Origin of the sequence: Treponema sp. OMZ 805 (assembly GCF_050937395.1) — a bacterium.
Taxonomy (GTDB): domain Bacteria; phylum Spirochaetota; class Spirochaetia; order Treponematales; family Treponemataceae; genus Treponema.
Genome location: NZ_JACCLP010000005.1, coordinates 1 through 115,343, shown reverse-complemented (window position 1 = coordinate 115,343; position 115,343 = coordinate 1). Strand labels below are relative to the sequence as shown.

Sequence of the window (115,343 nt, the reverse complement as noted above, 5' to 3'; positions counted from 1 at the left end):
AAGCAATATCTGTTTGAATGCGCATCCTCAAGGATGTAAAAAGGCGGTTGAAGATCAAATCGCATATACAAAAAAACGGGTGGCATCTCACCCTGCGGGAACGGCAGTACCGAAAAACGTTTTGGTAATCGGCTGTTCGGGCGGATATGGACTGGCAAGCCGCATTACGGCAGCGTTCGGCTACGGAGCTGCAACCATCGGTGTATCGTATGAAAAAGCCGGTTCCGAAAAAAAATGGGGAACTCCGGGGTGGTATAACAATTTAGCGGTTGACACCGCTGCAAAAGAGGCGGGGCTTATCTCCGTTACGATAAACGGCGATGCGTTCTCCGATGCTATTAAAGCGCAAGTGATTGATGAAGCAAAAAAGCGCGATATGAAATTTGATTTAATTGTCTACAGCGTGGCAAGCTCCGTGCGTACCGATCCCGATACCGGTGTTACCTACCGCTCGGCGCTCAAGCCTTTTGGGAAGCCCTTTACCGGCAAAACCCTCGATCCGTTCACCGGCGCTTTGACGGAAATTACCGCGGAACCGGCAACCGACGAGGAAGCCGCCGCTACCGTAAAGGTGATGGGCGGTGAAGATTGGCAGCGGTGGATAGAAAAGCTCGATGCGGCGGATCTGCTTGCACAAGGATGCATCACGGTCGCCTATTCCTACATCGGGCCGGAAGCTACGCAAGCATTGTACCGCAAGGGAACCATCGGTAAGGCGAAGGAACACTTGGAAGCCACCGCCCATGTACTGAACACAAAACTCGCTGCCTTAAAAGGTCAAGCGTTTGTGTCGGTCAATAAGGGGCTGGTAACCCGTGCAAGCGCTGTTATTCCGGTTATCCCGCTCTATTTGGCAAGTCTTTTCAAGGTGATGAAGGAAAAAGGCACGCACGAAGGCTGTATCGAGCAGATCAACCGCCTCTTCGACAGCCGTCTGTACACGGCGGACGGGGTTATCCCGACGGATAGCGAACACCGCATCCGCATCGACGACTGGGAATTGGACGAAGCGGTGCAGTCCGCCGTTGCAGAGATTATGGCGACCGTTACCGACGAGACCAGCCGCGAGCGTACCGATGTAGACGAATACCGACACGACTTTTTGGCTATTAACGGGTTTGATATTGCCGGTATCGATTACGATGCCGAGATTGACCGGTTCGACCGGATATAAGGTATGCTGCTTCTTTGCGAATCCGCATCGGTTGTGTGTATCAGCTTCCGGCGCATTGAGGCAAAGAAGCATCGGCATTAACACAGACTAAGAAACAGAGTAAGAATATGAACGAAAAATTTATTTTGAATGTCTTTGACAAGTTTGAAAAAAGCTCGGCTGTGCTGCTGCACATAAAGGAAGGCGAAGCGGAGCTGACCCTAAAAAAAGAAGCTGCGTATCAAAATGCTCAGGCAGCCGTACCGTTCGCATTGCACAATGTACCGATGCAGCCGATTGCCGGAACGGAGACAAGCGGATATGCGGCAGGAGTCGGCGTACAAAACTCTCCTGCGAATGGCGGAACAACTTTTGCCGCTGGGGGGATGGGGCAGGCAAATGCAATGGGCGCAGCCGCCGGTTTTACGGGCACAGGAATCAATCCGGCAAGCGCACCGAGTGCAGCGGCGGTTACCCCCGGCACTGATGTAAACCTCGTTACGGTGAAAAGCCCCATTGTCGGCTCCTTCTACCGCTCGCCGTCTCCCGATGCTCCTGCGTATGTAGACAAGGGGTCTAAGGTTTCCAAAGGGCAGCCTCTCTGTATCCTCGAAGCAATGAAGATGATGAATACCCTTGAATGCGAGTACGACGGTATTATTGAAGATATTCTTGCGGCAAACGGCGATTTAGTCGAGTTTGACCAGCCGCTCTTTACCATCAGGATTTAAGTATGATACGGAAAATGCTGATTGCGAACCGCGGCGAAATTGCCGTCCGCGTTATCCGCGCATGCCGTGAAATGGGCATCGAAACGGTCGCCGTGTATTCAACTGCCGACAAAGAATGCCTGCATGTGCAACTTGCGGATCACGCAGTGTGCATCGGGCCGCCGCCTTCCTCCAAAAGCTATTTGAACAAGGATACGCTGATTACTGCCGCGCTCTGTACCGGCTGCGATGCCGTACACCCCGGTGTCGGCTTCCTTTCCGAAAACGCAGATTTTGCGCGGGAGGTGGAAAAAGCCGGTATGTTTTGGATCGGCCCCAAACCCGACACCATCGAAATGCTTGGTGATAAGGTAAGGGCACGCGAGACCGCGCAAAAAAGCGGTCTTCCGATTACCCCCGGCTCTAAGGGTGCGATTACCACCAAAGAACAAGCGGCGAAAACCGCGAAGGAGTGCGGGTACCCCGTCATCATCAAAGCTGCCTCAGGCGGCGGCGGAAAGGGTATGCGTATCGTCTGGAAAGAAGTCGACTTAGCCGAAAACCTTTCCATTGCATCTTCGGAGGCGGAAGCGAATTTTGCCGACGGTACAGTCTATATCGAAAAATACTTGAGCGATCCGCGGCATGTTGAGCTTCAGGTTATCGGCGACGGTGCAGGCGGGGTTGCAATTCTCGGCGAGCGGGACTGCTCGGTGCAGCGGAATCATCAAAAGCTGATAGAAGAAAGCCCCTCGCAGGCAGTGAGCGACACAATGTATGAGACGATGTGCAAAGGCGCCAAAAAGCTTTTTTCTACGCTCAAGTATTGCGGAGCGGGTACCATCGAATTTCTCGTTTCCGGTGATCAGTTCTATTTTATGGAAGTAAACGCACGGGTGCAGGTTGAACATCCTGTTTCCGAGATGGTAACCGGTACCGACATCATCCGTGAGCAGATTACCGTGTGTACGGGCGGCAAGATGACGCTCCCCGACGGCGTAGTGCCGGTAAATGGCTGGGCAATAGAAGCCCGTATCAATGCGCGCACCCCCGGGCTGATTACAAACTTGCGGGTGCCCGGCGGAAACGGTGTCCGTTTCGACGGATTTTTATATCAGGGCTACAAGGTGGTGCCGTTCTACGATTCGATGACGGCCAAGCTGATTGTGCACGGGGCGGATCGGGCACAGGCTATTCAAAAGCTGCTATGTGCGCTGGATGAACTGCATATCGAAGGTATTCAAACGAATATCGAAGAGCAAAAGACGATTTTACGATCGGCTCAATTCCAATCGGGTTCTTTCGGCACAAGTTTGTATGCGCAGCTATTCACTAGTGAAGATAAATAAGGAAAGAAATGATGGAATGTCCTCATTGTAAAAAACAATATGAACGGGAAATACTTTTAAAACACCTCATGGTATGTCCCGACTGCGGCTGTCATCTGCGGATGGATGTGCCCGAGCGGATTGCCTACCTTGCTGATAAAGGCACTTTTGAAGAACTTGATCCCACCTTGCGGACGATGAACCCCATTCAGATGGAGGGCTACGAAGAAAAAATCTCCGCCGCAGAGGCAAAAACTTCGATGAGTGAGGCGGTGGTTACCGGTAAGTGCAAAATCGAAGGCAGGGATGCCCTTTTGGGTATTATGTCATTCGACTTTCTCGGCGGCTCGATGGGGTCGGTTGTTGGGGAGAAAATTTCGCGGCTTATGTTAAAAGGTGCGGCGGAACGGATACCGGTGATTATCTACGCAACGTCCGGCGGCGCGCGTATGCAGGAGGGGCTTTTTTCGCTGATGCAGATGGCAAAAACCTCCAGCGCAGCGGCGGAACTGGACGACAAGGGTGTTCCCCTCTTTTTGATGCTCTGCGACCCCACAACCGGCGGTGTAACAGCGAGCTTTGCGATGCTTGGCGATATTATCGCTGCGGAACCTCATGCGCTTATCGGGTTTGCGGGACCGCGCGTTATCGAAGGCACCATTCACCAGCAGCTGCCGGATGGCTTTCAGCGCGCCGAATTTCAGCTTAAAAAAGGCTTTGTCGACTGCATTGTACCGCGCATCGAACAAAAACACTTTTTTGCCGTGATGATTGACGCACATATTAATCCGCCGTTCGGCAAGGGAAGGAAGTAATATGGATAAAGGAAATGAACAGCTGACCGACCAAAGTGAAATTCTGTCGAGCCTGCGTGATATTGCAGACAAATACGGACTTGATATCACCAAAGAACTCAAAACGATAAATGAAAAGCTGCAAGCAAGTTCCGCAATTTCACAAGTATGGCGGAAGATTGAGCTTGCCCGAAATAACGACCGCCCGCGCGCGCTCGACTATATCGATATGGTCTTTGACAACTTTATCGAGCTGCACGGCGACCGCTGCTTCGGCGACGACCCTGCACTGATAGGCGGTATCGCATTCATCAACGGGATACCGGTAACGGTTATCGGCAACCAGAAAGGACGGAACTTGCGGGAAACCATCGACCGGAACGGCGGTATGGCAAACCCCGAAGGCTACCGCAAGGCGCTCAGGCTGATTAAACAGGCGGAAAAATTCCACCGCCCGATTATCACCTTTGTTGACACACAGGGCGCCTATCCGGGACTCGGCTCCGAGGAACGCGGTATTGCCGAAGCTATCGCGGTCAATTTACGAGAGCTAAGCCGCGTAAAAACGCCGGTTATCTGCTTTGTTATCGGAGAAGGAGGCTCAGGCGGTGCGCTCGGTATCGGCGTCGGCGATAAGGTATATATGCTGGAAAACGCGATTTTCTCGGTTATCTCGCCGGAAGGCTGCGCATCAATTTTATTGCGGGATTCAAGCAGGGCGAAGGATGCCGCCGCGATGCTGAAAATTACCAGCCGCGAGGTACTTGGACTTAAACTGATCAACGGGGTTATCGAAGAGCCGGAGGATGGCGCCCATACCGACCCGCAAAAAGCGGCGGATCAGATACGAGCACAAATTCTCCATGACTTAGCCGATCTTTGCAAGCGTGATCCCAAAGTCTTGGTGCGGTACCGCCGCAAAAAGATACACGCCATCGGTCTTTACTCGGAGTAAAAGTATCAATATAGGGCAAACGCATTAGGCATTTTTGGTGATATTCCCGCAGAATAATAAAGGCTGTTCAACCAGAGTTTCGCCGTTGCACGGCTCAAATGGTCGCCCAGCCTCTATTATTCTGCGATTTTTATCTGCTCTGCCGGATGCATTTCCCCGGCTGTTAGTGATGACAGTAATCTTACCCAGCTTATTTACGGTTCAATGTGCCATTCACTGTTAAAACGTTATCTTTTAAGGCAAACTTCAATGTCCCTTCATAATGATAGGCTGCATCGGAAGCAAAGGTGTCAGTTTTCAGCGGCAATTTATCCCAATCCAAATCGGACATTTTTGTAGGATCACCGTCGGCTTTGAGGTATTCTGGCTTGATGACATAACCGGTATCTGTCTTTTCAGTAATATCTTTTGCGATTTTAGCTCCGGTGAGGATGTTAAAATCACCATTTTTGTCGGTCGTTAACTCATAAGCCGTTGTTTTACGGGCAAACCGTATCGTCAACATACCGTCGGTGTTTGTTACTTGGAGTCCGTATCCCTCGACAAATTTCCAATCGGCAAGCGGGAACAAAAACAGACTGCGAAGCGCTGCCGGAATCGCCGCTTTTTTATCTGCAGCATTACCTGCATAGCGAACAGCATTAAATGCTTTTGTAGAGCCTTTCAAACTGGCGCCCGAAACCGCATCGAATTTGTCTTGCACCATCTCTTGTTTTCCGAGCGTCCAATTAAAATAATTGGATTCATAATCTTTTTTAGCAATGTTCATTCTAAAGTCGATGTTGACATCGGTTTCAGCCTTGGAAGCTGTCGCATCAGCAGAACCGGATGCAAACGAAAGAGCACTGATCAAAAAAAGAACCGATAATACGAAAGCGGATTTTTTCATACCTCTTCCTCCTAAAAGAAAATTTCGGATATTCCCGTATTATTGCAATTGTTTATGCTGGATAACATTGAAATATCGAAGCACAGCATAATGAATTTTTGATTAAAAGTAAAGTATACGAGCCAAAATCTACAATCCAAAATCCGCAATACTATCAAAAATATGATACTTGACATATTCTTCTTTTTTATGCTATAAACTCGCGATTTTAATTGAAAGAGGCAATAATGGCAAAGCGCTTACGGCAACATCAATATAATCCTTGTACACAACTTGGGGGTATAATTCGCAGGAGTTTACCCTTTCAATTGCCGGTAAGTGTTGTTACCGTAACTAATAAGGATACTGTTTTCTAAATGAAGACAGTATCCTTTTTTTTTGCTTGAGGAGGAGTGTAAAATAAAAGCCGTACAAATAGCTCAGGCTTTTATTTACTCAAGTTTGCGGTGCGCAAACTTGTATATCTTATGCACGTTCTCACGTCGTTGCGAACGTGCGTAAAAAGTCAATCGAAAGTTGATACTTTCTTCTTGACTTTTTATGGGAGGCGCTATGATAAACGGGAAGAAGGATATCATTTCAATGAATGATTTCACCGCAGAAGAAATTCTGTTCATTTTGAAAAAAGCGGAAGCAATAGAAAAAATGTCCGATGAGGAAAAACTTTTGCAGATGCACGGCAAGATTGTCGCAACCATGTTTTATGAACCGAGCACGCGGACGAAACTGTCATTTGAGTCGGCTGCAATGCGGCTCGGCGCAAATATTCTCTATTTCGATACGGAACATTCATCGGTTAAAAAAGGTGAATCCTTTTCGGACACCATACGCATGGTGGAATCCTATTCGGACATCATTGTTATTCGTCATCCGATGGACGGAGCGGCGCGTCTTGCGGCTTCCGTTTCGCATAAGCCGGTGTTAAACGGCGGCGACGGTTCAAACCAACATCCAAGCCAAACGCTTCTCGATTTGTATACCATTATGAAAGAAAAAGGTACCTTGGAAAATATCCATATTGCTTTTACCGGCGATTTAAAATACGGCCGTACCGTTCATTCGTTGGTTAAAGCGCTCAAGCATTTTCATCCGGTTATCTACTTTGTTTCTCCGCCGAATCTCGCTATGCCGCAATATCTGCTTGATGATTTGGATGATGCCGGCGTTACCTATTATATAGAAGAAAACTTTACCGACTGCTTAGATAAACTCGATGTATTTTATATGACCCGCATTCAGCGCGAGCGTTTCCCCGATCCGGAAGAATACGAAAAGGTGAAAGGCGTTTATATTATCAATAGAGGCAACATCGAAGGGAAGTGCAAAGATGATATGATTATTCTGCATCCGCTGCCGCGTGTGAATGAAATCGATGTTGATTTGGATACTACGAAATATGCGCGTTATTTTGAGCAGGCGCGGAACGGTATCCCGATTAGGCAGGCAATGATGATGCTCTCGCTAGAACGATAGAGACTCAAGAAGTGTGGGATATTGAACCATCCGCACGAATAACGGAACAACGAGAAGGAGTTGAATGATGGAATTACAGATAACGGCATTGGAAAACGGAGTAGTGATTGACCATATACCGCCGGAACGCACTTTTGCAATCGTCAAAATGTTGAAATTAAAAGAGTATACCGATACGGTAACCGTCGGTTTTAATTTGTATAGCAAGGCGCACAATAAAAAAGGTCTGATTAAGATTGCCGATAAAACCTTGACTAAATCGGAGCTGGCAAAAATTTCGCTGTTGGCGCCTCACGCAACGGTCAATATCATTAAAGACAGTAAGGTCGTGCAAAAGATACCGCTTGCATTGCCTGACGAAATCGAAGCGTTTATACACTGCGAAAATTTTAAATGTATTTCAAATAATGAAGCGGTACCGTCTCGGTTTATAAAGGTACATTCGCATGGACAGGACTGCTACAAGTGTTTTTACTGCGAGCGTGTTATTCCGGCAGCTGACATCAAGCTTAATTTAAATTAGCGGAGAAGCGGTATGGAACACCGGTCTGGAAAAAAGCTGTTTGAAAAAACCGAAATTGTTTCCCATGAATATGCGGGAGCCGATTGTTACTGTCTCACCGTCCGATTGCCGCGGAAGATGGAAGGCTCCGAGCTGCCCTGTGCGGGGCAGTTTTACATGATCAGTTTGCACGATAAATCCCATATTTTACCCCGCCCCATCAGTCTGCATTCATTTGATGAGAAGCAGGGAACCTTGAGCTTTGTATATCGCCCCATAGGAGCCGGTACACAAGAATTAACGCAATACCGTGCCGGTGAAAGTCTTGCTATTCAAGGCCCCTTGGGGAACGGCTTTATGATCCCTTCCGCCGGTTCCTGTCATATTATCGCGGGAGGCGGCATAGGACTTGCACCGCTGCCGCAGCTGATACGGGCGATTCGCTGTAAGCAGCCGGAAGCGCGCATTATTTTTTTTGCAGGAGGCCGCGATCGGCATATTCAAGAACTTATCGATTTTTTTGCCCTGCCTGCGGATATTGAACTCGTCCTTTGTACCGATGACGGCAGTCTCGGTATTAATGGCTTTGTGCCCGATGTACTTTCAGCGTATATTGAAAAATGCCGCAACAGCGGAAATCTTTGTGCGGACATTGCGATGATCTATGCCTGCGGGCCAACTGCGATGCTGAATAAGATACGTGCGTTTTCGCAGTCGGCGCAGTTACCCTGTCAGCTTTCCCTTGAGCGCCGGATGGCTTGCGGTGTGCGCGCCTGTATGGGATGTTCCATTCAAACGGCTGCGGGGGTGAAAAAAGTATGCGCCGACGGCCCTGTTTTCGATTCGCTTTTGTTTCCGTACGAATTGCCGTAACAATGAGAGAATGAGCCGTGATAATTGAGAGAATGATATGAGCAAACTTACCTTGGATTTTTTAGGTTTACATTTAACGAACCCGTTGATGACGGCGAGCGGCTGTTTCGGCTACGGTACCGACTATGCGGATTTCTTTGATCCGAATATACTCGGTGCGGCGGTACTGAAGGGGTTAACGCTTGAGCCGCGGGACGGTAATGCAGGAGTGCGGATTGCAGAAACGCCGTCCGGTATGCTCAACTGCGTCGGTTTGGAAAATGTCGGGTATGATGAGTTTGTGCGGCGGGTATTGCCGGAAATTCTTCCGCAGCTGCACATTCCGCTGATTATTAATATTAACGGCAAAACCGCAGAAGAATATGCGGAACTTGCCGCCCGGCTGAACGGCATCGCGGAAGTTGCAGCCGTAGAACTCAATATTTCCTGCCCGAATGTAAAGCATGGAGGAATGGCTTTCGGTACCGATCCGGCGCAAACGGAGCGGGTGGTCTCGCTGGTACGAGCGACAAGCCGGAAACCGCTCATCGTGAAGCTGTCGCCGAATGTTACCGACATTACGGTTTTTGCCCGCATTGCGGAGGCTCAAGGCGCGGATGCGCTGTCGCTGATTAACACGGTTTCCGGTATGGCAATCGACATCAATACCCAAAAGCCTCTGCTCGGCAATATTTTCGGCGGACTGTCCGGCCCGGCGGTAAAGCCCATCGCGGTCAGGATGGTCTATCAGGTGTCGCAGGTTACGTCGCTGCCGATTGTCGGGATGGGCGGTATACGGACTGCGGAGGATGCAATCGAATTTATACTTGCAGGCGCTTCGGCAGTTGCGGTCGGCTGCGGTCTTTTTCACAATCCTTGCGCTGCGGTAGAAATACTTGACGGTCTTGAACGGTATTGTGAAAAGCATCAAACTGCCGTTACGGATTTGGTTGGCCGCAGCCATCCCGATGGAGGAGCTGCATACCGCAGCAGACTCAAACACCGCAGTACTGTTCAATAAGAAGAGAGTAGGGGAGTCTCGAAAGCAAACAGTTTTTGAGACTCCTTCATCACGGAGGAGTTTTACAATATGGAAAATGCTCAATGCGGAACTATCAGCAATGCTGTTCGTGAGAAATTGATTGTTGCATTGGACTATGACACACTTGATCAAGCAGCCGCCCTCGTGGAGCAGCTCGGCGATAGTGTTACGGTGTATAAGGCAGGGCTCGAAATTTTCTTACGGACGAAGGGAGCCATTGTCGATTACTTGCACGGAAAAAACAAAAAAGTATTTTTGGATTTAAAGTTCCACGATATTACCAACACTGTTGTACAGGCCTGCCTTTTTGCGGCGGAGCAAAACGTGTTCATGTTCAACGTACATTGCTCTAACAGCGAAAAAACCATGCGGGCAGTCGCCGAGATGCTCAAAGAAAAAGGCTCTCAGAGCATTTGTATCGGCGTAACGGTCTTAACCAATTTAAACGCACAAGACTTACAGCAATTCTACGGAGCAGCTGTCGATGTCGAAACAACCGTCGAAGCGATGGCTGCTGCTGTCAGCAATGCCGGTTTACAGGGTATTGTCTGTTCCGCTCAAGAAGCTGGCGCTATTAAACAGCGTTTCGGCAAGGATTTTATTACCGTATGTCCGGGAGTCCGCCCTGCCTTTACCCAAAGCGGCTCGTATGCTCAAAACCGCAAAGAAGATCAGGCACGGGTGATGACTGCCTACGAAGCGGTAAAAAACGGAGCCGATTATTTGGTGGTCGGCCGCCCGATTACCCAACATCCAGATCCCGTCCAGGCGGTGCACGCGGTTTTGGAGGAAATTAGAAAGGCAACGGAGGACTAAACAGTGCTCATACTCAAAAACGGGAAAACCGTTCGCAACGAAATTATCGACCTTGTAATCAACGGCGATATAATAGAAGATATCATCATCAAACAGGGGGTGTCCGCTCAGCGCTGTTCAAAAGAGGCGGATGCCGTACAGGATTCGCAGGAAATTGACTTGGAAGGCCGCCTCGTTATGCCGGGCATTATCGACCTACACACCCACATGAGAGATCCGGGGCTTACTCACAAAGAAGATTTTTATACCGGCTCGCGCGCCTGTGCAAAAGGCGGCATAACGACCTTTTTTGATATGCCGAATACGCAGCCGCCGACGGTAACGGCTCAGGCGCTTACGGAAAAAATTGCACAGGCGGCGCGGGTTTCAGCCGTTAATTTCGGCTTCCACTTCGGCGCTTCAAAAAACAATAATATTGATGAAATTCGGCGCGTTATCGGCAGCAGTCAGGCGCGCAGTACGAAGGTGTTTATGAATGTGAGCACCGGTCTTATGCTGATTGAAGACACCGCTCTGCTGGCTGAAATTTTTAAGGTCGGCGGCTTGGTCTTTGTGCATGCCGAAGCGGAGATGATCGACAAAGCGATTGAGCTGAATGCCCGCTATGGGAACGGTCTGTATATTTGCCATATTTCTTCCGAAGAAGAGATGCGGACGGTCATCAAGGCGAAGCAAAATCCTGAATTACATAACCGGCAGCATCCCATTTATGCGGAAGTAACGCCTCATCATCTTTTTTTACACACCGGTATGCGGGCAGCGAGTGCCGAAGCCGATATGCTGTTGCGGATGAAGCCCGAACTGAAAGCGCAATCCGATACTGCATTTTTGATGCAGGCCGTTCGGGACGGCTATGTCGATACCATCGGCACCGATCACGCGCCTCACACACTGGATGAGAAATTGACAAAGCTGACTTTCGGCATACCGGGCGCCGAAACCTCGCTGGCGCTGATGCTCACTGCGGCGGCGGAAGGAGATATCACGCTGCCGCTGCTTCAAAAGCTGATGAGTGAAAATCCTGCTGCAATCCTCAGGCTAACGCGCAAAGGTGTACTTGCAAAAGGCGCCGATGCCGATATTACCGTTGCCGACACCGCGGTACACTGGCAGCTTGGCCGAAAGGACATAGTATCGAAATGCGGATGGTCTCCTTTTGAGGGCTGGAACTTTATCGGTAAAAATTATATGACTATTGTAAACGGCAAGATAGTCTACCGCGACGGCCGTTTCGCCGCCGACTTACGGGAACGCCCCGCCGGCCGTTTCGTATTTCAGGCATAAGAAATGAGGAGAAATAATTATGAATGCTGTTCACTGTGATAAAAAAGAAATAGAAATTGCGGTTGCCCGCACGCTCTTTGAGGTAAAAGCCGTCAAGATTAACGTTGCGGAGCCTTTTACCTTTGCTTCGGGGATACGCAGCCCTATCTATTGCGATAACCGCTCTCTTTTAGGTTGGCCTCAGCAGCGCACCCTCATTACGGAGGCCTTTACACAATTAATTCCTGCCGATATCGATGTGATTGCGGGTGTCGCTACGGCGGGAGTTCCGTGGGCTGCCTTCATTGCAAATGCCTTGAACAAACCGCTTGCCTACGTGCGTTCCGCGCCGAAAGATCACGGAACGGGCAGCACAATAGAAGGGGCAGCCGTTGCGGGTAAGAAGATAGTGCTTATCGAAGATTTAATCTCGACGGGGAAGAGCAGTATCGGCGCGGTGAAGTCCTTACGTGCAGCCGGAGCCGCCGAGGTGAGTTTAAAAGCGATTTTTTCTTATCAATTTGCGCAGGCTGACACCAATTTTAAAAACGAAGACTGCCCCTTTGAATCACTCTCCCGCTTTTCGGTTTTGATTGAGCTGTTGCAAGAAGAAAACTATTTAAGCCCCGAAGAAGCCGCTATCGCGCTTGAATGGAACAAAGAACCTGAAACGTGGTTTGACCGTGTGCGGCGCGGGTAATCGGGCGCAACCGGTTCTTTTGAAGTTTTATAGGGAACCTCTAAAAACCTAATCGAGTTTTTTGCAGATGCCCTATACAAGCTGATTAAGTTTTTCGCTGATAAATTCGCTCTTTTCTTTTAAGCCGATAGAGCCGGTTTCGAGCATGATGACATTCGGCTGCTTTGCATCGAGTTTAACCCGCCCCGCCGACTCTTTTATCATGCGGAGTAATTTGTCGATAGAAATCTTTGAGACTTTAGCAAAGGTGATGCGCACGGTTCCGTTCCGCTCTTTAAGCGAGGCGATTGCGAGTTTTGCACAGATAATTTTAATTTCGGCAAGGGAAAGCAGACTTTCCGCTTCTTCCGGAACGGGGCCGAACCGGTCGGACAGCTCCGCGTAGAGCCTGTCGAGCTCCTCCGCGGTACGGACGGCGGCGATTTTTTTGTATATTTCCATCTTTGTTTCCGGCACGCGGATATAGCTGTCGGGGATAAAGCCCGTGTATTCCAGCTCTATGACCGGCTCCGTTTCAGGCTCGTAACCGGCGTTTTGCAGCCGTTCCACCGCCTCTTCCAGCAGACGAAGGTAAAGGTCAAAGCCGACGGAATAAATATCGCCTGACTGCTCTTTTCCCAACAGATTCCCTGCGCCGCGGATTTCCATATCCTTCATCGCAATTTTAAAGCCGGAACCGAGCTCCGTAAAATCGGAGATAACCTGCAGCCGCTTCATCGCCACCTCCGAAAGCGCCTTGTTTTCGGGGTAGAGGAGATACGCATAGGCCTTTCTGTCGGAACGTCCGACGCGGCCGCGCAGTTGGTACAGCTGCGAAACGCCGTACATATCGGCACGGTCGATGATGATGGTATTCGCATTGGGGATGTCGATACCGTTTTCGATAATGGTAGTCGCGATGAGGACATGAAAGCCGCCCATATTGAAGCGGCGGAAAATATCTTCAAGTTCGGTTGCGCTCATCTGCCCGTGCGCAATATCGATAAGCACTTCGGGGATGAGCTGTTGAATCTTATACCGCGTTTCTTCGAGGCTTTCTACGCGGTTATGCAGATAGAACACCTGCCCGCCGCGGTCAACTTCAAAACGGATCGCCTGCGCAATTTTTTCAGGGTCAAACGGAGAAATAACGGTTTCCACCGGACGGCGGTTTTGCGGCGGCGTGGTTAAAAGGCTCATGTCGCGGATTTTTAAGAGGCTGATATGCAGGGTACGCGGGATGGGGGTCGCACTCAAAGAGAGGCAGTCGATATTCGTCTTCATCTGCTTGAGCCGCTCCTTGTCTTTAACCCCGAAGCGCTGTTCCTCGTCAACAATCATCAGCCCCAAATCTTTAAACTGCACGTCTTTCTGAATCACGCGGTGTGTACCGATAACAATATCAAGTTCGCCGTTTTTCAGCTGGGTCAGCACTTTTTTCTGTTCAGCCTTGGAAACAAAGCGGGACAGCCGAGCGAGTTTGACCGGAAATTTTTGAAAGCGTTCTTGAAAGGTATCAAAATGCTGCTCCGCGAGGATGGTGGTCGGCGCTAAAAAGGCTGCCTGCTTCCCGCTCATCACCGCCTTAAATGCCGCCCGCATCGCAATTTCCGTCTTACCGTATCCGACGTCGCCGCAGATGAGCCGATCCATCGGTATCGGTTTTTCCATATCGGTCTTTACATCGGCAATACAGGTCAGCTGATCTTCCGTTTCCTCATACGGGAAGGCCGCTTCAAAAGCGGTTTGCCATTCGTTGTCTTTCGCAAAGGCAAAACCGGCGGCGGCTTTGCGGCGGGAATACAGATCGATGAGCTTATCGGCAATATCTTCAACCGACTTTTTAACCTTGTTTTTCCGGTTTTCCCACGCCTTAGACCCGATGATATCCAGCCGCGGCGCTTCGCCTTCATTGCCGATATACCGCTGCACAAGGTTCGCCTGCTCGATCGGGATAAACACCGTTTCGTCCTGCGCGTATAGCAGATTGATATAGTCGCGTTCATGCCCCAGCGTTTTAACGCGCTCAATCCCCTTAAACTGTCCGATACCGTAGTTGACGTGGACAACATAGTCGCCGGGATTGAGTTCCACAAAGGTGTCGATAACCGAGCTTTTAACCTGCTTAACCGATTTCGGGATGCGCCGCCGCCTGCCGAAAATTTCGTTTTCCTGAATAACGAGTATTTTAAGTTCGGGGATGCCGAAGCCGGACGACAGCGTAAGCGGCAGCACCGTTGCCTTAATATCCTTGAGCAATTCACCGATACGGAGCGCCTGCGCATCGCTTTCCGCAAACACAAAAATACGCCAGCCTTCCTGCTGTAAATGCGTTAATTCTTCTTTTAGATACACGATATTGCCGAAAAAACTGCGCGGCGGGTCGCAGTTAAACACAATCGACGCTCCGGTTTCGTCTGTTTCTTTCAGCGTTCGGAGGAAAAGACTCTGCGGATAGCTCTCGGTCAGTTCCGCAAAGGGCAGCAAAAGGCGCTGCGGCATGGGATATTCGGTAATCAAAAGATTATGCTTGATGTCGTCGTCGATTGCGCGGGTGATTTTGTTATATAAGCCGTGATACTCCCGCTCCAGCGCCTCCACCGCGTTCCGCTGCCGGTCGTAGTCCATGTACAGAAGAACCGCAGGTTTCGCAGCGCCGCCATGCAAATACTCAAGATAATCAAGGACGCTTGCAGGTTTTTCAAAACAGAGCGGATAAAAAAGCTCTTCACCGCCAAAGGCGCGGTGTTCTTTTAAGTGCGCAATAAGCTTGTCCGTACCTTCGGCGGTAAATTCGGGCATCTGCGGTAAATTCCGTTCGAGCGCGGCGATCCGCTCATCATCCCAGATAACCTCTTTCATCGGATAGAGCGTCAGGCTGTCAAATTCTTCAACCGAGGCCTGCGTGTGCATATCGAAGGACTTTATCTTTTCGATAGTAGTAAAGTCGAATTGGATACGATAGGCGGTGTGCTGCGACCCTTTGTTAGCAGCGGCGCAGACATCGAGTACCTCGCCTCGAAGTGCAAACTCGCCCCGGACGCTTACCCGCGGCACCCGTGTATAGCCCCATTGCACCAGCAGCGAAGCTATTTTCTCCGTATCGATTTCCTTACCTTTATAGAGAGTACAGGTGAGTGTTTTAAGGTAGTCGGGCGGCGGAACCGGCGTTAAAAATGCCCGCTGGGTCATCACCGTTACCGTGCTTGCCGCCGAATTTGACGCCGCTGAGCCGGAGACCGCCGCACCGGATACCGCTTTTGTCGTCATACCGGACGATACCGCGCCGGATACCGGCGCCCCTGCGCAGAGTTCCGCTAATATTTGAGCACGCTCTGCGAACACCGGCGCGGAGTTTTGTACCGGCCGGTATGCCATATTGCCCCACCACGGCAAAACCTGAGCCTGCAATCCTGCAATATCAAGGTCTGCACGTAGTTCTTCTATTTCTTTTTCCGTCGGGACAACGATACAAAGATTAGTGCCGAAACGGCGGACATATTCGGCTAAGAAAAAAGCGAATATACCGCCTGAAAGCCCGTGTATATGATACGGAAAACGCTCTTCCCTCAAAGAGGAAAAAGCGTCCTGCATGGTCTTCCATGAGCGGATACTGCCTTGTAATGTCTGTTCTTTCATCACCGATAATTAGCCGAAAAAGTTATCTTTTGAGCGTCGGGTCGTTACAAAACGGGCAAGGTCAACGATATTTTTTACGATAATACGGTCGCCGTATACTTCCAATCGTCCCTGATCGGCAAACTTACGCAGTGCATCGCCTGTTGCTTCTGCAGAAAGTCCCGCCCATCGAGCAACTTCTTCCGGCGTAATGATAAAGGTACGCATCTGGGTTGAGCGGTCAAGATCGGGCTGCGTTTCGTCAAGCATCAAGAATACGTCACCGACACGAGCGATATTGTCCTGTATCGTCAAAATCATGAATCGGCGTTTCTGAACGTAAATACGCTTGACAAAAGTCTTTAACAGGCGCATTGCGATGGCCGGATTTCCGGTTAACAGAATTTCAAAGTTTTCCTTATTAAACTCGAGGGCAACGACATCGTCATACGCAATCGCGGAAGCGGAACGGGGAGAATTATCCAAAACAGCCATTTCACCGAAGATTTCACCCTGCTGTAAAATATCAAGATTTTTTTCTGCCCCATTGATAATCTTAATCAGTTGAACACGCCCCGATTGAATTAAATAGAAGGAAGCGCCGGGTTCAAATTCGGAAAAGATAACGGAACCTTTGGGAAACTTTTTAGCAAAACGAGCAAACGAGGCAAATAAATCAGGCATGAATAGCTCCTTCGCATGCGGTTTGCAGCTCTTTAATCTTGGGTACCAACAGAGGCCCTGCCATCGTCAAAGCTTTATCATAGAACGGCAATGCCTTATCGGGGCGCTCCATACCTTGATAGCAGAGACCGAGGAACATCAGAATTTCTGCAAGTTTTAAAGATTTGGGGAATTGAGTAATAAAGCTCGTACCAAGCTGAATACACCGCACATATTCTGCCTGTTTATATAAGCAACGGGCAGCTCCTAAATAAGCTGCCTCCAGTTTCGTACCATGTTTCATTTCAATAATGGTATGATATTGCTTGTATGCATCAGCCCACTTTTCTTGTTTTGCAAGATCTTCGGCAAGTTGAAAACTCAAATCTACTGAAGCATCATCGGGCTGAGCCTGTTGAACGGGGCCGCTCGCAGGAATGGAAGCTGATGATGTAGGTTGCCCGGAAGAAATACTGCTCATGTTGGTCTGCTGCCGGGCTTCTCCAAAGCTGCGACCTGCCATCTGTGTCGAGTTTGCAATAATCGGACTAATCGCTGCCAAGTGCTTGCCTGCCGGATAGAGCGCCCGATAGCGTGCTGCTACTTGGGCTGCCGCTTGATAATGCTGCGATTTATAAAAGGCTGTTGCAACTGTAAATAAACCGTCTTCGTTATTCGTTTGCTGTTTACTATCCATTAACGATTCAAGTTGATGATGAATATTTCTCAGTTGTCTGGAAAAAACCTTCAACATTTGAAGGATAATACGAGTATTTGTTTGAGCAAAGCTCTCAAATTCGGCAACCGAGAAGGTATATACGAGCGAATCGGTTAAAACCATTGCACTTTCTTCCCGCGGATAATTCCCGAGTGCGGATTTCACCCCAAAAAATTCACCGGTTTTAATATATTCCGTTACCTGCGCGCCGGTTTCAATATCGAGCGAATTGAGTGCAATATGTCCGCTATGCAGCAAAAATACTCGAGCATCAAAATCGCCTGAAAAATAAATTACTGAATTTGCGCTGTATTGAACAGCCTTTGGCATTTTGTCCTCCGTAGCACACGCAGTTCTCAACTGTAATCATATATGGGAAGCTCTAAAAACTTCAGTTTTTAAAGGGGATCGCATATATTTATTCAAATAATTAACGGTAAGAACTACCTTTGATGATTATACCACACCTCGCTAAAAAAAACTAGTGCATTATACATCTTTTTGTTATAATGATTGTTATGATAGATTTACATACGCACTCCACTGCTTCCGACGGCACTTTTTCACCAACGGAATTGGCAGCGGAAGCACATAAGGCGGGGCTTTCGCTGTTTGCCCTTACCGACCACGACACCGTAGCGGGGGTTGCGGAAGCCCAGCAGGCAGGGGAAGCGCTCGGTATCCGTGTTTTACCGGGAATAGAGATCAGTGTTGAATGGCAACCCGGGGAATTACATTTGCTTGGGCTGGGAATCGATATTAAAAATAAAACACTTTGCGGCCTTATGCAGTATGCGCAGGAAAAACGTCTCCAACGGAACCGCAAAATCATCAAAAAGTTCTCTGAGGCAGGAATCGTAATTGATGAAGAAAAATTGCATAACATAGCCGGAGGAACGGTAATCGGGCGACCTCATTTTGCAAAGTACCTTGTACAAGAAAAGAAAGCAAAATCCATTCAAGACGCCTTTCTGAGATATTTAGCCAAAGGACGGCCGTTTTATATTGAAAAAGAGTGTTTACCGCTTACGGAAGCGATAGAAGCGATTAAAGCTGCACACGGGGTTCCCGTTTTGGCTCACCCGATGTCGCTCTATCTTTCGTGGGGAAAACTACCCGAAACGATTGCTCAATTTAAAGGTCAAGGCTTAGTAGGTCTTGAAGCATGGCATTCTGGAGCGCGCTACGGCGAATGTGTCCGCCTGCAAGCGCTTGCCGAAAATCTCGGGCTGATTGTTACCGCCGGCAGCGACTTTCACGGGGCAAATCGTAAGGATGTGTATTTAGGCAGAACTGCGGCAAATCTCCCGATTGAAGACCGGTTTTTTACCGACAACCTACTCCCCGCGCTTGCAGCGGTAAATGCCGAGTACCGGTAATGCCTTTCATAGTCAACCTGTTCGATACCTTCGTTGTCGAACAGGTCGATGAGTCCAAAGTTGTACAGACAGCACGATTTTGAACATCGCCTTTATTTCCTGCATCGTATTGGTGAACAGTAGTACGTCATCCATATACCGGACATAACCTTTTACCTTCATCTTTTCTTTTGTATAGTGATCAAAAAACCCGAGGTATCTTAAAAAATCGGCAATTTCCAAGCGGAATATGATATTCGGAATACGGTGTTCTATAAAATAGAGAGCTTCGCTTTTAGGCGCCATCCACACCAGCTCTGCTTAATCCGGTAACCTGCATTATCTTTTGTACAGAATCAACAAGCTGTTTTAATAGCTTTGCTGTTTCGAGCTTTGCTTGGCGGGAACCTTGTGATATCCCTTGCTCTCTGCCTTCGGCGAAAGTTATTCTTCCTGCTTCTCCTCTTTGTACGACAATATCAGTATCGTAATCATATTCAGCTATTAACATATTGATGATCTCCCGTGATTTTCTTTGTAGGTATTCCCGCAATATATCATTTTTGATGTATTCTTTAATCGCATTCTCGAACCCGCTTGTTCATAATTGGAGATTGGTATAACAAACAATTTAAATTGCATCGTTTTATCCTCATTAACTCCGGTTAAAAACTCGGATTAATTTTTAACACTTCCGTTCCTTAAAATGCAGTAACTGAACAAAGTATAAGCTTTGGAAGTTGCTGCATTGATGCGCGGAACGCGCATACGATGATAAGTGGCATCGTCAATTTACACCATCCGTGGTGTAAATTGACTCGCGAGTTTTACAAAAATAAAATTTTGGTAAAACATCGTTTCTGCTTCATACGCCCGCCATCCTAGGCGGTTCTGCGCAAACTCGCCGTCCATTACTGCCAAGGATGGCAGTGGTTCCATGCAGTAGCGATGTTTTAGCGGGTGAAAAATAAACCTTGATTTTTTATTTGGGGTTCCCCTCACTCCGTTCGGGTCGCTACGTCCGCTGTTCCGCTACCGCTCCATTCCTTCACTTCGTTCCGGAACGCCTGCGGCGCAGCTCCCATCGCTAACCCTACGCAGTTCACCGTAGTGCCCCTGCTCGTTTTGAACACTCATCATTCGTGCGGAAGGGAAATACATTAAACCTGTTCGGAAACTCGCCTTTCTGTTGGAATATATCGGACGCCTCTGCAAAATTGAGCGGTCAAAACTGGTAAATCAACAACCTCGATGCAGAGCATCGGGGCACAGTGCTCAATGTTTCGCACTGTGTGTTCTATAAGGTGGTTGCAGTCGGTTTTAATACCCTTTGTTACGACGCAAAGCGTCAGGGTATTAAACCCTCCGCACGAATCAACTTGGGAAAAACAATATAAAAAGACTTTATAAAGATGCAGACACGCTTCATTGCGAACCGATTGAAAAAATTGCCGATGAAGTTATATCCATTTATAATATAACATCCGGAGACTTTGATAATGTTTTACGGTGCCGTTATGCAGTTCCGGATTATTGGACAATCGGCGCAGTATACGAGCGTCTTATTGAAGATATTTGTGCAGAAAACGAATCTATTGATTTTATTGTTGACACATTGGTCTTTGTTTATTCGTCATGGATTGACGGAGCAATTTCAAATTATAATACGGATTTTTTTTATCAATCCCGTGAGTATATTTTTGAATCGTGGAAAGAGGGTGCTCCGGTGGAATAAGAATCAAACTTCCTAGCAGGCTCCTTTATAGTGGCTAAAATTCGCTTTTTCCATCTCTTTTTAAAAGAAATCGAAAAAGTCTTAGTCTACCAGAATCATATCAAACTTGCCTCGCGTAATTCGGTTACTGCATCTTGATCCAGATGGATTTTTCCTGCTAACGCAAAGAATGCTTGCTTATCTTTCGGTTTTGTTTGCTTAGTATAATTTTCCGTAACCCTACAAGTTTGCTCTGCTTCAAGCAATTTAATAAAAGCTGACACTGACACCAATAGCGGCTCCGGCAGCATTTTTACTTGTTCAATAATTGTTTTGTAAGACATTGATTTATCACTCCTGCTTAATTTAAATTATTTATAATTCCTCAGTTTTATTATGACTAAGCATTTATTTTTCTTTTAAAATATGAAAGTAAGTTATCCCATTCTTCTGCCAAGCTATTTTTTAACATTTCTTGCGGATTATAATAAATCTCTTTTACATCAGATTTATATATATTACATAAAAGTTCTAAGTTCTTATAATCAGGATAATATTCTTTTTCTAAAGGTTCATTAGTATATCTTTTACCATACCGATCGACAAAAGAATATAATATTCTCTGTTGATTTTTAATTGATAGAGTTTTTAAAATATTATAGAAATCTTTCATATCTAAATAACTTAGTATTGGTTGTTTATAATATTTACCGCTGCCATTTGCATACATAATGTCTTTACAGAAAATATTTATACCCTCATCTGTATCTAAAAGTTTTACTTCTTCTTGTATATCAATACTTGCATGTTTTTTTACATTCTCAGAATTAAACTCGTTGAGCTCATCAAGCACTTTTTTAAATTCTATGAGATCTGTATTATATTCATATCCGTTATATTCCAGTATTAAATATTCCCAGTTAGTTACTGGAATAACTTTATCAGAAAAATCTGTTAAAAACTTCTCAATCTTTTTAGAAATTGTATCAATACTATCAGGGATTAAATTCCATTTCGAGAACAGCATCATAATATGTGCAAAATGTAGGATTTCGCCGGGGTGTAAATATACACCTTCATCAAATTCTTTAAAAACTAATTTTATCAATGGCTCAAAATCTGTGCCATTTAAATTACGCCAATTATGCAATAATTTAAATAAATTCTTATCTGTTTTCTCATTTTCTATTTTAATAGCATTTTTTTCTTCTTTATAGTTTTTTACAAGCCATTCTTTATTATAGTAACCGTCAAAAATCAATCTAGTCCAAGATGAAAGCAAAGGAATATACCCAGTAATATCTAAAAAGAAAAAATATGCATTTTCTTTTTTTCGTTCTGCTTTCATTTCTTTATATCTTTTATATGGGCTATTATATTTAAAATATCCTGAAAGAATATCAATGATCTGATCATCCTCATGAATTTCTTCAAGATTTTTTTGTATATATAATACAAGGAAGATGGAAAAAATATATTCCTTATCAGTATCTTCTATTTCTTCATCTATTAACGTAATTAGTAAGTTCAAATTATATAGAGCCTGCCAAACAGTTCTAAGATTAGTACAACCAAGGTTTTGTATAATTTCTTTTGTTCTAGTCCTGAAAAAATCCTTATTTTGAAATGGCAAGATTTCGACAAAATGATTGATAGCATTCTCGATGTCCGGTTCAATTTCAAATTCTATTCCTATAATTTTCTCTTTTATTTGTAAATATTCTATTTTCTTTTGTTCGTTTTTTTCTGCAATTTTTTCTTCATTTCCAATAAAAATTACTTTTGTATTAGATTGTGCAATTATTTCTGAAAAATAACCGAATATTTCACCAGATTCTAATAACGCTCTCTCAAAATCATCTACAATAATAAGTTTTTTAGCGATGTGTCTTGCAATTTTGCCTTTGCCGAACGAAAAACCGCCGATAGTCATACTTATATCATTCTTTTTATCTCCGTTAAAATCAATACTTGTTCCCAGTTTTAAGGCGGAGCGAGCAACTGCCCCTGCTATTTTCATTCCCTTAGATGATAAAATAGGATGAATAGCTTCATAAATTTTTATATCAATATCATCATAATTTTTGACACCAAATAAACTTATCTTAATGATATGTGATTCATCGATATCAGAGCTGTTATTCGTATTGCTTGTTTTATATTTATCCAATAAAGTATCAATAAAATAGGTTTTACCAATTCCCCATTTACCCTTTAGAAAAACTGCAAATTGCGGATTATCAATTGATTCTATAAAATTTTTACAATACTCTGTTATATGCTCATTCATCCCTACTCCCCCTCCACCACTTTTATCTCATCTTCCGTCAGCCCATACAACCGGTATACCGCCCTATCAATCTGCTTATCAATAATTGCCGCCCGTTGTTCCAAGAGCTTTTTATCCTCATCGGAAAAAACTTGCTGCAATCTGCTTTTGATTTCAAGCATTTGATCTGCAAGAGTGATAAGCGGGGCTTGATCCTCCGGTGAAATAGCTTTTATGGGAATTTCTGCAAGAGGTTTATTAAAATATTCCCGCGTATTTCCTTTTGATTTACCGATAAAGCCAAAATACCAGTTGTGTAGTTTTGAGTTAAGTAATACCAGTAGATATTTAATATTAAAAGGCATATTTTCTTTCATTACTAATGCACGGATATCACCGCCGTCATTGAAATACTGTTGATTATCATACGCAAAGCGATTCTGTGTTGCCCGATACGGGACAATCAATTTTTCTTTTGCATCAAAAATATTTTTATTACGTGGTCTATCAAAACGATACCATGCATAAGCACCTTTTAACACCTCATTTCTGTTGCTGAGTTCCTTTTTATGTGCTGAAAGATATTTATAAATATTCGGATACTTTTTTATGTCGGTTTTGTTATCTGTATAAATCAGAACAGTTTTTCTATTTTCTAAATGGTATCTATGAATATCGCCGTTTTTTATATTTTTTCGTATAAGATCTTTTTCAAAAGTATTTTCTTCAGCAACGGAAAGCGGTACTGTAAAAATATCATTTTTACCTGATTTAGAACCTTGCTCAATGAGCATTATATCACCAAGATATAATGAATCTGTTTTCATTTTGTCAATAACATACTGTTCTTTGCTATCGGCAAGAATCCATACTTCACCGAGTGTATTCCTTTTCATCGTGATATATGAGTAATCATTTTCTATAATTACGGAATCAGGAGCTTTATCGCTTGAATATGTAAAAATATCGATGTCATTTGTTGTATGTTTTTCTGCAAATACTAATGCAGTATGTACATTTGCGCTAAATATTTTTGCATTTTTAAAATTTACAATTTTGGTAATCTTGTCGGATAAAAAGACTCGTAATTTTTTTGCATACTCATTGCCTAAAAAATAATTTGAAGTAATAATACCGTACAATCCATCTTCTTTTAAGAACTCAATACCGCGATACATAAAATAATACATCAAATCGTTATAACCTGTGTGTATTACAGGATATGTTGTTTGCAAATATGTGTGCAGTTCAGGAAATACACTGATGTTCACATACGGCGGATTCCCTATTACGCAGTCAAAACCGCCTTGAGCAAAGACTTCCGGAAACTCCTTATCCCAGTCAAAGGTATTGATTTTTCGCATTGCTTCATCGTCAAAAAGGCTTACGTCTTTTTCGTTATAATAGTCGGAACCGACAAGACTATTGCCGCATTTAATATTCGAATCGAGCGAGGGCAAAAGCTTCATATCCGAAAACTTAAACAGCTGCCCTTGCGTTTCGCTTCCTTCATTTTCCAATAGCTTTAAGTAGAGCGAAAGCTTGGTAACCTCCACAGCTTGACCGTCTATATCCACTCCGTAAATATTATTCAGCAAAATACGCTGCTTTTCTTCAATGGTGAGTTTATAAATATTTTTCCCTGTTTCATAAATACGGCTGTTTTTCAAAGCCAGCTTCCGCTCCTTTTCGCTTGAATAATAGTCCAAATGATAATTCAAGAGCTGCTGATACGCTTCAACAAGAAAGGAGCCTGAACCGCAGGCGGGATCAATCACTTTAAGCTGAGCAATAGCGTCAGGGCTTTGCCCCTTTATTTTTACGCCGAGGGTATTTTCTACAATGTAGCGGACGATATATTGCGGGGTATAGTACACACCGCCGGCTTTTTTTACCTCAGGTTTTTCTTCGATCAGCGCAGTGTGTCCGCCTTTCACATTACGAAATTTAATGATCTTTCCTAAAAACTGTTCATAAATATTGCCGAGTATTTCGACCGGTAAAATGGAAAACTCGTACGGACATTCGGGATAATACAGTCCATTTATAATAGAAGAAAGAACCGCATCATCAATAGTCAAATTGCGAAGCCAATCATGCGGTTTAAAAAGTCCCGAATTGTACTTTGCATTAGCCCTGTCAAAAACAGCTTGCAGCTTTTGATACACTGTGCCGCTTTCGGTTTCATGTGAATCAAAGGTCTTTTGGGAATATGTGGAACAGCTACTAGGCACGGCACCCAAAATAAACGGAGGTGTACTGACAGTACATTGAGTATTATTTTGGGTGCCGTAACGACGTAGATACCCGCAGATTCCCAAAAGGGTGCCGTACTCTTCCATTTCCTTATCTTCCGCAATTCGCAAGAAAATGATTCGGTCGATAATTTTTTGTACGGCAGTATTTAGATGATAAATATTGAGCGAAGGATTACGCAGTGCGATATTTTTTGCAATATCCGTCCGCCAGTTTTCAATCAGTTTCAGTAATTCCTTATCAACCTCGGAAGTATCTTTTTTGTTTTTATTCTCTTGAATATAGGTATCGAAACTGCCCTTTAAAATTGCTTCTTTTGAAAAAGTGTTAAAAATAAAATCGAAATGTTTATGGTACTCATCGAAGGTACAGTAAAAGATACGGGCTGTACTTGGTTTATCGGAAGGCGAAGGTTTTATACGAGTGTCGTACACGGCAAATTCTTCAAAATCGGTAAGTATACACAGGGGGAGTTTTGCCGTGTACCCATACCGCCTTACCTGAAACGCCGGTTCAAGTTCATCTTTAATGTTAACGCTCGGTTTTTTCGCTTCTACAAAAAACTTCCTCACCCCTCCTATTCTAAAGGCATAATCGGGAGCCTTAACCCTTCCGGCTATCGTTACCTTGTCTTCACGCACCACTTCCCGATATTGTTCGGAATAACCTTGTTCATTCCTTATATCCCAGCCTAAAAGTTCAAAAAACTTGTCAATAAAATCGGTACGGGTATTTGCTTCGTCATAAGCCGATGTATTGTACTGTTTTCTATTTCTTTCAAAAAGGTCAGTCAACTGTGTGAGTTTGAGTCTATATTCATCTGAAATATTCATACGTAACTCCATAGAGGATTCATTGATAATTGTTTTTTATTATATCAAATTTCTATAAAAAAGACAGAGAGGAGCAAATAAATGTTTTAGCAAATCGAGGTGAGTTGTGTTATACATTGTATTGCATTTGTTCGTACAAAATGGTATAAACTCCTGTATCAAGAGGCACTATTCATGGCAAAGACGGCAAATATTACTATCAGAATCGATCCTGAAACAAAGACAAGTGCAGAACAACTTTTCTCAACTTTCGGCATCACCGTAACGGATGCAATCTCTATTTTTCTTCATAAATCCATTATGGAAGGGGGACTCCCCTTTGCGGTGAAACAACCCCGCTTTAATGCTGAAACCGAAGCGGCAATAGAAGAAGCGAGAGGCATTATTGCAGGGAAAATACCTGCAAATCGCGCCTTGTTTAATGAGCTGGATACGGAAATAACCGCTAAATTATGATGGAACCGGTAACAACGGGAGCTTTCCGAAAAGACTACAGAGTATAAACGACTCAATCTTGTAGACTCCTGGAGCGTTTTTTTATACAATCAACAGCTTCGGCTCAGGCGAGAGGCCGCAACCGGTCCAAACAAACCGTTGTTCAAATTACAGATAATACAGTATGTTTTCAGAAAGACAAATCTCAATTATAATAGTTACCAAAGGAACCTATTGTATGATACTTTATCACGGAAGCAGAGAAATTGTAAAAAGCCCGGAAATCCGCATTCTCCGGTATAGTAAAGACTTTTACTTTGGTTTTTATTGTACGCTTATAAGCGAGCAGGCGAAAAGATGGGCAGTGAGATTCTCCGGAAAAGGGATAGTGAACGAATATGAATATGTTCAGAATTTCTCTCTCAAAATGTTGAACTTTCCGGCGATGACAGAGGGATGGCTTGATTTTATCATTGATTGCCGGAGTGGGAAATCTCATGATTATGACATAGTGGAAGGTCCTATGGCGAATGATACTATCTTCAATTATATTCAGGATTTCATTGATGGTAAGATTTCCCGATCTGCGTTTTGGGAACTTGCAAAGTTCAAGAAACCGACCCATCAGATAAGTTTTCATACAGCGCGAGCATTGGAAACATTGACTTTCAAGACGGCTTACGAGGTGTATGATGAAAAATAATAGTTCGTTATTTTATGTGTGCAGTCTTTTGGAATATATCGGCCGCCTTTGCAAAATTGAGCGGTCAAAACTGGTAAATCAACTTGGGAAAAATAATATAAAAAGACTTTATAAAGATGCAGATGTGCTTCATTGCGAACCGATTGAAAAAATTGCCGATGAAGTTATATCCATTTATAATATAACATCCGGAGATTTTGATAATGTTTTACGGTGCCGTTATGAAATTCCGGATTATTGGACAATCGGTGCAGTATACGAACGCCTTATTGAAGATATTTGTGCAGAGAACGAATCTATTGATTTTATTGTTGACACATTGGTCTCCGTTTATTCGTCATGGATTGACGGGGCAATTTCAAATTATAACACGGATTTTTTCTATCAATCCCGTGAGTATATTTTTGAATCGTGGAAAGAGGGAACTCCGGTGGAATAAGAACCAAACTTCTTAGCAGGCACCTCTCTGATGCATATTCAGTTGAACCGCAGGACACATTGTGTGCGGCACAAAATCCGGTACTGTGTGCGGATATGCTGCCGGAAGCAACGCAGAAAACGTTGATACAAATACGGATAATAAACACGGAAGATGCTAAGCCGGTCTTTTTGCTATCCATGCGAGACGGCTACGAGGTGTTGTTCCAACTGGTTTCTATTTTAGACACTATCCCCCTGCACAAGGGGGACTGACTATTCCAATCTGTAAGGCCTTTGACTTTACCCCTCACGATGTGATTAGTAAGAAAGATTTTAGCTTGGTTAATGGTTATGAAAGTTGCTCAGACACTTTCAAACAATAGACGGTTGACTTCTCCATATACATTCATCAAATTTTTTAGCTGTGTAAGAGCCTTTTCTTTAAAATCTGCACCAAGTTGGAATGCCGCAGTAAGTTTGTCTACTAAATTCTGTTCTTGTTTATCGAAAGTATTATCCGATAAGACCAGTGCAGATATTTCAAACAAAATAATCTTTAAGTCAATATCTGTACTGACTTCCGTAATTTTTTTGATAACGCTTTCTAAATCATTTTGAGCAGAATAGCGGACGGTTTCCAGTTGCATTTCAATACAGTATTGTTGTATGTACTGTTTTTCTTCCTCGGCAAATATTCCATCCGCTTTCGAGGCATGAATACATAAGTCCAGAAACAGTTCTTTTTGTTCTCCTGAAAGTCGATTTAAATACATGAGTATCTCCTTATGTTAAGCTATTAGCTTTTTTGCTTGTAAGAACGTTTCAGTATCCTGCAGTGTTTGTTCTATATCTGACTTATTAATACTGGGCTTCTCGCCTTCTGTTTCGCTCTTGTTTACAATATTTACCTTGCACATATTAAAAAGGACGCCTACCAATAAACTCGTGTTATGTACAGTTACCTGCTGCTCAAGTGTAAAATTATTCCAATCTATTGTGTTATACATAGCGGTTTGGCTGTTAAATATGGAATACAACAGCTTGATATGAGAATCGTAGATATTTTTCACTTTGATAAGAGCAGCGTTATATCGTTCTGCGATATTTTTAAGATCATCTAAGTAGGGACAAATGGAGTCGATTTCATTTTCAGCCTTTTTCATTTGAGCCCATGCTTCATCTGCCTTATCGGAAAGGGAACTACCGGTAATATTGAAAATAATACCGCCTACCAGTAACCCGACTCCCAAGGTTGCACCGCCGAGTATTAGACTTCCCAGCGCCATTCCACCGCCGCCAGCCGCGAGACTTCCTCCACCTAAGGCTGCAAGGGTTGCATTTGTGGCCGCAGCACCGCTTAAAGTTGAAATCGCAGTACCGGTGGAGGCAGTTCCAAATGCCATAATCGCTCCGGTAGTAAGTCCCGAAGCGGCAAGCCCTCCGGCAGTTCCTAAGCCGGCACCGCCTAAACCACCGAGTAATATTTCAGCACCGACGGAAACTTCTTTTATCTTTTCCTTATCATACGGAGGGATCTTCACGCCGTTTTTTTCATACGGTTTAAACTTCGGACGGTTTTGTATTATTTCGATCAATGCTTGAAAGTGTTTAAAACTTTTCAAGGTGTTGAGTTCAAGTTCTCCTAAAGTATCCATAGCATTTGTTGCAGCTTCTTGTTTTTCTTTGAATCTGCGCTTATTTCTATCGTGCCTCCTTTGTGCAGATTCTATTGTGTCATGCGCTTCTTTCATTTTTATTCCACCGTGAATACCGGCGCCGGCTCCTATCAGTCCTGCTGCCGCGGCAGCAGCTCCGAGAATTAATGGTATGGGCATAATCGCCTCCCTTCTTTATCATCGTTCTTGTAATTTTTTTGCCTGTTCTTTTAGCATCTGACAGGCTTGATAATTTAAATTATAGTAATCTTCTTTACTCATGGTATGCTTAAAATACCGGTCAAAAGATTCATCCACTCTGCATAGCAATGGTCGCTTATTGTAGATGCTACATATATTTCCGTCTAAATATTTACATACGCCGTCTCCTCTATCCAAGTTTGTATATAAATGGGACTTATCCACATTTCTACAGCATTCGCCGCAACGGTTACATTGAAACATTATTCAAATACCATACGGGCATTCTTATCTTTCATAAAAGAATCAAAACTGCTGTGCGTGCGCCACGGTATTTTCATTCCGATTGTTTCAGCCGCTTTGTAAAGCATTGTATTTAATTCTTGTTCCGTCTTTGCATTTTCTAAATTACAGGCGAGATTGATATACAGCGCTGTTTCTTTTTTGAACTGCTCGATATCAATTTCCATAAGCTTTGCCGCATACTCTGCAAAATATGCCGCTTGTTGTTTATAGTAATTGACAATGCGCTGCGCTGACGGTAATGCGTTAAAAAAATCGGTGAGCTTACGTATAAGAGGAGACCTATCAAGAAAATACAGGAAGGTACAGCTCAAAATACCGGTAACAAATGTTCCGCAAAAGCTCGGCAGAATTGTCCCGATGACGGGGAGCGTGCCAATACCGGTCGAACGAACCGCTTCTGTTACTAAGATACCGGTAATCACGCTTGCTCCAGCTGCCAGTATTTTTACTGCAGCTTTGATTCTATCACCGGGAAGGTATCCATCCGGATTAATAAAGATAATTTTAAAGGCCTCTACCAACGAAGCCCATGACTGGCGTATTATTGTAACGGTATTTTTTGCAGTAGTAAAAAAAATATTGCAAAGAGTGGTTGTCAAGCTTGCCATTACACCGCCCTCTGCTCCCTGTAGGAATTTTGAAAAAAGTTCTTTGTATTTACGTTGTGCCGACTCCCAGCCGTTTCTGATACCGTTTCCTATTGCAGAGATAAATTCTTCAAACTTAAAATCCGCCTGTCGGTAGAATCGATTAAGCTCGTCTTTTATACTGAACCAGATTTCGGTAAATGCAAATCCGAGCGCTTGCCGTACACCCATACCTAAGCCCACGCCGGTTGCCGCAAATGCAACATCTTTGCGGAATTGAGAACCGGTATAATACGCCCGTGCAAGTTTTTGTTCGTATACTTTTCTGGCATTCGCATCTTTCCGGCGCATGGCTGCTTTTTGTTTTTCCGTATATTCACTGCCGTGTTTATCTAAAAATGTATCCATATCATCAGCTTTTTTTGTCCGGTTAGTGTGCCGGTTGGTTGCTTGAAGATTTTCATCGCTGTTAGCCAAGTCAGTACCTTTCAAATCGGTAAGCAACCTACCTCTGTCATCATGTATTTCTTTTGCGGAAATGACATGATCAAGATCGCTGGTACCGTTTGCAGGAATATCTTCGCCCGTATAAGCATCTTTCAGCGTTCCTGCTTTTCTTTGCTTGGAAACGGTACGGTTTTTTTCGATGTACCGTTTATCGCTATGATAGTCTGCTGAATTGTAAGCTCCGCGTTTTTCATAGGCTTCGGCATTTGCTTTATTTTTATAGGTCATGTTATCGTCAGTACCGATTTGTCTGACATTATGAATAGTATCTACATCACCGCCATGCCGGTCTTTTATAATAAAATCCAATCCGAAGGAGTTAATGATACTTTCGATAATAACTCGTTCATACTGCATGAGAAGAGAGTTCTCAACGGAGTCTTCCAGATCAGGTTCAAAATCTTTAACAGCTCTTACGGCATAGCTGCCTACAGCATTTCCCATATATTCCCTCTTTTTCATTTACTGGCGTATTACCTGAATAATACTATATTTATAATTATAGCACACGTTATGACATTGCTGCAACACTATATTTTATTAAAATTGAATAAATGAGTGTGCTTCTGGAACAACAGCAAAAGGTTATTCTCAATTTACGGAAAGAGCGGGAAAAGCAAGGTTTGTCGCAACTTGAATTGGCTTTGAGAGCAAATATTTCACAAAATATGATTAACTATGTTGAAACAGGAAAACGGACACCGAGTTTGGATACGCTTTTAAAAATATGCCAGGCATTAAACATCAGTCCGGCTTCATTATTTTTAGATACGAATGAAGAAAAAGAAAAGGCAAAAGACACAATCATGACATTAGTACAGCGGTGGATGTGATTTTACAGACATCTTTATAAATCAACAGCCCCGATGCGGCTTGTGCGCATTAAACCTCCCCACGAATAAAGAGGGGCGGTATCGAAATGCATATCGTTATACATTGTATTGCATTTGTTCGTACAAAATGGTATAAACTCCTGTATCAAGAGGCACTACTCATGGCAAAGACGGCAAATATTACTATCAGAATTGATCCTGAAACAAAAGCAAATGCGGAACAGCTTTTCTCAAGCTTCGGCATCACCGTAACGGATGCGATCTCTATTTTTCTTCATAAGTCCATTATGGAAGGGGGACTGCCCTTTGAGGTGAAACAACCCCGCTTTAATGCTGAAACCGAAGCGGCAATAGAAGAAGCGAGAGGCATTATTGCAGGGAAAATACCTGCAAAACGCTATGGTTCCGCTCGCGCCTTGTTTAATGAGCTGGATACGGAAATAACCGCCGAATGATGATGTTATTTTGAAAATCAATACCTCTCTCCGACTAAACGAACAAAAGGCTCCGCTTCTTCCATATCTTTTCCCCACCTTTTATGCTATACTCCTCTCTCTTATGAATACGGAACATTTGAATCCTGAGCAGGCGAAGGCGGTTAATACGATTAACGGGCCGGTGCTGATTATTGCGGGGGCGGGGTCGGGGAAGACGCGTGTGATTACGTTTAGAATTGCGCACATGCTGGAAAGCGGGATTCCTCAGTCGCAGATTTTGGCGTTGACTTTTACGAACAAGGCGGCGCGGGAGATGGAGCAGCGCATAAGAGAGCTGACGGGTAAGAAGTTACAGAATTTAACGATTAGTACTTTTCACGCGCTGGGGGTGAAAATCCTGCGGGAATATATTGACCGGCTGGGATGGCGGCAGAATTTTAGCATTTACGACGAGGTTGACCGCAATCAGCTGATTAAGGAGTCGGCGAAGGAACTGAAAATTGCGACGGAAACGCTCGATGTGTACGGAGTGGGGACGCTGTTTTCTCAGATAAAGACGGGGCAGAAAAATTTTACGGCGCAGACGGCGGTGTATCGTCCGCTGTATAACGAATATCAGGCGGGGCTCAAGCTGTTCAATGCGGTGGATTTTGACGATTTGATTATGCTGCCGATTAAGCTTTTTACCGAACATCCTGATGTGCTTGCGGTGTACAAGAACCGCTACCGGTATGTGATGGTGGATGAGTTTCAGGACACGAGTATTCAGCAGTATCAGATGATGCATTTAATTGCGGATGATAATGTCTGCGTGGTAGGCGATGATGATCAGTCTATTTATTCGTGGCGGGGGGCGAATTACGAAAATATCCGCCTGTTTGAAAAGGATTTCCCGCATTTGGTGGAGATTAAGCTTGAGCAAAATTACCGTTCCACCGGTACGATTTTGGCGGCTGCGAACGGGGTGATTTCGCACAATACCAACCGGAAGGAAAAAGCGCTGTGGTCGGGGAACGGCTCCGGCAAGCCGATTGAAATTTTTATCCCGGAGAATGAGGCGGCAGAGGCTGATTTTATTGCGGACACCATCCTTACGGAGAAGATGCGCGAGAACCGGAGCTATGCGGACTTCGGCGTTTTGATCCGCACCAACGGCTTAGGGCGCGCGATTGAAGAAGCCTTCCTCGATGCCAATATTCCGTACCGGATGTCCGGTGGCACGAGTTTTTTTCAGCGCAAAGAAATTAAAGACATTATCAGCTATCTGCGGGTGATTGCGAATCCCGACGATGATATTAACCTCTTGCGTATTATCAACACACCGCGGCGCGGCATCGGAAAAAAAACACTGGAAACGCTCTCCGCAATCGCAACGGAAAAGGAGTGCTCTATCCGCATGGCTATTCACGCGCTGCTTGAGCGCCCGCCGGATGACTTCCGCGAAAAGAGCCTTGCCGATTTGGAGGAATTTGTTGAGCTGATAAGTTCCGAACGGAAACAGCTGCTTTCGGGAAAGGGCTTGGCAAACAAGGTGCGGAAACTCGTGGAGCGTATTCAGTATTTTGACTATCTGACGCAGGAATTTCAGAAGAACGAAAAAGCGGCTCGCTTTAAGTTTTTGAATATCGAAAGCCTCTTGCAATCGATCGACACGTGGGAGACAAACCCCGACAACTTTGACCCTTCGCTATATACCTACCTCAACCGCATCACGCTGCTGAGCCGCGATGATCAAAATGAGGAGGACTCAGGCGAGGTGAATATCATGACTATCCACGCAGCGAAGGGATTGGAGTTTCCGGTGGTGTTTATTGCAGGCGCCGAGGAAGGCATTATCCCCCATGCCCGTAGTATGGAAGAAAATGCAGGGGATGTAGAAGAAGAGCGCCGCCTGTTCTATGTCGCTATTACCCGCGCCCGCGACAAGCTCATTATTACAAGCTGCCGGACTCGGCGCAGGCAGGCGGGTTTACTGGAGTGCAGCCCCTCACCGTTCTTGGAGGAAATTCCTGCTGATTTGGTACAGTACCACGAACCGGATACGGAACCGGAAGAAGAAGACATCGCCAAGATGTTTGCGCAGATGAAGAAGAAGTTTTCGATGTAAGGGGTTTATACTTGTAAATATCTATAAACTGATATATAGTGAAAGCTATGTTAGTTGATGATAGAATAATTGCTGAAATAATCGTAAGGATTGGGCGGCATTACAATGAAAATATCGCAACACGTTTCTTACGCCCGTTGTTTGCACAAATTCTCTCTAATATTGATTTATCGCGACATATTGTCGATTTAACCGAACATTCCGAAGATTTTGTCTTACAAGGATTCCATCTTGATGATCTTTATTATGACATTATCGCGCTTGCTCGTTTTATTTACTTAGTACGGCGCGATGTTCTTCCCAATATTAATTCGATTACCGAAGCAAATACCAAAATGGCAACTGCTGATAAAGTGTACCGCAATATGGCATTCAGTAATTTAGGTCCGAACCTTGACCTGTTGTCTTCAATGGTGCTTGAACTCTATCATGCGACGCTCCAATACGATAGAAAATTAGCCGGAAAGGGCAAAACCGTTGCGAGCCGTATCGCAGATTTGTCCGACATAGAACGCCTGTTGGCAAATGCCGATGTAGATGCTTAGTCGATACGGATGCTTAAAGGAAACTATATGACTGCTGAAGAAAAATTGATACAGTGTTTTAAGAATCTCAAAGATCGCGTTCCGTATACCCCAAAAATTGCACTAGTGCTTGGCTCAGGACTGGGCAATCTTGCGAACGAGCTGCAGGTCGAGGCAACGATTCCGTATGCTTCCATTCGCGATTTTCCGCTTTCTACGGCACCGGGACACCGTGGGGCATTCGTGTTTGCTAAAATCGAAGGGATTCCCATCGTCATTATGCAAGGCAGGATTCACTATTACGAAGGATATCCGATGACCGATGTGGTACTCCCCATCAGAATTATGAAGCTGATGGGGGCGGAAATCCTTTTTTTGACCAATGCGGCAGGCGGGGCGAACAAAAACTTCAGTGCAGGTAATTTTATGATGATTACCGATCACATCACCTGTCTTGTGCCTTCTCCGCTCATCGGGAAAAACTTTGAAACCCTTGGCGTGCGCTTCCCCGATATGACTCAAGTGTATGATAAAGCTCTTCGGATGCATATCAAAGCAGCGGCTGAATTTTTGCATATTCCGCTCCAAGAGGGAGTGTACTGTCAATTCACCGGCCCTGCGTATGAAACACCGCAGGAGGTACGCCTTGCAGGGATACTCGGCGCCGATGCTGTCGGTATGAGTACCGCCGTGGAAGCAGTCGCGGCTCGGCATGCCGGTATGCGTGTCTGCGGCATCTCGTTTATTTCCAACCTTGCAGCGGGTATCAGCAGCTCGTTATTGAACGAACAAGAAGTGCTGGATGCAGGGAAAAAAGCGGCTCCTCTGTTTAAGCAACTGGTGTTAAACAGCATCGGCCGCATGGGAAACGCATAAAACGGAATTTATTCTTTCGGAAAACGATGCCGGCAGGCGGCTTGACCGCGTAGTCAGAAAATTTCTGGCGGATATTCCGCTTTCGGCGCTGTATGCAGCAATCCGTAAGGGCTTAATCCGTATCAATGGCAAGCGGGCTACGCTTAATTACCGGACGGCAGTAGGCGATACGTTATCGATTGCCACATCATTGCTCCCCGCCGAAAAGCCGTTAATGTCTCCGGCGGGGATGCAAACGCACCAGAATAATCCGTGCCGGAAGAAAACCTTCAGCAAAAATGCCCTGCATGATACGGAAATACCTGCATACGGTAGGCAAGGCCACGCTCCGGACAGACAGGCTCGTACTTCTGCCGATATACCGATCTTGTTAAAAACAACCGACTTGCTTATTGTCAATAAGCCTGCGGGAATTCCCGTACACGGGGTGCACAGTATCGATACGCTGCTTTCCGGGGCTGCACATCTTTGCGGCAATACCCTAAAGTGCGACACTACGGTACAGTTATCCCCCAATAGACCGCCTCCTGTCCGCTTCGCTCGTAATTCTCGGCAAAGTCTTTCTTTTAAACAAGGGCCGCTGCATCGGCTCGATAAAGATACCACCGGAGTTCTCTGTTTTTCTCGGACACTTGTCGGGGCTCAATGGTTTTCTCAATGCTTGCGGGAAAAAACGGTAGATAAATACTACTTAGGCGTTGTACGCGGCGCCATGCCGTCGCAGCTTATTACCGCCGAAGACGAAAGCGGTAAAACCATAACGCAGTGTTATTCGCTTAGTTATAATAAAGGGATCGATGCGTCGCTTATGCTGTTTAAGCTTATTACCGGTAAAAAACACCAAATACGGAAGCATACTGCGAGTGTAGATCATCCGTTGGCTGGAGATCGTAAATACCGCGGAGGAAATCCGCTTCCTGCGTGCAAGCGCTACGTACTCCATGCGTGGCGGTTGTATTTTCCCGCTTCAAGACCGGCGGATATCCCCGCTTTCATTGAAGCTCCATTTTATTTCGAGATGGAAACTTGTATCAATCGATATTTTTCGAGCTGGGAAAAAATAGCGTCCGCTGCTCTTATAGATCAAACTCAAGCAGCTGGCAATTCTCAATTTCTAACTGGAGTAATTCTTCTGCCGAAAAAGGTTTAAAGTACGTATAGATAGCCGCTGTTAGCACGCCGTGGCAGACAAAGAGGATATTGCCGTCTCCTGTATGCTTATGCTTTACGTCTTCTATAATACTGTATGCACGGTGTGCTACTTTCGCAAAGGATTCACCTTTGGGAAATGTTAAAAAAGGATTTTTATGAATGTATAAAATTTCGGGGGTATTCCACGGTTTTCCTTCAAAGTCACCGAAATCGATCTCTTGCAGGCGGATATCCGGCATAGCCGTAAGCTGTAATGCCTGTTCAATATATGCAGCCGTATCTCTTGCCCGTTTAAGTGGAGATACGTAAATTGTCGTGATATTGTTTTTTTCTTTATCTTCTTTTAATCGGCTTGCCAAGTTTTGGGCTTGCATCCGCCCCTTTTCCGTCAACATAGATTCCGAAACACCGCAAGCCAGTTCTCTTACATTCAAATCCGTTTCACCGTGGCGCACAACAAAAAGCTTCATGGCAAAAAGTATAAGCAAATAAAGTTTGAACTGCAAGAGGCCGCATTGTTGATTGCTTAAAGACTGTAATTGAATGTTTCGGCGATTACCGTTTCACCCAAATCGGTACGGGCGAGCGAAATTGCTTGAGCTTTTGTTTTAGCTTTCGCAGTATGGGTAAAGGTAAATCGGTTTATCTTTCGTGCTTGTTTAAAATCCCAAATCGATATGTCAGCACGTACGGTACAGGTAAAGGTACTATCTTCCGTTGTTTCTACCGTAATGTACGTCCTACCGAAAATAAAACGGTCTACAGCAGCACCGATTTTCGTTTGAGCAGCACGGATAACGGAAGCCTCATCTGTATTGGCTAGTTCACGATATTCATCCAGCCCGATCCTGCTGAATCCCCGCTTCATTAATCCCGTAAGCAAGCGTGTTGCTGTTATATTACCGGAAAAAATCGGTGTATTATTTTCATCATAATCAAGAATAGCAATAATAGACGGTATCCGTTTCTCTGTTGTTGCAACTTTATAAGGGAAAGAAACGGAGAGGTTGTCGGTTGCCTCATCAGCTAAAGCGGTAGACTTTTTGACCGGACAAAGGCAAAAAAATAGTTTTCCGTCGCATGCTCGGTTGGATGTGGGAGGGGTAAAGTATAAAAAACCATCGGAATCCGTCCGTACAAGCTCTTTTTTTAAAGCGCTGCCGGTACCGGCGGACGGATAGAGAACGGTAATAGGATAATTATCGAGAGGAAACTGTTTTTCGGGGGCGGTAATGACAACACGTGCCGTAAACGGCTGAGTGAACGGAGAGTCGGCATTCACAGGTGCGGGGCTGCTGACCGCCTCGATGGAAATAGTCTCCAATAGCGGTTCTATTCGATTGCGAGCTTCGATGAGAATCGCATTATCTTCTTGTCCATTGCACGATTCATAAATAGCATTGAATAATGCAAGCATCTTATGTATATCGTAGTTTTCAACAGCCTGCGTAAGCTCGGGAAGCAGCCGTGCAAGTGTTTGCTTTTCCGATACTGTTTCAGTAATCTCGTTACCTGATTTCATTGTCCGAGGGGATTGATTCACGTATCCTTGTTCAAGAGCTTCTCTCGATTCCGTTACCGGCGATGCGGTATCCCCTTTGGTTGCTATTGATGCACAAGAAACAACTAATGATAAAAAAAAGCAACAACAGAGTACAGAACCTATACGATACATACACTAACGCCTCAACTTCGTAGAAAAAATCAACTCTTATATCGGATACTTTAATAGGATCCTTTAGGAATACAACAGATAACCGATACTCACAGTAACACAGCATACGGCATTTTACGCCGACCAAAAGTTTTTTCGAGGAGGAAAATTATGTTTGATACGGTAGAAGTAAAACTCTTGCTGCTTATTCTAGCGATTGCAAGTATCTCATTCATTATCATCGCTTTCTTCCTCGGAACAAAAATAGGACGACTTACCGCAAGCAAGCACCTCGCTAAAGAGATAAAAATTGCCCGTGAAGATGCTGTTAAACGGTCTCGAGCGGTTTTGAACGGACAGCTTTCCGAACAATTTGCAGCGTTCTTTCCCGGTTTTCCTGCCGATCCGACGGAAATCCGATTTCTCGGAAAACCGGTAGACTTCGTCGCCTTTCCGGGGCTTTCTGCGGGAGCCGTTGATGAAGTACTGTTCGTCGAAGTAAAAACCGGTAATGCAACACTTTCAAAAGTCGAACGTTCGCTGCGCGATGCCGTAGAAAAGAAGAACGTCCGCTACACCGAGTACCGAATACCCACTCACGCTTAAAAAGGCTCTGATGCGGTTACCTTCCTTTTGTTCGAAATTTTATCCAAAATTTCGAACAGTTTATTTTAGAATAAGGGCGACCGCATCAGACGGGTATATAAACGAATCGCGGAATAAATAGGCTGTGAGACCATTTGAGACGCAACGCGGCGAAATTCCGGTTGAACAGCCTATTTATTCCGCGGGGGCATTAAAAAGCCAAGCTGATGCGGTTGTCCCAGTCGAAGGTTATGCGACGAAGCTTTCGAGTTCGTGCTGATGACCTATCGACTGTAACCGTTCAAGCGCTTTCTTTTCAATTTGGCGGATGCGTTCTTTGGTTAAATTGAACCGCATACCGACTTCCTTCAACGAAAGCTGCTCGTATCCGTTTAGTCCAAAGCGGTAACGGAGAATTTCAGCTTCCCGCTCAGTCAAAGAAGCAAGCAATGTATCGACATTTTCGCGCAAATCAATATCAAGTGCATAGCTTTCAGGCTGCATATAACGGGTATCTTCGATAAAATCACCGGTACTGGCAGCGCTGTTATCATTGAATACCGGCGCATCCAAAGAAACGGGGTCGCGGGCAGCATTCATAATCGTCCGTACCATTTCAGGTTCTATACGGAGTTCCTGTGCGATGGCGGTTAGCTCTTTATCTTCCGGTTCGCTTCCGGTTTTTCCCGTAAGTTTACGAGCTTTTTCAATCTGTACTAATTCGTTTGCCCTGTTCAGCGGAAGCCGAATCATGCGGGATTTTTCGCAGATGGCTTTTAAAATCGCTTGGCGAATCCACCATACTGCATACGAAATAAACTTATATCCCTTATCGGGATCAAAGCGGTCGGCAGCATTCATCAATCCGATATTGCCTTCGCTGATTAAATCCATAATCGGAATATTTTTATTCTGATATTTTTTTGCGACATTGACCACAAAGCGCAAATTCGATTCAATCAGTATTTTTTTCGCCTTCTCATCACCGGCAGCAGCGGCTTTTGCATATTTAACTTCGTCTTCTACCGACAACAGCGGTATCTTGTTTATCTCTCTTAAATAGGTTGCAAAGACATTATTATCCGCACGTGTATTCCGTATTTTTTCCATAAGTCAAACTCCTTGCAAGTGATGTGTACGATATTTCGAGGCAATGCAGCAAACCGAAATTCGCCGGTTAAAGGGGCATTCTGATGTGCACCTTATTTAAACCGTGTATGCTTATTATTAAAGCAAATACTATGCCAATTTTTTCAAGATAAAAGATGGTACGATGAAAGAGAAAAGAGCCACAAAAATACTTACATTGCGGGCATTTTAGGCATGGAATTATAAAAAAAAGAAAAAAACTTGCCTTTTTATATCTTTGTTTGTATATTAAATATAACCTCGTATGGTTGAAATGACACACTCAGTATAAATATGATTAAAACTGGGTTAAATTGACACAGCTATATCCGGTTAAAATGCCCTTGATGTCATCGGGGCATATTTTTTTACTACCGAAAAGTACAGTATGATAGGAGGTTCTTACATGAAAGTACGGCCATTAGCAGACCGTGTTTTAGTAAAGGTCGATAAGGTAGAAACTAAAACCGCAAGCGGAATTATTATTCCCGATACCGCACAGGAGAAAACACAGACGGCAGTTGTCGTTGCCATCGGCGATGATAAAGAGAAGATTAAGGTGTCGGTCGGTCAAAAAGTGATGCACGATAAATACGCAGGGACACAGATTAAGATCGACGGTGAAGATTACCTAATTTTAAAGGCAGGCGATATCGTCGCGGTAATTGAATAACAGTTACACCGATACGCATCTGATGAACCGGTATAGCCGATAGGCATACCGGTTTTTTTTATGCGATTATGCTCTGTTACTTAACGGCCTTGCTCCAAATACCGCGGGGTAAAAATCTTATCAGGGATATTCATATTATATTGCATTTTGATAATGTTGATGGTCGTTGCCGTATTCGTTGCGAGGGTTGTCATTTTAGTAATCCGAGGAGTGTCCACGCCTTGGGTTGTCTCGTAATTGCTCATTTCCATGATTTTTACCAATACGTTTTTCCGGTCATAAAAGGCAATCTTTACCAAATGCTTGGAATCTTTTTCTACCCACACATTAGTCTTGGAATACTCGGATTTCGTATCTTTAGGAACGCCCTCGATGACATAGCACAAAACTCCGCCGTATTCTTCCTCGCGCAATATCTTGTATGTGTCCAAACTGCTGTCCCGCTGTAGATACGACATATCATTATACGAAAAATCAGTACCGAGAAAACTTTCAGTCCCTTCAGATTCACCGGTAATACGGCGGACTTTCCCGAGCGACGGTAGATAAATCCGCTGATCGGTAACACCGTCTTTTGCAATCATCAAAAAACGCGTTCCTTTTACATTTGCCGGCGCTTTAATTTCCAAAAAGGTGCGGTGATCATTTTCTTTTTGCACGGAATATTGATCGACCAACAGTTCCGCCATCGTCGTTCCATTTCGTTGGATTTCCATCTTTGCCCGCGTCCCGATTGTTTCAATTGTTATTTTTGACGGAGCGCCCTTCATAATGGATTCGGCGGCTTCTTCGGCAAAAAGCACTGCGATGCTGCAGAGCAATAAAAAACAAAGCATTAGTAATTTTTTCATTGTTATACTCCCTTGATGAGCTTACAGTTCGGTACTATAACACAAAATAAAACCTGTCGCAAAGGGCTTTTCACAAATTCAAAATGCTATTTCTAGACGTTGCTTTAAAGCTTTTTGTAATTCTTGTGAAAAATTTAGGTGCGCATTTTCGGCAGCCGAAGCAAGCCATGCCGGTATCGATACATTTTTGCGAACAACTTTTGTATCCGTTAGAGCACGATATTTATAGGTGTCAGCCTTTATTAAAGAAATATTTTCATTCGCACCGTATTGAATAGCATGTTGTGGAGTCGATGGCGGAATAGGTAAATGCTCATCTTCCGCTACGCAAAGCCAAGCAGACATAGCATCTTCCATTTGCTCAATTGCATCTACCAAATCCGATCCTGTTGTTATACATCCGTTAAGATCGGGAACTCTTGCATAAATCTTACCGTGTTTATTGGTGAAAACAGCTGTATAGGTATATTTCATTTTCTATCTTCGTTCATAATTTCTTTTCTTATACCGCAAATCATCTTCATCAAAATAATGTCTTTGAAGCGGAATTGAACGGCTTTTTTCAGCATTGAAATATATGTCATGGTTACTGCTATGTCTTTTTAAAAAGTAATGTACGTTCTTTAGTTCCCGTATCGCTTGTTTGTACGCATTCATCACTCATCGATTTAAATATATTTATACTATACATATTTTTACACACTGCATCAAGTTGTTGGTTGCTTTTAACTACGGTCGCTAACGTGTACGTATAAAAATAACAGTATTGAATTTATTTTATACTTTTTTACAAAAAACTCTTGACTTTTGAGGGGGGGGGGGGGGGGTATTATGGAAGAAAATCTGAATAAATAAAATATTCCGATTTTTATGACAGGCTGAAAAAAACGACTGAACGGCGAACGAATAGTTTTATAAAACAGTTATTTGTGCTGTTGATTTATATCGTATATTTCAGTCAATATATTTTATGAGGTGTAAAGATGATGCATAAGCCCCAAGGAATCACAAGTCAGCATGTACTCCGGCAGTTCCTAAAATTCCGTTCCGGATATTTACCTAAAAGTATGATTACTCATAACCGTTTATCGTTAAAAAGAGGTGTATTATGGGCGTAAAAAAACTTCAGCAAAATGTATTTAGATTTACTTCTGTGTTATTAAATACAGCGTTTTTGTTTATTCTTTTTCTTATCTTTTTCGCTTATATGGTTTCTAAAGATACGGGTTTTTCTTTTCTTGGTGTGATAATTATGCTGATATTTTTTTATATCTTTTTCATTTGGTTCCGAGTAGAGAAACAGGGGATCATATTGGATTTAGATAAACGAGTAATAAAGTTAAAGCCGAACTATTTTACAGCGCTTTTTAAACCGTTCGGTAAATTAAGCCAAAACGTTATTAATCTGGATGAAATTATAAGTGCATCGTTGAATTTTGATGCTCATGTGGATAAAAACAATAAAACATCGATATCCTATGGCGTAAATCTTACGGGAACATTCGGATCAAAAAACCTTGATTTTATGACACGTGAAACTGCTCAAAGTTTATATGCAATGATTGCAAGCGCTTGTAATTTTGATACTATGTATTGAAAAAGCGAGATGAGAGGATGTTTATTATGAACAATTCATCTGAGAACGGAGGCAGCTTAATGAGCGTAATTACACTAATTGCAGCTGCGGGTTCCGTCATTGGGCCGCTTCTTTTTCCCGGAATTGGAACAGTTATCGGATTGGGAATTGGCGCAATAATCGCAGGGCTTGTCATTATTATTAATGCGATAAACAACAAAAAATGATATAGATATCAATTCTGTATTACAGGCGGAGTGATTTTTGTTAAGAAGCGTATTATAGCATGATAGCAAAAATCATTCTTTCCTCTAACATTTATACAAATATTATTCTCTACTTCTATCTCCTGCTCTTTTCCCAACTCGTTATCGGATCCGTAGATATGCTATATAAAACCAGCGCTTTTGAAAATAGATAGTGTAGATACGAGGCGCAAGCACAAATTAACCGCAGGCGTATCTTTGATACGTTGAGGATTAATTTGTGTGCAGTAACGAAGTAGATGCGCTATATATTTTCAAAATCCCCCGGTAACGGCTTCGTAATAAACCGCGGCTTTACAATCGAAAGGATGGTCGGTAGTACCGTTAAGCTTGCAAAAGAGCTGGTACCCATCACCAACGCAATCAATAGACCGAGTTCTGATAGCATATTAAACTTTGAAAGCATTAAGACGGCGAATCCTGCACCGACCGACACCGCATTAAACAGAATTGCCTTACCGGAACCGTAGAACGTGTGGATAAGGAAATTCCGGTCGTCACGTCGTTTGGTATATTCATGGTGATAGGCGGCCAAATAGTGGATGGTATAATCGATACCGATACCGATTGCAAAACTTGCCACCATTGCCGTCCCGATATTGAGTTTTATACCAACGATTCCCATAAAGCCGAAATTCAACGCAACGGAAATCATCAGCGGGATAATGCCGATAATACCCGCAATAATGGAGCGGTAATAGACCGCTAAAATTAAAAACACAATGCCGAACGACACCGCAACGGAAATCAGCTGGGATTGTACCACAAGGGTATTCAACGACTGTTCGATAAACATTGAACCGTTCGGCTCTACGGATATATCTTTGGGGAAATTATCCTTAACATACGCCATAATCGCTTGCAAGGCCTGTTCACTGTCTTGTTGACCGAGCGTCCGCAGCTGAATATTTACTTTGAGCGCGGTTGGGGTATATGTATCGTCAATAAAATCCTGTACATTCCCCGCCAGCAGGAGAAGGTAGTTTTGAATAAGCGCGGTAAGCTCTTCCTGAGTTTCTTTGCCGTATTTGTGAGGATCCGTAGGAATTTCGTAGTAGGCAGCGCCTTTATAATTGATATCCTTTTTTAACGCATCAATCACCTCGGTCGCAGAAACATATCTGCCGCGGCGGGCTGTTTGAGCAGCTGCAAGTTTTTCGATGATTTCAGAAAAAGTATACGCCGGTTCTTTTTGCGTTTCCTTTATGGTGTGTCCTGCTTTACCGGAAGCCGAGGTGGATGGTTCCGAATCACTCCATGTGTCAACATCATCAAAACCCCATGAGCTGTCTGCATCTCCGAAGTCGCCAAAATCGCCAAACGAATCTTCTTCTTTTTCGGTGGAGTTCGCACCGGAAACTACAGTCGAGGTAGCAGCTGTTTGTCCATCGGAGGACGACAGGGGAGTACGCCCTGTAGCTGCCAGTCCTGCTGCCGGAGCATCCGCATTATACACTTGATTGAACCGTTTAATAACGTCCGCCAGCGAGGTAATTTTTCCTACTTCGGGGATATTTTCTTCCGCATACTCGGCAAGAGAATCGATTGCCTGCAACACATCGGGGCGAATAACATCTCCCTGTTTCGTCCCCTTGATAACTAAGTTCAGTAATTTTGAACCGCCAAAATTTTCTCGGATAAACGTATCGGCTTTGACAACCTGTACATCCGGTTCAAAGTATTCCATTAATACGTTGTCGATAACGAGTTTTGAAATCCCCAAACCGGCGAAAATAATACAACCGAGACTGACCAAAAGTACACTGCGTTTATGTGCATGAACAATCATCAGTGTATCGGCAATAATCCGATCGATAATACCGCTGTGGCTCGATTTTGCCCCAAAGCGACCGCCGATGGTCGGATTACGCGGTCCCCGTAAAATAAGAATTGCAGGGATAAGCGTTACCGCAACAATAAAGGCTGAAAGTACACCAAAGCTCGAAAATATCCCAAACTCAAAAATCGGGACAACGCTCGTAAAGCAGAATGATACAAAGCCTGCAAAGGTTGTCAGCGCCGCTAAAAAAACCGGCGGAATAACCCGCGACATAGCTTCGACAATCTGTGCTGAATGCGTTTCCCGAGAGATTTCCTTGCTCTGTGTTACTTCATCAAAATAGTGATTGATAACATGGATACCGTATGCACTACCAACGGCAATCAAAATAACGGGTAGCACCGTCGAAAGGATAGTCAATGGAATTTGCAACAGTGCCATTGCACCGATTGCCCAAATGCATGAAATAATAACGGTGAGCAGCGGTAAAAATACGCCGGTAAATCTTCTAAACGAAAAAAATAAGACGCCCGCCACGATGATGACGACGATAGGGACAAGGAACATTAAATCATGACCGGTTGCTTCATTGACAATTTCGCTAAAAACCGGTGTGCCGGTTACGTAGGTAACGGAGTCCGGAAAGTCCCATTCCTCCGCGATGCGCATTATTTCACGGCATACGGAAACCGTTTCCGGGGATCCGCTTTCTTCCTGTTTTATGTTAAGGAAGATAATAGTCTGTGTGGCTTTTAAATCATCGGAAACCAAGCTTCGATTATAGGTGTCCATCGAACGGAGCCGTTCGGTAATTGTCTTCAATTCTTCCGGCGAACCGGTTAAATGTTCCGGCACAAGTTTTTCGTTCACAATTGAATCATCCGCCGCTTCGATATGGGTTGTTGTCGTAAGCGAAACGACATTTTTTACAAGCGGTAATGCAAGCAATTGTTTATCCAGCTCTTGCATTTTTTCTAAAAATTCTCGATCAACGACCGTCGAATAGTGTCGTTGGATTCCGATCAGGAGCGGCACCGAATCGCCGAATATCTTTGCCATTTCGGCATCCGCTATTCGAGAGGGATCGCTTTCCGGTATAAAGCGGAAATTATTATTATCAAATCGGATACGCGGAAGCTGCAATGCAAAGAAGAGCGTGATGCCGAGGATAATACCCAAAGTAATACGCGGATGTTTGTATAGTCTTTTAACCAGTGCGTTTTTCAAATTCATAAGCACCTACTTTGACAGGCGGGATACTCTAAAGCTAAGGTATTTAAAGAATTCCGCAAATAAGCTTAAAGGAAATATCTAAAAACTGCGGTTTTTAGAGGTTGCCAATTAAGAGTCCTTATACTATACCCCCATCCGAGTAAAGTCAAGGATGAAGTTTACCTTGCCGGATGGATGAACCCGTTCCGGTTTTTATCACTTCAATCTTTTGTGGGATGCGGCTTTGCAGTTCGCTGACATGCGAGATGATGCCGACCATCCGGTTCCCACGTATTTCGTCTAAGATGCTGACAGCGTTTTCCAAGGCTTTTTCGTCAAGCGACCCGAAGCCTTCGTCGATGAACATCGAATCTATTCTGATGCCGCCTGCTCGTGCCTGAATGGAATCGGCAAGGCCGAGCGCAAGACTGATGGAGGCCATAAAGGTTTCCCCGCCGGAGAGGGTCGCAGAGGGGCGGCATTTACCGGTGTAGGCGTCGGCGATTTCCAAGTCGAGGCCTCGGTATGCGTTCCCTGCGCCGTGCTCTTCACTGACGGCAAGCCGGTACCGTCCCTCGCTCATCCGCTCAAGCCGCTTATTTGCAAACATGGTTACTTCATGCAAAAAGGCGGAAAGAATCCACGTGTCGAACTGGAGTTTCCGCGGATTGCTGCCGCAGAGGTCTTTTGCAAGGGCTACCCAGTTTTGCGCCTCCGCCGTTTTAACTGCGAGGGCTTTGGTCAGTTCCATGTGCTGGGCGTGCAACTCCTCCAGCTTTGCTTTCTCCGTATTGAGGACTTCGAGCCGCGCCTGTATTTCGTCATACCGTTGGCGCAGGGCTTCGACGGCAGTTTCCAGCTCATCGAGATCGCGCTGCTCCGTTGCGGTAACGTCTTTTTCCAATCCGGACGCCGCCTGCTTGTACGCCGCGTACTGCTCATAAAAGGTGTCGATTTCGGTTTTCCACTGCGCAACTTCCGGTTCGCTGCACACGGCTTGCTGTAGATCTTCCAAATCGGCAAAACCTTCCTTTATATACGCGGCTTCGAGCTGTGCCGTTTTTTCGCTGCGCTGCTGCGAGCGTTCCTGTCCGTGCGTTTCCGCTGTGGAAAGTTCGCCGCGGATCCGTTCAAGGTTTTGCGTTGCTTCGGAAACATCGGTATGGTAGGCGTTGATAGTCAGTTTGAGCTCTTGCAGCAGCGCTTCGCATTGCTCCAACGCGGTTTCGGCATCAGGAACTTCATATTGCTCCGGTGCGGTCTGGCCGGCAGGGGCATCGGGGGCTTTGTTTCTGCCGCCGGTTTCCTGGTTGTCCAAAATTTCCCTATCCGCGCTCAACTGAACGCTACGCAGGTTTTCGGGTAGCTGGGAAAAAGCTTGGTCAAACTGGCGGCGTTTTTCTTGCAGCGCGGCGGAAACTCCGCTTAAGCGTTGTTCCGCGCTATGGTGCTGCTGCGTACATTCCTGCCGCTCCCGCTGCAAACGGCGGGCTTCTTCTTCCAGCGTTTTGTGTTCGGCAAAGGCTTTGCGGGATGCGTTGTACGCTTGCACCGCCTCGTTGATCTGCTGAGCGGTTTCCTTAATGCGGCATTCCGCCGCATCCTTTCCTTCCGGAAAGGGCGCCGTGCTGCATTCTTTATACCGCAGCTGTAAATCAGCCGCAGTGGCCGCCCGTTCATCTATTTGTTTTTGATAGTTTGTATACGAAGCCTCCGCACCGGCGAGCGCCGTCTGCGCTTTTTCTTTTTCGTGCTGTAGTTTTGCTGCGCTCCGTTTTGCCGCTTCTATCCGCTCGTCAAAGCTGAACGCGCTTTCTGACATACCTTGAGCCGGTGCAGGGTGATGTACCGAACCGCAGACAGGGCAGGGACTTCCTTCTTCGAGATGTTCCGCAAGCGCCGCCGCTGCACGCTGCCGTTCCGCTGCTTTTTTTTCTTTTTCTATTCTATCGATCTGTTCCGCTTGAATATCACAGTCGCGGGCGATCTCTGCAAGCTGTGTCCGCGCATTATCCGCAGCCTGCGCATAGCTGTGCAAAAAGGTGGTGAGCTGCTCTTGTTTGCATAACATATCGTGCAGCTGTTTTTCTATGTCGAGCCGGGTTTGCAGGCTGCGGTAGGCGTGTTCCCGCTCGTCAAGCGCATCGACGACAGGAGCAAGGGCTGCGGTTTTTTCCGTAACGGCGGCGAGCTGCGCTTCGATGCGTTGCAGTTGCGCTTGGGCGGCGGCGGCGGCGCGTTTCAGGTTATCTTCTTCGGCTTGCTCCGCTCCGATTTCCCGTTCCAACACGGCGGCTTTCCGCAGGGAATCGATGACGGCAAAGAGGCTATCCCGCTGGTGTTCCTTTGCCGCTATGTCGGTTTCTCGCTCCTGCAAAGCGTTCATGCGGGCGGTCAGTTCTTCCATGCGTTCCCGTTTTTCCCGTATCTGCCGCTCGTCCGCCGCACATGCTGCTTCCAACTCAAGGAGCTGATTTACGTGGACTGCGAGCGGAGCCGCCCGCTGCGCTTTTTCGATTTTCGCTTTTAAATTGCGGATATCCTCTTCACGGATGCGGCATGCTTCCAGTTCTTCGATAACTCGCTCCAGCTCTTTTCGCTTCTCTGCAAGTATTTTTTCCTGCTCAAGCTCGGTATTCTTTGTCTGTAGGGCGGTCAGGACACCACCGTGTTCATCCCTGATACGGTCAATTTCGTTGAGCAGCTCCGCGCGGTCGCTTTCGTAACGGTGGTAGACAAAGCGGGTATGCAGGGTTTCAAGGTTTGCTTCTATTGTATGAGCTTCCTGCTGCAGCATATCTGCGCGGAGCTTCGCTTCCTGCATCAAATCCGAGTACCGTTTGATAGGAAACAAGTGCATCAGCGTCTCTTTTTTATCGCTCGACTGCGCCCGCAAAAACTGCGCAAATTCTCCCTGCGGCAAAAGGACGATGCGGCTGAACTCTTTGTCGGAAAGTTTAATCAGATTTTGGATTGAAGCATCGGTTTCCCGCTTGTTCGTCGATGAGCGGTTTTCCCAGCTGCCGTTTTCGTAGCATTCGAGGGAGACTTCTTCCGGTGTTTCCAGTTTTCGGCCTTCTTTGGTATACGGCAGCTGCCGTTTTATTCGGTACAGCTGCGGACCGATAAAAAAGGTGAGTATGACATCGGATACTGCATAGTCGTCTGCAAAATGGCTCCGCAAATTCCGCATAACGCCCGATCTTCCGCCGAGCGGTTTTCCGTAAAAGGCGTAAGAAATGGCGTCAAAGAGCGTGGTCTTTCCGGCGCCGGTTTGTCCGTAAATTAAAAAGAGGGAGCCGAGGCTGTCAAAATTGACGGTATGCTCGCCGGTAAAAGGGCCGATGTTGTGCAGTATCAGTTCTTTAGGTCTCATCAATAGCCTCTTTGCAGAGCTGTTCAAAAAGCTCCTGCTTCATTTGGTTCGGCTCGCCGTTAATAACGATTTCAAACCGGCTAAAATTTTCGGCTAACGTGAGCGGGTCTTCAGCCGTCCGTTCGCGGAGTGTCAACTGTTCTTCCCCATCCTGCTGTTCCCGATTCATAAAACTCTTTTGCCGGATACTCAGCAAAAACGGAAATTTCTGCCGCAGCAGCTGCATCGGGTGCGCAATGACTTCGGCATCGTTCAGTGTGATTTCCAGATAGCAACCGCTCCATTCGTCGTAGCGATTTCCGGTAAAGAACTCTTCAAAACTGCCTTCCAGTCGTTTAAGCGGACGTTCGGAAATAATGGGTATCCGTTCAATGTTGAGCGGAGCCTTTGCACTGTTCATATCGGACTGCTGATTTGCCGCATCAAACAGTTCTGTGCGGGAGTTCGTTATTTCCGCATCGAAAAGCTCCGCATGAGCTTTAGTTGTTTCACTATCGAAGAGTTCCGCACTAACTTTCGCTTTGTTTTTCTTTTCGGCAGCGTTTTGTTTCGGCGTGCAGTCGATATCTATCGAAAGAACACACTTGGAATCCTCCGATTCATCAAAGGAGTAGGGGAGAGGAGATCCCGAATAATACATTCTGTCGGTTATCCGTTGGCAGCGGTGCAGGTGTCCGAGCGCAACATAATCGAAAAAAGAAAAAAGGTCGGGATTGACATATTCGGCGGTACCGATAAAGGTGCGCTCGCTGGAGGAACTCTGCCCGCCAACGGTAAAAAGGTGCGCCGCTAACAGCGCGGGTATGCCCGGCGGCACCGCTTGTTTCAGTATGTGCGACGCAACTGCCGCCATTTCCGCTTGTGAATCACCCGCGGCGCGGCATGCTTCTTTTTTTTCTTCCGAAAAGGTTCCGAAGTTTAAAAACGGGAGCAGGTATACCGCAAGTTTTTCCGCGCCCTTGGTAAGAATCACCGGATCGGCAAGCCTGCTTGTATCCTGCGCAATATAGATGCGCTGATTTTGCAGTATTTCGCGGGCAAAGGCGAGCCGCTGCGCGGAGTCGTGATTGCCGGGAATGATAAACACCGCCGTATCGGGACAATCCTCCCGTATCCGTGCAAGGAACCGGCTGAAAAGCGAAACCGCCTCCGCCGAAGGAATGGCGCGGTCATACACATCGCCTGCGATAATCAGCGCTGCATAGTCGTCCCGTGTAAGGATATCATGAATATCGTTCAACATTTTTTCCTGCAGGCCGAGCAACGGCGTTTCATGCAGCGTCTTTCCCAAATGCAGGTCGGCGGTATGGAGCAGTTTCATCCTTGCTACTGTATGACTAATATCCGGTTCTGTAAAGAGGCGAAAAAATTCCTCAAGCATAAAAAATATGATATATGGGAACCTCTAAAAACATCAAACCTATCGGCTTGTTCTGTAAGGAAGTGATTTATCATATCCGCAAAAGCGGATTGCGAATCCGTTTTTAAAGGGTTTCTTTAGATTTAATTAGTTTTTATGCTTATTTGCTACTTGCAAACTTTTTGCATTTGTGTATACTTGCAACCGATTTGCAAGTAGCATTGCAAGAGGAGTTTTTTTAATGAAGAAATTGTTTTTTACAGCAGTTTGTATGATGTTTTTCGGCATCGCCGCGGTAAATCTGTTTGCCGGCGGAAAAACCGAGAAAAACATGGAAGGCAAAGTTGCCGTTGCAGCAACCTTTGATGCGATGAAGGAACTCACGGAAATCGTGGGTAAAGATAAGGTGTACGTCCATACGATTATTCCGCCGGGAGTTGAAGCACACGATTTTGAACCAAAGGCAGGGGATTTAAAGTTCTTAATGCAGGCAAAGGCTGTCGTTTACAACGGGTTCGGTATGGAACCATGGCTTATGGATGCTCTCCATGCGGTGAAGCAGGATACGATAAAGACTATCTGTGCAAGTAACGGTATTAAACCGATCGAACTCGCAGAAGGACACCATCATCATCACCACCACCACGAAGATGAGCACGATCATGATCACGACGAGCATGACCATGATCATGATGACGACCACGAAGCGGTTGATCCTCATGCGTGGTTGAGCCTTGAATCCGCTAAAGTGATGGTTAAGAACATCGCCGACGGTTTAAGTGAGGTAGATCCTGCAAATGCCGCTTTCTATAAGGCGAATGCCGCAACTTTTATTGCGAATGCTGATGCGCTTTTAGCAAAATATCGCAGTAATTTTGCGAAGGTAAGTCATCGCCGTTTTGTCGTCGGACATGCAGCGTTCGGATATCTCTGCAGAGATTTCAACCTCGAACAGAACAGCGTCGAAGATGTATTCTCCGCAGGCGAGCCGAGTGCACAACAATTAGCAAAATTAGCAGATTATTGTAACCAATATGGAATTAAAGTTGTTTTCTCCGAAAATACGGCAAGTCCGCAAGTTTCGGCTACCTTAGCAAAAGAAGTCGGAGCTTCGGTGCAAACAATCTATACGATTGAGTCGGCTGAGGATGGTTTATCCTATACGGAACGGATGACCTCTAATATAGAAAAAATTTACAAAAGCCTTGCAGAGTAAGCTCAAACCTTACGTGCGGGCTTAATACAAACAACAGTTAATCCCGGTGATAGTCATTGTACGGCCTTTACATCTCTCCTTTAGCCGTACCGTGATTATCACCTTTTTTTTGCCCTGAAGCGATTGCCCTGCAAGCTCATATTTACTTATTGACAGGCGCGTGTCTCTGCATAATAATAACGGAAAGGAACGTAGAAGACTTATGCTTGAATTATGTATTCTATTGCTGTTTTCCGTCAGTTTAATTATCTGCGTTATTCTTCACTATTCAATTTTATACGCGCTGATATTCGGCTATGCGCTCTTCTTTGTATTCGGCCTTATCAAAGGCAAAACGTGGAAGGAGATGCTCCGCTATTCCTTTCGCGGTATTCTAACCGTAAAAAATATTCTGATGATTTTTGTGTTGATAGGCTGTATTACTGCAATATGGCGTGCATGCGGCACCATCGCCTTTATCGTGTACTATGCCTCTCTGGTTGCGGTGCCGCAGGCTATGGTGTTGCTCTGCTTTTTACTATGCTGCTTTGTATCGTTTTTGATGGGTACCGCCTTCGGAAGCGCCGCCACCATCGGTGTTATTTGTATGACATTAGCAAATAGTATGAATATTCCCGTTATATACTCTGGAGGGGCTGTTATTTCGGGGATATTTTTCGGAGACCGCTGCTCGCCGATGTCGTCGGGAGCGCATCTCATCAGCGGATTAACGCATACTGATGTCTTCAATAATATCAAAATGATGGTGAAAACCGCACTTATCCCCTTTATCGTAACAGCTGTTCTGTATGGCATCATCGGGATTATCATCAATCCCAGTGCGGGAAATAGTATTATTGAGACTATCATTAATTCCGGCAGAGAAAGCAATATGACTTTCCGTATCTTCACCGATTATTACAACCTTTCGCTTTTTACGACTATCCCTGCCGTTATCATCATCCTTTTTTCGTTACTTAAAATCGATGTAAAAATAACGATGGCGATAAGCTGCCTTGCAGGGTTGTTCTGCGCCGGATTTTTGCAGCATATACAGGTGGCAGAGCTGATAAAAATAGTCTTTTTCGGTTTTCATCCTCAAGATACGGAACTGGCAAAACTTATGGCCGGCGGAGGGATTGTTTCGATGATACGGGTATTTGCAATTATCTGCATTTCGTCTTGTTATTCGGGAATGTTTAAGGGAACTCATTTTTTCGATGGAATGCAGCGAATTATGCGGTGGCTCAGCAGCCGTATTACCGTATTCGGCAGTGTTCTTACCGCCTCCGTATTTGCTTCGGCGATTGCCTGCAATCAAACATTAGCCATTATGCTGACTCATCAAGTTTGTGATGATTTTATAGAAGATAAAAACATCCTTGCATCTTACTTGGAGAATACCGCCGTTGTCGTAGCGCCGCTGATGCCGTGGTCGATAGCGGTAAGCGTTCCGTTGACTTCAATCGGCGCACCTGCAACAGTGCTTTTAGCAGCCTTTTTTCTTTATTTAATCCCGCTGTGGAATCTTTTTCTTGAAATTCGACAATCGAAAATATTATCAAATCTTGAAGAGTGCAGAAGTTAAATTCTGGTGAATATCGTACGACACCGCACACGTAAATAAGCAATATTTCAGAAACTGAGCTTGTCTTGACAGTTATCCAAATAGATAAGATAATACAAACAGTATGTCTGTTGTAATTATCTCTCTTTTCATCATTATCGCAGTTGTTGCGGTCGTAACGGTTGTTATGACGGGGTTCAAAGGCCGCGGAACGTTATCGATCGGCAAAAAAAACAAGGCTGCAGTGATACGCGAGGCAACGAAACGGCTTGCGCAAAATCCGAATGACAGCGCCGCACTTTTAATGGTCGGAGATATATACTTTCAGGATCAAGACTGGGAAAAAGCCTATGCTTCTTATGCGCCGCTGTTGGATCAGATGGGCGGGCGTGTTCCATCGGAGCAATTTGAAATCAGCTTACGGTACGGTATCAGCGCACTGAAAACAGACCGGTTTGTAGAGGCGAAGAAAGGGCTTTTACTGGCAAAAAATATCAATCCCAACCATTTCGAGATAAACTATAATCTCGGATATATTTACTATATTCAAAAAGAATATGAAAAAGCGGTTCCGTTTTTGCGGAAAGCGCTACTCACTCAGCCCGATAACGTGATGGCGTTAAAGTATCTTGGTTATACACTCCAAAGTTTACGCAAATATCAAGAGGCGCTCCCCAGCTTAAAAAAAGTATTGGATGTTCAGCCTGATAATAAAGATGCGCTTTTTGCGATGGGGGAGTGTTTTTATGAAGTCGGCTCAAATGATCAGGCGTTAAAGATATTCACTCATTTGCGGGTATCCCCCGAAGTGGGGCCGCGTGCTGCGCTCTATGCGGGTTTAATACGGATGCGTGCAGGTCAATTAGAGAAGGCAATTGAAGATTTTGAAATCGGCCTAAAGCATGACGGCATCCCGTTGGATATTATGAATGAGCTGCGCTATAATTTAGCCGCTGCGCGGATTAAAACGCAGGATTTACAAAAAGCGCTGATTCAATTAAAAGAAATTCAGACCGTCAGTCCGGGGTATAAAGATGTCGCTTCTCTTATCATGCGGTATCAGGAATTAAATCAGAATAAAAACCTTCATACCTATTTAATGTCGGGGCAAAGTGAATTTGTCGGATTATGCCGCAGAATCGTTTCACGATTTTTTCCGAATGCTAAGGTCAAAATACTTGATATTAGTGTTCTTGCAACCTATACCGATATCGTTGCTGAAATTGATACGCCTAAATGGGCGGATCTTGTAATATTCCGATTTTTCCGTTCCCAAGGTTCGGTCGGTGAACTGGTACTGCGCGACTTCCACGGGAGAATTAAGGAGATGAAGGCGGGGAAGGGAATCTGTATGACTGCCGGTACCTTTACGGAAGAAGCCCGCCGCTTTACCGAAGGCCGCCCGCTGGATCTCTTTGATAAGAACCGCTTGAACAAAGTCTTAAACGCAATCGGGTAGTTTTCAAGACAAAAAACTGTCGCTTGATGTGTGCGCTTTTCGCGCACGAATGCAACAGTTTCAAAAATTCATATTTTGTTCAACAGTTGCATTTTACGGAAACAAAACTTCGCACATTTTTTCTAACAGGTGCTAAACGCATTAGACAGATTAGATAAAAATCGCAGAAAAATTGAGGCTGATGGTTAAAAATAATTTTTGCGTTAGCCTTTTGAAAAGAGGTGAGGCAGATACGAGGCATGAACAAAAATTACCCACAGGCGTGCTTTTTGCACGTCGAGGACTAATTTTTGTGAAATAACGAAGTAGATACCCGCATATTTTCAAAAGGAAAGGTTGAGCAGCCACAATCATTCTGCGGGGAACACGAACATTGTACTTCCTTGTACAATGTTCGTGTCAAGTTTTTCTAGCAAAAAACTTGCTGCTGATTAGTATCACCGCCATCCGTGGCGGATATGAAAAAATAAGGCCTAATGCGTTTACCGCCGCCGTATTTTTTGTACGGCAGTCTTTAACAAAGAATCTCCCGTTATGATGAGCAGTGTTAAAATGATCAGTGCAAAAAGCGCGGCGCTGATAAAGAGCGGAAGTCCCTGTGCGATAATGCGGGGGTATGCCGCTAACGGATCGTAGAGCCATTCGCCGAAAAAATACAGCGGGGCGGCGGCAATCAGCGAAAAAAGCAGCATCTTAACGGTAAAACCGGTTGCCGATACAAGCAATGTACGCACATCGATTGAATCGCTTTTGGTAAGAAAATACAGCAGAAGACCGGTATTAACGGCGCTCGCAACGGTCAGTGCCAACGCAATACCGCCGCCTTGCATAAAACCTGCCAGAGCCGCCGCAAGCACAATATTGATTCCGAAACACGCAATACCTGCAATCGTGGGACGTTTGGTATCGCTTTGTGCATAAAAAGCCGAGGTTAAAATCCTGTTTAATGCGATAAAGAACAACCCTGCGATATGCCACTGAAAGGCTTGCAAGGTGAGCCGGACAGACTCCTCGGTAAAGCGTCGGCTCTTATACACCAAAATGATGATATGTTCGCCCGAACAGAGCAGGAAAATCGTTGCAGGGACGGTTACGAGCGCAATAATCTTTGCGGCATTCAACAGCAGTTTTTGAAAGACTTCCCATTGCTTATTAACCGCATGGGCTGAAAGGTCGGGCAGAATAACCGTGCCGACGGAAACGGCGAAGATGCCGAGAATCAGCTCTTGTAAACGGATTGAATACTGCAAACTTGCCGCAACCCCGACTCCGGAGTATGTCGCGAGCGCTGTAGAAACGAGGTCGTTAATCTGATACACCGCCGTTCCGATAAGCGTTGGCACAATCAGCCGTAGTATTTTCCGCGCTCCGGCATTATGTACACAGCGCCGGAACGGTATCAGCCTAAACGAAAAGCCTGCGCGCAGTACAAAGGGGAGCTGAAATAGCATTTGGCAGGAGCCGCCGATTACCACGCCGATCGCCATTGCAAGAGCCGGATTGCCGCAGGGCTTTGCGAGTACAAAGGTACAGCCGATAACGGACAGGTTAAACAAAATCGGCGTAATTCCCGTCGGTAAGAAGCTGCGGACGCCGTTCAATATCCCCTGAAAGAATGCCGCAATGGAGATGAGCAGTAGGTACGGAAACATGATGCGCGTTAAGAGTACCGTTGCGGAAAAATCGGCGATTTTCGGAAAAAACACCGCAATAATCAGACCGCTGCACAAAATCCCGATGATGACGGTACCCGTTACGGCAAAAGACAGCATGGTGAACGTTGCGGAAAGGAACTCCTTCATCGCCGCCTTTGCATCCGGCACATTGCGCTTCTCATCCTCCAGATAGGTTTGGAAAGTAGGAATAAACGCAACGGTCATGCTGTTTTCGGCAAAGATGCGCCTAAGTAGATTGGGAATCATAAAGGCAACGGTAAAGGCGTCCGCGAGGGGGCCGGTGCCGAGGAAGGCTGATTTGGTCATTTCCCGTATCAGCCCTAACACCCGCGACATGAGGGTGAGTACGGACAGGCTAATACCGCTTTTCAGTAAAGATGATGTTCGTTTCATATATGCTATATGCGATCGGTAGGGGGCGCCTGTGTATCAGGGGACTTGAGCATCCGAGTATCAGGGTACCTGAATGCCTGTGCCCTTGAGTATCCAGCAGTTGCTTACTGATACAGCAGTCTATCTGCGGAGCCGGACGCCTTCGATATCGGTGCTGAACAACTCGCGTAAATCGTTGAGCCCCAATGCCATCAGCGCCATACGGTCAATGCCGATACCCCATGCCAGAACAGGAACGTCGATCCCCATTGCCTTGGTAACTTCGGGGCGGAAGATGCCGGAACCGCCCAGTTCAAACCAGCCGAGTATCGGATGTTTGATATGTACTTCTATAGAAGGTTCCGTAAAGGGAAAGTACCCGCCGACATACTTCACTTCGGTGGCGCCGGCAATTTCGACGGCAAACATTTTAAGGATACCGAGCAGCGTTCGCAGGTTGACCTGTTCGCCGAGGACGATACCTTCTGTTTGGTAAAAGTCGGAAAGGTGCGTTGCGTCTACCTTATCGTAGCGGAAGCAGCGCGCAATACCGAAGTATTTGCCCGGGATTTTTGCCTTTGCCAGCTGATGAGCGGACAATACCGTGCCTTGACTGCGGAGTAACAGCTGTCGGGTAAAATCGCGGTCAAAGTGATAGTTCCAGCCGCGGCTGCCGCTGTCCCCGCCCGTTTCGTGAATTTCCGCAACACGGGAAAGGAAGGGTTCCTCGATAGCTTTGGCGTGCGTGGGATTTTTTAGGTAATACACATCGTGAATGTCGCGGGCGGCGTGGAACTGCGGCATAAAGAGCGCATCGGAGTTCCAGAAATCCGTTTCGACGAGTGGCCCGTCAAATTCCTCGAAGCCGAGGGAGGTGAGCTTATCTTTGACACTCTCCAAAAAATCAACGTAGGGGTTTGTCCTGCCGGGGATAACGCGGGCGGGAGGCAGCTGGATATTGTAGCTACGGAAGGTTTGCGTTTTCCATGCGCCGGTCTTGAGACTTTCAGACGTCAGCTGTCCCGTTTCGTCGCCGGTAATACCTGCCGCATTCAATGCCTTCTGCACTGCGGCAACCATATCCGTAAAGGCGTAGACAATCTCGTCCCGTTCAATAATCTTGAATGCGGCATCCGCAGCGCCGCGTTTTTTCGCTATATCGGCAATGCAGTTTTTTTCGTCCTCCGTTAAAGAGTCCTCAGGCAGACGGCAGTCGGCAGCCTCTGCTGCACGTTTCAGCAGCGCTTTTTTCAATAGAAAGTTTTTATCGTCAGGTTCTTTTATATATACCGCTTTTTTTTCATCATTCATCGCGGCACAGCCCGTTTTAGAAAGCTCCCCGAAGGAAGAGCCGACATCCTTATTCTGTAAACCGAGCTTCTGCGCAATTTCAGGCAGCTTGAGTGGTCCTGCTTCCTTCAACAACAAGATAATCCGCTCGGCAGGCAATCCGTTTTGTGCATAGTCTTTGCCCAGCTCCGTCAATTCGTAGACAACGGTTGTCTTTCTCGTTTTTTCTTTTACCAATTCCTTGAGCTTGAGCCACGAAAATGCCTGATTTGCATGACCTTCTTTATACTGCAAAACCTCTTGCAGTTTTTTCGCATATAATCCTTCGCCTATCTTAAAGTTCTTTAATACCTTGATTTCAAGCGGGTGCAGATTTTTTAATACCGATTGAATATCCATAACGGCTTCCCCCTTTTTTTCATAAAACGGCTAAAATGATACCTCATTTAACGATTTTAGTGAATAGGACGAGTGAGGTTTGCAAAGCAGATGGAGAAACGCTTAGATAATTTTTAATTGTGGATTTATGATGTGAATTATCGAAATCATACGTTGAGCATTTTCAGAATCGAAAATCGGCTTTTGTACCGCGCAGTCCTGTGGTCAAAAGTTGCATTTATTTATAAAAAAGGGTATTATCCGGTTATGAATAGAGCTTTACAGACGTTAATAGACCGTGGATTTTTTCAGCAATGCACTGATGTGGAAGCGCTATCCGCGTTAATGGATAAAGGACCGGTTACGTTTTACACCGGTACCGACCCAACCGGCGGCAGTTTGCATATCGGGCACCTCGTACCTCAATTTGCAGTTCGGCATTTACGTGATGCGGGGCATATCGGTATTGCGCTGCTCGGCGGCGGTACGGGACGCATCGGCGACCCTTCGGGGAAGACTGAGATGCGCAAAATGCTGGATTATCAGCAGCTTGATGAAAATGTTGAAAAGATAAAAGCACAGCTCGACCGCTTTATCGGTTTTGACGGGAAAACCGCCTTTCCCGAAAATAATAAAAACTGGCTGGCTGATTTAAACTATATCGATTTTCTGAGAGACATCGGTTCCTGTTTTTCGGTCAACAAGATGCTTTCGTTTGAGGCATATAAAATACGGATGGAAACGGGTTTGTCTTTCCTCGAATTTAACTATCAGCTGTTACAAAGTTACGACTTTTTAATGCTGCATCAAAAACATCACTGCTGTCTGCAAATAGGGGGAGACGATCAGTGGGGCAATATCGTTGCAGGGGTCGATTTAGTTCGCCGCAAGACCGGTGATGAGGTGTTCGGGCTGACTTTCCCCCTCATTACCCGCAGCGACGGTAAAAAAATGGGAAAGAGCGAAAAAGGCGCACTCTTCCTAAACAAAGAGATGACCCCCGTGTTCGACTTTTTCCAGTATTGGCGAAATGTTGACGACGCCGACGTGCGCCGTTTTATGCTGCTGTTTACCTTTTTGCCGATTGAAGAGATTGACCGTATCTGCGCCGGCAATATCAATGAGGCGAAAGAGCGGCTTGCATGGGAAGTTACCAAAGAGATACACGGGAAAGATGAAGCAGATATGGCGCTTGCCGGTGCTAAAGCTGCATTCGGCGGCGGCGGCGATAAAAGCGCAATGCCGACCGTAGAAATGAACCGTACCGTTTTTGAGCAGGGGATTTCGATTGTCGATTTATATGTGCAAAGCGGTTTATGCGCCACCAAGAGCGATGCCCGCCGTTTAATAGAGCAGGGCGGGGCGCTTGTTGCAGGTGAATCGGTTACTGACTTTAAGGCGGTCATTACCGCCACCGCCTTGGATGAAACAGGAGAACTCATTCTCCGTGCCGGAAAGAAGCGGTTTAGCCGTATCGTTACCCGCTCAGTTTGTTAATATGCGAAAGGCTGTCCTAAAAGTGAGCAGCTTTTAAGACAGCCTTTTTCTGTTTTATTTTTTAAGTGAGAAGTAATAGCGTGCCCATGCTTTATCATCGATTAAGATATGATTAAACAGCCAGTCGCGTAAAAAGCGGACAAATGAGTTGGGCACGAGTTGTTTACCGTTTGTATAGGCGTTAACTGATTTTAAAATTTCTTTAACGAATAACTCATGTTTTTGTTTGTGTTCTTTTAACCCCGGATAATTGATTCCTTCCATTATTGCTTCTTCATCTTTAAAATGAATCATTACATAGTCTACCAATTCTTTCATTACATCTCTAAATGTCTCTTCAAGTTCTGCTTTTTCTCCAAGGCAGGCATTATATAAGCTATTGATTAAATCTACTAAGTGGCGGTGCTGTTTATCGACGCTCGGAACTCCCACATCATAACTGACATCCCACGAAACAAATTTTTCCATTAGAGACTCCTCGTATCCGCAACTATTACACATTTTACCGGCGATGTAAAGACCGTCTGACATAGTGTCCTGACAGAGCAATCGCATCAGACTGATACAGTTTTTTTGCCTATATTAGTTTTGCAATTTTGCTGTAGAGACTATTAACCGCGGCTGTTTGCGCTTCATCCAATCCTGCACCGGCGCTGTCGATGAGCTGCTGCAGGGAAGCAAGGTTTTCGTGCAATGCAGTGTGAAAGCCGCGTGAAGTTTTCAGCCAGAAAGTACCGTTGCCGTCGTTGAACAGGGTGATAAAGCCGAGCTGCTTGCTCTTCTGCTTTGCCGCTACCGTGCGGAAGATAAGCGGCAGCTGCTCCAACAGGGCTGTGGTGTCATCCGGCAGCGTAAAGTTCTTGGTGCGTGGAAAAGGCGTTTCCGAATCAAGAGGTTGCAGCGGAAAGGCTTTGGCAATGCTTAATACCAAGCCGAACTTTTCTCCGGCGAGTAGCTCATAGCTGCCGAAGGTGATTTTTGCTCGCAGGTTTTTGAGTTGTTCCAGCCGACCGTCATATATAATGCTGCCAGAGACTTCCATCGAAGCATCGCCTTGCATATTCCAATCGGTATTCGGCTTGCCGGATCCTTGCAGCTGCCGCTCCACCCGCAGCTGCTCCACCGTATGCCTGAACTGCTCCCACGGCAGTAAAAGCTGCTTTTTCCCTTTCATCTTTTGTACGATATACGGGGTGCCACAGATGGATACTGTTTGCAGCTGTTTTTCAGCTGCGGTACCGACACTGCCGGTTCCTTTTCTGCCTGCGCTTTCCGATGCTGCTGCGGAGTCGTGTGGCACACCTCTTCCTGCACTGCCGGAGAGCTTTCCGACCGCACCGGCTCCCAGTGCGTTTTTACTGCCGCCTTTGCCGCTGCCTTTTCCAGTTCCGCTTGCGGCTCTATCAGTCTTACCGCTACCGGCTTTTGCCCGCGTTTGCTGTGCTGCTTTTTTGTCGAGGAGCGCAGGGGCAACAAGAGCTACAATGTCTTTGGAAAGGGGTGAAACCGACATAGCATACATCCGTGACGTACGCACAATCTCCCCCGCAACGATAAAGGGCTGATGCTCCTTATACATACAGGAACCCGGATGGATGGAAATCTTTTCGGTGGTAAGGCTGCGATATACGTCCCGCCCCTGTGCAGCGCACACAAATTGAATCATACCGCGGGCAACCGCCGTCAGATAATCCGCCGGTTTTCCGCCGGAGAGAATCGGCACGCCCATATCGGAGACAATCAGCTCCAACTGCTCCTTGATATTGGCAATTTCCGCCATAATCCGCTCGTCGAGGTAAAAGCGTTCACAAAAGCGCTTTTGGTTTTCCGCTTGCATGTACTGCCGATAGACCTTGAGGAAGGACACAAAGTCTCCAAGCGGATCGCGGAATGCTGCATGGGCTTTTCTCGCTTCAAGCTCATGCCCGTCGGGGAAGAGGAAGGGACTGCGTGCCGATAAAAAGCCCGCGGCAATCAATACATCCTCAATCGATTCGGGATAATAGAGTACCGCCTCTACAATCATACGGGATTGACGCGGGCTGAGCGGGAAGAGGCACATCATCTGCCCGATTTTACTCAGGCTGTTATCAGGTTCCAACGCGCCAAGCATATTGAGCGTATCTACCGCACCGATAATGCCCTTCTTGCCGGGAGGGGAAATAAAATCGAAGTTCGCAAAGTCGTAGATCCCCAGCTCCGCCATCCGCATCACCACCTCCGAAAGATCAGTGCGGTAGATTTCCTCCGTGGTGTACATAACGCGGGTTTCAAAATCCTTGCGGGTGTAGAGGCGGTAACATACCCCCTCCTGCGTCCGTCCCGCGCGTCCCCGCCGCTGATTACACGATGCCTTCGACACCGGCGCTTCGTCCAAGCTCGACGTGTAGGTAAAGGGATTATAAAAATTGAGCTTCGATAAGCCTGAGTCGATAACGGCGGCAATATCGTTGATGGTGATAGAGGTTTCGGCAATGTTCGTTGCGATAACAATCTTCTTTTTCCCGAACGGCGGGGACTTGAACACCCGTTCCTGCTCTTCCTTGCTCAAGCGCCCGTACAGCGGCAGCGGGTAGAGCTTGCGGAACCATGACTCATGCGAGAGCCGCTCGATGCAGTCTTTAATCGCCCGCTCGCCGGGAAGAAACACGAGGATGGCTCCGGGGCGCCCCTCGCTTAAAATCCGCCCGACAATCACCGCAATTTTATCGAGTAATGCTGTTTCCGCAGCGAGCGTCTCTGTGGAGGCGGTGATGGCAGGCGGGTCAAAGATGAGGGTAACCGGATAGGTCATCGCATCGATTTTAATCACCGGACATTCGTTAAAATACATCGAAAACATATCGGTATTGATAGTCGCCGATGAGATAATCACCTTAAAATCCTGCCGCTCCTGTAAAATCCGCTTGAGCAGCCCGAGTATAAAATCGATATTCAAACTGCGCTCGTGCGCTTCATCTACCATAATAACGGAATACTTGCTGAGCCATGGGTCAAGTTTAAGCTCCTGCAAGAGTATACCGTCAGTCATTATCTTTATCTTTGTGTTCGGCGAGGTATGGTCTTCGAACCGCATCTTGTAGCCCACTGCATCGCCGAGCGGAACCTTCAGTTGATGTGCAATAAATTCGCTTACCGAAAGCGCTGCAATCCGCCGCGGCTGGGTAACCCCGATCATGCCGGTTTGCGTATAGCCCGCCTCATGTAAAATAACCGGCAACTGGGTAGTCTTACCCGATCCGGTAGGGCTTTCAACGACAATAACCTGATGCCGATCCAAACTCTCTAAAATCCGTGCCTTTTGTTCATAAACAGGCAGCTGTGTATATTTCATAATCGGGAAAAGTATAGCGCAGTTGTTATTTGTGTGCAATGTTATACGCAGATAGGCTTGCGTTCGATCTGTACGCCGAGCGCTTTAAACCGGTCGACGAGGTGTTCGTAGCCGCGCTCGATTTGGTACACATTGCGGATAAGGCTTTCACCGCGGGCGCAGCAAGCGGCAATGACAAGCGCCATTCCCGCGCGTACATCGGGAGAGACCAGTTCAGAACCGTGCAGGGTACTGGGACCGGTAACGACGGCGCGGTGCGGGTCGCAAAGCGTAATACGTGCACCCATACCAATCAGTTTATCGACAAAGAACATTCGTGATTCAAACATTTTTTCGTGGATAAGCACCGTGCCTTCCACCTGTGTGGCAATAACCGCCATAATGCTGGTAAGATCGGCGGGGAATCCCGGCCACGGCGCGTCATCGATTTTCGGAATCATACCGCCGAGGTCGCAGTTTACCTTTAAACTCTGCTGTGCGGAAACAATAAGGCTTGTGCCGTCGATTTCCCAACGGATGCCCAGCTTGTTAAACGCAAGCTTTATCGGCCGCATATCGGGCGGATTGATATCGGTAATGGTAAGCGAGCCGTGTGTTACCGCGGCAAGCCCGATAAACGATCCGACTTCCATATAATCCGCACCGATGCGATATTCTGCGCCGTGCAGTTGCTGCACTCCTTGAATACTAAGAATATTAGACCCGATACCGCTTATCTTTGCTCCCATTGCGTTCAACAGTTTGCAGAGGTCTTGAATGTGCGGCTCGCTTGCCGCATTGGTGATAACGGTTTCACCCTCGGCGGTTACCGCAGCCATCACTGCATTCTCGGTAGCGGTTACGGAAGCCTCATCCAAAAAAATATCCTGCCCGATGAGCTTATTTGCCGTAAATAAAAAATGCCCGTTTATCTTTACCTGCGCACCGAGTTCTGTTAGCGCCAAAAAGTGCGTATCCAACCGACGTCGCCCGATAACGTCGCCGCCGGGCGGTGTCATCATAACTTTTCCATAACGCGCGAGCAGCGGCCCCGCAAACAAAATAGAAGCCCGAATCTTTTGTGCCAGCGGCGCCGGTACTTCATAGCCGGTTACGGTTTTTAATTGCAAGGTATATTCGTTTTGAGCAAGTTTAGAGATTGTTCCCCCAAACGATTTGAATATCTCAAACATTACAAAGACGTCTTCAATTTCAGGGAGATTTTTTATGGTAACAGGCTGATCGGTAAGGACGGCGGCGGCAATACAAGGCAACGCAGCATTTTTATTCCCGCTTGCCTTAACGGTACCCTTTACGGGGAAACCGCCTTCAATGTGATATTCATACATGAGCTGCTCCAAACATAATATTCTACCCTGAAATCGCCCCACTCGAGGCTTCTTTTCCTAAAGCGGCAGAGCGGAGGAAGTAATTAAATGCTGTATTTTTTCTTTTAATGCAAGACGAATCGGTAATATAGGGTAGTCCGGTTTATCGATAAGCTGTACGAAGAGTTGTTGCTGGCCGATAGGATTGACTTCGATTAAAAAGCTTATTTTTCCTTTTTGCTCTCTTTCTAAAATATTATAAACGGCGGTAGCCTCAAACTCCTCCCGATAATAAATAAGAGAATTCTTTTTTTCAATATCGATAATATCCTCTACAAGCACTGCTTCCGTCTCCGTCTAATTTAGGATTGATGATACCCCATTTATCAAAGTTTTGACAAGGGGAGCTAATTCATATTCGGCTAAATCGCCGACTTGAATAATATCTTTTTCTTCTATACTTGATACGATATCATGCAATAGCGCTGTTATTTCTTTCTGATACTCATGAACCGATTTTTCTTCAATTTGTATATCGATGGGGAGTTCCGTTACATCGGATAAGAGTAATGATCGATACAATTCCTTGAGTTTCTCCGAAAAAGTTCCAAGCAAATTTAAAACCTGCATATCTTTTCCGGTCTGCATATACACCGGAATCTGCTCAAACTCTTCCGCATAGCCGGACAGTTCTTGTGTCAAACTCTTCATGTAATTACGAATTTCCGTTCCGGAAAATGTTGAAAGCTCGATCGTAATATCGCTATCAGCCGGCTGTTTAAAAAGCAGATCAAGCTCTTGCGAAGTCAATTCTTTTCCATCGACTGCAACTTGTACGATTGTTTCATGTTCACGGCAACACGCTTCTTCAATGCTGCCTAACACTTCGCCAACGGTCTTTTCATTTTCAAGTGTATACGAGAGTTTTTCGCCGTTAATTTTTATTACCATTTATCGTCATACTCCTCACGTGATTATCGTTTCGGCAATGTCGCGGATTATTCAGCGCTAGTTGTCAGAACCGCCTTTATTTTGTCGGCTGAAATTATTGATCATATCCGACTGCTTTTGCAAATTTCGCAAAGTTCCGTCCATATTCCCATACTTTTGCCGCAGCTCCAGCTCCTTTTTTTCAAGAGCCTTATCGTACCGCGCGATTTTATCCTTGCTCGTCTTAATTTGAGCTGCCAATCCGTTTGTTCGCGTAGAAAAAATTCCGCCCCGCTGCACATATGGATCTATCTGTTTAAATACCTGAAACGCGACGCCGTCATCGACAAGCACATCATTATCGGTATCATATCCGAAAAGGTAACGGACATCTTCCATCGAATTTTGTAAAGCCTCATCAAGTTTTTTTTCATCGATTTCCAAATATCCGCGGAGCCGCGCTTCATTAAGGCCTGAGCTTGTATCCGATTTTGTCGATATGCCGATTTGCGATAACGTCCGTATTGGGGTGTCTGCATTTTTACGGTATACATTTGCAACGATTTGGCGCAGATTATTTTTTAAAGCGGACAGCGTCGTATCCCCGAAAAGAGCGCCGAGATTTTCTTCCGCCGTTTTACGCTCATCGTCGGTAAAATATTCGATTTCATCGATAACCGCTTGCTGGTTGCTCGTTACAATATTGATTTCCGCCAAAAGCCGGTTGTATTTTGCGACAAATTCGATAATTGCATCCTTTGCCGGTTGAGGATCCGGTTTAATACTGATACTTTCCGGTTTATCGGTCTTATCCTCCAGTTGGAGCGTTACTCCCGGAATAAGATCATCGATTTTATTTGTGCTTCGCTTTACAGGGATGCCTTCAAAGGTAAGAGCTGCCTCCTGTGCCTGCGAGACGGGATTAACCGGTATGTATTCGCCTGTCGCTTTAGGATCGTATACTTTGATCTGCGTTATTGATACGCTTTTATCTGTGTTATTATTATGTACGGTGAGTCCGGTAATATCACCATATTCGCTCAAGGGGATACTGAAGGTCTGCGTTTCTGCCGTATCGGCTAGTGCAGGCAACGGGATAAGCGTTCCACGCGGAGAAACTAATGATAGTACATTATAATCTTCCACAGGGGCAGCGGTTTGTTGATTTAACCCAAGAGTTTCAGGCAGGATACTTGAATCGCTCGGCGCATTGGTTACGGTTACGCCTTTATACGATGCGGAACCGACTTGTTCATAAATCGATTCTCCGCTGGGGGCGGATACTTCTCCTTGCGCGGAAGGCGAAGCATCTGCATCGGTATTGTTTTGCAAGGATACGGTATATTCCAATACATACTGCTGTGAGCCGCGCACCGGTTTGGAAAACATAATGCGTTCTGTTGTCTGTGCAGGAATTGCAGCCTCTGTTTTTTCGGCATCCACTGCAGGACGGTCGTTCTTTTTTATCAGACCGTTTTCGAGCGCAAAGGATAAGGCATCATCGGAAAACTCCAGCTTATTGGCTTCCCCCGTTAGCTGGGATTCAAAAAGCAACGAAACGGCACTGGGCGAAGTCTTTATTTCCGAAATTCTGAGAATATCTTTTCCTTTTTTATTAACGGCATCGATAAAACTTCGGTATTTTCCGCCTTGCCAATTCACCGAAAATTTTTTTTCGCCGACAGTAAAGGTGTAGAGCCCTTTCGGAACTTGAAAGTCTTTTGATACTTCTTGTGATAAAAAAGAATCCGCTTGGGCAATTTGATTGATGGAGATTTTAAAAGTCTGTTCGCGGGCATCCCGTGAAGCGGTTGCCGTTACCGCTCGTTCATTGGAAGAGGTAACGGTTTTTTCTACAAAGGGATTGTTAAATGAATAGAGTTCCCGTGTCTTTTCGCGGATTTCGGTAGAGAACTGGTTTATTTTTCGCCAAATAGTATTTTGCCGTTCATATTTTTTTAAATCTTCAGCAGCTGAATCGCGCGGGGCACGCTCTTTTTTCATCAGCGTTTCAATGAGATTATCATATTTACCGGCTCCTATGCCGGGAATATTCATATCGGACACTCTAACCCCTTTACCGTTAAGCCGGATAAAACTTATCTACTATCATTGTCGGCTGTAATACCAATAATCTTTATGGAATCAAATGAGTTACGTGATTTACATATTTTTAGATAAAAAAAGGAAGAAGAAGGGCGCGGCTTCTTCTTCCTTTTAAGTCGTGGAAAAAGAGATAACATCCAGAAACCTCTTTTAGTCAAACCCTCACTGTTGATTTAGGTTTGCGTTATTTCCCCGATTTTTTTTGAGCGCTATTGAAGGAGGCGGATAACCGACTGGGGTTGTGTGTTCGCCTGTGCAAGCATTGCGGTACCTGACTGCATCAAGATTTGATTCTTGGTGTACTCAACGATCTGTTTTGCCATATCAGCATCGCGGATGCGTGATTCAGCAGCCTGCAGGTTTTCAGCAGCAATTGCAACGCCATTGTATGCAAGTTCGAAACGGTTCTGGTATGCACCGAGGTCTGCTCTCTGCTTGTTGATCTGCTTCAATGCATTGTCGATAGTACCGATGGCCATATTAGCACCTTCTACAGAAGAGATGGTGATCATATCGCCTTCACCACCCTGCATACCACCGATAAGACCGAGAGCGGTAGCAGTCATTGTGCCGACGAAGAGCTTTTCAGACTGATCCATGTTCGCACCGACATGCAACTGCAATTGATTGTCAGCTGCATCTCTTGCAAAGCGTCCGGTAAGCAAGTTCATACCGTTGAATTGGGCATGGCTTGCAATGCGGTCTACTTCATCCACAAGTTGAGAAACTTCAACCTGAATTTGCATACGATCTTCTGCAGAGTAAATACCGTTAGCGGCCTGAACTGCCAACTCGCGTAAGCGCTGCATGATATCGGTGGTTTCAGCTAAATATCCTTCTGTTGCTTGGATAAAGGAAACACCGTTCTGTATGTTCTGACCTGCTTGATTTAAACCGCGGATCTGGCTTCTCATTTTTTCGGAAACTGCAAGTCCGGAAGCATCATCGCCTGCGCGGTTAATGCGCATACCGCTGGAAAGCTTTTCTATGTCTTTTACGATGCTGGTCTCGACGATACCTGTGTTGCGCTGTGAATACATAGCGCTCATGTTGTGGTTAATAATCATATAACCCTCCTTGAAGTCTGCTCCCGGCATCCATGCCGGAAATGGTCACTGTATAAAAACATTACGGAAATTGGTTGCGCCTTTCCTTTCTGTTTTTTACACAGTATTATTGGCTTTCGATGTACTAACCGAAGACCAATAATACTGTTATACAGGGCTTCTTAAGGGTATTTTTCAAAGATCATGTTAACGGGATACCGGAGACATCCCGCCGGTTCTCGTTATTACAGTGGTAAGTATACCCTCTTGCCGAAAAAAAGACAAGAGAGTTACGCAAGAAATTACCGTAATAATGAGAGTACAAGCTGGGTATTTGAATTCGCCTGCGCCAACATTGCCGTGCCGGACTGTGTGAGTATCTGATTTCTCGTATACTCAACCATCTGCTTGGCCATATCGGCATCACGGATACGTGATTCGGATGCCTGTAGGTTTTCTGCGGCAATATCGATTCCAACAACAGTCATTTCCAGTCTGTTCTGGTATGCGCCGAGGTCTGCCCGCTGCTTGTTGATTTTCTTCAATGCCTCATCGATTGTACCGATGCTGTGATTGGCTTCTTCTGCGGTTTCGATCGTCATCGTGCGGTTATCGCTCAGATCACGCACGCCGAGGGCATGAGCCGTCATAGTACCGATGTACACGCGGATGCGCTGATCCATGTTGGCGCCAATGTGGAACCACATTGATGCTGTTACAGCGTTTTCGCCGCCTTCCCGTGCGAAGCGTCCGGTCAGCATATTCATACCGTTAAATTGAGCGGAACTTGCAATGCGGTCAACTTCGGCAACAAGCTGGGAAACTTCGACCTGAATTTGCATCCGGTCTTCCGCGCTGTAAATGCCGTTTGATGCCTGCACCGCCAGCTCGCGGATACGCTGCATAATGTCAGTCGTCTCCTGCAAATACGCTTCGGCAACTTGAATAAAGCTGATTCCGTTCGATGCGTTTGTCGAAGCTTGATTTAAGCCGCGGATTTGAGCGCGCATTTTTTCGGAAACTGCGAGACCGGAAGCATCATCACCTGCGCGATTGATGCGCATACCGCTGGACAATTTTTCGATGTCCTTACCGATACGTACACCGGTAACGCCCAATGTACGCTGTGCAAACATTGCACTCATGTTGTGGTTGATAACCATAGCATTTCCTCCATGAAATGTGGTACTGAAAAGCATCCGTGCTTTTCAGGAAAATAGAATATCTCCATTTCTTTTATCGGTGGTATAAGCTGAAAACTTTAGCCTTTTTGCAAAATTTTTTTAACATTTTATATGGGAATCTCTAAAAACCTCAAACCTATCGGCTTGTTCTGTAAGGAAGTGATTTATCATATCCGCAAAAGCGGATTGCGAATCAGTTTTTTAGAGGTTCCCGTGTGTTTTTCAGTAAAAGAGCAGGCAGCTTAGATGGGGAGATTACATTCGCTAGAACGAAGACTATATCTTTTGAAAAAAGGCGGTGCAGAGGCGTCGGTTATTTTCAAAAGTCTTGTTTATCGCCCCATTAGCATATATACTTATAGTATATTATTAAGAAAGAAGTTTGCACTTTTTCTGCGTGAGGCTTCAATTTTTGGAGGTTTTATGATTCACAAACGTTTTATGCGTCTATCGATTGCATTATTGTTCAGCCTTTCCGTGCTGATGTCATGCGCTACTACGGACAGCGCACGTATGCAGGAGCCGGTATATGAGCCGCTGCAGGGAACCGTTTCATCGGTTGACAAGTACGGTAACCTTACAACGGACATTACCGAAGCGGCTTTAAAAGAAAAAGGGTATGAACTCGGCGATGTGTTGCTCGCAAAGCTGGGAGACAAAACCGTAACAGCTCCCTTTGTTGCAACCTATAGCGACGTTAATAGAGGGGATTATCTGATTAGAATGTCACACGGATTTACCGCTATCGCGATGAGCTATGATAACTGTAGCGGCAAAACCGGTGCAGTCGAGGGAACTCCGGTAACACTGTCTCTTCCCAAGAAAGGCGCCTATTTACAGGAATATGAAATGCGCCACTTGGTTAAATCGGAAAAACGTGAGGATTATGCTTCCGATGCAATATTCGCAAACTTCCGCGCCGTTCAAGCGGGTTCTATTGCGTCCAATCGGCTGTACAGAGGATGCAATCCGGTACTCGGCGATGCCCGCGCCCCGTATGCGGCAAAGCTCGTTGAAGAAGCAAAAATTATAACCGTTATCAATCTTGCAGACAGCGCCGAAAGCATGGAACCGCACCTTGCTGCAGCGCCTTACTATCAGCAGCTGGTAAAAGACGGACAGGTTATCACCCTTAATATGGGAATTGATTTTAACGATCCTGCATTTATCGCGAAACTGAAAGACGGGTTGATCTTTATGGGACAGCACGAGGGACCGTTCTATGTTCATTGCAACGAAGGAAAAGACCGCGCGGGTATGGTTGCCGCCGTACTAGAGGCATTGATGGGCGCCACCGTGCAGCAGGTTGCTGACGACTATATGCTCTCATACATGAATTACTTTAACGTCAAGAAAACCGATGCGCGATATCCGGTAATTGCGAAGATTATCACCGATATGTTCGTAAAGATGAACGGCGGCAAGGCTATTACCGATGCCAACTTAAAATCCGTTACGGAAAACTACCTGACCAAAACGGTTGGTCTAACCGCGCAGCAAGTAAACGCGCTCAAACAAAAACTACAGTAACGAAGCGATCTGAGCAACCGCATCGGAAATATTTAAAGCAGTTGCCTTCCTTTTGTGCGAAATTTTGACAAAATTTCGCACTCTTTATCCGAGAATAAGGGTAAATGCATTAGGCAAATGAATCAAACTCCGCAGAATATAGGGAGCGGAGCAACCATTTGAGACGCAACGCGGCGAAACTCTGGTTGTGCAGCCCCCTATATTCTGCGGGCGTGTCTTACAAAGAACCTAAGGCGTTTACCCTGCAATTAAGGAATACCTATGGATACCGACGATTTAAATACCAACGAACACATTCACTCAGCAGAAGGGCACGATATGCCACCCGCTTCGAACCTCGATACGGAGATACGCCCGGGTACCACGGCAAGCGGTACCGCCGAAATGCTGCCTAATATGCAGCCTATTGAAAACGAAAACGCTGACACGGCAGGCAGTCATCCGGCAGAGCGGCAGACGGTAGCGCAGAACGCCGATACGGTACAAGCCCCTCCGTCTCCGCCCACGAAAAAAAAGCGGAAAAAGAGCGGATTTTTCAAAAAAGTCGGTATCTTTCTCCTCGTCCTTATTTTGATTATCCTGATTCCGCTTGTCGGGTTAATCGGATATTCATTGATAAACCGGACGAATCCTGCGCGGCATATTGCGGATGGATACTATGCAGCGGTTACCATTCGCTCTGCAAGTGATACGCTGCAAAAAGGACTGTACCTTAGCGCTGTCGATTCGCTCCTTTCCTCGCCCGAAACGGCAGCTTTACAGGGCAATCTCCGTGCGCTGCGATCGAATACAACGCTCCAATCGAGTTGGTTTAAGCGGCTGCTGAACGTCCCCGTGAACATTGCTGTTTATGAAGGCAGTAATGCCGCGATTGTTGCGAATATCGGTATCCGCTCTGCTGCCGTTCAGCTGCTTCCCCTTATTAGTGCCGTTAAGCCGGAACTGTTTGATTCGGTGCCGAACCTTTCGCAAACCGAATTTGACATCAACGGCAGCGCAAAAAAAGGCTTTCTCTTTGAACTGACTCAAGATCAGCGGCTCTACATCTGTTTTTATAAAAATCTCATGGTTGCCACAACCTCGGAAGATTTGCTGTATTCCTGTTTGGCCGAAAACTCAGAAGCGAGCGGTAAACGGCTGACTGCGCTGCTGCGGGATTCAAATCGCGGAGCTATCAGTGTCTACGCGGAACCGTCGTATTTTATTTCCGGTATGGCAGCAAAACGAGACATCGTCGGCAACATGATACGGGAACTCGCCTTCCCCGATCCGGCAGCGCTCAACGTCAATTTTGACGAAACAACCGTCTCTCTTCACAGCATTATCAATTGGATCTCGGAACGAAACGAGGTAAATGCCATCCTACAGCGGCGCTCAACCCTGCCGGCTATTTTATCTCGTCTGCCGGAAGGCGCCGTCTATGTGACGCTACTCAACCTTGGCGATCCCCAATTTCTCTACGAAAACACCAAAGCTTTTTTCCCTCCGGAACTAACGAAGAACTTCAATTCGGCGGATAAAAATAGTAAATTCTTTTTTAACAAAGATTTGAATCAACTTATTTTTGACTGGATGGGCAGTGAAATCGGCGTATTCGGGCATCGGGATTCTCAAACGCCTGTTTTCTTCATTTCGTTAAAGGATGAGGCAAAATGCCGCTATCTGTTGGAAGATTTGTTTAGCACGATATTCATCGATCGCAGCACTGCTGCGGTAGTCGACGATAACCGTATCCCGCGGATTATCTTCCCCTCGTGGTTGTCAAGACTGCTACGAGCCTTTCAAATCGATCTGCCGGAACCATTCTATATGATACAGGACAGCTATTTGTATCTTTCCAATAGTGCTGAAGCGCTCGGAATGTGCAAAAAGGAAACCGATGCTGGTAAGCTCTTGGTAAAAACCGATGAATGGAAGAAAATTGCAAAATCCGTTTCCGCCGAAACGTCTTTCTTGGTGTACTATTCGCTGGATCGAAGTATTCCGTTTTTCTTGGAACAAAATGCACTGCTAAAAACCGCTTTTAAGAATTACGGTAAAGGCGTATTATCATTGCGTTTTGCAGCTGATCGCAAAGTTCATTTGGATTTCTATACGCAGAAAACCGATGCGCGCAAATTGGAAGAAATCCCCTCATTTCCGCGGTCTCTTTCTCAGCGGCCCGAAACCGATATTATCTGCACAAAGTCCGCGGACAATATTCCCTATATTTTTTGGACGAACGGTTCGAATGTGCATGGCATGAATCTTTTAACCGGAAATGAGTCAACGCTTTCGCTCGACGGAAAAGCGGGGATTGCCGCCGAAATAAAACACTCAAAGCTGCAAGCGTTGTGGGCTGTTTCCGCCCGCGGTTCCATCTATCGGGTAAATGAAAACTTGGAACCCTTTGCAGGTTATCCCATACTGACGGCGGAAAAACTCCTCCCCAAACCGGCTACTTTTAACGGCGGCATCGTGGCTCCGCTTTCTTCCGATTCGACGCTCCTCTTTGCCGACGCAACGGATAATTGGTTTATTTCTGAGCCGATGAACGCGAAATTGCGAACTGCCCCTATTATATGGAAGGCTGGGGTCGCGGCGCTTCCTCGTTCTTTTGAAAGCAATCTGTACTTGTTTAATAACGAGGGGAAAACCGTTGAAGGGTATCCCATTGAACTTGAGGGCATCTTTGCCGCAGCGCCGGTATTCTTTGAAGAAACAAAGGGAAACTACGCTGTCGCTTTTGTAAGCGAAGACGGTAGATTTTCTATCCGCAGCTTATCGCAGGATTATGCGGAGACCGCCTCGTGTGATCTTAACACCGTATGTAAAGCGGATTTGGCGTATTCGGCATCGTTGCGGGCGTTTTTTGTGGTTTCTCAAGACGGCCACCTGTTCAAATTCAACACCGCCGGTGCGATAATAGACTCATTACCGTTAAAAACAGGCGCTGCGGATGATTACCGCATCACCTTGCTCGATGTAACCGGCGACGGTAAAGATGAAATCTTTGTTTCGGGAGGCGGCAATGCACTTTACGGCTTCACCTCCGGCTTTGCTCCGCTGGACGGTTTTCCCCTTGCCGGTACGGGAACGCCGTACTTACTCGATATCGACGGAGACTCGTTCCCCGAACTGATCACACACGGTATCGACTCAAAAGTTCACGCATATCGGGGAGCGGTACTGAGGTGAAGCCGATCTGCGTCTGACAAGGTGTTCCTAAAATTCAGCAGGCAGCTCTAAAAACTCGGTTTGATTTTTAGGAACATCCGTCGATTTTATAACTGGTTTCTTGAATCACTTGCCGGTTTACCTTTTTTTTTGTATTTTACTATCATATCGTTTTGAATGTTTACGAGGCTTTTGCAGACTGGTAAATGTTCTATATGTTAAAAACTACAGTACGTAGCATAATTTCAGTTATAATGATGAAGGAGTTCATAAGATGGCAAAACAACTGCTGTTTAATGAAGAAGCACGGAAAAAGCTGCTTTCCGGTGTTGAACAAATTTCAAGTGCGGTAAAAGTTACATTAGGTCCCAAAGGACGCAATGTCTTACTCGATAAGAGCTTCGGCGCTCCAACCGTTACCAAAGACGGTGTATCGGTTGCCCGTGAAGTTGAATTGGAAGATCCGTTTGAGAATATGGGAGCGCAACTCTTAAAAGAAGTTGCCACAAAGACCAACGATGTTGCCGGTGACGGAACCACAACCGCAACCGTTTTGGCTTATTCTATGGTACGCGAAGGCTTAAAAGCCGTTGCCGCCGGTATGACCCCGCTTGAATTAAAGCGCGGTATGGATAAGGCTGTGGCAATCGCCGTAGACGATATTCAGAAAAACGCCAAAGAGATTAAAGGTTCCGAAGAAGTTGCGCATGTTGCTTCCGTTTCTGCGAATAACGATCAGGAAATCGGTAAAATCCTTGCCGATGCCATTGCCCGTGTTGGAAAAGACGGTGTTATCGATGTCGGTGAAGCGCAGACCATGGAAACCGTTACCGAATATGTTGAAGGTATGCAGTTTGACCGCGGTTATATTTCTTCCTATTTTGTAACCGACCGCGACCGCATGGAAACCGTATACGACAATCCCTACATATTGATCCATGACAAGACTATTTCTACGATGAAAGATCTGCTGCCTCTTTTGGAAAAAGTTGCGCAGTCCGGCCGCCCGCTTTTGATTATCGCAGAAGATGTTGAAGGCGAAGCGCTGGCAACACTGGTTGTAAACAGCCTCCGCGGCGCGTTAAAAACCTGCGCGGTAAAGGCTCCCGGTTTCGGCGACCGCCGCAAGGAAATGCTCGAAGACATCGCTATTTTGACTGGCGGACAGGTTATCTCCGAAGAACTGGGTTTAAAACTGGAAACAGCCGATATCAGTCAGCTTGGTCAGGCAAAGAGCGTTAAAATCGATAAAGAGAATACTACGATTATCGACGGCGCAGGCGATAAAAAGCACATCAGCGACCGTGTGGCTCAGATTAAGAAGCAGATTGAAAATTCTTCTTCCGAATACGACACCGAAAAGCTCAAGGAACGCCTTGCAAAACTTGCCGGCGGTGTTGCGGTTATTAAGATCGGCGCTGTTACCGAAGTAGAAATGAAGGAAAAGAAACACCGCGTAGAGGATGCCTTGAACGCAACCCGCGCCGCTATCGAAGAAGGTATTGTTGCAGGCGGTGGTCTTGCACTCATTCAGGCTGCGGAAGCGCTCAACAAGGCTGATATTTCCAAGCTGACTGAAGACGAGAAGATTGGCTTTAAGATTGTGAAGCGCGCGCTTGAAGAGCCGATTCGCCAGATTGCGGAAAATGCCGGTGTTGACGGCGCTGTTATTGCGGAAAAAGCAAAAGAGAAGCGTGGTATCGGTTTTGACGCTGCAAAAATGGAATGGGCGGATATGATGAAGGTCGGTATTATCGACCCCGCAAAGGTTACCCGCTCCGCATTGCAGAACGCCGCATCCATTGCGAGTCTCCTGCTGACCACCGAGTGCGCTATCACTAATCTTCCTGAAAAGCACGCTCCGGCAGCTCCTGCTCCCGACATGGGCGGTATGGGCGGAATGTATTAATCGATATTCCCAACAAGCGGGTAAACGCATCAGGTAGAGTAGACCGGAATCGCAGAATAAAGAGGTTATGAGACCATTTGAACCATCTTCAACTGTTGTACGTCCGTGTACAACAGTTGAAGGCGAGTTTTGTGTGTGCACAAAACATCGCTGCTGTATGGAATCACTGCCATCCTTGGCAGTTCTGGTTGAGCAGCCCTAATTATTCTGCGGGGATGTTAAAAAACGGACTGATGCGTTTGCCTGCGTATCGGTCGGTTGACCGTTTATCGTAACTATGTTACAGTAGCTTATCTACGTGATCGTTGTTTCCATTAATGATAGAGCCGAAAGTTCAGCTTACATAATCAAATAAAGGTCTCATAGAAATTGTTTCCGTATGGATTCATTATTTAGCACCGCAAAAGGTAAAAGGATTTGAGTATGGCTCAGAAAATCTATGTAGGGAATTTAAACTACGCAACCACGGAAGAAGGTTTGTCAACCTTGTTTGGAACTTACGGCGAAGTCGTTTCGGCAGTTGTCATTAAAGACAAGTTCAGCAACCGTTCAAAGGGATTCGGATTTGTTGAAATGGCTGATGAGGGCGCTGCGCAAAATGCTATTGCAGAATTAAACGAAAAAGAATTCGAAGGACGCCGTCTCCGCGTTAATGTCGCACAGGAAAAACCCCGCCGCACCTATCCCTAATCAATTTATACAAAGGATCGGGAAACTCTAAAAACTGAAAAAAATTTCTTTCCTCTATAAGATAGAAGCCAATAAAAAGTTGCGGTAAAGTTTGCTATTATCTATATGGAGAGGAGCCAAGCTATGATTAACCATAACGCTCAATTTTTTTGGTGCCTGATTGTTAAGCATACTGCTATAACAAAGCCTCGGATATGCTTGGCGCCGATTATGGCTGCGATGATCCTTTTCTGCGCTTTATGCAGCACCTCATGTGCTTCGGTACAAACGGATATCCGCTATTCGGGCGGCGTGGGATCTGCTCGTGAAAAAACACTTGCAATGCTTGAATCGGCTATCGTCTCGCAACGGATACAATATAGCTCCGAACAAGTTAAGCGGATACAGACAGACATCGAAGCCTTGTTGCGGGAACCTTCCACCGATTCTTCATATTTGGCACGGCTATATGCTCTTTCTGCAGACGTATACCTATTACAACGCCAACCGAACGAAGCACGGAAGCGATTAGCTGAGGCAAAACAGCAAAACGAATATGATGAATACGTCCAATTAGTTTCGGCACGGATCATTTCCGATCAGGAAAAGCGGAGAGCATATTTGGAAGAGCGGCTTATACAAAATCCGACGTATTACCGGCTGAAAGCAGAACTCGGAGGGCTTTATTTCGCGGTAAAAGACTATCGGAATGCCCTCGCAGCCTTTGACGCTTCGCTTTTATTTTTACCTGAAGAATATCAGCGGCTCTACAGTAAACAGCGCGAGCAGAGTTTACAGCTTTATACGATAGACGGGGCATCCATTCGGAAATCTTCTGAAAAGATATTGCAAGCGCCTCAACTTTCATTAATAGAAATGGCAACCCTTACGCAAGATTCTACGAACGCACTGGATTTTATAACCGGTACCGCAGAATGGAAACCGCCGCTCCTTGCCGAATATCTGCAAAAAGATGGATGGTACAATCCGGAATGTGATGTTCTCAAAGATTTTGCGTCGAAAAAAGATGCCGCACTGTTTTTATGGCATTTAATTGTAGGCAATGATGAACTTCGCTTAAAGAAATATACACGCTATTACACCAGCAGACGACGGCTGCCTATTCCCGATGTTTTGATGGACGGTGTTTATTTTGATGCTATCATCGGTACGGTAGAAGAAGATGTTGTACCGCTCGTAGACGGTAAAAACTTTGAACCCGACAAACCCGTCAGCGGCATGGAGTTTTATCGCTGGTTGTTAAAAGCTGATGCCCTTCGGTGAATATCAGGGCGACTGAATCGGACGCACTTTTATATTTCTCCGCGTTAAACAACTGTCCTTTAGGGAGATTATAGTATGGTTATCCGTCTTTCTTAAAAAGCATAAAATTTAAAAAAATTGTGCGCAAAAAGAAGATAGGCTGGTCTTTTCTTGCTCTTTCGGTTATACTAAATACATGGAAGCCATAGATATTTTAAAGCCGCTTTTGGAAAAAGGACTGTTAAAGGAAAGCCTTACTTTGGCAGAAAGCGAAGGTAAGGAACTAAGCAAAATCAGCCATGATGGGCTTAATTTTGTAACAGCTTCTATATTAGCTGATGTACCCTCTGTTGAAAAAACCGAATTGATTAGAAAAACCGGAGCTTTCTTCTCTGCCGAGGATTATTGTAATCTATTAAATGAAAAGGTGTTTACTATTCACCCCGTAACCCGCGATCGGTTAAAAGATCAGGGGGCGTTGTTAACCGATGAAAATGTGAAGCAATACTATGCATGGTATAATATTTTTGATATTGCCTTCCCGTGGCTTCCATTATCGGTATTTGAAGATTTGGTAGTTTATCTACGGGATGAAAAGAGGTTGGTTTTAGATAAGGAAACACGAGAACTGGTAAAAGAAAATTTTTTAAATTCCAAACGATATTCCGAACGGGAGTTAAACACTCTATTCGAATCACCTATTTTTGATAACGAATTTTAATTGCGATATTGATGGAGCTGTCTGATATGGGGGCATTCTCTTAAAATGAAACATACCCCGACGCAGAGTGTCGGGGTGGTAAACGCTCCGTATAAATGAACGGGAACAACGCAGTTTTATTTTTTACCGGCCTGTACGAGTGTTACAACTGCCGTTACGACAATATCTTCGGTTGAACAGCCTCGAGACAAATCCGATAACGGTTTTGCAAACCCCTGCATAAAAGGTCCGTAAGCATCGGCTTTTGCGAAGCGCTGTACTAACTTATACCCGATATTTCCCGAATTAAGCTCGGGGAATATCAACGTATTTACCTTATCGCGGATAGGGCTTCCTGGCGCTTTTCTATCGGTTACTTCCGGTATGAGCGCGGCATCAAGCTGGAGTTCACCGTCATAACAGAAATTCACTTTTCGTTCATCCAGCAATTTAACGGCTTCGCGTACTTTGATAAGGCTCTCATCTTTATCCCCGCCGGATCCTTTTGTCGAATACGAAAGGAGTGCAACGACAGGTTCATGCCCGACAAAAGCACGATAACTTTCGGCTGCCGCAGTTGCAATATCCGCTAACTGTTCGGCAGTAGGATTGGGAATAACCGCAGAATCCGAGAAAATCAATACACCGTTCGTCCCCCATTCGGTACTTTTGGTATCTACAATAAAGCAGGAAGAAGCGGTTCTAACGCCTTTCTTTACACCGACGATAGTAAGCCCCGCGCGCAATACGTTTGCTGTTGTGTTTTCCGCACCGGCAACCATCGCATCAGCTTTATCTTGTGCCAGCATCATCGCGGCAAACCGTAAAGGCTCGTGCATCTCTTTTTTTGCTTCCTCCGGTGTCATTCCTTTAGCTTTCCGTTTTTCGTATAACGCTACGGCAAAATCTTCCGTCCATTCGGAATGCTCCGGATCGACAATAGTAAACCCATCGGTCAATACGCCTAACTTTTTGCAGGCTTCTTTAATCTCTGATGTTTTTCCGATTAAAAACAACTCGGCTGGAATTTGTTGATCGACAAGTATACGAGCTGCACGTAAAGTACGCTCTTCCGTCGCCTCAGGCAAAACCAAGCGATTGTGATATTCTTTCGCTTTGTCTTTCATTATTTGAACAAACCGCATAATAAAACCTCCGAATCACAGATGTAGGCACGAGTGTACTATTTTACCGCTTTTTCTGCAAGATTGCGCATTGTCTTTCGTACGAAATTTTGGTTGCCATGCCCCCTTCAATTGACCAAGGAGAGCTTTTTTCGTACATTATGATAATGAATACAAATTATGATATTATCGTTATCGGCGCAGGCGCGGCGGGTATGGCTGCGGCGCAATATGCGTGCCGAGCAAACTTAAAAGTATTGGTACTGGAAGAAAAAGCGCCGGGCGGACAGGTTGTTTTAATCGATTCGCTTGAAAATTATCCCGGATATGCCGAACCGATAAACGGCTTTGAATTTGCTGAAAATATGCGTAAACAGGCGGCAGGCTTCGGCGCCGAATTTGCTTCCGATAAGGTAGAAGCTGTTACAAAAAACGGAGATAAAACCTTTACCGTACAAACCACGGATAAAACCTACACGACGCTTGCAGTTATTCTTGCGACGGGAGCAGAGCACCGCAGCCTTGGCGTAAAGGGCGAAAAAGAGCTGCAAGGTAAAGGCGTTTCGTACTGCGCTACCTGCGACGGTCCCTTCTTTAGAAATAAGCATATCGTTGTGGTCGGTGGAGGGGATGCCGCTTGTGATGAAGCGCTCTTTCTTGCCAATTTGACTGATACAGTTACGATGGTACACCGCCGCGATACCTTCCGCGCGCAAAAGGCGCTCGTTACCCGAACATTGAACAATCCTCATATAACGGCGGTATTCGATACGACCGTTACGGAAATAAAGGGAACCGATAAGGTAACCGCCGTTGTACTGCGGAACGTAAAAACGCAGGAAGAGCGGGAACTTGTCTGTGATGCAGTTTTCTTTTTTGTCGGTATGAATCCTAAAACGGAGCTATTTCCCGACGCAACGAAAGATGCAACGGGCTATATCGTTACCGATGAGGATATGCGTACTTCTATCGAAGGACTCTACGCGGCGGGCGATGTGCGCGCGAAGTCTTTCCGGCAGGTGGTTACCGCAGTTTCCGACGGCGCTATTGCCGCCCATACCGCTGCAGCCTATATCGAAAATCTCCATAGTTAACCGCTTTGCGTCGTAAATATTTTTTTGCCGCCGTCTTATTCGGCGTCGCACTGCTGATCTTACCGCAGCTCAAGACACAACTGAATGCTCAAGCTCAAACTGCTGCACTTAAAACCCTGCCCGATTTTTATGATGCCGTACCTGCCGCGGAGCTTGCCGGCCGGATTACGGAGGCAATGACCGACGAAGAGCTATTATCCCAAACATTCATGTTCGGATGGGCGGGGCAGGCGCCGACCGACCTTTTAATGAGCTGGATTACCGAGCGGAGCCTCGGCAGCATCAAGATATTCGGCTGGAATACCGAGGACAGTATTGAACTGGCAAAAGCGGTTAGCCTTTTACAAAAAAAAGCCAACAGCACCCGCTTCCGTATCCCGCTCTTTGTTGCAACCGATCAGGAAGGGGGCTGGATACGGCATGTTAAGGGACGCACATCGGAAACACCCGGCAACCTCGCTATCGGCGCCTCCGGCTATCCGATAGATGCTTACTACGAGGGCTTTTATATAGCCCGTGAGCTTTCGGCGCTTGGGATCAATCTCAATTTTGCGCCGACGGTAGACCTCTATACCAACCATGAATCTTCCATTATAGGGCCGCGTTCCTTCGGGCAATCGCCGGAGGCTGCGGGGATTTTAGCCCGTGCCTTTATGCAGGGGAGTAAAAAAGCAGGCGTACTGACCACTGCTAAGCATTTCCCCGGACACGGGGACACGGCGCTTGACAGCCACGGAAAGCTGCCGAGCATCGCCATTTCCAAAGAGACCTTCTATAACCGCGAGTTGGTGCCGTTTCAATATCTCATCGAAGCGGATGTACCGGCGATTATGACCGGACACTTACACTTTCCCGCCGTATCCGAACACGGAGAGCCCGCTTCGTTCTCTCAGTATTTACTGCAAACCGTACTGCGCGGGCAGCTCGGATTTAAAGGTTTGGTTATCACCGATGATATGATGATGCACGGCGCAATCCGCTATGCCGGTACGGTTGCCAAGGCGGTTCAGCTCGCGCTTGAGGCGGGAAACGATATCATCGAATCGTCTACTACGCCTCGCCTTTATGATGCATTTTGGACGGAAAATTTACAGCGGATGCAAACCAATGAAGCATTCAGGTTGCGGGTTAAGGATGCGGCGCGTAGGATAATCGAAACAAAACTTCGGTATTTTAAAAGCGGCAATGCAGTACCGCTGTATCCCGACATATATGCTATTCCCGAAAAGCTGCCCGATGCCGAAGGACAGGCATTTTTTCTTTCACTTGCAGCACGGGCAGTTACCGTTGTCCGCGGTAAATACATTCCGTATACAATAAAACCGGGAGAAAAGATATTGCTTGCCGGTTCATATTCCGCTTTTTTACAGGCCGGTTTAAAACGATTCCCTGCTGCCCGAACCAGCAATCTGGCGGACAACATTTTTTCAAAAACCGCCGCAAGCGATACCGTCATTTTCTGTCTTGCAAACGATTCATCACTCCAAGTCTTGCAGCGGCTCTATAAGACCTATCCTAACAAACGGTATATCATTTTTTCCTGCCTCTCGCCGGTATTCTTGTCGGGTATTCCGGAAATTCCAACCGCGCTTGCTCTTTACAGCTATGCGCCGGTTTCGTTTACCGCAGGCTTCGGAGCATTGCTCGGCGATTTTAAACCGCAGGGACACTTGCCGCTTGATGGGATCAATTAACTATGCAACGGAAAAGTACCGATACATAGACTATGGCTCATTGTATTGTTCCCACGGCGGAAGAAATTCTTGATAAAGAATATAAGGTGTTGGACAAAGGCTTTGTCCGCTTGGTTGATTATCTCGGAGGAGACGCGCGCATCGTACAGGCCGCGCGGGTGTCGTATGGAGAGGGCACAAAAAGCGTTCGCGAAGATGCGGGGCTGATCGATTACCTACTACGGCATCAGCATACGTCCCCGTTTGAACAGGTCGTGCTGACCTTCCATATAAAGATGCCGATTTTTGTCGCGCGGCAATGGGTGCGGCACCGGACGGCGCGTCTTAACGAAATTTCAGGGCGGTATTCGATTATGCGGGACGAATGCTATTTACCCGCATCCGAGGATATCGCATTCCAAAGTACGGATAACCGGCAGGGACGTATGAGCGAACCGGCGCCGCTTGAGATACGGACGCAGATACGGGACACTCTGCACACGCAGCAAGAGAGCGCCTACCGTGAATACCGTGCACTCATTGATACAAAACTGGCGCGGGAACTTGCTCGCATCAATTTGCCCCTATCTGCCTATACGGAAATGTATTGGCAAATCGATTTACACAATCTCTTTCACTTCTTAAAACTCCGTTGCGACAGCCATGCTCAAAAGGAAATCCGCGATTACGCCTTTGTACTGCTGGAGATTTGCCGGAACGTGGCGCCGCTTGCAACAAGATCGTTCGAAAAGCATAGCTTAACCGGTGTGCATCTTTCCGGCGCCGAACTGGAAGCCGTGCGCAATCTGCTGCAAGGCGAAGAAAGCGGACTCAAAGGCAAAGAGCTGGAACGCTTTGAAGAAAAAATCCGCTCCGGTGAACAACTATAGCAAAACTGGGTAAACGCATCAGAGATTTTTTTAGAAACCCCGCGGAAAAATTAAGACTATTCGACCAGAGTTGAATCTCTTCGCGATTCAAATGGTCTCACAGTCTTAGTTTTTCCACGATTTGTATCTATTCTGCCTGATGCGTTTACTCGTTTGCTGGAAAAATGTGCGAAATTTAAAAAAAACTTCGCACAAAAGGAAGGTAAACGCATCAGAGTATTTTTTTTGATATTCTTAGCATCATACTTTTGGTAGAGATATAAAATTCTATTTTTTATTTACAAACGTAAAAAACGGATTTATACTTTATGTGTAATGATTCAATAGTAATGCAAGCTAAGGGGTCATTCATAAATCCAATTCACAGGAGGTACTTTTTATGGTAACGTTTTTGCTGTGTGTCGCAGCGCTCATTGTCGGTTACTTGGTGTACGGTACGTTTGTAGAAAAAGTTTTTGCTCCGAATGAAGCAAATCGGACGCCTGCTATGGCTAATCCTGACGGAATAGACTATGTTCCGATCTCAAAGCCGAAAGCTTTTTTAATCCAGCTTTTGAATATCGCCGGTTTAGGGCCGATCTTCGGTGCAATTTCCGGCGCTTTATGGGGGCCAAGTGTCTATCTCTGGATTGTCGGCGGAACGCTGCTTGCCGGAGGTGTCCACGATTATCTTGCCGGTATGTTGTCGGTGCGGAATGACGGCGCCAGTATTACCGAAATTACCGGTAAATACTTAGGTCATACGATGCAGAATATTATGCGCGTATTCGGTTTAGTGTTGCTTGTTATGGTCGGTGTCGTATTTATGGTAGGTCCGGCAGGTCTGCTTGCGCTGCTGACGCCCGAATGGCTCAATGTAAAAGTATGGACAATTATCATTCTTGTATACTATTTCCTTGCGACTCTCCTGCCGGTTGATAAGGTTATTGCGCGGTTCTATCCGATTTTCGGTATTTTCCTTATTTTAATGGCTGTCGGTGTTTCGGTTGCGACAATACTGAACAGCGGAACTCGTCCAATGATGGAATTGACGCTCGAAAACTTGTATCCGAGCGCACATCAGCGTCCTATTTGGCCGTTAATGTTTATCACGGTAGCATGCGGCGCCATCTCCGGTTTCCACGCAACGCAGTCTCCGATTGTTTCGCGTACGTTAAAAAATGAAAAAGAAGGCCGTTGGGTTTTCTACGGTGCAATGGTTGCCGAAGGTATTATCGCAATGGTATGGGCATCGGCGGCAATCGCTTTCTTTTGGAATAAAGATGGCTCAGGTACCGGTCTTAAAGCGCTCCTCGATATCGGCGGCGGAAATTCAAAATCGGTTTACGCCATTTGTACCGGCTTACTTGGAACGGTCGGCGGCGCTATCGCAATGATCGGTGTTATCGCATGTCCCATTACTTCGGGTGATACCGCGTTCCGCAGCGCTCGTATGATTGTCTTTGACTGGTTTAAACTTGATGAAAAGAATCTAAAGACTCGACTTTCTGTTGCCGTACCGTTACTGCTGGTTGGGTACTGTATTTCGCTTATCAATTACAGTGTTGTATGGCGCTATTTCTCGTGGTCAAATCAAACGCTTGCGATGATTGTCTTATGGACAGGCGGCGCTTATCTTGCAACAAACTATTCCAATCGGAACCGCTGCTGGATTGCGGTTATCCCCGCAACTTTTATGTCGGCTGTTTCCGTTACCTACCTGATGTATGCACCGGAGTGTTTCAATCTGGTTCGGCTCGGTATGCAGGGAATTACGATTTCGTATGCGGTCGGAATTGTTGTTGCGGCAGTGTTCTTTGTCATCTTTATGACAAGAATTTACCTGCGGCCTCAACAGAGTCTCGAAAGTCAACAAAAGATCATTATCGGACGTGCTCATAGCAAATAGGCAATTAAAGACAAGGGGAAGTGCTGATTAAATGCGCTTCTCGCTTTAATCAGCACTTCCCTAAGTTTTTAGAGATGTCCGGCAATTTTACTAAAGAGAAGCCGTCGGCTGTTTTACGCGGCTTCTCTATCGCGGTTTATTATATGCCTTTTGAAACGTGGATACGTTCGCGATTACTTCCAATCCGTCCTAATTTGTCGCGAAGAAGTAAATCGTTCAATGGCAAGATCAAATAAATGCATGATGAGTTCCCGATATGGCATGCCTGATGCTTCACACATCTTGGGGAACATCGAAATGGCGGTAAAGCCCGGGATGGTGTTTACCTCGTTCAAATAAATTTTCTTTGTTTTTTTGTCGATAAAAAAATCGACCCGCGCTAAGCCGCTTAAATCAAGCGCTCGGTAGGCTTTGCCTGCAATACTGCGGATTTCACGGCGCTGTTCGTCGTCGATGTCGGCAGGAATTTTCAGCTGCGCTCCGTTGGGATCAATATACTTTGCATCATAATCGTAAAATTCGTGGGAAGGAATAATTTCTCCCGGCGTATAGACTACGCATTCATCATTGCCGGTTACGGAACATTCGATTTCGCGCGCGGCAATACACGCTTCGATCAGCACCTTGCTGTCCCAGAGAAAGGCTTCCTGCATTTTTTGCAGCAGCTCGGTACGGTTGGCTGCTTTACCGGCGCCGACGGAACTGCCTACCCTGCACGGTTTTACAAACAGCGGGTATTCCAATTCTTTTTCTGCCTGAGTGATAATGCTTTCGCGTTCTTTCGGGTTATCCCATTGGAATTTTCTTACACATAAAAACGGCACGATCGGCAACTGCTCATGCTGCCAGATTATCTTTGTCTTTTCTTTGTCCATCGCAGCGCTGCTTGCAAGCACGCCGCCGCCGATATATGGAAGGTCAGCCATTTCAAATAAACCTTGAATGGTGCCGTCCTCTCCAAAACTGCCGTGTAATACCGGAAAAACAACATCCGTAGCAATCGGTTTGCCGTTTACTGATAAGCCGGATGTAGTGCCTCCGCCCGGGATAACGGCAACACGTGCTGCCTTATTGCGCTCTATCGTTAAGACTGCGGACGTATCCTTACGAATACGTTCTAAAAGTGAGTCAGGCTGCAAATACCATTCACCGTTTTTGGTAATACCGATTAAATGTACGGTATGTTCGTTGTCGATAGCACGAACAACAAAAGAAGCGGAAACAAGCGACACCTCATGCTCACCCGATCTTCCGCCATAAATAATAGCTATATTCATAGTATACTCCGTATTGTATCCTTTATGTATTTTCCAATTTTTTTAAGATTTCAACGGCGAGCGTATCTTCGGGATAAATATCAAGAACCGTTCTAAAAAATGCTTTTGCTTCTTCAGTCCTTCCTTCTTTTAACGAAATAGTTCCTAAATTTGAAATAATCTTGATATTCTCCGGCTCTTGCTCAAGTGCGCTCATCAGCCAACGGCGGCTTTCGTCAAATTGATCAAGCTCCATTAAACAGATGGCAAGCTCATTGCAAATATCGCAATAGGCAACTGCCAATTCCTTTGGAGTCTTTTTCCCAAGCTCCAGACAATGAAGGAATGCTTCCGAAGCGTCCTTCCATCGCTCTTGACGGCGCAGCGCCCAGCCGAGCAAAAACCACGCATTCCATACCTTAGGGTGATGCTCTAAAAACTCCCGTATTTTTTCCAGCGCCTTTTCTTCTTCTCCCATCTGTATAAAATCAAAAGCTCCCTTAAAAAGCTCATCGTCAAGCGCTTGTGTTTCTATCCATTCAATGAGTTCGGAAGCCTTTTTTTTGCGATGTGCCGTTAATTCATCCTGCGCCGTTTCAATATGCAGGTACGTTTCCAATACGCTTTTTGCCTTGGGAAAGTTTTTCTGACGGATAAAGAAAAAGCCTGCATTAAAAAAGGCGTCAGGTAACGGCGGTTCGGCAGCCAACACTTCTTTATATGCTTGAAAAGCCTTATCGGTATAGTATTCGGCATAATCCTCTGCACCCGCTTGTTCGTAGAAACGGGAGCGTTCATCCATCAGTAGGGCAACGTTCAATTTTGTCTGCATGTGTTCGGGGAATAGACCTTCAAGTGCAAACAACAGCTGTTCAGCTAAGTCAAAATCGGCATTTTTTATCTTTAGAATTGCAGCATTGGTCATTTCTTCGAGGATATTCGGACGTAATTCCTTAAAAATATCCCGATAGTATGCAATGTGCTGATTATCCCTTTCGTATGCAAATACATTCAGCATACCGGCTAAAATCATCTCTTCGGAAATACTTCCCGCCGTAAACTTTTCCTCTTCATCCGTTAGAAGGAGCGGAAGCGGTATCGATGAATCAAAGCCGGGAATTTTTGCCGCTAAAGCATATTCATCAGGCACTTTGATATAAATGAGTTGCTTATCGGAGTTTTCCATTTGTATTGATCCTATTGGGTTACGACGGTTTGTTTGTACTGATAAACCTCATTAGAGATAGGTTTTACGTTGTTGGTTAAAGTATTGAGTTAATCGTATTTTATAAGCAAGCGGCACCGTCGAGGGAGTATACGTCATCGCAACTGCAATCAGGTCTTTCCGTTTTTCTACCAACTCTGCTCTGATAATTTTACCGCGCAATCCGACAATGACGGTAGGATCATCAAAGTCGAACTTCAGCACACAGTCTTTATTGAGCAGAAACGGAGCAATCCCTGCCATAATAAACTTTGCGCCGGAAAACGAAATATCTCGCACGATGCAACGCCTAGGAATGTTTTCGATGTAAACAATTGTTTCTTTTTTTGTCAGCGACAGTTTCCGCATCGCCTCCGCGTTTAACTCGATACGTTCATCTCCGCGCTTAGTTGTATTTGCTTTTGCATCGACAAGGAGCCCCAGCTTTTCAATTAAGTCGTCGGGAGCGCGTTGTGTATATTCGATATTAAGCAGGAGTAAATCGGGGGTTACCGTATATGGTGTGCAGCTTACCACTTTCCCTGAAACAAAGAACGAAAGATCACTTTTCCCATTTGTTTGAGAAAAGGAAAACCACAGAGAAACCGCCGTAGAACCTTCGCATATTTTTTCATATATTCCGCAATGCTGCGGTACGATTACCTTTGCTCCTATCATCGAAGAAGAGTTGATGACGCACGGCCACGGTCCTCCTTCGGCGCCAACACAGCGTATTGATGATTGCTGCGCATTAAGATTCATTGCTTGAATAACTTCTTTTGTAAAAGTTATTTCCGCTTTTTGGAAAAAATCGTAATACCTATTAACCTGTTGACTCGTCAGGAAACCCATAGCAGTAATAATAAGTTTATTTTATTAAAAGGTCAAGCGAGCTTCAACAGGGTAAACGCATCAGACAGTTTGGTGTATTACCCCGCAAAATAAGCGGCTGTATCAGCAGAATTTCACCGCTGTGCGGTTCAAATGCTGCTCCAGCCGCTTATTTTGCGATATGTTTTTAGCTGTCTGATGCGTTTATCCTGTTTCTGAAAAAATTTTGCACAGAAGGAAGATAACCGCTACCGTCAAAAGCGAGTAAAGTGAACCTATATCGTAGGAATGAGGCACAACGGCTGAGCTGCGTTGCTTACCGAATTAGCCTGTGATTATAGGATCAGGGTGAAATGAGTAGGCGTACTTTTTTGGGTATGTCAATAGTTTACATTTATTAAAAAACGATTTATATTTGCTATTAGAGGTGAATATTGAATATGAAGTTTACTAAAGAGATAGAAAAAGCTATACAAACTTTTATAATAGAGCAACTACCTTCTCATAAAAACGATATTGTTACTTTTACTATGAATCATTTCGGTATATCAAAACCGACGGTAGCAAAGTTTTTAAATCAGCTTATTTTAGAAAATATTATTGAAATGAACAGAAAAGGCCGATACCCTGATTATTCTTTGGTTACAAAGAAATATTCTTTTACATATAAACTTAAAGATAAGCTCGAAGAAGATATAATTTTACGAAAGGATATTTTGCCTCTTTTATCTGATGTACAAGAAAATGTTCAACGAATTGTTCAATATTGCTTTACCGAAATGGTGAATAATGTTATTGATCACTCAAACGCAGATATAATGAATGTGGAAGTAGACTTAAACGCTTTAAATATTGCAATCTTGATTCGTGATAACGGAGTCGGTATCTTTAATAAAATTCAAAAAGCCCTCGGTCTTGAAGATCCGAAATATGCTATTTTGGAACTTGCAAAGGGAAAATTTACATCGGATCCTGAAAGACACAGCGGTGAAGGTATTTTTTTTAGTTCCCGTCTATGTGATAAGTTTATGATCTTATCCGGCGGATTATTTTTTAGTGGTCATCATGAAAATGACTGGCTGCTTGAAAATCCTGATTCCGTATCAGGTACTGCGGTTTCGATGGTAATAGCAAAAAACTCACATTTAAATATTTCGGATGTTTTTAATGAGTATGCAGACCCGGATAAACAGCCCGGTTTTTATAAAACCCGTATACCGGTAAAACTTATGGAATATGAAGGCGAACTACTACTATCCCGTTCACAAGCAAAAAGACTTATTACAAGATTTGATAAATTTTTAGAAGTTGTTTTGGATTTTCAAGGGGTAACTGAAATAGGTCAAGCATTCGCCGATGAAGTTTTTAGAGTGTTTAGAAACATGCATCCCAATGTTCATTTACAACCGATAAATTGTTCTCCCACCGTACAGCGTATGATTGCATATATATCAGCCGATTATTTTCAAAATATATACAATAGCTAATCCTTACCGAAATATATCGAACACCATGGCTGCGGCACAATATAATAAGCCGAGCACCATAACGGCGTTGACTACGATGCCGTACTTACCCAAAAGTTTGTCGAATGATGTACCTACTATCACCCAACAGAACGCGCATATTGGACCGAAGCATGATAGAAAGATATACCATCCGATAAGCGCACTCAATGTGTTATAATGCGGTAAAATAAAGGTAGTCCATACAGTGATAGCATAGATAATAACTTTAATATTGATAAACTGCTGCAATGCCCCATGTAATACGATATGCGTACTCTTCATCGGCGTTTTTCCGCTATGCGGTTTATTTCTCCATACAATCCATGCAAGATAAATCATATACAGCGCTCCCACCGTTAAGAAGAAGGGTTTAATTGCAGGAATTGTTTCATAGAGAATAGAAGAAAAAACAGCGCAACACAACATAAGGCACAGAAAGCCGATCAAACAGCCGAAAACAAAGAGAACTCCTTTACGAAATCCGTATTTACTCGAATACATCATTGCTGAAATATTATTCGGCCCCGGAGTAATCGATGTAAAAAATACAAAACTGAAAAACGCAATGTAGTTCATGGGCATCTCCTGTCGTATGCAGTGTTATGTCGTCCGTTTATAAAGTATTTTTGTGCGCTGTACGTTAAAACTGTTCATTCTACGAAGCATATCAGATAGCTTCTCTTTATAATAATATAGATGTTTAAGGAAGACCTCTAAAAACTTGCTTTGCAGGCCGCAGCAGACAAGGAAATGAATTTCCTTATAAAACAAGCCGCGGCACTTGCAGTTTTTAGAGGTCTCCTACAGTAATTCTTTTTAGATATAGTTCGCTGCGGTTAAAATCTTACGGGCTTGTTCGGCGTCTTCGCCGGCGAGCAGGATGACGGGGCCGGTACAGCCCATACCCGCTTCCGCATAGATGTTCTCTTTCCAGAGCGTCTTGCAGGCATTTTCTATATCGATAACGTCGATGCCGTGGATTTCTTCCGTAACAGCTTTTTTAGGCGGCGCCGCGACTGTCTCCGCGCTTGCTTCTTTTACGGCGCCGAACGAGTCGAGTATGGCTTGCAGCCCCGCTTTTTCGGCGGCTTGTATCTCGGCACGGCACAGCGCTTGTAGGTTTGCCTGCGCGCTGCGCGCAGAATACGCCAAGGCTGCGGCGATAACCGGAGCGCCCGATGCGCGGGAAACAATCGCGACAACATCGGTCATATCTTTACCGGCGCAGGGGCCGTAACCGGAACCGGAGGCTTCGTAGCTCCCCCCCGTTAAGAAAGAGCTGAACAGCTTCATCAACACATTGCCGGTTAAGGTATCGCAGACCATCACATCGGGCGTGCCTTGCAGCAAATCGTTTCCACGCATGCGTACCCCGCCGTCGGCGCGGTGCGATTCGGTGAAGCGTATCGGATAGCCCGCTTTTTGCAGTTTTAGCAATGCTTTTTCAATTGTCGCAACGCCGTCGATGTTTAAAAGCCCGACCGTCGGATTTTCAACGCCGTTTGCCTTTGCAACGGCAATCCCTGCAAAGGTGTTTAACAGCATTGCCTTATACCGGTCGGCATCGGAAGCGCCGGTAGTGGACGCAATAAACATCTCTTTGCCGAAGCCGGGCGTTACTACCTTTCCGATTGTCGTAACGCCGAGTGGGAAAGTGTAGTGCATCGTCACCGCGGCTTTTATTTCGCCCGTTTTAAACAATTCTTCCATTTTATGATGCGCGTCTTCCAGCGTCGGCGCTTCATACCAGCGGAACCCCTCGGTTTTCGGGCCGCCGATCAGCACAATATCCAATCCGGGATTGGCATGGGCTGCCAGCTTTGCCGCGCGGATAAGCTCCGCTTCTCCGTGCTCGCTGCCGGGGACGGTTAAGCCGACCGGAAAGGCTTCCGCAAAGGCGCCGGTTTCCAGTCCCTTCGCCATCAGGCTGAAGGCATCGGCCAGTTGTTGTTTTGTACTGCTCATTTTGCTCCGTCCTCCGCTAAAATACGGGCAGCGACATCGCGCATAGCATCGGCTACAATCTTTTTAATTTCCGCTTCACCGGCGCCGCCCGCAGCACCGGAACTTTCCTTGCCGTTGTTCGCCTCGATTAAAAGGCTTAAACCGTCAAAAAGGTTTGTCAAACGGCCGAGGAACAAGCTGCCCTTTCCGATAATCATCGCACGGTGCAGACTGCCTGCGAGCATATCTCGCCGTGCATGGCCGATAAAGGGAACACCGGAGGGAATGTGTCCCTGTGTAGGTGCGAATCCTTCCACGCCGTATTGCTTTACAAATTCTGCAATTTTTGCGCGTTCGAGCTGTCCTTTCATAACCGCAAGCGCCGCGATCATCTTTGTGTTTGCTTCCGGCACATTTCCGGCGCCCGCAGGGGCGGTGATCTCGTGGTTCTGCAACTCCGCAGCGAACTTTTCGACATCGGTAATCTTCATCCCAGCTGCGTTGAGCGGATCATAGATGAGCGCTGTCATAACCGCCTGCGGAGAAGAACCGGAAGAAATCGTATGTTTACCGATCACATCGGTATTGATAATGGGGTTTACGCCGTCGTCTTCCGTAATTAAAACGGCGAAACCGCCCACCATATCTTCAAGGAGCGGCATCTCTTTTTTAACGTGATCCTTACCGTTCATACCGAGCTTGGGCACGGAACCTCCGGCGACAACCATAACGGTTTTAAAGATACCCGACCGCACGAGCGCAGCGGCATTCACCAATGCGTGTACCGGCGCTGCGCAGAACCCGCGGATATCGCAGCCGGTTGCATGAACGCATCCCGCTTTTTCGCCGACGGACTTTGCGATGTTGCCGCCTCCGCGCTGGTTTACATCGCCCGCAGCTTCCTCGGAACACTCGATAATATAATCGATGTCCGCTGCATTGATACCTTCAAGTTCTGCGAGGTGCCACGCGGTTAAAATACCGCTTCCCTTGGTAACAAGGTTTTCGAGCATCGTATGGGCGCTCAAGTTCGGGTCGGTGTCGTGCGCTTGCTTGACACAGCCGACCAGCACGTCATTGTCGTACAAGCCTTCCGCCGTATGCGATTGCACCAATTTTTCGATATCGGCCTTGGAATGGGCTTCTCCCAACGCAATCGCCTTATCCTTCATGAGCGGATGATTTTGAATAATCGTTGCCGCTTCGGCAGTAAATTCTTCGGTTAAGTATACCAGTTCAAAGACATCGGCATACTTCATCAAGATGTAAAGTTCTTTTTGCGTTGCAATTTCGCCGAACGGCCCAAAGCGGTCGGCTTTCTCGGTGCACTTAAACCACGGCTCGGGGATGCCGGGCAAATCTTCAGGCTTTTTATTTCCGATATACACCTGATTGGGCGGATATTGCACAGCCTGCTCAAAGGTTCTTAAATGAGACGGAATTGCGGCAATATAGGGATCGGCAGGATCTTTTGCAATCGCTGCGGTCTGAGTTGAACCGTTCCGTTTTAACAGATCGGGGCTGTGCGCTAACGTATAGCTCGCCCCTTTAATCACTGCGTTTTTCATAATGCATCCTTATTGATAAAATTTTGAGGGAAGCTCCGTCGTGTATCGATAAACGGTATCTTCCTTTAGAATAGTAACACCAACTTTGTTTTATAGCCTACACGTTGAAAATGCTCTTGTCAAGCATTTAAGAAAACTGTTACACGGCGCTTTTGGTCAATACCTCTTGCAATTTATATTCTTGTTTAAAATGCAATTTTGATTTACTATAGCGCCTATGATTACAACCCGTTTGCCGGAAAATCTCTCCGGTTATCATATACACATGATCGGTATTAAAGGAACCGGCATGGCGGCCTTAGCGGAGCTGCTTGTTTCGCGGGGCGCGATTCTGAGCGGCAGTGATGTCAGCGATGAATTTTATACCGATGCGTTGCTGCGTAAGCTGAACATACCGGTCAGCACTCCTTTTGCGCCTTCAAACATTCCCGCTTCCACCAAGCTTATCATATATTCAACGGCGTACGCGCCTGACAAAAACCCTGAGCTATATGCCGCTGTGGAAAAAAATATCCCGCGTATGAGCTATCCCGAAGCGTTGGGCGCTTTTTCTCAACACAGTTATTCGGCAGGTATCGCAGGCGTGCACGGCAAAACGACAACTACCGGTATTGCAGGAACGTTGTTAAAGGATTTAAACTTGAGCGCCTCAGTATTGGCGGGGAGCGCCGTGTCCAACTTCGGCGGCGGATGCACGGTTATCAACGGTTCAAAGTATTTTGTCGCCGAAACCTGCGAATATAAACGCAACTTTTTGTTTTTTCATCCTCAAAAAATCGTACTTACCAGCATCGAAAGCGATCATCAAGATTACTATCCTCAATACGAAGACATATTGACTGCCTTCTTACAGTACATCGACCGCCTGCCTCAGTTCAACGAATTGATTTATTGCTCAGACGATGCAGGAGCGCGGGAGGCAGCAAAGCTCACGTTTTCTTCCCGTCCCGATCTTGTCTTAACCCCTTACGGCAAAACAGCGCACGGCGACTACGGGATTAAAACTCTCGGTATCAAAAACGGGCAGTCGGTCTTTTCTCTGCGCGGCTTCGGCGGAGAATTCCGCATCGGTATTCCGGGAGAGCACAGCGTCCTCAATGCAACTGCCGCAATCGCGCTGGTAATCGGGCTTATCAAACAGGAGCGAAATGAGGTTACCGCCGCCGATCTCACCGCAATCAGAAACAGTCTTGCTTCATTTAAGGGGGCAAAACGGCGCAGCGAAATTTTAGGCGAAGTAAACGGCATCCTGTTTATGGACGATTACGGACACCACCCCACCGCAATTTATAAAACGCTCAAGGGCATCCACGAGTTTTATCCCAAACGGCGCATCATCGCGGACTTTATGTCGCATACCTATTCGCGCACCGCAGCGCTGCTTCCGGAATTTGCAAATGCTTTTTCCTACGCCGATACGGTTATCCTGCATAAGATATACGCTTCCGCACGGGAAAAATACAACGGTTCGACAAACGGCAGGACTTTGTACGAACAAATGAAAAAGCGGCATAAACGAATTCATTATTTTGAAGAGATTATGGATGCAAAGGATTTTGTAGAACACGAGCTGCGCCCGAACGATTTGTTCATCACCGTTGGGGCAGGCGACAATTGGAAGCTCGGCCGCGCCGTTTATAACGACTTACTCGCAAAGGCACACGTATGAAAAGCATGACGAGTTATGCCTATCTTGACGGCGTTGTGAACGGTACCGATATTTCCTGCGAACTGAAAAGTTATAACTCCCGATTTTTGGATCTCAACATCAATGTTCCCTCTACAATGGCTCGGCTTGAACCGTTTTTACGCACATATTTTTCCAAGCGGATTATACGGGGCAAGGTCGATTTTTATCTGCGCTTAAAGAAAGTACACAACGAGCAGCCTATTCTGCCCAATATACCGCTTGCACAGACTTACTATAAATCCATCGCCGATATTGCCCATGCGCTTGGAATGGAAAATCAAATCACACTTGAGCTGATTTTACGGCAAGAGGGCGTGCTGCAGATTGATAAAAGTTTTGATGAGGGGCTTTGGCAAAAAGCCCTTATCCCCCTCCTCGATGAGTTGATTGAAAAGTTCAATACGTGCAGGGTTGAAGAAGGTAAGGCGTTATCCGCCGATATACGGAAAATGCTTGCCGTACTTTCCGGCTCGGTTGCGGAGATTGAACGGCACGCCGCTAAAATGGAAGAGCTTTTTTCTGCAATGCTGAAAAAGAAATTTTCCGACCTTATGGAGCGTGAACCGGATCAACAGCGCGTTATGCAGGAAGTCGCGGCGCTGCTCGTTAAGTATACAATCAACGAAGAAATCATACGGGCAAAAGCGCATATCGCGGCTTTAGAAAAAGAAATTGCAGAAAACGAAACTCCCGGACGGAGAATTGATTTCCTGTGTCAGGAAATCAATCGGGAGATCAACACCATCGGCTCCAAAAATCAGCTGACGGAAATCGGACAGGCGGTAATCTCCGCTAAGGATGCTCTGGAAAATATCCGTGAGCAGGCTCACAATATCGAATAAGGGATACTAAGAGAGAGACTATTGATGAAAAACAACTACGCCATTCCTGCAAAAAAAGAGCTGCGCATTGCAATTTCAGGTGCTTCCGGCTGCGGCAACACAACGGTCTCTACTTTGTTGGCCGACACGTTGGGTATTCCATGCATCAATTATACCTTTAGGAATCTCGCAAAAGAATTGGGTATGCCGTTAAAAAAAGTCATTGAGCAAGCGAAAACGGATTTCAGCTTTGACCGTATTGTCGATAGCCGCCAAGTTGAGCAGGCGTTGAAATCATCGTGCGTATTGGGTTCCCGCCTTGCGATTTGGATGCTGAAAGAGGCGGATTTAAAAGTGTATCTTTATGCCTCCGAAGAAGTACGCGCGGGACGCATTTTTCAACGGGAGGGTGGAAGCCTTGAGCATATCAAAGAGTTTACCGCGATGCGGGACAGCGACGACACCCGCCGATACAAAGAATTGTACAATATCGACAATACCGATTATGCCTTTGCCGATATGCTGATCGATACGGAGCATTATACGCCGGATGTCATTGTAGGGCTTATCATAGACGAGCTTTTACGGCGTTCGCTCATTGTTCGGAAAGCAGACAGATGAGTATTCTTGAAGCACCACCTCATCCCGATTACACCGATTTTCAAAAAGCGATTTTAGATTACTATGCTGCACACGGCAGGTCTTTTCCGTGGCGCACGACAAACGATCCGTATTCCATCCTTGTGTCCGAATTTATGCTGCAGCAAACGCAGACCGAACGGGTGGTGGAAAAATATAACCGCTGGTTGGAAGTGTTCCCCACGGTGCAAGACCTTGCGGCCGCCTCCCTCGTGCAGGTGCTTGAGCAATGGGTAGGTCTTGGGTACAACCGCCGTGCGCGTTTTTTACACCAGTGCGCCCAAACCATTGCAAGCGAATACGGCGGAGTTGTTCCCGACACTTCTAAAACGCTTCAAACGCTTTCGGGTATCGGTCCCTACACAGCTGCCGCGATTTCGACATTTGCCTACAATAAACCTAACGCATTTATCGAAACAAATATCCGCGCGGTGTTTATCTTTTTCTTTTTTAAGGATAGGGCAGATATCAGCGATAAAGAAATATTCCCGCATATCGAAGCGTCGCTGTATACAGAAAATCCGCGGCTTTGGTACTACGCGCTGATGGACTACGGCGTGGAATTAAAAAAGAAAACCGTCAATCCGAACAGAAAAAGCAGGCATTATACCAAACAGTCCAAATTTGAAGGGTCGGTACGGCAAGCGCGCGGCGCAGTAATCAGAACTCTTACGGCGCACAATAACCAAGGATATGCAGAGCTGTACGGCAATACTCAGACGGAAAAACTCCTCTTCGATAAAGCGCTTGAAGGACTCATCCGCGAAGGTTTTGTGGCAGAAGAAGGCGGCTGTTATTCCATTAAGCAGTAAGGGGCAGTCTGCTTTCTGTAACCAACGGCAAGTACGGTTTTCGGTGTTGCTTGGTAATACCTCATACGAGTAATGCTATCATTATCCATCTTGTCGCTCAATCCTCGTTTTTACAAACCGGTTGGTACAACATATTGTCTAGTTGACTTTAAATTTTCCTACTTCCTCTGCCAAGCTTTCAATACTCCGTTTATTTTTCTGCGTAATCTCATTGACTTCTTGTATCGCATTGTTAATTTGCACTGCACCGGAGGCCATTTCGTTCATACTGTCGGTGATAATGCGGCTAAGATTGTCTAATTTGCACATTTCTTGTGCAACGCTCTCGCCACCTTTCAGCATCTCTTCCGAACCGCTTTGAACCTCCACCGTTACCATGTTGATATTTTTGATAGCTGTTAATACTTCTTTACTGCCGTTTTCTTGTTCTTTCATCGATTTAGTTAGTAAGGCGCTCATCTCCTTAACCTGTTCGGCAAGGGTGAAAATTGCATTGAACTTTTCTTCTACCGTTTTTGAAGATGCAGAAAGCGTTTCAATTTCACCGGATAATGTTTTCAGCGTTGCGGTGATGGTTTTTCCTTGCATTGCAGAATCTTCGGCAAGTTTGCGGATTTCATCCGCAACGACGGCAAAGCCCTTGCCTGCCTCACCGGCGTGAGCCGCTTCAATCGCAGCATTCATCGCGAGTAAGTTTGTCTGCGACGCAATATGTTGAATAACGCTGCTTGCTTCCATCAGCGAGCCTGACTCTTCTGCAATCTTCTGTGTGACGGTGTTGGATGTTACCAGCGTCGCTTTGCCGTCTCCGGTTGCGCTTGTCAAGTTTTTAATTACGTCATCGGTCTTGCCGAGTGTCTGTCCGATAGAGGCGATATTCGCTACCATTTCTTCTACGGAAGAAGAAGATTGTGCAACACTTGTCGCTTGTGTTTCGATACTGTTATTCAACTGCTTTATCGTGCGGACAATCTCTTCGATAGTAGCCGCCGTTTCGGTAACACTTGTTGCTTGGGTCATCGTCTGCTGCTTAACCCCGTCGATGTTAGCGCTGATTTCATTTACTGCGCTGGCTGTTTCCGTCATATTGGAAGCAAGCTCTGCGCCGATTTCTTCCATTTCGTTACTATTTGTTTCAACCGCTTGTATTGAAGCGCCGATTTTAGCAATTGTTTCGTTAAAATATTCGGATAGATCAGTTACCTCATCATTACCGATTACAGGCAACCGTACCGTTAAATCTCCTTCCCCCTGTGCAATATTTTTTAAGGCATTAACAGCAGTCTGTACCGGCTTTACCATTGCGCGAGCGATAATATATACAATAACAATTGCCGCCAGTAAAATGATAAGCCCTATAATGAGCATAGTACCGCGCAATGTATTGACATCCCCCATAAATTCTTCTGCAGGTGCATTGACAATCACTGTCCATCCGGTCGTTTTCATTATAGCGTGCGCTGCTATTTTGTGTACATTTTTGTATTCATAGTATCCGATTGCAGAATCTTTTGCTTCAAGCGCTGTTTGCAAAAATGCTGCAAGAGAAGTAAAGACCGGATTTTTTGTAGCTTCTTCTATTGGATTAAACTGATTTGCAATCAATTCCGTATCTTGATCAGCGATGATTATTCCCGTATCCCCTATCATAGTACAATTACCGGTTTGTCCGATAACGATATCTTTTATGGCATCATACATCGCAAATCCGTCGATTGTTGCTGCGAGTATATTGCGTGCTTGATTATTATCATCATAAATCGGAACAGCAATAATGATAACTATTTTACCGTTGATAAGAGATACAAAAGGTTCGCACATTAAAGGTTTCCCACGATAGGCTTTAAACCAAGCCGTTGAAGAAATATCGCTTGTTCGCCCGTTAGCTAAATAACCGATTCCGTTTTGAGTGACAATATTAAGTATCTGAAAAGCGGCATCTTTATCGGCGAGGTCTTTTAACAATACTGCTTTTTCAAAATATGATACTTCATCACTTTGCAATGTCGGCATCTGGGCAATACCTTCAAGCAATTGAAACCACTGCTCAACCTTACCGTCCAGTATTTCAGCCGTATCATGCACCTTATCCAGCAGATGTGCTTCAATTTTTTCTATTACAGCTTTTCGTGCTGTATGAACGGCAAGTACGCTTTCTATCGTTAAAGCTGCCACAATAAGAAAACCGAAAATGATGATGAGTTTGTAGCGAATCGAAAAACGCTTTTTCATTGTATGCCTCCTGCTATATAATTCATAATTCTTAATTATGAATTCTTAATTACTTATTAGATGGAGGGCTTCTATTCTTAATGATGCATTGCCAATTATCAATTAATTGGGGGGGGGGGGTAATATATTAACTTCTTTCATTTCCGCCAATTCCTTTCGACATAAGATCGATGTTTTTAGACAAATTTACCGCAAACATCAATAAAAAAATATGTTTTACGGCAAATTCAGACGCATCTCTAAAACAAGCTTTGGTTTAAAGATACGAGCAGCAGTTTGGTAACTCCGTTGTCGAACTGTTGTGATTAATTATAACACAGAGAAAAAGAATCCGCAAGAAAATTATAGGAACCCCGGTAAACCTCGGTAAAAGGCTTGACAATTTTCCAATATAATAGAAAATATTTTCTATGAAACCTCGAAAAATTTGGATAATTACCTGTTTATTCTCCGTTATTCTCATTTCTACCGTATCGTATGCGCCGTCCGTCTTTGCGCAATCTCAGCAAGAGCAGGGGCAAAGTACGATACCGTATATGCAATACCTGCAATACTTAAATGAGGCGCTCCAGCGTTATTATGTTGATGAGGTAAAACCTGAGGTGCTCTTTCAGGGCGCAGCGGAAGGAATGCTCAATGCGCTCAAGGATCCGTATACCATGTATATCGACAACGGCAGTTTAACCGGTGTCGGGCTGCAGGATACGACAACCGGCTACTTCGGCGGCATAGGCATCACTTTTACCAAGCCGGCCGTTTCAACATCCGAACGTCCAGCCTATATTGAAGTTGCTTCCGCCCTCGAAGGAACCCCTGCGTGGAAAGCCGGTATTCAGGCGGAAGACCTCATCACCGAAATCGAAGGCGAATCCGTTATCGAGATGACGACGGCGGATGTTGTTGCAAAGCTCCGCGGAAAAATCGGCTCATCCGTTACGGTAACCGTCCGGCGGGGAAAGAATATGGAATTTCCGGCTAAGCTGGTGCGGGCACGGATTGAAGTGCCGACCATTAAATACATGAAACTTGATAAGGATATCGGCTATATCCGCCTGATAGAGTTTAATCCCAACAGCAGCCGCCGTATACGGGAAGCAATGGAAAGTCTGCAAGCGGAAGGGGTAACCAAGTTAGTGCTCGATCTGCGGAATAATCCGGGTGGGCTTATCACCGCAGCAGTCGATACGGCAAGTTTGTTTATCAAAGAAGGCTTGATCGTTTCGACAAAGTCGCGTATTCCGCAGCAAAATCTTGAGTTTAACACCAACGCTGCGATAGATGCGGTGTTTGCAAATGTGCCGCTTGTCGTGCTCATCAATAAAGGTTCGGCAAGCGCTTCAGAAATATTGGCAGGCGCCTTAAAGGATTATAAGCGCGCGTACCTCGTCGGAGAAACCAGTTATGGAAAGGGTTCCGTGCAGCAAATCTTCGATTTAACGCAAAAAGATTCCTTTAAAATGACCATTTCGCGTTATTATACGCCGAGCGATGCCAATATCGACAAAACCGGTATTAAACCGGACAAAGAAGCGGTGTTGTTCCCGCCGTTATCGGCAGATGATGAAAAGAACCTTGAAAAGCTCTTCAAAGATGAAAAAATTTCAAACTATGTAAAGAAAAACAAGGATTTAACCGCTACGCAGATTACCCGATATGCGGAATCGCTCGCAAAAGAATATTCCTTAAACAAAGAATTGCTCCGTATCTTGATTCGGCAGGAATACAATAGAACGCATACCGCGCCGGCAGCTGATATTGAATATGATGCGCCGCTGCAAGAGGCTGTCAAAATTCTTAAAAGCGGAACTTTGCCGCAGCTGCTCAAAAACAGTAAAACCGTACGTCAAATGCAGGAAGAAGCGGCGCAAGAAAAGGCTATTGCCGAGTTGAAGAAGGCTTCATAAATCGGTATTACGAAGCGATGAAGCAATTTATTATCGAGCAAGAGCCGGACAGTAACGGTATACTCACGTTGAGCGGCAAGGCTTTTGCCTATTTGGTAAAAGTACGGCGTATGCGGGAAGGCGATATCCTACCGGCGCTGCTACCCCAAAGCGGCGCTGCCGATATGGTAATCGATTCGATAAATACCGCAAAGAAAACGCTGCGGTTAAAGCGGCAAACAGCGTCGTTCGGTACAGACAATCAACCGCCGAATCGATACATCATACCCGCTTCTCCTGCCGCGCCTGCTGCCGAGTTCATCTTGCTGCAATGGGTACTCAAAGGTTCCAAGACCGATGCGATTATCCGGCAGGCAACGGAAGCGGGCGTTCGTGCCGTTTTACCGGTGATTGGAGAATTTTCCGTTGCAAAAAAACAAAACCCTGCGCAGCTGGAACGGTTCAGGCGAATCATCAAAGAAGCGCGGCAGCAATCCGGTTCTCCGGTCAATACCGTCGTTATGGAACCGGTTCCGCTTGCCCAAGCGCTCAATACCTTAAAAACGCTCGTTCCGGCTGCTCGTACCGTATTCGCTCAGTGCAGCGAAGCCGCAGGAGCGTCCGTCGGATTTCACCAACTGCTTGCAAAAAAACCTTCCCATATTGTGCTGGCTATCGGGGCGGAAGGAGGGATAAGCCCTGCGGAAGCGGCGGTGCTCCGTGAAGCGGCATTCCAAACCGTTCATTTTAAAACAAATGTATTACGTGCAGAAACCGCCGCACTGTATGCAATCGCAGCGGCACAAACTACTATAAACGAGGCTGACCAATGGCAATTACCCGTATAAGACTCTTGACAATTCCCATCGATATTCTCCCTGACGAAGATATTGAACAAACCATAATGGATATGGCGGGTAAAGGAGAACCTCAGCAGATTGTCTTCATTACGATCTGGGATTTGCTCAGGGCTCGGCGCGATGCGGAATTCCGCGCAATGCTTGAACAAGCGGCGCTCTGTCTTCCTCTTTCAAAAAGTTTATTAAAAGCGGCGCAGTTTCTCAAACTTCCCGTACCGATCAGGCGTGATTCCTTTGATATGATTATCAGAATCTTGAACATCATTGATTCTCACTATAAAACGCTCTACATCCTCGGCGGACGGGCGCAAAATTTGTTGGACGCCGAGCGCAACGTGCACGTAACCTTTCCGGGTATCGGTATTGTCGGCCGCTTTAACGGTTTTTACCGCAAGAATATGGAGCCGGATATTATCCTGTCGATTGTCAAAGCCCATCCTGCGCTATTGATTGCCGGAAACGGTGTTCCCGGCGGCGTTCGATGGATTTACCGGAATAAAGCCGAATTACCTGCAAGCATCTTTATCCACAATAACGATATCATCGACATCTTTGCAAAACGTAAAAAACGCATTTCCGATGCTGCATTTCGGAAAGGGCATGAGTTTTGGCCGCAGCTGTTGCGCAATCCCTTTAAAGTATTTTACGTATTCCGCTATCTTCTCTTTTTGATGATCGTGCTGTTCTACCGGCTCTTTAGGACATAAGGCGGTTTAACTGCGGCTGCCGATACAAATCATATTTTGTTCGATCGGTACATTTTAAGGACATACATACAACTATGGCAGAACATTACTTACTTGATACGGAAACCGTAAAGACATACCTTGTTGAAAAACTCAAGCTATTTCCCGCCGATGAACCGCTCGATGCGGAAGAAATCGGAGACGGGAATATCAACTATGTATTCCGTGTGTGTTCCCGTACAAGCGGAAAAAGTATTATTGTAAAACAGGCAGACCGGCTGCTCCGCTCATCGGGGCGTCCGCTCGACATTACCCGCAGCAAAAGAGAGGCGGATGCGCTCCGTATTTACGCCGACCTTACCCCGCAGTTTATTCCCCGTATTTACGCCTACGACGATACCATGAGCGCTATCTGCATGGAAGATATTTCCTATTGCGGTAATCTACGGAAGGAATTGATGGCGGGGCGTCCGCTTCCGGCGAACTTCGCAGAAAACGCAGCATCCTTTTTGGCCGATGCGGTTTTTGGGACAAGTGATCTATTTGTATCTCCGGAGGAAAAGAAGGAGCGGGTAAAAGCGTTTATTAATCCCGAACTGTGCGCAATTTCCGAAACGCTGGTTTTTTCCGAGCCGTACTGCAACGGAAAAAACCGCAACCGTATTACGCCCGGGAACGAGGCCTTTATTCAAAAAACGCTGTACAATGACGAAGCGCTTAAAGCCGAGGCCGCTTCGCTGCGGGAAACATTTATGAATAAGGCGGAGGCTCTTATCCACGGGGATTTACACACCGGCTCCATTTTTATCGGAAATAATACCGGCACTGCCATCGATAAGAATGGAACAACCGAGCCGTGTATGAAAATTATCGATCCCGAATTCGCTTTTTACGGCCCAATCGGATACGACCTCGGTAATATTATCGCACACCTTTATTGTGCATGGATGTATGTCGCTTTTACCCGTGGCGCCTGCTGCGACGAAAAATTCTATGCGCAGGGAGAGCTGCAATCACCCGTACCTCAGCCCCGTGCTGCCGATGATTTTACCGAACGGATAGCCGCCGCAATCGAAACCCTGCCGCAGCTTTTTACCGCAAAAGCGCTGGAACGGTGTAAAACCGTCCCATTGAGCGACCCGCTCTACAACGAACGGTATATCCGGCGGAGGCTTACTGAAATACGTGCCGATGCCTACGGCTTTGCCGGTACCGAAATAATCCGCCGCGCAGTCGGCGACACCAAAATCGCCGAATTTGACGCAATGGGGTCTGATCCGCGGCGTATTACTATGGAACGCATCGTAATAAAGATAGCCTGTAGGTTAATTAAGCGGCGGCGGCAAGCAGGTGTCGGAGCAGGCACGGTTGCATACTTTAGAAAAACGCTGTTAAACAATGAAATATGATCCGTTTGCACAAGAATAAAAACTGAGACATTGCGGTTTGGTATACGGCTTGTATCCGGTACTACTATTTTCAAAACGCCATATTTTTATTTTAAACAAGAAGAAATTAAGGGCTTGACACCCGATACCGTCTTGTGTACTATAAAACAGCCTTTGGGACTATAGCTCAGCTGGATAGAGCGTCAGATTCCGGATCTGAAGGCCGGCGGTTCGAATCCGCCTAGTCTCATTCTTTTTATAATATTTAACTTCTTGTTAGGAACCTCTAAAAACCTCAGTTTTTTAAAGATGCCCTGTTGTTTCCCGTATTTCATGCCAGCCTCGTTAGGTCTATTTTAACCGGTCTGTTGACCATTATATTTTTTTAAGGAAATAAAATGATAGTCGAACAAAGAAATAGTGATCTGACGGAAGGAATTATCTGGAAAACGCTGATTATATTTACCGTACCGATTTTGGTGGGGAATTTTTTTCAGCATTTATATACGACAGCTGATGCGGTGATTGTCGGGCGTTTTACCGGCAAAGAAGGCCTTGCCGCAATCGATTCTATTTTTAGCCTATTAAGATTACCCGTTAATTTGTTCAGCGGACTGTCGGCCGGTTCTTCAATTTTAATTCCACAGCTCTATGGAGCAAAAAAGTACAATGATCTGTCAAAGACAATGCATACGGCATTAGTACTCACGTTTATTGTCGGAACGGTTTTATCTACTATCGGTGTTTTATTGGCTCCTGCATTATTGGTAATGATGGGCGTTCCTTCCGATATTTTTAATGCAACACTAATCTATGCCAGGATATACTTCGGCGGGATGTTAATCTCGCTCTTTTATAATATTGCTGCAGGAATTTTACGGGCAATGGGAAATGCGCAAACGCCGTTTTATGCATTGGTGATTTCAAGCGGAATAAATGTTATACTCGACATTGTATTTATCGGTGTGTTCAAGTGGGGGATCGGCGGGGCAGCTTTCGCAACCGTGCTTGCACAATTATGCAGTGCATCAATTCTTTTTGTTACACTTTCAAAAAAAAGTAGCTTGTGTCCGTTGTATATTTCAAAGTTTAAAGTATACGGTACTGTAGTTGCAGCTATCACAAAACTGGGTATTCCGATAGGGTTGCAGTCAATACTTTTTCCAGTTGCAAATATGATCATTCAAGCGCGGGTAAATGCTACCGGTACGGAAAACATTGCGGCATGGGCGTTATGTGGTAAATTGGATTTTCTGATTTGGATTTCACTTGAAGCAATGGTAACCTCTGTTTCTACGTTTGTTGCACAAAACTATGGTGCGAAAAAATATGACAGGGTAAGTACGGGGGTTCGTACCGGTTTATTGATGAGTACTGCCATTATCGGAATATTGAGTGCGATCTTGTATTTATGGTGTGTGCCATTGGGAAAGCTCTTTATCAGCGCCGAAGATTATGGTATTCTTACCATTGCTGAACGGTTAATGCATCTGATGGCTCCCTTTTATACGGTATTCGTATTTTCGGAGATTTTGTCTGCAGCAATGTACGGAATCGGCGAAACATTTAAACCGATGATTATTACCTTGCTTGGAATATGTGTGTTCCGTATTCTGTGGATATGGTGTGTCGTACCGCTGTATCCTTCGATTGAAGTAATCGTGTGGGCGTTTCCTGTATCTTGGAGTTTAACTACCGTCGCATTTATTGTTGCATATCTGCGATTGCGGAGAAATATATGAAAATTATTTTTATTACCGGTGTGTCCGGAACGATGGGATCCGAAGCATTAAAACAGATTGCTCAAACGGGAGCATTCCGGTGCCGTGTTCTATTACGACCTAAAAAGGCGAATATAAAGCTGGCAAAAAAGCTTCAAAAAAACGAAAACATTGAAGTGTTGTTCGGTGATATACAAAACTACGAAGACTGCCTTGCCGGCGTAAAAGATGCAGATTATGTGCTTCACTGCGCAGCGATTATTCCTCCGGCAGCCGACCACAATCATGATGCTGCATTCCGTACGAATTGGCTGGGGACTCAAAATCTGCTTAATGCTGTGGTAGAAAACGGACAAATCGAAAAGACCAAATTCGTTTACATAGGCACCGTTGCGGAATACGGTAATAGAACATTCAAACACCCGTGGGGACGAGTCGGCGATCCGCTTCTGCCGAGTGCATTTGATATGTATGCGGCAAGCAAAGTAAAGGCTGAGCGTGCGGTTATTGAATCCCCTTTATGCTGGGTTTCGCTTCGGCAAAGCGGTATCTTATATGACGAAGTGCTTTTCAATAATATGAATGACGGGTTGATGTTTCATACGTGCTGGAATACGCCGATAGAATGGGCAACGGCGCGTACCTCCGGTCTGCTTTTGAAAAATCTCGTTGAAAAAGATACAAACGGAACGCTCAGGTCTGATTTTTGGAAAAAGGTATACAATATTGGAAACGGCAAGGATGCCCGTGTTACCGGCTTTGAAACGCTTGACCGCGGTTTTAAAATGATGGGACGGAGCGCCGAGGAAATTTTCCGCCCTGAATGGAATGCAAGCCGCAATTTCCATTGTATGTGGTTTGCCGATTCTCATATATTAAACAGCTATCTTGATTTCCAGCATGAGGGGTTTGAAGCGTTTTTTTCAAAGCTTGAAAAAAAATTATGGTATTTTAAATTGGGAAAACCGTTCCCGCGCCTTGTTCAGCGTTTTTCGATTATGCCGCTGCTGAAAACAAATAATGCTCCGGTCTTCTGGGTTACGCACAACCTCAAAAAAAGAGTTGATGCCTTTTTCGGATCGCTGGATGCATATAATGCAATCCCGCGCAGCTGGAAAAAATTTCCGTTATTGTGCAAAAATCAAAACCCTGAAACCGGTGCTGAGTTAGATTACGCGGCATTAAAAGACGAAGCATTGCTTGCAGCAAACAATATGCTTTTAAATCACGGTTATGATGAAACAAAGAAGCCGGATGAACTTGATATTGAAGATATGCAGCAGGCAGCGGCTTTCCGGGGCGGCAAGTGCAACAGTACAACGATGACCCGCGGCGATATGTACCGTCCGCTGCAATGGCAGTGCCATAATGGTCATCATTTTTCGGCGACGCCGTATTTGGTGCTTAAAACAGGGCATTGGTGTCCCGAATGCTGCAGCGTACCGCCGTGGAATTTCGGAGAGCTTGCAAAACACATTCCGTTTTATGCGCAAGTATGGTACGACGACCACACGAGTGATGAAACGGAATCGTATTCAGCAGAGGATGCCCGCGATATATTCGCCTACGAAGCAGGTTCCTCTAATATACAAAGGGGATGATACGCTTCGGTTTATAGCGGGCAAATTCGTCGGGGAAGTCTTGTGCATATTTTTTATACAAGGCATGAGACCGCGGTACTAAGTTACAAGCCGTCCAAAATAAAAACAGGAAACCGGCGGATGACCATGTTAAAACGGCGAAGCCGAGCCATTCCACTAATTCACCGAAGTAGTTTGCGCTGGTAACATAGCGGTACATCCCCTTACACGGATAGTAGTGCTTGCTGTCTCCGTTTGCTCTGAGAGAACGGATATAGGAGTCGGATTGTATATTGATAAACATACCGGCACAAAACAATACAGCGCCAATGATAAAACGGGGATCGGCAAACCAGCGCACGCTATACATTTCTGCAGGAGAAAAATAAAAAATCCATAAACCGATTAAAAGAGCATTGATCGTATTAAAGAGCATCCCCATAGATACTATGCTGAGTGGCATTTTGCTGTTCCCTTTAAGCAGCATCGGGAAAATCAGTGTGCGTTGAATGTAGTGGGCAAGGAAAAAAGATACCAGCACTATCCGCACCGGTTTGTGTGCATAGTCAAGCGTACACAGTAACGAGATCATAACGATAAGAGTCGGACACTCCATCAGCATCCACGCAGCTTTATTGTTAAAACTGAAGCCCCATTTTTTATCGATTAACTTTCCGTATCCCGCGGGAATAAAATACAAGGCTACGAAACACATCAACCCTAGTGCCAGCATCACAAGTTCAACAATGCAATATACAGAATACAACATGCGCAACAGTATCACCGCTTTTTCTTTTTTAATCAACATACCCCTGATGCAAGTGTTGAGGGATTACCCTCGCCGCACGGATCAAGCACCGGTATCAGGAAAGTGTTGATTAAAGCGAGGAGCGCATTTAATCAGTATTTCCTTAGGGTTGACAGGCTGCATAAATACTCGTAGCTTAGGGCATCTCTAAAAATTCAGGTATGGTTTTTAGAGGTTTCACTTACTTAAAAAAGGCTGAATGAGATTATGGATCCTACGATACGATTGCTTTCCGCCGATGCGGTGCACACGGTGTATGAACGGCTGCGGCAGGAAAATCCCGATCCGCGGAGTGAGCTGCATTGGAAAAATGTCTATACGCTGCTGGTTGCCGTAGTGCTTTCTGCACAGGCAACCGATATCGGGGTAAACAAGGCAAGCGCGCCTCTTTTTGAAAAGGTTGATACGCCTGAGCAAATGGTTGCGCTTGGCGAAGAAGGTCTGAAAGGTTATATCAATTCCATCAATCTATACCCGACAAAAGCAAAGCGGATTATCTCGCTCAGTAAGATTTTGATAGACCGCTATCATTCGGAGGTGCCACATGACCGCGCCGCATTGGAAAGCCTTCCGGGTGTCGGGCGGAAAACGGCCAATGTTGTGCTGAATGTAGGCTTCGGGGAGCCAACAATAGCGGTTGATACGCACATCTTGCGTACAGCGCCTCGTATCGGCCTCTCGCAGGGAACAACCCCGCTTGAGGTTGAGCAGGATTTATTGCGCGTAACGCCCAAAGAATTTTTGCCGGACGCTCATCATTGGATTTTGTTGCACGGCAGATATGTCTGTAAAGCTCGGAATCCCGATTGTGCCGAATGTAAGCTCAACGATGTATGCTTAAAAAACGGAGTGGGGGCATAGCATTGTAAGAAGGGGGGAAGAGAACAATCCGATTACTTTTACGCTCTCACTTACAATAGCGCCGTTCCCAGCCGTTGGCGTATTTTTTCATTGGTAGGGCGGGCATCATAATGCGCCGCTTTAAAAGTAACTGTGTGAGCCTTAGTATCCCATAGCAAGAAATATGCAGGGAAATGTGTTTTATCGGCAAGCTCTGTCTCCCTGTCTGCTGTTCCGCCGAATACGCGCGGAAAACCCACGCTGCCCGGATTGATAATGCAGCAATCTTTATCAAGCGGTATTGTTTGCTCCTGCTTAGGATATAAAGCTCCGTATTCCCCCTGATCGGCGTAGTAAATGGCAGCTTGGTGTGTATGTCCGCAAAAGCAGAGTTTGAAACCTTCGGCATATAAATATTGGAGCGATATTGTTGTCTCCGACCCGCCACGCAGATATTCGGTAGCGGGTTCCAGCGGCGACCCATGTACAAGCAGCGTTTTTTCGGATAAAAAGTAGAGAGGATGCAAGCCTGCCAAAAAGAATCGAGTTTTCCACGAAATAAGCGGCGCGGTGTTTTTTAGGGAACGGCGGGCATTTTCGCCGAACCAACTGCTTGGAAGCCGTTTGAGTAAGCCTGCTTCGTGATTGCCGGCAAGAAGGATGCAGGGGCGAGTATGCTTTTTCAATTCTTTTACGCGCTGAATGCACGCTTCGGGATCGGGGCCGTAGCCAACCATATCGCCAAGCGAGATAAAACCGTCGTACTGCCCCTTTACGGCTTCCAGCACAGCGGTTAGTGCTTCTAGGTTTGCATGGATGTCTGCCGTTACCAATATTTTCATAGTGAGAGGATTTCATCATACCGTATGCCGGAAAAACTTACAACAAGACTTTTTAACAATCTCCGGGATAGCTTTCAATCCGATTGGAAACTGCTTTCCGAAACGGAACATTTTCTTGCGTCTACCCCTTTGCAGCGAAATTATGAACAGCAGTTTGCTGTATGGCGTAAACAGCTGCAAACAGGGAAAAATGATGCAGTACGCGCATCGGTGCGGGAAGAGCTTATTGCATTGAGGAAGGCGCTGCGTTTGGAAGGATATGATTTATCGCTCGGAGCAATTCAGCTTATTGTAAAAGACTTTGTCAACGATGATGCGGCTGCGCGCGGTTTCCGGCGGGTTGTGATTTGTTTTTGCGATGCGGGGTTGTTTTGGCTGTCGGGCGAAGCTAATCATCTTGAACTTGGCAGTGATCTACAGGCTGAGTTGGAACGTAAGCAACTGTATGTTCATCCCGAGATGCATTATCTTTGGTTCCTGTGGGAGCGGAACGCCTTACTGTTAAGCGGTTCCGCAACCGAAACAAAAGAAGCTTTTGAGCGTCTGCAAAAACGTGCCTACGCCAATCCTCAAAAAATATTGCGGTACCTGAAAGCGTTATAATATCAGGGTTGCTTATCGTAAGACTAAATCGCTACACATCCTGTGCAGTGCATAAAAACCAGCCTCGAACGGCGGTTTGCTTTATCAAAAAACCTGCTATAATACCGGTATGAACATGACCTGCAAATTACCGATCGGTATACAGAGTTTTGAAAAGCTGCGGCAGGATGGTTACCTTTACATTGATAAAACACCGTTCATTTGGCATCTTATTCAATCATCCAGTCCTTTTTTCCTCAGCCGCCCGCGCCGGTTCGGTAAAAGCCTTTTTCTTTCAACTTTAGCGGCATACTTTTGCGGGCCAAAAGAGCTATTCAAGGGCTTGTACCTTGAAAAGGCGGAAGAAAAACAAGCTCTGCAAGAAGGTAGGAATGCATGGCAAGAATACCCCGTCCTCTATTTGGATTTTAATACAAAAAATTATATAGACCAGCAGGCTCTTGTAGATATTCTGAATCAAAAGGGATACTCTTTATCCAAACCGCAATTTATGATACTATACCCGGATGGAGTACCAAGTAACTGCGACACGGCGCAGGCCTCAGCGATTTGAAGATTTATTAGGGCAGGATTTTGTTGCGGCGACGCTGCAAAAATCCATTGAAGCAGGGAAAATAGCCCATGCGTATCTTTTTTCGGGGCCGCGTGGATGCGGTAAAACCAGTTCGGCGCGTATTTTAGCCAAGGCGCTTAACTGTGAAACGGGAACAGTCGCTACTCCCTGCGGAGTTTGCACCTCGTGCCGCGAAATTACAGCGGGGTCAAGCATCGATGTTATCGAGATAGACGGCGCCTCGAATACGAGCGTCAATGATGTGCGGCAAATCAAGGACGAAATCCTCTTTCCGCCTAATACCAGCCGGTACAAGATCTACATTATCGACGAAGTGCACATGCTTTCTACGAGCGCTTTCAATGCGTTGCTGAAAACGATTGAAGAGCCTCCTCCGTATGTTATCTTTATTTTTGCAACGACCGAACTGCACAAGGTTCCGGCGACCATCAAAAGCCGCTGTCAGCACTTCAATTTTAAATTAGTCGATGTTGAAGTGCTTAAACAAGCTTTAGCGGAAGCGGCGGCGGAGCTGCATATCGAGGCTGACGACGAGGCGCTGTACTGGATTGCGCGTGAGGCTACCGGAAGCGTGCGCGATTGCTATACGCTGTTCGATCAGGTTGCTGCTTTTTCTGACGGGCATATCACCTTTGAAAAAATACAGAGCACACTCGGTTTAACCGGTACCGATTCGATTGGCGCCTTGCTGACAGCCTGCGTTCAAAAGGATGCAGCCGCCGCGCTGCTCACCCTTGACACCATTCTACAGAACGGTGTTTCCACCGAGCAATTTACGGTAGACTGCACCAACTATATCCGCAGTCTTCTATTGATACAACAAGGCATCACAAAAGAGGCGTTGATCGGGCAGCGTGCGGAGCGGTTCCCGCAGGAGATACTGACGGGATGGGATGCGCAGCAGCTTGAGCGCGCGCTGTATCTTTTTTTGCAGCTTTTCAGAGATCTCCGCTTCTCGCTTAATCCTCGCTATGAACTGGAATTAACAGTTTCCCGCCTTGCGTGGCTTTCCGACTATGTTTCCCCTAAGGAACTGAAAGAGGCCTTTGATGCGGCTCAAGCGCTGCTCGCGGGTGTACCAACGGCGGTTCAAGCGGCAAACAGAGCGTTGCCCGGCAGCGGGGCGCCGCAAAAAGGCGGGGCTGACTCCCCTTTTTTAAGACCGGCGGCTTCTCCTCGCTGAGGGCTGCCGGCGCTTACGGAAACACCGCATCGACCGGGACACCGGTCAATGCTCCGGTAGGAACAGCAGGCACGCAGTCTGCCGGAATGCCCGTCAATGCGCCGACGGGTTATAATCAACATCCGGCAACCGGAATAATGGTACAGCAGATTCGTCCATCGGCAGCAGGACATCAATCTTCGGTAGTGCCGCAGCCTTCGGTGGTACGCCAATCTCCGGCGGAACCCCCGCCGCCGCTCCGCATCAAAAGCATTGCCGAACTTAAAGAGGCGCTCGTTCAGCATTTGCTGATAGAACATAGAATGTTGTCGGCGGCGGTTGGTAAAACGCTCAACTGGAACGAACGGGACGGCATCCTGTATATGTCCGTTCATACGCCTTTTGAAGTACAGCAGCTGCAGCGGGAAAAAAATATCCTAACCCGGAAAACGGCGGAGCTCTACGGCAAAGAGCTGAAAATACAGATAACGCTTGCCCAAGAAGAGACAGCGCAAAAAGTAGCCGTCCCCGCGCGGGTAGAGATGGTCATGCGTAATATCAAAGGCAGCATCGTTGACATACAGAAAAAAGCGGTTGTAGAAGAACCGGAGGAAGAAGAATGAATATAAATCCTTTTGAATTGATGAAAAATGCAAAAGACTTGCAGGCTCATTTCGGGAAAATGCAAGAAGAGTTGGCGGCGCTCCGCGTGCAAGGCATTTCGGGCGGCGGCTTGGTGAAAGTAACACTCAGCGGTACCTTCGATATGGTAAAAATCGAATTGGATCCCATCGCTGTCGATAACCGCGATATTCCGATGTTACAAGACCTGATCCGATCCGCTCATACCGATGCGATAGAAAAAATTAAGGATACATTAAAGGAAAAGATGGGGCCGCTCGCCGCGCTTGCGGGAGGAATGCCGTCATAATGAATGCGCTCGAAGACCTTATCGATAATTTATGCCGCCTGCCGGGTATCGGGAAAAAAAGCGCTGCACGGCTCGCGTATCATATCCTCAAACAAGAGCCGCCCTATGCCCACCGGCTGGCGGATAGCCTCTATAAACTTCACGACAGCATTAAGCCGTGCCCCGTATGCGGCGCTTTTACCGATCAGGATGTGTGTTCTATCTGCAGCGATCCGGGGCGGGACGGCTCCTGTATCTGTGTCGTGGAACAACCGCAGGATGTCTATACGCTGATGAGCATGGGCGAGTACCGCGGGCTTTTTCACGTACTCGGCGGCGTCATCGCCCCGCTTGAAGGTATCGGCCCCGAACAGCTCCGCATCGCAAGCCTCGTTAAGCGCATCGGCAGCGGGACGGCGGTAAAAGAAGTGATCCTTGCAACCAATCCGACAATCGAAGGGGATACCACCGCCCTTTATATCCAAAAGGTACTGCGCGATCTCCCCGTCGAGGTTACCCGCCTTGCATCGGGACTGCCGGTCGGCGGCGACTTGGAGTACACCGATAAACTGACGCTGATGCGCAGCTTTAAAGGCCGGATAAAGATTTAAGCTTTTGCTTGACAAAGCATAGGATTATCAGTATATCATTACAA

General features: G+C 45.8%; 96 protein-coding genes, 1 tRNA gene and 4 pseudogenes (1 of these 101 running past the window's edge). 61 read left to right on the top strand and 40 right to left on the bottom strand.

Annotated features, from left to right (window positions below):
- From fabV to HGH47_RS05905, 5 genes are all read left to right on the top strand, one after another.
- A protein-coding gene (gene fabV / locus HGH47_RS05925; protein ID WP_212566067.1) for an enoyl-ACP reductase FabV crosses the window boundary here: on the top strand, window positions 1-1,174 show its 3' portion. Its footprint begins 23 nt before the window's first position; only the last 1,174 of its 1,197 coding nucleotides appear in the window; the start codon falls outside the window, past its left edge; it ends in the stop codon at window positions 1,172-1,174.
- A gap of 107 nt (window positions 1,175-1,281) precedes the next feature.
- Entirely contained in the window at window positions 1,282-1,884 is a 603-nt protein-coding gene (gene accB / locus HGH47_RS05920; RefSeq protein WP_212566068.1) for an acetyl-CoA carboxylase biotin carboxyl carrier protein, read from the top strand.
- 2 nt (window positions 1,885-1,886) lie between these two features.
- Window positions 1,887-3,212 (top strand): acetyl-CoA carboxylase biotin carboxylase subunit, encoded by a 1,326-nt coding sequence (locus HGH47_RS05915; RefSeq protein ID WP_212566069.1) that lies wholly within the window; start codon window positions 1,887-1,889, stop codon window positions 3,210-3,212.
- Between the two features lie 11 nt (window positions 3,213-3,223).
- Window positions 3,224-4,006 (top strand): acetyl-CoA carboxylase carboxyltransferase subunit beta, encoded by a 783-nt coding sequence (locus HGH47_RS05910; protein WP_212566522.1) that lies wholly within the window; start codon window positions 3,224-3,226, stop codon window positions 4,004-4,006.
- 1 nt (window position 4,007) lies between these two features.
- Window positions 4,008-4,940, top strand: coding sequence for an acetyl-CoA carboxylase carboxyltransferase subunit alpha (locus tag HGH47_RS05905; RefSeq protein ID WP_212566070.1), 933 nt, complete (start codon window positions 4,008-4,010; stop codon window positions 4,938-4,940).
- A 190-nt stretch (window positions 4,941-5,130) separates the two neighbouring features.
- Here the strand turns inward: HGH47_RS05905 and HGH47_RS05900 are convergent, their stop codons facing one another.
- Complete coding sequence (locus HGH47_RS05900; protein WP_212566071.1) at window positions 5,131-5,829, bottom strand: hypothetical protein; 699 nt, start codon at window positions 5,827-5,829, stop codon at window positions 5,131-5,133.
- A 552-nt stretch (window positions 5,830-6,381) separates the two neighbouring features.
- Between HGH47_RS05900 and pyrB the strand changes: the two genes are divergently transcribed.
- The 7 genes from pyrB (at window position 6,382) to pyrE (ending at window position 12,477) form a co-directional block, all read left to right on the top strand.
- Window positions 6,382-7,302 (top strand): aspartate carbamoyltransferase, encoded by a 921-nt coding sequence (gene pyrB / locus HGH47_RS05895; RefSeq protein ID WP_212566072.1) that lies wholly within the window; start codon window positions 6,382-6,384, stop codon window positions 7,300-7,302.
- 64 nt (window positions 7,303-7,366) lie between these two features.
- Complete coding sequence (locus HGH47_RS05890; protein ID WP_230974580.1) at window positions 7,367-7,825, top strand: aspartate carbamoyltransferase regulatory subunit; 459 nt, start codon at window positions 7,367-7,369, stop codon at window positions 7,823-7,825.
- 12 nt (window positions 7,826-7,837) lie between these two features.
- Window positions 7,838-8,677 carry a dihydroorotate dehydrogenase electron transfer subunit gene (locus HGH47_RS05885; protein WP_212566073.1) on the top strand — a complete coding sequence of 280 codons (840 nt, stop codon included), beginning with the start codon at window positions 7,838-7,840 and terminating at the stop codon, window positions 8,675-8,677.
- A gap of 37 nt (window positions 8,678-8,714) precedes the next feature.
- Window positions 8,715-9,677 (top strand): dihydroorotate dehydrogenase, encoded by a 963-nt coding sequence (locus HGH47_RS05880; RefSeq protein ID WP_432910952.1) that lies wholly within the window; start codon window positions 8,715-8,717, stop codon window positions 9,675-9,677.
- A 69-nt stretch (window positions 9,678-9,746) separates the two neighbouring features.
- Entirely contained in the window at window positions 9,747-10,514 is a 768-nt protein-coding gene (gene pyrF, locus HGH47_RS05875) for an orotidine-5'-phosphate decarboxylase (RefSeq protein ID WP_212566075.1), read from the top strand.
- Window positions 10,515-10,517: 3 nt separating this feature from the next.
- Window positions 10,518-11,798 carry a dihydroorotase gene (locus HGH47_RS05870; RefSeq protein WP_212566076.1) on the top strand — a complete coding sequence of 427 codons (1,281 nt, stop codon included), beginning with the start codon at window positions 10,518-10,520 and terminating at the stop codon, window positions 11,796-11,798.
- A 19-nt stretch (window positions 11,799-11,817) separates the two neighbouring features.
- A complete protein-coding gene (gene pyrE / locus HGH47_RS05865) occupies window positions 11,818-12,477 on the top strand; it encodes an orotate phosphoribosyltransferase (protein WP_212566077.1) in 660 nt (219 codons plus the stop codon).
- Window positions 12,478-12,549: 72 nt separating this feature from the next.
- Here the strand turns inward: pyrE and mfd are convergent, their stop codons facing one another.
- From mfd to HGH47_RS05850, 3 genes are read right to left on the bottom strand one after another with little or no spacing between them, the layout of a single operon-like run.
- Complete coding sequence (gene mfd, locus HGH47_RS05860; RefSeq protein ID WP_432910947.1) at window positions 12,550-16,095, bottom strand: transcription-repair coupling factor; 3,546 nt, start codon at window positions 16,093-16,095, stop codon at window positions 12,550-12,552.
- Window positions 16,096-16,104: 9 nt separating this feature from the next.
- Window positions 16,105-16,758, bottom strand: coding sequence for a Crp/Fnr family transcriptional regulator (locus HGH47_RS05855; RefSeq protein ID WP_212566079.1), 654 nt, complete (start codon window positions 16,756-16,758; stop codon window positions 16,105-16,107).
- Complete coding sequence (locus HGH47_RS05850) at window positions 16,751-17,785, bottom strand: cyclic nucleotide-binding domain-containing protein (protein ID WP_212566080.1); 1,035 nt, start codon at window positions 17,783-17,785, stop codon at window positions 16,751-16,753. Before HGH47_RS05850 ends, HGH47_RS05855 begins: the two co-directional genes overlap by 8 nt.
- A 188-nt stretch (window positions 17,786-17,973) precedes the next feature.
- Here HGH47_RS05850 and HGH47_RS05845 point away from each other — a divergent pair, with 188 nt between their 5' ends.
- Window positions 17,974-18,834 carry a PHP domain-containing protein gene (locus HGH47_RS05845; RefSeq protein WP_253676249.1) on the top strand — a complete coding sequence of 287 codons (861 nt, stop codon included), beginning with the start codon at window positions 17,974-17,976 and terminating at the stop codon, window positions 18,832-18,834.
- A 12-nt stretch (window positions 18,835-18,846) separates the two neighbouring features.
- Here the strand turns inward: HGH47_RS05845 and HGH47_RS05840 are convergent, their stop codons facing one another.
- The 5 genes and pseudogenes from HGH47_RS05840 to HGH47_RS05820 form a co-directional block, all read right to left on the bottom strand.
- The gene (locus tag HGH47_RS05840) at window positions 18,847-19,119 is read right to left on the bottom strand and encodes a hypothetical protein (RefSeq protein ID WP_212566082.1); all 273 of its coding nucleotides are present in this window, start codon (window positions 19,117-19,119) and stop codon (window positions 18,847-18,849) included.
- Window positions 19,109-19,411, bottom strand: a pseudogene (locus HGH47_RS05835) (hypothetical protein); the annotation flags it as partial. The pseudogene HGH47_RS05835 and the gene HGH47_RS05840, both read right to left, overlap by 11 nt.
- Before the next feature lie 1,232 nt (window positions 19,412-20,643).
- Window positions 20,644-20,871 (bottom strand): hypothetical protein, encoded by a 228-nt coding sequence (locus tag HGH47_RS05830; protein ID WP_212566084.1) that lies wholly within the window; start codon window positions 20,869-20,871, stop codon window positions 20,644-20,646.
- A gap of 56 nt (window positions 20,872-20,927) precedes the next feature.
- Entirely contained in the window at window positions 20,928-22,817 is a 1,890-nt protein-coding gene (locus HGH47_RS05825; RefSeq protein ID WP_212566085.1) for a P-loop NTPase fold protein, read from the bottom strand.
- 2 nt (window positions 22,818-22,819) lie between these two features.
- Complete coding sequence (locus HGH47_RS05820) at window positions 22,820-25,885, bottom strand: Eco57I restriction-modification methylase domain-containing protein (protein ID WP_432910942.1); 3,066 nt, start codon at window positions 25,883-25,885, stop codon at window positions 22,820-22,822.
- A 174-nt stretch (window positions 25,886-26,059) separates the two neighbouring features.
- Between HGH47_RS05820 and HGH47_RS05815 the strand changes: the two genes are divergently transcribed.
- The 4 genes from HGH47_RS05815 (at window position 26,060) to HGH47_RS05800 (ending at window position 27,716) form a co-directional block, all read left to right on the top strand.
- On the top strand, window positions 26,060-26,341 hold the full coding sequence (locus HGH47_RS05815; RefSeq protein ID WP_212566087.1) for a type II toxin-antitoxin system RelB/DinJ family antitoxin: 282 nt from the start codon (window positions 26,060-26,062) through the stop codon (window positions 26,339-26,341).
- Between the two features lie 217 nt (window positions 26,342-26,558).
- Entirely contained in the window at window positions 26,559-27,023 is a 465-nt protein-coding gene (locus tag HGH47_RS05810; protein WP_212566088.1) for a DUF3990 domain-containing protein, read from the top strand.
- Window positions 27,010-27,462: a hypothetical protein gene (locus HGH47_RS05805; protein WP_432910938.1), complete on the top strand. Its 453-nt coding sequence runs from the start codon at window positions 27,010-27,012 to the stop codon at window positions 27,460-27,462. The genes HGH47_RS05810 and HGH47_RS05805 overlap by 14 nt, the downstream gene beginning before the upstream one ends.
- A gap of 59 nt (window positions 27,463-27,521) precedes the next feature.
- Window positions 27,522-27,716, top strand: coding sequence for a hypothetical protein (locus tag HGH47_RS05800; RefSeq protein WP_432910936.1), 195 nt, complete (start codon window positions 27,522-27,524; stop codon window positions 27,714-27,716).
- Window positions 27,717-27,805: 89 nt separating this feature from the next.
- Here HGH47_RS05800 and HGH47_RS05795 read toward each other — a convergent pair whose 3' ends face one another.
- The 3 genes from HGH47_RS05795 to HGH47_RS05785 all read right to left on the bottom strand — a co-directional run bounded on the left by HGH47_RS05795 (window position 27,806) and on the right by HGH47_RS05785 (window position 31,143).
- Window positions 27,806-28,216, bottom strand: a complete 411-nt coding sequence (locus HGH47_RS05795; protein WP_253676257.1) for a TerB family tellurite resistance protein — start codon at window positions 28,214-28,216, stop codon at window positions 27,806-27,808.
- Window positions 28,217-28,231: 15 nt separating this feature from the next.
- Window positions 28,232-29,278, bottom strand: coding sequence for a hypothetical protein (locus tag HGH47_RS05790; protein ID WP_253676258.1), 1,047 nt, complete (start codon window positions 29,276-29,278; stop codon window positions 28,232-28,234).
- Between the two features lie 284 nt (window positions 29,279-29,562).
- Complete coding sequence (locus tag HGH47_RS05785; protein ID WP_432910931.1) at window positions 29,563-31,143, bottom strand: hypothetical protein; 1,581 nt, start codon at window positions 31,141-31,143, stop codon at window positions 29,563-29,565.
- Between the two features lie 110 nt (window positions 31,144-31,253).
- On the opposite strand from HGH47_RS05785, the gene HGH47_RS05780 reads away from it, so the two are divergent.
- The 7 genes and pseudogenes from HGH47_RS05780 (at window position 31,254) to HGH47_RS05750 (ending at window position 36,626) form a co-directional block, all read left to right on the top strand.
- Entirely contained in the window at window positions 31,254-31,532 is a 279-nt protein-coding gene (locus HGH47_RS05780) for a helix-turn-helix domain-containing protein (protein WP_212566093.1), read from the top strand.
- A gap of 161 nt (window positions 31,533-31,693) precedes the next feature.
- Window positions 31,694-31,987, top strand: coding sequence for a type II toxin-antitoxin system RelB/DinJ family antitoxin (locus HGH47_RS05775; protein ID WP_432910928.1), 294 nt, complete (start codon window positions 31,694-31,696; stop codon window positions 31,985-31,987).
- Between the two features lie 103 nt (window positions 31,988-32,090).
- Window positions 32,091-34,076: an ATP-dependent helicase gene (locus tag HGH47_RS05770; RefSeq protein WP_432910925.1), complete on the top strand. Its 1,986-nt coding sequence runs from the start codon at window positions 32,091-32,093 to the stop codon at window positions 34,074-34,076.
- A gap of 47 nt (window positions 34,077-34,123) precedes the next feature.
- A complete protein-coding gene (locus HGH47_RS05765; protein ID WP_432911032.1) occupies window positions 34,124-34,621 on the top strand; it encodes a hypothetical protein in 498 nt (165 codons plus the stop codon).
- A 27-nt stretch (window positions 34,622-34,648) separates the two neighbouring features.
- On the top strand, window positions 34,649-35,476 hold the full coding sequence (locus HGH47_RS05760) for a purine-nucleoside phosphorylase (RefSeq protein ID WP_432910922.1): 828 nt from the start codon (window positions 34,649-34,651) through the stop codon (window positions 35,474-35,476).
- 10 nt (window positions 35,477-35,486) lie between these two features.
- A pseudogene (locus HGH47_RS05755) lies at window positions 35,487-35,636 on the top strand (S4 domain-containing protein); the annotation flags it as partial.
- 69 nt (window positions 35,637-35,705) lie between these two features.
- Complete coding sequence (locus HGH47_RS05750; protein WP_253676266.1) at window positions 35,706-36,626, top strand: RluA family pseudouridine synthase; 921 nt, start codon at window positions 35,706-35,708, stop codon at window positions 36,624-36,626.
- On the opposite strand, the gene HGH47_RS05745 is transcribed toward HGH47_RS05750, so the two are convergent.
- Together HGH47_RS05745 and HGH47_RS05740 are read right to left on the bottom strand one after the other, a co-directional pair.
- Entirely contained in the window at window positions 36,553-37,098 is a 546-nt protein-coding gene (locus HGH47_RS05745) for a histidine phosphatase family protein (RefSeq protein ID WP_212566527.1), read from the bottom strand. The genes HGH47_RS05750 and HGH47_RS05745 overlap by 74 nt on opposite strands.
- Window positions 37,099-37,154: 56 nt before the next feature.
- Window positions 37,155-38,303, bottom strand: a complete 1,149-nt coding sequence (locus tag HGH47_RS05740) for a hypothetical protein (RefSeq protein ID WP_212566096.1) — start codon at window positions 38,301-38,303, stop codon at window positions 37,155-37,157.
- Window positions 38,304-38,453: 150 nt separating this feature from the next.
- Between HGH47_RS05740 and HGH47_RS05735 the strand changes: the two genes are divergently transcribed.
- The gene (locus HGH47_RS05735) at window positions 38,454-38,888 is read left to right on the top strand and encodes a Holliday junction resolvase-like protein (RefSeq protein ID WP_212566097.1); all 435 of its coding nucleotides are present in this window, start codon (window positions 38,454-38,456) and stop codon (window positions 38,886-38,888) included.
- Window positions 38,889-39,116: 228 nt separating this feature from the next.
- On the opposite strand, the gene HGH47_RS05730 is transcribed toward HGH47_RS05735, so the two are convergent.
- On the bottom strand, window positions 39,117-39,977 hold the full coding sequence (locus HGH47_RS05730; RefSeq protein WP_212566098.1) for a sigma-70 family RNA polymerase sigma factor: 861 nt from the start codon (window positions 39,975-39,977) through the stop codon (window positions 39,117-39,119).
- A gap of 424 nt (window positions 39,978-40,401) precedes the next feature.
- Here HGH47_RS05730 and HGH47_RS05725 point away from each other — a divergent pair, with 424 nt between their 5' ends.
- Window positions 40,402-40,668 carry a co-chaperone GroES gene (locus tag HGH47_RS05725; protein WP_212566099.1) on the top strand — a complete coding sequence of 89 codons (267 nt, stop codon included), beginning with the start codon at window positions 40,402-40,404 and terminating at the stop codon, window positions 40,666-40,668.
- A gap of 80 nt (window positions 40,669-40,748) precedes the next feature.
- On the opposite strand, the gene HGH47_RS05720 is transcribed toward HGH47_RS05725, so the two are convergent.
- Entirely contained in the window at window positions 40,749-41,519 is a 771-nt protein-coding gene (locus HGH47_RS05720) for an outer membrane lipoprotein-sorting protein (protein ID WP_212566100.1), read from the bottom strand.
- A gap of 78 nt (window positions 41,520-41,597) precedes the next feature.
- Complete coding sequence (locus HGH47_RS05715) at window positions 41,598-41,993, bottom strand: type II toxin-antitoxin system HicB family antitoxin (RefSeq protein WP_212566101.1); 396 nt, start codon at window positions 41,991-41,993, stop codon at window positions 41,598-41,600.
- Window positions 41,994-42,627: 634 nt separating this feature from the next.
- On the opposite strand from HGH47_RS05715, the gene HGH47_RS05710 reads away from it, so the two are divergent.
- Window positions 42,628-43,116 (top strand): hypothetical protein, encoded by a 489-nt coding sequence (locus tag HGH47_RS05710; protein ID WP_230974584.1) that lies wholly within the window; start codon window positions 42,628-42,630, stop codon window positions 43,114-43,116.
- 26 nt (window positions 43,117-43,142) lie between these two features.
- Window positions 43,143-43,322 (top strand): hypothetical protein, encoded by a 180-nt coding sequence (locus HGH47_RS05705; RefSeq protein WP_212566102.1) that lies wholly within the window; start codon window positions 43,143-43,145, stop codon window positions 43,320-43,322.
- A gap of 283 nt (window positions 43,323-43,605) precedes the next feature.
- On the opposite strand, the gene HGH47_RS05700 is transcribed toward HGH47_RS05705, so the two are convergent.
- From HGH47_RS05700 to HGH47_RS05690, 3 genes are all read right to left on the bottom strand, one after another.
- Window positions 43,606-46,374 carry an efflux RND transporter permease subunit gene (locus HGH47_RS05700; RefSeq protein WP_212566103.1) on the bottom strand — a complete coding sequence of 923 codons (2,769 nt, stop codon included), beginning with the start codon at window positions 46,372-46,374 and terminating at the stop codon, window positions 43,606-43,608.
- Between the two features lie 145 nt (window positions 46,375-46,519).
- Window positions 46,520-49,729, bottom strand: a complete 3,210-nt coding sequence (locus HGH47_RS05695) for an AAA family ATPase (protein ID WP_432910913.1) — start codon at window positions 49,727-49,729, stop codon at window positions 46,520-46,522.
- Entirely contained in the window at window positions 49,719-51,050 is a 1,332-nt protein-coding gene (locus tag HGH47_RS05690; RefSeq protein ID WP_432910910.1) for an exonuclease SbcCD subunit D, read from the bottom strand. Before HGH47_RS05690 ends, HGH47_RS05695 begins: the two co-directional genes overlap by 11 nt.
- Window positions 51,051-51,330: 280 nt before the next feature.
- Between HGH47_RS05690 and HGH47_RS05685 the strand changes: the two genes are divergently transcribed.
- From HGH47_RS05685 to HGH47_RS05675, 3 genes are all read left to right on the top strand, one after another.
- Window positions 51,331-52,305, top strand: coding sequence for a metal ABC transporter solute-binding protein, Zn/Mn family (locus HGH47_RS05685; protein WP_212566105.1), 975 nt, complete (start codon window positions 51,331-51,333; stop codon window positions 52,303-52,305).
- A gap of 202 nt (window positions 52,306-52,507) precedes the next feature.
- Window positions 52,508-53,872 (top strand): Na+/H+ antiporter NhaC family protein, encoded by a 1,365-nt coding sequence (locus HGH47_RS05680; protein ID WP_212566106.1) that lies wholly within the window; start codon window positions 52,508-52,510, stop codon window positions 53,870-53,872.
- A gap of 103 nt (window positions 53,873-53,975) precedes the next feature.
- Complete coding sequence (locus HGH47_RS05675; protein ID WP_212566107.1) at window positions 53,976-55,310, top strand: tetratricopeptide repeat protein; 1,335 nt, start codon at window positions 53,976-53,978, stop codon at window positions 55,308-55,310.
- A gap of 482 nt (window positions 55,311-55,792) precedes the next feature.
- Here HGH47_RS05675 and murJ read toward each other — a convergent pair whose 3' ends face one another.
- Both murJ and HGH47_RS05665 read right to left on the bottom strand, forming a co-directional pair.
- Window positions 55,793-57,379: a murein biosynthesis integral membrane protein MurJ gene (gene murJ, locus HGH47_RS05670; protein ID WP_212566108.1), complete on the bottom strand. Its 1,587-nt coding sequence runs from the start codon at window positions 57,377-57,379 to the stop codon at window positions 55,793-55,795.
- Between the two features lie 120 nt (window positions 57,380-57,499).
- Window positions 57,500-59,047 carry a phenylalanine--tRNA ligase subunit alpha gene (locus HGH47_RS05665; protein WP_212566109.1) on the bottom strand — a complete coding sequence of 516 codons (1,548 nt, stop codon included), beginning with the start codon at window positions 59,045-59,047 and terminating at the stop codon, window positions 57,500-57,502.
- 246 nt (window positions 59,048-59,293) lie between these two features.
- On the opposite strand from HGH47_RS05665, the gene tyrS reads away from it, so the two are divergent.
- Window positions 59,294-60,523, top strand: a complete 1,230-nt coding sequence (gene tyrS, locus HGH47_RS05660) for a tyrosine--tRNA ligase (protein ID WP_212566530.1) — start codon at window positions 59,294-59,296, stop codon at window positions 60,521-60,523.
- A 54-nt stretch (window positions 60,524-60,577) separates the two neighbouring features.
- On the opposite strand, the gene HGH47_RS05655 is transcribed toward tyrS, so the two are convergent.
- The 8 genes from HGH47_RS05655 to HGH47_RS05620 all read right to left on the bottom strand — a co-directional run bounded on the left by HGH47_RS05655 (window position 60,578) and on the right by HGH47_RS05620 (window position 70,409).
- The gene (locus HGH47_RS05655) at window positions 60,578-60,991 is read right to left on the bottom strand and encodes a bacteriohemerythrin (RefSeq protein ID WP_212566110.1); all 414 of its coding nucleotides are present in this window, start codon (window positions 60,989-60,991) and stop codon (window positions 60,578-60,580) included.
- Window positions 60,992-61,100: 109 nt separating this feature from the next.
- Complete coding sequence (locus HGH47_RS05650; protein ID WP_212566111.1) at window positions 61,101-63,857, bottom strand: helicase-related protein; 2,757 nt, start codon at window positions 63,855-63,857, stop codon at window positions 61,101-61,103.
- Window positions 63,858-63,898: 41 nt separating this feature from the next.
- Window positions 63,899-65,185, bottom strand: coding sequence for a UDP-N-acetylglucosamine 1-carboxyvinyltransferase (gene murA, locus HGH47_RS05645; RefSeq protein ID WP_253676282.1), 1,287 nt, complete (start codon window positions 65,183-65,185; stop codon window positions 63,899-63,901).
- A 57-nt stretch (window positions 65,186-65,242) separates the two neighbouring features.
- Window positions 65,243-65,506, bottom strand: a complete 264-nt coding sequence (locus tag HGH47_RS05640; RefSeq protein WP_212566112.1) for a hypothetical protein — start codon at window positions 65,504-65,506, stop codon at window positions 65,243-65,245.
- Between the two features lie 15 nt (window positions 65,507-65,521).
- On the bottom strand, window positions 65,522-66,115 hold the full coding sequence (locus HGH47_RS05635) for a hypothetical protein (protein ID WP_212566113.1): 594 nt from the start codon (window positions 66,113-66,115) through the stop codon (window positions 65,522-65,524).
- Between the two features lie 57 nt (window positions 66,116-66,172).
- On the bottom strand, window positions 66,173-68,152 hold the full coding sequence (gene fliD, locus HGH47_RS05630; RefSeq protein ID WP_212566114.1) for a flagellar filament capping protein FliD: 1,980 nt from the start codon (window positions 68,150-68,152) through the stop codon (window positions 66,173-66,175).
- Between the two features lie 257 nt (window positions 68,153-68,409).
- Window positions 68,410-69,267 carry a flagellin gene (locus HGH47_RS05625; RefSeq protein ID WP_212566115.1) on the bottom strand — a complete coding sequence of 286 codons (858 nt, stop codon included), beginning with the start codon at window positions 69,265-69,267 and terminating at the stop codon, window positions 68,410-68,412.
- A 281-nt stretch (window positions 69,268-69,548) separates the two neighbouring features.
- Window positions 69,549-70,409, bottom strand: a complete 861-nt coding sequence (locus HGH47_RS05620) for a flagellin (protein WP_212566116.1) — start codon at window positions 70,407-70,409, stop codon at window positions 69,549-69,551.
- Window positions 70,410-70,853: 444 nt separating this feature from the next.
- Here HGH47_RS05620 and HGH47_RS05615 point away from each other — a divergent pair, with 444 nt between their 5' ends.
- The 6 genes from HGH47_RS05615 (at window position 70,854) to HGH47_RS05590 (ending at window position 79,678) form a co-directional block, all read left to right on the top strand.
- Complete coding sequence (locus tag HGH47_RS05615; RefSeq protein WP_432910899.1) at window positions 70,854-71,960, top strand: tyrosine-protein phosphatase; 1,107 nt, start codon at window positions 70,854-70,856, stop codon at window positions 71,958-71,960.
- A gap of 261 nt (window positions 71,961-72,221) precedes the next feature.
- On the top strand, window positions 72,222-75,137 hold the full coding sequence (locus HGH47_RS05610; protein WP_212566118.1) for a VCBS repeat-containing protein: 2,916 nt from the start codon (window positions 72,222-72,224) through the stop codon (window positions 75,135-75,137).
- 253 nt (window positions 75,138-75,390) lie between these two features.
- Window positions 75,391-77,025: a chaperonin GroEL gene (groL, locus tag HGH47_RS05605; RefSeq protein WP_212566119.1), complete on the top strand. Its 1,635-nt coding sequence runs from the start codon at window positions 75,391-75,393 to the stop codon at window positions 77,023-77,025.
- 423 nt (window positions 77,026-77,448) lie between these two features.
- Entirely contained in the window at window positions 77,449-77,715 is a 267-nt protein-coding gene (locus HGH47_RS05600; protein ID WP_212566121.1) for an RNA recognition motif domain-containing protein, read from the top strand.
- Between the two features lie 123 nt (window positions 77,716-77,838).
- Window positions 77,839-78,978, top strand: coding sequence for a tetratricopeptide repeat protein (locus HGH47_RS05595; protein ID WP_212566122.1), 1,140 nt, complete (start codon window positions 77,839-77,841; stop codon window positions 78,976-78,978).
- A gap of 175 nt (window positions 78,979-79,153) precedes the next feature.
- Window positions 79,154-79,678, top strand: a complete 525-nt coding sequence (locus tag HGH47_RS05590) for a hypothetical protein (protein ID WP_212566123.1) — start codon at window positions 79,154-79,156, stop codon at window positions 79,676-79,678.
- A 116-nt stretch (window positions 79,679-79,794) separates the two neighbouring features.
- On the opposite strand, the gene pta is transcribed toward HGH47_RS05590, so the two are convergent.
- The gene (gene pta, locus HGH47_RS05585) at window positions 79,795-80,802 is read right to left on the bottom strand and encodes a phosphate acetyltransferase (RefSeq protein ID WP_212566124.1); all 1,008 of its coding nucleotides are present in this window, start codon (window positions 80,800-80,802) and stop codon (window positions 79,795-79,797) included.
- Between the two features lie 146 nt (window positions 80,803-80,948).
- Here pta and trxB point away from each other — a divergent pair, with 146 nt between their 5' ends.
- The 4 genes from trxB (at window position 80,949) to HGH47_RS05565 (ending at window position 86,326) form a co-directional block, all read left to right on the top strand.
- Complete coding sequence (gene trxB / locus HGH47_RS05580) at window positions 80,949-81,875, top strand: thioredoxin-disulfide reductase (protein WP_212566125.1); 927 nt, start codon at window positions 80,949-80,951, stop codon at window positions 81,873-81,875.
- 5 nt (window positions 81,876-81,880) lie between these two features.
- A complete protein-coding gene (locus HGH47_RS05575) occupies window positions 81,881-83,569 on the top strand; it encodes a glycoside hydrolase family 3 protein (protein ID WP_212566126.1) in 1,689 nt (562 codons plus the stop codon).
- A 32-nt stretch (window positions 83,570-83,601) separates the two neighbouring features.
- A complete protein-coding gene (thyX, locus tag HGH47_RS05570) occupies window positions 83,602-84,438 on the top strand; it encodes an FAD-dependent thymidylate synthase (protein ID WP_212566127.1) in 837 nt (278 codons plus the stop codon).
- Window positions 84,439-84,817: 379 nt separating this feature from the next.
- On the top strand, window positions 84,818-86,326 hold the full coding sequence (locus HGH47_RS05565; RefSeq protein WP_212566128.1) for a carbon starvation CstA family protein: 1,509 nt from the start codon (window positions 84,818-84,820) through the stop codon (window positions 86,324-86,326).
- 173 nt (window positions 86,327-86,499) lie between these two features.
- Here the strand turns inward: HGH47_RS05565 and HGH47_RS05560 are convergent, their stop codons facing one another.
- Genes HGH47_RS05560 through HGH47_RS05550 form a run of 3 tightly spaced genes read right to left on the bottom strand, consistent with a single transcriptional unit; the run spans window position 86,500 to window position 89,638 of the window.
- On the bottom strand, window positions 86,500-87,603 hold the full coding sequence (locus HGH47_RS05560) for a D-alanine--D-alanine ligase family protein (protein ID WP_432910893.1): 1,104 nt from the start codon (window positions 87,601-87,603) through the stop codon (window positions 86,500-86,502).
- 22 nt (window positions 87,604-87,625) lie between these two features.
- Window positions 87,626-88,768, bottom strand: a complete 1,143-nt coding sequence (locus HGH47_RS05555; RefSeq protein WP_212566129.1) for a tetratricopeptide repeat protein — start codon at window positions 88,766-88,768, stop codon at window positions 87,626-87,628.
- A 51-nt stretch (window positions 88,769-88,819) separates the two neighbouring features.
- Window positions 88,820-89,638, bottom strand: a complete 819-nt coding sequence (locus HGH47_RS05550) for a PilZ domain-containing protein (RefSeq protein ID WP_212566130.1) — start codon at window positions 89,636-89,638, stop codon at window positions 88,820-88,822.
- A gap of 419 nt (window positions 89,639-90,057) precedes the next feature.
- Here HGH47_RS05550 and HGH47_RS05545 point away from each other — a divergent pair, with 419 nt between their 5' ends.
- Window positions 90,058-91,104, top strand: coding sequence for an STAS-like domain-containing protein (locus HGH47_RS05545; RefSeq protein ID WP_212566131.1), 1,047 nt, complete (start codon window positions 90,058-90,060; stop codon window positions 91,102-91,104).
- A gap of 3 nt (window positions 91,105-91,107) precedes the next feature.
- On the opposite strand, the gene HGH47_RS05540 is transcribed toward HGH47_RS05545, so the two are convergent.
- The 3 genes from HGH47_RS05540 to grdC all read right to left on the bottom strand — a co-directional run bounded on the left by HGH47_RS05540 (window position 91,108) and on the right by grdC (window position 94,637).
- Window positions 91,108-91,701, bottom strand: coding sequence for a LysE family transporter (locus HGH47_RS05540; protein ID WP_212566132.1), 594 nt, complete (start codon window positions 91,699-91,701; stop codon window positions 91,108-91,110).
- 240 nt (window positions 91,702-91,941) lie between these two features.
- Window positions 91,942-93,090, bottom strand: a complete 1,149-nt coding sequence (gene grdD, locus HGH47_RS05535; RefSeq protein WP_212566133.1) for a glycine/sarcosine/betaine reductase complex component C subunit alpha — start codon at window positions 93,088-93,090, stop codon at window positions 91,942-91,944.
- Window positions 93,087-94,637, bottom strand: coding sequence for a glycine/sarcosine/betaine reductase complex component C subunit beta (gene grdC, locus HGH47_RS05530; RefSeq protein ID WP_212566134.1), 1,551 nt, complete (start codon window positions 94,635-94,637; stop codon window positions 93,087-93,089). Before grdC ends, grdD begins: the two co-directional genes overlap by 4 nt.
- 217 nt (window positions 94,638-94,854) lie before the next feature.
- Here grdC and murC point away from each other — a divergent pair, with 217 nt between their 5' ends.
- Genes murC through HGH47_RS05510 form a run of 4 tightly spaced genes read left to right on the top strand, consistent with a single transcriptional unit; the run spans window position 94,855 to window position 98,599 of the window.
- Window positions 94,855-96,306: a UDP-N-acetylmuramate--L-alanine ligase gene (gene murC / locus HGH47_RS05525; protein WP_212566135.1), complete on the top strand. Its 1,452-nt coding sequence runs from the start codon at window positions 94,855-94,857 to the stop codon at window positions 96,304-96,306.
- The gene (locus tag HGH47_RS05520) at window positions 96,303-97,169 is read left to right on the top strand and encodes a YicC/YloC family endoribonuclease (RefSeq protein ID WP_212566136.1); all 867 of its coding nucleotides are present in this window, start codon (window positions 96,303-96,305) and stop codon (window positions 97,167-97,169) included. The genes murC and HGH47_RS05520 overlap by 4 nt, the downstream gene beginning before the upstream one ends.
- 24 nt (window positions 97,170-97,193) lie before the next feature.
- Window positions 97,194-97,769, top strand: a complete 576-nt coding sequence (gene cmk, locus HGH47_RS05515) for a (d)CMP kinase (RefSeq protein WP_212566137.1) — start codon at window positions 97,194-97,196, stop codon at window positions 97,767-97,769.
- Entirely contained in the window at window positions 97,766-98,599 is an 834-nt protein-coding gene (locus tag HGH47_RS05510) for an A/G-specific adenine glycosylase (protein WP_212566138.1), read from the top strand. Before cmk ends, HGH47_RS05510 begins: the two co-directional genes overlap by 4 nt.
- A gap of 138 nt (window positions 98,600-98,737) precedes the next feature.
- Here the strand turns inward: HGH47_RS05510 and HGH47_RS05505 are convergent, their stop codons facing one another.
- Window positions 98,738-100,831, bottom strand: coding sequence for a methyl-accepting chemotaxis protein (locus tag HGH47_RS05505; protein WP_212566139.1), 2,094 nt, complete (start codon window positions 100,829-100,831; stop codon window positions 98,738-98,740).
- A 410-nt stretch (window positions 100,832-101,241) separates the two neighbouring features.
- Between HGH47_RS05505 and HGH47_RS05500 the strand changes: the two genes are divergently transcribed.
- The 7 genes from HGH47_RS05500 (at window position 101,242) to HGH47_RS05470 (ending at window position 108,970) form a co-directional block, all read left to right on the top strand.
- The gene (locus HGH47_RS05500) at window positions 101,242-102,735 is read left to right on the top strand and encodes a S41 family peptidase (protein ID WP_432910882.1); all 1,494 of its coding nucleotides are present in this window, start codon (window positions 101,242-101,244) and stop codon (window positions 102,733-102,735) included.
- 17 nt (window positions 102,736-102,752) lie between these two features.
- Window positions 102,753-103,562, top strand: coding sequence for an RsmE family RNA methyltransferase (locus HGH47_RS05495; protein WP_212566140.1), 810 nt, complete (start codon window positions 102,753-102,755; stop codon window positions 103,560-103,562).
- On the top strand, window positions 103,544-104,281 hold the full coding sequence (locus HGH47_RS05490) for a WecB/TagA/CpsF family glycosyltransferase (RefSeq protein WP_212566141.1): 738 nt from the start codon (window positions 103,544-103,546) through the stop codon (window positions 104,279-104,281). Before HGH47_RS05495 ends, HGH47_RS05490 begins: the two co-directional genes overlap by 19 nt.
- Window positions 104,282-104,355: 74 nt before the next feature.
- The gene (gene mtnK / locus HGH47_RS05485) at window positions 104,356-105,669 is read left to right on the top strand and encodes an S-methyl-5-thioribose kinase (RefSeq protein ID WP_212566142.1); all 1,314 of its coding nucleotides are present in this window, start codon (window positions 104,356-104,358) and stop codon (window positions 105,667-105,669) included.
- A 155-nt stretch (window positions 105,670-105,824) separates the two neighbouring features.
- Window positions 105,825-105,898, top strand: a tRNA-Arg gene (locus tag HGH47_RS05480).
- A gap of 148 nt (window positions 105,899-106,046) precedes the next feature.
- Window positions 106,047-107,390 (top strand): MATE family efflux transporter, encoded by a 1,344-nt coding sequence (locus tag HGH47_RS05475; protein ID WP_432910877.1) that lies wholly within the window; start codon window positions 106,047-106,049, stop codon window positions 107,388-107,390.
- Window positions 107,387-108,970, top strand: a complete 1,584-nt coding sequence (locus tag HGH47_RS05470) for an NAD-dependent epimerase/dehydratase family protein (protein ID WP_432910875.1) — start codon at window positions 107,387-107,389, stop codon at window positions 108,968-108,970. Before HGH47_RS05475 ends, HGH47_RS05470 begins: the two co-directional genes overlap by 4 nt.
- Here the strand turns inward: HGH47_RS05470 and HGH47_RS05465 are convergent.
- Entirely contained in the window at window positions 108,951-109,718 is a 768-nt protein-coding gene (locus tag HGH47_RS05465) for a DUF1295 domain-containing protein (protein WP_432911029.1), read from the bottom strand. The genes HGH47_RS05470 and HGH47_RS05465 overlap by 20 nt on opposite strands.
- A 258-nt stretch (window positions 109,719-109,976) precedes the next feature.
- Here HGH47_RS05465 and nth point away from each other — a divergent pair, with 258 nt between their 5' ends.
- The gene (nth, locus tag HGH47_RS05460; protein ID WP_432911026.1) at window positions 109,977-110,618 is read left to right on the top strand and encodes an endonuclease III; all 642 of its coding nucleotides are present in this window, start codon (window positions 109,977-109,979) and stop codon (window positions 110,616-110,618) included.
- 50 nt (window positions 110,619-110,668) lie between these two features.
- On the opposite strand, the gene HGH47_RS05455 is transcribed toward nth, so the two are convergent.
- Window positions 110,669-111,439: a metallophosphoesterase family protein gene (locus HGH47_RS05455; RefSeq protein WP_432910873.1), complete on the bottom strand. Its 771-nt coding sequence runs from the start codon at window positions 111,437-111,439 to the stop codon at window positions 110,669-110,671.
- A 24-nt stretch (window positions 111,440-111,463) separates the two neighbouring features.
- Between HGH47_RS05455 and HGH47_RS05450 the strand changes: the two genes are divergently transcribed.
- From HGH47_RS05450 to recR, 6 genes and pseudogenes are all read left to right on the top strand, one after another.
- Window positions 111,464-112,042 carry a hypothetical protein gene (locus HGH47_RS05450; RefSeq protein WP_253676308.1) on the top strand — a complete coding sequence of 193 codons (579 nt, stop codon included), beginning with the start codon at window positions 111,464-111,466 and terminating at the stop codon, window positions 112,040-112,042.
- Between the two features lie 109 nt (window positions 112,043-112,151).
- Window positions 112,152-112,499 (top strand): annotated as a pseudogene (locus HGH47_RS05445) (AAA family ATPase); the annotation flags it as partial.
- A gap of 49 nt (window positions 112,500-112,548) precedes the next feature.
- Window positions 112,549-113,683: pseudogene (dnaX, locus tag HGH47_RS05440) on the top strand (DNA polymerase III subunit gamma/tau); the annotation flags it as partial.
- A gap of 202 nt (window positions 113,684-113,885) precedes the next feature.
- Entirely contained in the window at window positions 113,886-114,401 is a 516-nt protein-coding gene (locus tag HGH47_RS05435) for a DNA polymerase III subunit gamma/tau (RefSeq protein ID WP_212566149.1), read from the top strand.
- A complete protein-coding gene (locus HGH47_RS05430) occupies window positions 114,398-114,709 on the top strand; it encodes a YbaB/EbfC family nucleoid-associated protein (RefSeq protein ID WP_212566150.1) in 312 nt (103 codons plus the stop codon). The genes HGH47_RS05435 and HGH47_RS05430 overlap by 4 nt, the downstream gene beginning before the upstream one ends.
- Window positions 114,709-115,299, top strand: coding sequence for a recombination mediator RecR (recR, locus tag HGH47_RS05425; protein ID WP_253676311.1), 591 nt, complete (start codon window positions 114,709-114,711; stop codon window positions 115,297-115,299). Before HGH47_RS05430 ends, recR begins: the two co-directional genes overlap by 1 nt.
- The last annotated feature ends 44 nt before the right edge of the window (window positions 115,300-115,343 follow it).

Coding starts and splice junctions, on each gene's coding strand:
- HGH47_RS05775 (WP_432910928.1), top strand. CDS start 31,694: ATGGCAAAGACGGCAAATATTACTATCAGAATTGATCCTGAAACAAAA.
- HGH47_RS05780 (WP_212566093.1), top strand. CDS start 31,254: ATGAGTGTGCTTCTGGAACAACAGCAAAAGGTTATTCTCAATTTACGG.
- HGH47_RS05695 (WP_432910913.1), bottom strand. CDS start 49,729: ATGAGACCTAAAGAACTGATACTGCACAACATCGGCCCTTTTACCGGC.
- tyrS (WP_212566530.1), top strand. CDS start 59,294: ATGAATAGAGCTTTACAGACGTTAATAGACCGTGGATTTTTTCAGCAA.
- HGH47_RS05880 (WP_432910952.1), top strand. CDS start 8,715: ATGAGCAAACTTACCTTGGATTTTTTAGGTTTACATTTAACGAACCCG.
- HGH47_RS05855 (WP_212566079.1), bottom strand. CDS start 16,758: ATGCCTGATTTATTTGCCTCGTTTGCTCGTTTTGCTAAAAAGTTTCCC.
- HGH47_RS05760 (WP_432910922.1), top strand. CDS start 34,649: ATGACTGCTGAAGAAAAATTGATACAGTGTTTTAAGAATCTCAAAGAT.
- HGH47_RS05610 (WP_212566118.1), top strand. CDS start 72,222: ATGGATACCGACGATTTAAATACCAACGAACACATTCACTCAGCAGAA.
- HGH47_RS05665 (WP_212566109.1), bottom strand. CDS start 59,047: ATGGATATTCAATCGGTATTAAAAAATCTGCACCCGCTTGAAATCAAG.
- HGH47_RS05765 (WP_432911032.1), top strand. CDS start 34,124: ATGTTAGTTGATGATAGAATAATTGCTGAAATAATCGTAAGGATTGGG.
- accB (WP_212566068.1), top strand. CDS start 1,282: ATGAACGAAAAATTTATTTTGAATGTCTTTGACAAGTTTGAAAAAAGC.
- HGH47_RS05805 (WP_432910938.1), top strand. CDS start 27,010: ATGATGAAAAATAATAGTTCGTTATTTTATGTGTGCAGTCTTTTGGAA.
- HGH47_RS05810 (WP_212566088.1), top strand. CDS start 26,559: ATGATACTTTATCACGGAAGCAGAGAAATTGTAAAAAGCCCGGAAATC.
- pyrE (WP_212566077.1), top strand. CDS start 11,818: ATGAATGCTGTTCACTGTGATAAAAAAGAAATAGAAATTGCGGTTGCC.
- HGH47_RS05685 (WP_212566105.1), top strand. CDS start 51,331: ATGAAGAAATTGTTTTTTACAGCAGTTTGTATGATGTTTTTCGGCATC.
- HGH47_RS05770 (WP_432910925.1), top strand. CDS start 32,091: ATGAATACGGAACATTTGAATCCTGAGCAGGCGAAGGCGGTTAATACG.
- HGH47_RS05510 (WP_212566138.1), top strand. CDS start 97,766: ATGAGTATTCTTGAAGCACCACCTCATCCCGATTACACCGATTTTCAA.
- HGH47_RS05675 (WP_212566107.1), top strand. CDS start 53,976: ATGTCTGTTGTAATTATCTCTCTTTTCATCATTATCGCAGTTGTTGCG.
- HGH47_RS05915 (WP_212566069.1), top strand. CDS start 1,887: ATGATACGGAAAATGCTGATTGCGAACCGCGGCGAAATTGCCGTCCGC.
- HGH47_RS05620 (WP_212566116.1), bottom strand. CDS start 70,409: ATGGTTATCAACCACAACATGAGTGCAATGTTTGCACAGCGTACATTG.
- HGH47_RS05590 (WP_212566123.1), top strand. CDS start 79,154: ATGGAAGCCATAGATATTTTAAAGCCGCTTTTGGAAAAAGGACTGTTA.
- HGH47_RS05550 (WP_212566130.1), bottom strand. CDS start 89,638: ATGGGTTTCCTGACGAGTCAACAGGTTAATAGGTATTACGATTTTTTC.
- HGH47_RS05820 (WP_432910942.1), bottom strand. CDS start 25,885: ATGAATATTTCAGATGAATATAGACTCAAACTCACACAGTTGACTGAC.
- HGH47_RS05910 (WP_212566522.1), top strand. CDS start 3,224: ATGGAATGTCCTCATTGTAAAAAACAATATGAACGGGAAATACTTTTA.
- pyrF (WP_212566075.1), top strand. CDS start 9,747: ATGGAAAATGCTCAATGCGGAACTATCAGCAATGCTGTTCGTGAGAAA.
- HGH47_RS05565 (WP_212566128.1), top strand. CDS start 84,818: ATGGTAACGTTTTTGCTGTGTGTCGCAGCGCTCATTGTCGGTTACTTG.
- HGH47_RS05625 (WP_212566115.1), bottom strand. CDS start 69,267: ATGATTATTAACCACAACATGAGCGCTATGTATTCACAGCGCAACACA.
- HGH47_RS05750 (WP_253676266.1), top strand. CDS start 35,706: ATGCAAACGCACCAGAATAATCCGTGCCGGAAGAAAACCTTCAGCAAA.
- HGH47_RS05560 (WP_432910893.1), bottom strand. CDS start 87,603: ATGAATATAGCTATTATTTATGGCGGAAGATCGGGTGAGCATGAGGTG.
- HGH47_RS05890 (WP_230974580.1), top strand. CDS start 7,367: ATGATGGAATTACAGATAACGGCATTGGAAAACGGAGTAGTGATTGAC.
- mtnK (WP_212566142.1), top strand. CDS start 104,356: ATGGCAGAACATTACTTACTTGATACGGAAACCGTAAAGACATACCTT.
- HGH47_RS05475 (WP_432910877.1), top strand. CDS start 106,047: ATGATAGTCGAACAAAGAAATAGTGATCTGACGGAAGGAATTATCTGG.
- HGH47_RS05730 (WP_212566098.1), bottom strand. CDS start 39,977: ATGGAAAAAATACGGAATACACGTGCGGATAATAATGTCTTTGCAACC.
- grdD (WP_212566133.1), bottom strand. CDS start 93,090: ATGAGCAGTACAAAACAACAACTGGCCGATGCCTTCAGCCTGATGGCG.
- HGH47_RS05505 (WP_212566139.1), bottom strand. CDS start 100,831: ATGAAAAAGCGTTTTTCGATTCGCTACAAACTCATCATCATTTTCGGT.
- cmk (WP_212566137.1), top strand. CDS start 97,194: ATGAAAAACAACTACGCCATTCCTGCAAAAAAAGAGCTGCGCATTGCA.
- HGH47_RS05790 (WP_253676258.1), bottom strand. CDS start 29,278: ATGCCCATACCATTAATTCTCGGAGCTGCTGCCGCGGCAGCAGGACTG.
- HGH47_RS05555 (WP_212566129.1), bottom strand. CDS start 88,768: ATGGAAAACTCCGATAAGCAACTCATTTATATCAAAGTGCCTGATGAA.
- HGH47_RS05735 (WP_212566097.1), top strand. CDS start 38,454: ATGTTTGATACGGTAGAAGTAAAACTCTTGCTGCTTATTCTAGCGATT.
- HGH47_RS05795 (WP_253676257.1), bottom strand. CDS start 28,216: ATGTATTTAAATCGACTTTCAGGAGAACAAAAAGAACTGTTTCTGGAC.
- HGH47_RS05540 (WP_212566132.1), bottom strand. CDS start 91,701: ATGAACTACATTGCGTTTTTCAGTTTTGTATTTTTTACATCGATTACT.
- HGH47_RS05840 (WP_212566082.1), bottom strand. CDS start 19,119: ATGGCGCCTAAAAGCGAAGCTCTCTATTTTATAGAACACCGTATTCCG.
- HGH47_RS05465 (WP_432911029.1), bottom strand. CDS start 109,718: ATGTTGTATTCTGTATATTGCATTGTTGAACTTGTGATGCTGGCACTA.
- HGH47_RS05690 (WP_432910910.1), bottom strand. CDS start 51,050: ATGAAACTGCTCCATACCGCCGACCTGCATTTGGGAAAGACGCTGCAT.
- HGH47_RS05490 (WP_212566141.1), top strand. CDS start 103,544: ATGGCAATTACCCGTATAAGACTCTTGACAATTCCCATCGATATTCTC.
- thyX (WP_212566127.1), top strand. CDS start 83,602: ATGGCTCATTGTATTGTTCCCACGGCGGAAGAAATTCTTGATAAAGAA.
- HGH47_RS05825 (WP_212566085.1), bottom strand. CDS start 22,817: ATGAATGAGCATATAACAGAGTATTGTAAAAATTTTATAGAATCAATT.
- HGH47_RS05545 (WP_212566131.1), top strand. CDS start 90,058: ATGAAGTTTACTAAAGAGATAGAAAAAGCTATACAAACTTTTATAATA.
- HGH47_RS05450 (WP_253676308.1), top strand. CDS start 111,464: ATGCCGGAAAAACTTACAACAAGACTTTTTAACAATCTCCGGGATAGC.
- grdC (WP_212566134.1), bottom strand. CDS start 94,637: ATGAAAAACGCAGTGATTAAAGGGGCGAGCTATACGTTAGCGCACAGC.
- HGH47_RS05885 (WP_212566073.1), top strand. CDS start 7,838: ATGGAACACCGGTCTGGAAAAAAGCTGTTTGAAAAAACCGAAATTGTT.
- HGH47_RS05680 (WP_212566106.1), top strand. CDS start 52,508: ATGCTTGAATTATGTATTCTATTGCTGTTTTCCGTCAGTTTAATTATC.
- fliD (WP_212566114.1), bottom strand. CDS start 68,152: ATGAATATTCCCGGCATAGGAGCCGGTAAATATGATAATCTCATTGAA.
- HGH47_RS05600 (WP_212566121.1), top strand. CDS start 77,449: ATGGCTCAGAAAATCTATGTAGGGAATTTAAACTACGCAACCACGGAA.
- HGH47_RS05595 (WP_212566122.1), top strand. CDS start 77,839: ATGATTAACCATAACGCTCAATTTTTTTGGTGCCTGATTGTTAAGCAT.
- HGH47_RS05500 (WP_432910882.1), top strand. CDS start 101,242: ATGAAACCTCGAAAAATTTGGATAATTACCTGTTTATTCTCCGTTATT.
- HGH47_RS05745 (WP_212566527.1), bottom strand. CDS start 37,098: ATGAAGCTTTTTGTTGTGCGCCACGGTGAAACGGATTTGAATGTAAGA.
- HGH47_RS05650 (WP_212566111.1), bottom strand. CDS start 63,857: ATGAAATATACACAGCTGCCTGTTTATGAACAAAAGGCACGGATTTTA.
- HGH47_RS05495 (WP_212566140.1), top strand. CDS start 102,753: ATGAAGCAATTTATTATCGAGCAAGAGCCGGACAGTAACGGTATACTC.
- groL (WP_212566119.1), top strand. CDS start 75,391: ATGGCAAAACAACTGCTGTTTAATGAAGAAGCACGGAAAAAGCTGCTT.
- HGH47_RS05720 (WP_212566100.1), bottom strand. CDS start 41,519: ATGAAAAAATTACTAATGCTTTGTTTTTTATTGCTCTGCAGCATCGCA.
- HGH47_RS05455 (WP_432910873.1), bottom strand. CDS start 111,439: ATGAAAATATTGGTAACGGCAGACATCCATGCAAACCTAGAAGCACTA.
- pta (WP_212566124.1), bottom strand. CDS start 80,802: ATGCGGTTTGTTCAAATAATGAAAGACAAAGCGAAAGAATATCACAAT.
- mfd (WP_432910947.1), bottom strand. CDS start 16,095: ATGAAAGAACAGACATTACAAGGCAGTATCCGCTCATGGAAGACCATG.
- HGH47_RS05710 (WP_230974584.1), top strand. CDS start 42,628: ATGGGCGTAAAAAAACTTCAGCAAAATGTATTTAGATTTACTTCTGTG.
- HGH47_RS05725 (WP_212566099.1), top strand. CDS start 40,402: ATGAAAGTACGGCCATTAGCAGACCGTGTTTTAGTAAAGGTCGATAAG.
- HGH47_RS05700 (WP_212566103.1), bottom strand. CDS start 46,374: ATGAATTTGAAAAACGCACTGGTTAAAAGACTATACAAACATCCGCGT.
- HGH47_RS05430 (WP_212566150.1), top strand. CDS start 114,398: ATGAATATAAATCCTTTTGAATTGATGAAAAATGCAAAAGACTTGCAG.
- HGH47_RS05705 (WP_212566102.1), top strand. CDS start 43,143: ATGAACAATTCATCTGAGAACGGAGGCAGCTTAATGAGCGTAATTACA.
- HGH47_RS05845 (WP_253676249.1), top strand. CDS start 17,974: ATGATAGATTTACATACGCACTCCACTGCTTCCGACGGCACTTTTTCA.
- trxB (WP_212566125.1), top strand. CDS start 80,949: ATGAATACAAATTATGATATTATCGTTATCGGCGCAGGCGCGGCGGGT.
- pyrB (WP_212566072.1), top strand. CDS start 6,382: ATGATAAACGGGAAGAAGGATATCATTTCAATGAATGATTTCACCGCA.
- HGH47_RS05850 (WP_212566080.1), bottom strand. CDS start 17,785: ATGCCAAAGGCTGTTCAATACAGCGCAAATTCAGTAATTTATTTTTCA.
- murC (WP_212566135.1), top strand. CDS start 94,855: ATGATTACAACCCGTTTGCCGGAAAATCTCTCCGGTTATCATATACAC.
- HGH47_RS05905 (WP_212566070.1), top strand. CDS start 4,008: ATGGATAAAGGAAATGAACAGCTGACCGACCAAAGTGAAATTCTGTCG.
- HGH47_RS05740 (WP_212566096.1), bottom strand. CDS start 38,303: ATGTATCGTATAGGTTCTGTACTCTGTTGTTGCTTTTTTTTATCATTA.
- recR (WP_253676311.1), top strand. CDS start 114,709: ATGAATGCGCTCGAAGACCTTATCGATAATTTATGCCGCCTGCCGGGT.
- HGH47_RS05785 (WP_432910931.1), bottom strand. CDS start 31,143: ATGGGAAATGCTGTAGGCAGCTATGCCGTAAGAGCTGTTAAAGATTTT.
- HGH47_RS05435 (WP_212566149.1), top strand. CDS start 113,886: ATGCCCGTCAATGCGCCGACGGGTTATAATCAACATCCGGCAACCGGA.
- HGH47_RS05715 (WP_212566101.1), bottom strand. CDS start 41,993: ATGAAATATACCTATACAGCTGTTTTCACCAATAAACACGGTAAGATT.
- HGH47_RS05635 (WP_212566113.1), bottom strand. CDS start 66,115: ATGGTAATAAAAATTAACGGCGAAAAACTCTCGTATACACTTGAAAAT.
- murJ (WP_212566108.1), bottom strand. CDS start 57,379: ATGAAACGAACATCATCTTTACTGAAAAGCGGTATTAGCCTGTCCGTA.
- HGH47_RS05815 (WP_212566087.1), top strand. CDS start 26,060: ATGGCAAAGACGGCAAATATTACTATCAGAATCGATCCTGAAACAAAG.
- HGH47_RS05655 (WP_212566110.1), bottom strand. CDS start 60,991: ATGGAAAAATTTGTTTCGTGGGATGTCAGTTATGATGTGGGAGTTCCG.
- HGH47_RS05615 (WP_432910899.1), top strand. CDS start 70,854: ATGATTCACAAACGTTTTATGCGTCTATCGATTGCATTATTGTTCAGC.
- HGH47_RS05470 (WP_432910875.1), top strand. CDS start 107,387: ATGAAAATTATTTTTATTACCGGTGTGTCCGGAACGATGGGATCCGAA.
- HGH47_RS05830 (WP_212566084.1), bottom strand. CDS start 20,871: ATGTCTTACAAAACAATTATTGAACAAGTAAAAATGCTGCCGGAGCCG.
- HGH47_RS05520 (WP_212566136.1), top strand. CDS start 96,303: ATGAAAAGCATGACGAGTTATGCCTATCTTGACGGCGTTGTGAACGGT.
- murA (WP_253676282.1), bottom strand. CDS start 65,185: ATGTATGAATATCACATTGAAGGCGGTTTCCCCGTAAAGGGTACCGTT.
- HGH47_RS05900 (WP_212566071.1), bottom strand. CDS start 5,829: ATGAAAAAATCCGCTTTCGTATTATCGGTTCTTTTTTTGATCAGTGCT.